Annotated in this window: 87 protein-coding genes, 1 pseudogene and 1 riboswitch (1 of these 89 cut by a window edge); of the genes and pseudogenes, 14 read left to right on the top strand and 74 right to left on the bottom strand. The window is 36.8% G+C overall.

Annotated elements, in window-relative coordinates; genetic code table 11:
• Nucleotides 1-89, top strand: an 89-nt coding sequence (locus tag AC1FXZ_RS04775) for an IS3 family transposase (RefSeq protein ID WP_480051529.1), incomplete at its 5' end; no start/stop codon positions are given.
• 321 nt (nt 90-410) lie between these two features.
• Here AC1FXZ_RS04775 and AC1FXZ_RS04770 read toward each other — a convergent pair.
• The 6 genes from AC1FXZ_RS04770 to AC1FXZ_RS04745 all read right to left on the bottom strand — a co-directional run bounded on the left by AC1FXZ_RS04770 (nt 411) and on the right by AC1FXZ_RS04745 (nt 5,970).
• The gene (locus tag AC1FXZ_RS04770) at nt 411-1,553 is read right to left on the bottom strand and encodes a mandelate racemase/muconate lactonizing enzyme family protein (protein WP_480051513.1); all 1,143 of its coding nucleotides are present in this window, start codon (nt 1,551-1,553) and stop codon (nt 411-413) included.
• A 26-nt stretch (nt 1,554-1,579) separates the two neighbouring features.
• Nucleotides 1,580-2,836 (bottom strand): dihydrolipoamide acetyltransferase family protein, encoded by a 1,257-nt coding sequence (locus tag AC1FXZ_RS04765; RefSeq protein ID WP_480051511.1) that lies wholly within the window; start codon nt 2,834-2,836, stop codon nt 1,580-1,582.
• Nucleotides 2,833-3,048 carry a tautomerase family protein gene (locus AC1FXZ_RS04760; protein WP_480051509.1) on the bottom strand — a complete coding sequence of 72 codons (216 nt, stop codon included), beginning with the start codon at nt 3,046-3,048 and terminating at the stop codon, nt 2,833-2,835. The genes AC1FXZ_RS04765 and AC1FXZ_RS04760 overlap by 4 nt, the downstream gene beginning before the upstream one ends.
• A gap of 25 nt (nt 3,049-3,073) precedes the next feature.
• Nucleotides 3,074-4,066: an alpha-ketoacid dehydrogenase subunit beta gene (locus AC1FXZ_RS04755; protein ID WP_480051507.1), complete on the bottom strand. Its 993-nt coding sequence runs from the start codon at nt 4,064-4,066 to the stop codon at nt 3,074-3,076.
• Between the two features lie 18 nt (nt 4,067-4,084).
• Entirely contained in the window at nt 4,085-5,032 is a 948-nt protein-coding gene (locus AC1FXZ_RS04750) for a thiamine pyrophosphate-dependent dehydrogenase E1 component subunit alpha (protein WP_480051505.1), read from the bottom strand.
• A 137-nt stretch (nt 5,033-5,169) separates the two neighbouring features.
• Nucleotides 5,170-5,970, bottom strand: a complete 801-nt coding sequence (locus AC1FXZ_RS04745; protein WP_480051503.1) for a cyclase family protein — start codon at nt 5,968-5,970, stop codon at nt 5,170-5,172.
• Between the two features lie 900 nt (nt 5,971-6,870).
• Here AC1FXZ_RS04745 and AC1FXZ_RS04740 point away from each other — a divergent pair.
• Nucleotides 6,871-7,080, top strand: a complete 210-nt coding sequence (locus tag AC1FXZ_RS04740; RefSeq protein ID WP_480051501.1) for a CDGSH iron-sulfur domain-containing protein — start codon at nt 6,871-6,873, stop codon at nt 7,078-7,080.
• Nucleotides 7,081-7,227: 147 nt separating this feature from the next.
• On the opposite strand, the gene AC1FXZ_RS04735 is transcribed toward AC1FXZ_RS04740, so the two are convergent.
• The gene (locus tag AC1FXZ_RS04735; RefSeq protein WP_480051499.1) at nt 7,228-9,156 is read right to left on the bottom strand and encodes an IucA/IucC family protein; all 1,929 of its coding nucleotides are present in this window, start codon (nt 9,154-9,156) and stop codon (nt 7,228-7,230) included.
• 212 nt (nt 9,157-9,368) lie between these two features.
• Here AC1FXZ_RS04735 and AC1FXZ_RS04730 point away from each other — a divergent pair, with 212 nt between their 5' ends.
• Nucleotides 9,369-9,533: a hypothetical protein gene (locus AC1FXZ_RS04730; protein WP_480051497.1), complete on the top strand. Its 165-nt coding sequence runs from the start codon at nt 9,369-9,371 to the stop codon at nt 9,531-9,533.
• A gap of 171 nt (nt 9,534-9,704) precedes the next feature.
• Here the strand turns inward: AC1FXZ_RS04730 and AC1FXZ_RS04725 are convergent, their stop codons facing one another.
• From AC1FXZ_RS04725 to AC1FXZ_RS04710, 4 genes are all read right to left on the bottom strand, one after another.
• Nucleotides 9,705-10,883: a sulfite reductase subunit alpha gene (locus tag AC1FXZ_RS04725; protein ID WP_480051495.1), complete on the bottom strand. Its 1,179-nt coding sequence runs from the start codon at nt 10,881-10,883 to the stop codon at nt 9,705-9,707.
• A gap of 175 nt (nt 10,884-11,058) precedes the next feature.
• Entirely contained in the window at nt 11,059-11,784 is a 726-nt protein-coding gene (locus AC1FXZ_RS04720; RefSeq protein ID WP_480051493.1) for a hypothetical protein, read from the bottom strand.
• A 151-nt stretch (nt 11,785-11,935) separates the two neighbouring features.
• Nucleotides 11,936-12,499 carry an HPP family protein gene (locus AC1FXZ_RS04715; protein WP_480051491.1) on the bottom strand — a complete coding sequence of 188 codons (564 nt, stop codon included), beginning with the start codon at nt 12,497-12,499 and terminating at the stop codon, nt 11,936-11,938.
• A gap of 214 nt (nt 12,500-12,713) precedes the next feature.
• Nucleotides 12,714-13,241: a hemerythrin domain-containing protein gene (locus AC1FXZ_RS04710; protein ID WP_480051489.1), complete on the bottom strand. Its 528-nt coding sequence runs from the start codon at nt 13,239-13,241 to the stop codon at nt 12,714-12,716.
• A 238-nt stretch (nt 13,242-13,479) separates the two neighbouring features.
• Between AC1FXZ_RS04710 and guaC the strand changes: the two genes are divergently transcribed.
• The gene (gene guaC / locus AC1FXZ_RS04705) at nt 13,480-14,463 is read left to right on the top strand and encodes a GMP reductase (RefSeq protein ID WP_480051488.1); all 984 of its coding nucleotides are present in this window, start codon (nt 13,480-13,482) and stop codon (nt 14,461-14,463) included.
• A gap of 409 nt (nt 14,464-14,872) precedes the next feature.
• Here the strand turns inward: guaC and AC1FXZ_RS04700 are convergent, their stop codons facing one another.
• The 6 genes from AC1FXZ_RS04700 to AC1FXZ_RS04675 form a co-directional block, all read right to left on the bottom strand.
• A complete protein-coding gene (locus tag AC1FXZ_RS04700; RefSeq protein WP_480051486.1) occupies nt 14,873-16,924 on the bottom strand; it encodes a penicillin-binding transpeptidase domain-containing protein in 2,052 nt (683 codons plus the stop codon).
• A gap of 162 nt (nt 16,925-17,086) precedes the next feature.
• Entirely contained in the window at nt 17,087-17,596 is a 510-nt protein-coding gene (locus AC1FXZ_RS04695; RefSeq protein ID WP_480051484.1) for a hypothetical protein, read from the bottom strand.
• Nucleotides 17,586-17,972, bottom strand: coding sequence for a hypothetical protein (locus tag AC1FXZ_RS04690; RefSeq protein WP_480051482.1), 387 nt, complete (start codon nt 17,970-17,972; stop codon nt 17,586-17,588). The genes AC1FXZ_RS04695 and AC1FXZ_RS04690 overlap by 11 nt, the downstream gene beginning before the upstream one ends.
• A 235-nt stretch (nt 17,973-18,207) precedes the next feature.
• A complete protein-coding gene (locus AC1FXZ_RS04685) occupies nt 18,208-19,383 on the bottom strand; it encodes a TraB/GumN family protein (protein ID WP_480051480.1) in 1,176 nt (391 codons plus the stop codon).
• Nucleotides 19,384-19,690: 307 nt separating this feature from the next.
• Nucleotides 19,691-22,804, bottom strand: a complete 3,114-nt coding sequence (locus AC1FXZ_RS04680; protein ID WP_480051478.1) for an efflux RND transporter permease subunit — start codon at nt 22,802-22,804, stop codon at nt 19,691-19,693.
• A gap of 14 nt (nt 22,805-22,818) precedes the next feature.
• On the bottom strand, nt 22,819-24,219 hold the full coding sequence (locus AC1FXZ_RS04675) for an efflux RND transporter periplasmic adaptor subunit (protein WP_480051476.1): 1,401 nt from the start codon (nt 24,217-24,219) through the stop codon (nt 22,819-22,821).
• Between the two features lie 613 nt (nt 24,220-24,832).
• On the opposite strand from AC1FXZ_RS04675, the gene AC1FXZ_RS04670 reads away from it, so the two are divergent.
• A complete protein-coding gene (locus AC1FXZ_RS04670; protein ID WP_480051474.1) occupies nt 24,833-25,282 on the top strand; it encodes a hypothetical protein in 450 nt (149 codons plus the stop codon).
• Between the two features lie 53 nt (nt 25,283-25,335).
• Here the strand turns inward: AC1FXZ_RS04670 and megL are convergent, their stop codons facing one another.
• A complete protein-coding gene (megL, locus tag AC1FXZ_RS04665) occupies nt 25,336-26,523 on the bottom strand; it encodes a methionine gamma-lyase (protein WP_480051472.1) in 1,188 nt (395 codons plus the stop codon).
• A 163-nt stretch (nt 26,524-26,686) separates the two neighbouring features.
• Here megL and AC1FXZ_RS04660 point away from each other — a divergent pair, with 163 nt between their 5' ends.
• Nucleotides 26,687-27,043 (top strand): hypothetical protein, encoded by a 357-nt coding sequence (locus AC1FXZ_RS04660; protein ID WP_480051470.1) that lies wholly within the window; start codon nt 26,687-26,689, stop codon nt 27,041-27,043.
• Nucleotides 27,044-27,207: 164 nt separating this feature from the next.
• On the opposite strand, the gene AC1FXZ_RS04655 is transcribed toward AC1FXZ_RS04660, so the two are convergent.
• From AC1FXZ_RS04655 to AC1FXZ_RS04610, 10 genes are all read right to left on the bottom strand, one after another.
• The gene (locus AC1FXZ_RS04655) at nt 27,208-27,339 is read right to left on the bottom strand and encodes a hypothetical protein (RefSeq protein ID WP_480051468.1); all 132 of its coding nucleotides are present in this window, start codon (nt 27,337-27,339) and stop codon (nt 27,208-27,210) included.
• A 633-nt stretch (nt 27,340-27,972) separates the two neighbouring features.
• A complete protein-coding gene (locus AC1FXZ_RS04650; protein ID WP_480051466.1) occupies nt 27,973-28,710 on the bottom strand; it encodes a FixH family protein in 738 nt (245 codons plus the stop codon).
• Between the two features lie 222 nt (nt 28,711-28,932).
• Complete coding sequence (locus tag AC1FXZ_RS04645; RefSeq protein ID WP_480051464.1) at nt 28,933-29,145, bottom strand: hypothetical protein; 213 nt, start codon at nt 29,143-29,145, stop codon at nt 28,933-28,935.
• Between the two features lie 119 nt (nt 29,146-29,264).
• A complete protein-coding gene (locus AC1FXZ_RS04640; RefSeq protein ID WP_480051462.1) occupies nt 29,265-30,167 on the bottom strand; it encodes a phosphatase PAP2 family protein in 903 nt (300 codons plus the stop codon).
• 162 nt (nt 30,168-30,329) lie between these two features.
• The gene (wrbA, locus tag AC1FXZ_RS04635; RefSeq protein ID WP_480051460.1) at nt 30,330-30,935 is read right to left on the bottom strand and encodes an NAD(P)H:quinone oxidoreductase; all 606 of its coding nucleotides are present in this window, start codon (nt 30,933-30,935) and stop codon (nt 30,330-30,332) included.
• Nucleotides 30,936-31,034: 99 nt separating this feature from the next.
• Complete coding sequence (locus AC1FXZ_RS04630; protein WP_480051458.1) at nt 31,035-31,421, bottom strand: DoxX family protein; 387 nt, start codon at nt 31,419-31,421, stop codon at nt 31,035-31,037.
• Nucleotides 31,422-31,551: 130 nt separating this feature from the next.
• On the bottom strand, nt 31,552-31,746 hold the full coding sequence (locus tag AC1FXZ_RS04625) for a hypothetical protein (protein WP_480051456.1): 195 nt from the start codon (nt 31,744-31,746) through the stop codon (nt 31,552-31,554).
• Between the two features lie 120 nt (nt 31,747-31,866).
• Nucleotides 31,867-33,261: a PAS domain S-box protein gene (locus tag AC1FXZ_RS04620; protein ID WP_480051454.1), complete on the bottom strand. Its 1,395-nt coding sequence runs from the start codon at nt 33,259-33,261 to the stop codon at nt 31,867-31,869.
• A gap of 238 nt (nt 33,262-33,499) precedes the next feature.
• Nucleotides 33,500-34,621: an alanine dehydrogenase gene (ald, locus tag AC1FXZ_RS04615; protein WP_480051452.1), complete on the bottom strand. Its 1,122-nt coding sequence runs from the start codon at nt 34,619-34,621 to the stop codon at nt 33,500-33,502.
• A 113-nt stretch (nt 34,622-34,734) separates the two neighbouring features.
• On the bottom strand, nt 34,735-35,154 hold the full coding sequence (locus AC1FXZ_RS04610; protein WP_480051450.1) for a hypothetical protein: 420 nt from the start codon (nt 35,152-35,154) through the stop codon (nt 34,735-34,737).
• Nucleotides 35,155-35,271: 117 nt separating this feature from the next.
• Here AC1FXZ_RS04610 and AC1FXZ_RS04605 point away from each other — a divergent pair, with 117 nt between their 5' ends.
• Nucleotides 35,272-35,703, top strand: a complete 432-nt coding sequence (locus AC1FXZ_RS04605) for a DUF2621 domain-containing protein (RefSeq protein WP_480051448.1) — start codon at nt 35,272-35,274, stop codon at nt 35,701-35,703.
• A 242-nt stretch (nt 35,704-35,945) separates the two neighbouring features.
• Entirely contained in the window at nt 35,946-36,062 is a 117-nt protein-coding gene (locus AC1FXZ_RS04600; RefSeq protein WP_480051446.1) for a DUF6254 family protein, read from the top strand.
• A gap of 97 nt (nt 36,063-36,159) precedes the next feature.
• Here AC1FXZ_RS04600 and AC1FXZ_RS04595 read toward each other — a convergent pair whose 3' ends face one another.
• Nucleotides 36,160-36,666, bottom strand: coding sequence for a CcdC family protein (locus AC1FXZ_RS04595; protein ID WP_480051444.1), 507 nt, complete (start codon nt 36,664-36,666; stop codon nt 36,160-36,162).
• A gap of 215 nt (nt 36,667-36,881) precedes the next feature.
• On the opposite strand from AC1FXZ_RS04595, the gene AC1FXZ_RS04590 reads away from it, so the two are divergent.
• Complete coding sequence (locus AC1FXZ_RS04590) at nt 36,882-37,046, top strand: aspartyl-phosphate phosphatase Spo0E family protein (protein ID WP_480051442.1); 165 nt, start codon at nt 36,882-36,884, stop codon at nt 37,044-37,046.
• Nucleotides 37,047-37,101: 55 nt separating this feature from the next.
• On the opposite strand, the gene AC1FXZ_RS04585 is transcribed toward AC1FXZ_RS04590, so the two are convergent.
• The 7 genes and pseudogenes from AC1FXZ_RS04585 to AC1FXZ_RS04555 form a co-directional block, all read right to left on the bottom strand.
• Nucleotides 37,102-38,322 (bottom strand): MFS transporter, encoded by a 1,221-nt coding sequence (locus AC1FXZ_RS04585; RefSeq protein ID WP_480051440.1) that lies wholly within the window; start codon nt 38,320-38,322, stop codon nt 37,102-37,104.
• Between the two features lie 271 nt (nt 38,323-38,593).
• Complete coding sequence (locus AC1FXZ_RS04580; RefSeq protein ID WP_480051438.1) at nt 38,594-38,809, bottom strand: YneF family protein; 216 nt, start codon at nt 38,807-38,809, stop codon at nt 38,594-38,596.
• 123 nt (nt 38,810-38,932) lie between these two features.
• Nucleotides 38,933-39,388 carry a sporulation inhibitor of replication protein SirA gene (sirA, locus tag AC1FXZ_RS04575; RefSeq protein ID WP_480051436.1) on the bottom strand — a complete coding sequence of 152 codons (456 nt, stop codon included), beginning with the start codon at nt 39,386-39,388 and terminating at the stop codon, nt 38,933-38,935.
• A gap of 156 nt (nt 39,389-39,544) precedes the next feature.
• Nucleotides 39,545-41,542 carry a transketolase gene (gene tkt, locus AC1FXZ_RS04570; RefSeq protein WP_480051434.1) on the bottom strand — a complete coding sequence of 666 codons (1,998 nt, stop codon included), beginning with the start codon at nt 41,540-41,542 and terminating at the stop codon, nt 39,545-39,547.
• A gap of 139 nt (nt 41,543-41,681) precedes the next feature.
• Nucleotides 41,682-41,921, bottom strand: coding sequence for a DUF896 domain-containing protein (locus tag AC1FXZ_RS04565; RefSeq protein ID WP_480051432.1), 240 nt, complete (start codon nt 41,919-41,921; stop codon nt 41,682-41,684).
• A gap of 80 nt (nt 41,922-42,001) precedes the next feature.
• Nucleotides 42,002-42,657 (bottom strand): annotated as a pseudogene (locus AC1FXZ_RS04560) (YneB family resolvase-like protein).
• On the bottom strand, nt 42,650-42,931 hold the full coding sequence (locus AC1FXZ_RS04555) for a hypothetical protein (RefSeq protein ID WP_480051430.1): 282 nt from the start codon (nt 42,929-42,931) through the stop codon (nt 42,650-42,652). The pseudogene AC1FXZ_RS04560 and the gene AC1FXZ_RS04555 overlap by 8 nt, the downstream one beginning before the upstream one ends.
• A gap of 90 nt (nt 42,932-43,021) precedes the next feature.
• Between AC1FXZ_RS04555 and lexA the strand changes: the two genes are divergently transcribed.
• The gene (lexA, locus tag AC1FXZ_RS04550; protein ID WP_480051428.1) at nt 43,022-43,651 is read left to right on the top strand and encodes a transcriptional repressor LexA; all 630 of its coding nucleotides are present in this window, start codon (nt 43,022-43,024) and stop codon (nt 43,649-43,651) included.
• An 84-nt stretch (nt 43,652-43,735) separates the two neighbouring features.
• Here lexA and AC1FXZ_RS04545 read toward each other — a convergent pair whose 3' ends face one another.
• The 4 genes from AC1FXZ_RS04545 to AC1FXZ_RS04530 form a co-directional block, all read right to left on the bottom strand.
• A complete protein-coding gene (locus AC1FXZ_RS04545) occupies nt 43,736-43,945 on the bottom strand; it encodes a hypothetical protein (protein WP_480051426.1) in 210 nt (69 codons plus the stop codon).
• A 174-nt stretch (nt 43,946-44,119) separates the two neighbouring features.
• Nucleotides 44,120-44,341 carry a phage holin gene (locus tag AC1FXZ_RS04540; protein WP_480051424.1) on the bottom strand — a complete coding sequence of 74 codons (222 nt, stop codon included), beginning with the start codon at nt 44,339-44,341 and terminating at the stop codon, nt 44,120-44,122.
• A gap of 191 nt (nt 44,342-44,532) precedes the next feature.
• A complete protein-coding gene (locus AC1FXZ_RS04535; protein WP_480051422.1) occupies nt 44,533-44,793 on the bottom strand; it encodes a hypothetical protein in 261 nt (86 codons plus the stop codon).
• 43 nt (nt 44,794-44,836) lie between these two features.
• Nucleotides 44,837-45,493, bottom strand: a complete 657-nt coding sequence (locus AC1FXZ_RS04530) for a hypothetical protein (RefSeq protein ID WP_480051420.1) — start codon at nt 45,491-45,493, stop codon at nt 44,837-44,839.
• A 296-nt stretch (nt 45,494-45,789) separates the two neighbouring features.
• On the opposite strand from AC1FXZ_RS04530, the gene sda reads away from it, so the two are divergent.
• Nucleotides 45,790-45,942, top strand: coding sequence for a sporulation histidine kinase inhibitor Sda (gene sda / locus AC1FXZ_RS04525; protein WP_480051418.1), 153 nt, complete (start codon nt 45,790-45,792; stop codon nt 45,940-45,942).
• A 189-nt stretch (nt 45,943-46,131) separates the two neighbouring features.
• Here the strand turns inward: sda and glnA are convergent, their stop codons facing one another.
• From glnA to AC1FXZ_RS04495, 6 genes are all read right to left on the bottom strand, one after another.
• Nucleotides 46,132-47,481: a type I glutamate--ammonia ligase gene (glnA, locus tag AC1FXZ_RS04520; RefSeq protein ID WP_480051416.1), complete on the bottom strand. Its 1,350-nt coding sequence runs from the start codon at nt 47,479-47,481 to the stop codon at nt 46,132-46,134.
• 262 nt (nt 47,482-47,743) lie between these two features.
• Nucleotides 47,744-49,003 carry a methionine gamma-lyase family protein gene (locus AC1FXZ_RS04515; protein WP_480051413.1) on the bottom strand — a complete coding sequence of 420 codons (1,260 nt, stop codon included), beginning with the start codon at nt 49,001-49,003 and terminating at the stop codon, nt 47,744-47,746.
• Nucleotides 49,004-49,009: 6 nt separating this feature from the next.
• The gene (gene hflX, locus AC1FXZ_RS04510) at nt 49,010-50,305 is read right to left on the bottom strand and encodes a GTPase HflX (protein ID WP_480051411.1); all 1,296 of its coding nucleotides are present in this window, start codon (nt 50,303-50,305) and stop codon (nt 49,010-49,012) included.
• A 331-nt stretch (nt 50,306-50,636) separates the two neighbouring features.
• A complete protein-coding gene (locus AC1FXZ_RS04505; protein WP_480051409.1) occupies nt 50,637-51,083 on the bottom strand; it encodes a GreA/GreB family elongation factor in 447 nt (148 codons plus the stop codon).
• Nucleotides 51,084-51,199: 116 nt separating this feature from the next.
• A complete protein-coding gene (locus AC1FXZ_RS04500; protein ID WP_480051407.1) occupies nt 51,200-51,613 on the bottom strand; it encodes a GreA/GreB family elongation factor in 414 nt (137 codons plus the stop codon).
• Between the two features lie 62 nt (nt 51,614-51,675).
• Nucleotides 51,676-51,852: a hypothetical protein gene (locus AC1FXZ_RS04495; protein ID WP_480051405.1), complete on the bottom strand. Its 177-nt coding sequence runs from the start codon at nt 51,850-51,852 to the stop codon at nt 51,676-51,678.
• Nucleotides 51,853-52,265: 413 nt separating this feature from the next.
• On the opposite strand from AC1FXZ_RS04495, the gene AC1FXZ_RS04490 reads away from it, so the two are divergent.
• A complete protein-coding gene (locus tag AC1FXZ_RS04490) occupies nt 52,266-53,024 on the top strand; it encodes a helix-turn-helix transcriptional regulator (protein ID WP_480051403.1) in 759 nt (252 codons plus the stop codon).
• Nucleotides 53,025-53,213: 189 nt separating this feature from the next.
• Here the strand turns inward: AC1FXZ_RS04490 and spoVK are convergent, their stop codons facing one another.
• The 18 genes from spoVK to AC1FXZ_RS04400 form a co-directional block, all read right to left on the bottom strand.
• Entirely contained in the window at nt 53,214-54,167 is a 954-nt protein-coding gene (gene spoVK, locus AC1FXZ_RS04485) for a stage V sporulation protein K (RefSeq protein ID WP_480051401.1), read from the bottom strand.
• A 280-nt stretch (nt 54,168-54,447) separates the two neighbouring features.
• Nucleotides 54,448-55,833 (bottom strand): sensor histidine kinase, encoded by a 1,386-nt coding sequence (locus tag AC1FXZ_RS04480; protein WP_480051399.1) that lies wholly within the window; start codon nt 55,831-55,833, stop codon nt 54,448-54,450.
• A complete protein-coding gene (locus AC1FXZ_RS04475) occupies nt 55,830-56,516 on the bottom strand; it encodes a response regulator transcription factor (RefSeq protein WP_480051397.1) in 687 nt (228 codons plus the stop codon). The genes AC1FXZ_RS04480 and AC1FXZ_RS04475 overlap by 4 nt, the downstream gene beginning before the upstream one ends.
• A 2-nt stretch (nt 56,517-56,518) precedes the next feature.
• Nucleotides 56,519-57,484 carry a YncE family protein gene (locus AC1FXZ_RS04470; protein ID WP_480051395.1) on the bottom strand — a complete coding sequence of 322 codons (966 nt, stop codon included), beginning with the start codon at nt 57,482-57,484 and terminating at the stop codon, nt 56,519-56,521.
• A 313-nt stretch (nt 57,485-57,797) separates the two neighbouring features.
• Nucleotides 57,798-58,964: an FAD/NAD(P)-binding protein gene (locus AC1FXZ_RS04465; protein WP_480051393.1), complete on the bottom strand. Its 1,167-nt coding sequence runs from the start codon at nt 58,962-58,964 to the stop codon at nt 57,798-57,800.
• 225 nt (nt 58,965-59,189) lie between these two features.
• The gene (locus AC1FXZ_RS04460) at nt 59,190-59,618 is read right to left on the bottom strand and encodes a bifunctional adenosylcobinamide kinase/adenosylcobinamide-phosphate guanylyltransferase (protein WP_480051391.1); all 429 of its coding nucleotides are present in this window, start codon (nt 59,616-59,618) and stop codon (nt 59,190-59,192) included.
• Entirely contained in the window at nt 59,570-60,208 is a 639-nt protein-coding gene (locus AC1FXZ_RS04455) for a histidine phosphatase family protein (RefSeq protein WP_480051389.1), read from the bottom strand. The genes AC1FXZ_RS04460 and AC1FXZ_RS04455 overlap by 49 nt, the downstream gene beginning before the upstream one ends.
• Nucleotides 60,160-60,918, bottom strand: a complete 759-nt coding sequence (gene cobS / locus AC1FXZ_RS04450; protein WP_480051387.1) for an adenosylcobinamide-GDP ribazoletransferase — start codon at nt 60,916-60,918, stop codon at nt 60,160-60,162. The genes AC1FXZ_RS04455 and cobS overlap by 49 nt, the downstream gene beginning before the upstream one ends.
• Nucleotides 60,915-61,466 carry a bifunctional adenosylcobinamide kinase/adenosylcobinamide-phosphate guanylyltransferase gene (locus AC1FXZ_RS04445; RefSeq protein ID WP_480051385.1) on the bottom strand — a complete coding sequence of 184 codons (552 nt, stop codon included), beginning with the start codon at nt 61,464-61,466 and terminating at the stop codon, nt 60,915-60,917. The genes cobS and AC1FXZ_RS04445 overlap by 4 nt, the downstream gene beginning before the upstream one ends.
• A complete protein-coding gene (cobD, locus tag AC1FXZ_RS04440) occupies nt 61,460-62,548 on the bottom strand; it encodes a threonine-phosphate decarboxylase CobD (protein WP_480051383.1) in 1,089 nt (362 codons plus the stop codon). The genes AC1FXZ_RS04445 and cobD overlap by 7 nt, the downstream gene beginning before the upstream one ends.
• A 19-nt stretch (nt 62,549-62,567) precedes the next feature.
• Nucleotides 62,568-63,548, bottom strand: coding sequence for an adenosylcobinamide-phosphate synthase CbiB (gene cbiB, locus AC1FXZ_RS04435; RefSeq protein ID WP_480051381.1), 981 nt, complete (start codon nt 63,546-63,548; stop codon nt 62,568-62,570).
• A gap of 32 nt (nt 63,549-63,580) precedes the next feature.
• Entirely contained in the window at nt 63,581-65,092 is a 1,512-nt protein-coding gene (locus tag AC1FXZ_RS04430; protein ID WP_480051379.1) for a cobyric acid synthase, read from the bottom strand.
• A gap of 367 nt (nt 65,093-65,459) precedes the next feature.
• Nucleotides 65,460-66,011 (bottom strand): cob(I)yrinic acid a,c-diamide adenosyltransferase, encoded by a 552-nt coding sequence (locus tag AC1FXZ_RS04425; protein WP_480051377.1) that lies wholly within the window; start codon nt 66,009-66,011, stop codon nt 65,460-65,462.
• Nucleotides 66,012-66,034: 23 nt separating this feature from the next.
• A complete protein-coding gene (gene cobT / locus AC1FXZ_RS04420; RefSeq protein WP_480051375.1) occupies nt 66,035-67,078 on the bottom strand; it encodes a nicotinate-nucleotide--dimethylbenzimidazole phosphoribosyltransferase in 1,044 nt (347 codons plus the stop codon).
• Nucleotides 67,075-68,460, bottom strand: a complete 1,386-nt coding sequence (locus tag AC1FXZ_RS04415; protein WP_480051373.1) for a cobyrinic acid a,c-diamide synthase CobB — start codon at nt 68,458-68,460, stop codon at nt 67,075-67,077. Before AC1FXZ_RS04415 ends, cobT begins: the two co-directional genes overlap by 4 nt.
• Nucleotides 68,461-68,501: 41 nt before the next feature.
• Entirely contained in the window at nt 68,502-69,962 is a 1,461-nt protein-coding gene (locus AC1FXZ_RS04410; RefSeq protein ID WP_480051527.1) for an adenosylcobinamide amidohydrolase, read from the bottom strand.
• 5 nt (nt 69,963-69,967) lie between these two features.
• The gene (locus AC1FXZ_RS04405) at nt 69,968-71,038 is read right to left on the bottom strand and encodes a FecCD family ABC transporter permease (protein ID WP_480051371.1); all 1,071 of its coding nucleotides are present in this window, start codon (nt 71,036-71,038) and stop codon (nt 69,968-69,970) included.
• The gene (locus tag AC1FXZ_RS04400; protein WP_480051369.1) at nt 71,001-71,996 is read right to left on the bottom strand and encodes an ABC transporter substrate-binding protein; all 996 of its coding nucleotides are present in this window, start codon (nt 71,994-71,996) and stop codon (nt 71,001-71,003) included. Before AC1FXZ_RS04400 ends, AC1FXZ_RS04405 begins: the two co-directional genes overlap by 38 nt.
• A 169-nt stretch (nt 71,997-72,165) precedes the next feature.
• Nucleotides 72,166-72,364, bottom strand: a riboswitch (cobalamin riboswitch).
• 255 nt (nt 72,365-72,619) lie between these two features.
• On the opposite strand from AC1FXZ_RS04400, the gene AC1FXZ_RS04395 reads away from it, so the two are divergent.
• Complete coding sequence (locus AC1FXZ_RS04395; protein WP_480051367.1) at nt 72,620-73,801, top strand: GTP-binding protein; 1,182 nt, start codon at nt 72,620-72,622, stop codon at nt 73,799-73,801.
• Between the two features lie 194 nt (nt 73,802-73,995).
• Here the strand turns inward: AC1FXZ_RS04395 and AC1FXZ_RS04390 are convergent, their stop codons facing one another.
• Complete coding sequence (locus AC1FXZ_RS04390; RefSeq protein ID WP_480051365.1) at nt 73,996-74,937, bottom strand: metal ABC transporter substrate-binding protein; 942 nt, start codon at nt 74,935-74,937, stop codon at nt 73,996-73,998.
• 338 nt (nt 74,938-75,275) lie between these two features.
• Here AC1FXZ_RS04390 and AC1FXZ_RS04385 point away from each other — a divergent pair, with 338 nt between their 5' ends.
• Complete coding sequence (locus tag AC1FXZ_RS04385) at nt 75,276-76,268, top strand: tyrosine-type recombinase/integrase (RefSeq protein ID WP_480051363.1); 993 nt, start codon at nt 75,276-75,278, stop codon at nt 76,266-76,268.
• Between the two features lie 76 nt (nt 76,269-76,344).
• Here the strand turns inward: AC1FXZ_RS04385 and hfq are convergent, their stop codons facing one another.
• The 9 genes from hfq to AC1FXZ_RS04340 form a co-directional block, all read right to left on the bottom strand.
• A complete protein-coding gene (gene hfq, locus AC1FXZ_RS04380; protein ID WP_480051361.1) occupies nt 76,345-76,575 on the bottom strand; it encodes an RNA chaperone Hfq in 231 nt (76 codons plus the stop codon).
• 30 nt (nt 76,576-76,605) lie between these two features.
• Nucleotides 76,606-77,553, bottom strand: a complete 948-nt coding sequence (miaA, locus tag AC1FXZ_RS04375; RefSeq protein ID WP_480051359.1) for a tRNA (adenosine(37)-N6)-dimethylallyltransferase MiaA — start codon at nt 77,551-77,553, stop codon at nt 76,606-76,608.
• A 38-nt stretch (nt 77,554-77,591) separates the two neighbouring features.
• Nucleotides 77,592-78,368, bottom strand: coding sequence for a class I SAM-dependent methyltransferase (locus AC1FXZ_RS04370; RefSeq protein WP_480051357.1), 777 nt, complete (start codon nt 78,366-78,368; stop codon nt 77,592-77,594).
• Between the two features lie 433 nt (nt 78,369-78,801).
• Nucleotides 78,802-80,706 carry a DNA mismatch repair endonuclease MutL gene (gene mutL / locus AC1FXZ_RS04365; RefSeq protein WP_480051355.1) on the bottom strand — a complete coding sequence of 635 codons (1,905 nt, stop codon included), beginning with the start codon at nt 80,704-80,706 and terminating at the stop codon, nt 78,802-78,804.
• A gap of 18 nt (nt 80,707-80,724) precedes the next feature.
• Entirely contained in the window at nt 80,725-83,322 is a 2,598-nt protein-coding gene (gene mutS / locus AC1FXZ_RS04360) for a DNA mismatch repair protein MutS (protein WP_480051353.1), read from the bottom strand.
• Between the two features lie 154 nt (nt 83,323-83,476).
• The gene (locus AC1FXZ_RS04355) at nt 83,477-84,040 is read right to left on the bottom strand and encodes an outer spore coat protein CotE (RefSeq protein ID WP_480051351.1); all 564 of its coding nucleotides are present in this window, start codon (nt 84,038-84,040) and stop codon (nt 83,477-83,479) included.
• Between the two features lie 293 nt (nt 84,041-84,333).
• Entirely contained in the window at nt 84,334-84,762 is a 429-nt protein-coding gene (locus AC1FXZ_RS04350; RefSeq protein WP_480051349.1) for a YlbF/YmcA family competence regulator, read from the bottom strand.
• A complete protein-coding gene (gene miaB, locus AC1FXZ_RS04345; RefSeq protein WP_480051347.1) occupies nt 84,762-86,372 on the bottom strand; it encodes a tRNA (N6-isopentenyl adenosine(37)-C2)-methylthiotransferase MiaB in 1,611 nt (536 codons plus the stop codon). Before miaB ends, AC1FXZ_RS04350 begins: the two co-directional genes overlap by 1 nt.
• Nucleotides 86,373-86,622: 250 nt before the next feature.
• A protein-coding gene (locus AC1FXZ_RS04340; RefSeq protein ID WP_480051345.1) for a 2-oxoacid:ferredoxin oxidoreductase subunit beta crosses the window boundary here: on the bottom strand, nt 86,623-87,395 show its 3' portion. 94 nt of this gene lie beyond the right edge of the window; only the last 773 of its 867 coding nucleotides appear in the window; its start codon lies beyond the right edge, outside the window — the gene reads right to left on this strand; it ends in the stop codon at nt 86,623-86,625.

Genomic DNA, 87,395 nt, shown 5'->3' with positions numbered 1-87,395 from the left:
ATGATTATGTTCATTGGTTCAATAACATTCGAATTCACGGAACACTAGGCTATTTAACACCAGTCGAATTCAAGCAACAGACCTTATAATTTTTGTCCAGTTTAGTGTTGACATTCCAATAATTAAAATATTCATTTTAAGCACCTCATTATAAAAGTAGGTATTTTTGAATAGTAACAGGGGAAAAGGAAACCTCTTCACTAAGTAGTCCTAATGAAGAGGGCGCTTATATTAAATTATTACTCAGTTTCAATAGTCGACTAGTGCCCTAATGGATCGATTACATCCAACTTGGAAAGAGAAAAGAGATTCTGACAGTGATTGTCATCATCATAACAATTGAAAAGCGCACCTCTAAATATCTCTCACTGTTCTCCTTATCACCAAGGGATGATTTAATCATACGATCATTAATTTAGCATTGTTTTATCATAAGAATAGTTTTGGAGCGTATGGGCATCCATAAACTCTTTATCTATTGTTAATCCCAAACCTGGGAGATCTTTTGGATAAGCTATTCCATCTCTTATAACAAAATTCTCACCAGCCAAAAGAGAAAAACTACTATTTTTCCCTTCCTTTGATACAACCTCGATCATGTCAGACCCGGGAAAGGCAAGGGCGACTTGAAGGTGGATTGAAGCAAAATAATGAGGAACTAGTGTGAGATTCCGAGTAGAGGCAACTGAAGCGATTCTTCGCCATTCTGTTATTCCTCCACATAATGTCGAATCGGCCCGTACAATGTCCACACAATTACGATTTATGAATTCGTTAAATACCCATCTTCCCGCTAAAAATTCACCTGAAGCGATTGGAACACATGTCTTATTCCGAAGCCATGAAAAACCATCAATATTCTCTGGAGGAAGAGGTTCTTCTAGAAACGCGATCTTGCCCCCTTCACTATGAGCTTTATCTACCCACCGAAAAATATCTTTCGGATTTTCCCACGAACCATTTGCATCTACAGATAGTGAAATCTCATTAGGAAGAAACTTTCTTAATGTTACAAATCTAGCAAGGTCTTCTTCCATGGAAGCCCCTCCAACCATAAGTTTCATATGTTTGTAGCCTAATTTAGTGTATTCTTCGTATTCCTCACATAATTTTGTTAAATCCTTATCTGGAGCGTAATAGCCACCTGCTATTAGAATAGGAACAGAATCACAATAACCTCCCAGTAATTTATATAAAGGCATGTTAGCTTTTTTTCCTTTAATATCCCATAAAGCCAAATCCACAATACTTAACGCTCGCATAAATAAACCTTGTTGACCATTTAAGCGATTTTTTTGATAAACCACTTCCCAAATTTTCTCGATTTTATCCGACTCCATACCTATAATCAGAGGAGCAACATTGTTTATTACAGTTGAAGCTAAGTCACCACCTCTTGCAAATGTAAGTGCATGACCCACCCTACCTTCTGTTGTCGTTACTTCGGTAAAACAATAATCTCTTTTATTCACAACTCCTCCACCCAACCAAACCGGAGTGTCTAGTGGGACTTCAATTGATCGGGCCGTAATGCTTTGTATTCTTTCGTTCAAGATTTAACCTCCTTTTCCATTGATTGCTAAAATAATAACCAATCTTTTGATTCTAATTTAAGAACTAATTCCTTCATGTATTTTGAAGCCTCTAGTCCATCAATAACTCGATGATCAAAAGAACCTACAATTGTCACAATTGGGCGAATTCCAATTGCCCCATCCTCTACTCTCGGTTCATTTATGATTGAGCCGATAGCCAAAATGGCCACTTCCGGAGGATTGATTATCGCTGTAAACTCTTCTACATCCATTACTCCAAGATTCGATATTGTTAATGTACCTCCACTTGTCTCATTACCTTTTAATGTCCCAGTTTGCGCTGAAATTACCCTTTTCTTTCGAATTGCTGCGATATCGACGACTGTAAGCTGATCCGCTTGATGTATAACAGGAACAGTAATTCCGTCTTCTAATGCAACAGCAAACCCGATATTAATTTCCTTATGCTGCTTAATATAGCTTTTTTCTTCATTTGGATCACCGATAAACGAGGAATTAAGTTTAGGAAACTTTCTTAAGGTTTCAGCAACCGCACGTACAATAAAATCATTTAAAGAAAGCTTAATATCCTTAGAGCGAATCACACTATCTTCTATAGACTCTTTCAGTTTTAAGATATTAGAAACATCTACTTTTCGTTTAATATGAAATTGAGGGATTGTTGTGACACTCTCAACCATTCTCTTTGCAATAATCTTCCTCATTTGAGTTAGTTTCATAGACTTATCTTCAAAAAGGTTTAGCTTAGATTCATTTTCCCTGTTTTTTTCTCGTTTTATTTTTGTTGCATAAGCTCCTTCTATATCTTTATGAGTAATTCTGCCATTAGGTCCGCTACCTGTTAATATTGAGTAATCTATCTCTAACTCTCTAGCTCTTCTTCGTGCTGATGGGGAAATCGGGATAAAGTGCTTACGTTTATGTGAGTTTGCCAAATGAGTAGTGTTTTCTTCTTTTTTCTCTTCTTTATTTTCTTCATCTATCTGCTTTGCTTCACAAATCTGGGACATACCAGAAGTCTTTTCATTAATCTCATTGTTATGTTCAACCTCAAGCCGCACTAGAGGTGTACCCACTTCAACTGTATCTCCTTCATTAACAAGGTACTCAGAAATAACGCCATCCTGATTCATTTCAATTTCTAAAGTAGATTTATCTGTTTCTACCTCAACTAGCAAATCACCTTTTTGATACACTTTACCAAGTTCCGCTATCCATCGATTAATTTTAGCCTCCTCCATTGACAACCCCATTTTGGGTAACTGTATAACATGTGTCATTTACTATAACCCCCATCAGCGCTGTTATTTCTGTCGATTACTAAATTACCACCAATACTAAATTGATCTACTTTTAACTCATTAAACTCAATCCGTACTAAATCTGGTGTAATAGATAACGCTTCACAACACGCTTTTGTCAAACTTGAAACCAAACGTCTCTTTGTCTCGATATCTCTACCTTCAACTAATTTTATGTTGATATACGGCATTTTCTCTTCTCCTTCTTTAATTGTATTAGACCTCACTCTGGTATTGTTCTTTTACCGCTTTGATAATATCTTTAACCTGAGGAAGTGTTTCCTTTTCTAAAGAGAGATTATAAGGGATCGGAACGTCTTCAGCTGCAACACGGTCAATTGGTGCATCTAAATAATCAAAAGCGTCTTTTTGTATTCGTGAAACAATTTCTGCTCCCCAGCCATATGATTTACTGGCCTCATGAACTACAACTGCGTGCATCGTCTTCTTAATAGATTGTATAATCGAATCCATATCTAATGGATTAAGAGTTCTCAAATCAATTACTTCAACAGATATACCATCCTCTTCTAAATGTTCAGCAGCTCTTAGACAAAAATCAACCATTCTAGAGAGACTGATTATAGTAACATCACTACCACTTTTCTTCACATCAGCTTTGCCAATAGGAAGAGTATATTCTTCTTCTGGTACGCGCCCTTTTTGTGTATATAGCATTTTATTCTCTATAAAAATAACCGGGCAATTTTCACGAATTGCCGATTTTAATAACCCTTTTGCATCATAAGGTGTTGAAGGTAATACAACCTTCATACCAGGAATATGAGCAAATATAGTCTCTAAACTTTGCGAATGCTGTGCTCCATTTCCCCGTCCTCCACCACCCTGTGTACGGATCACTAAAGGTGCATTCGTCTGCCCACCTGACATATATTTCATTTTAGCAATTTGGTTAATAATTTGATCCATTGCAACAGCTGTAAAATCAATCCACATGATTTCAATAACAGGCTTCAATCCAGTCATCGCAGACCCTAAACCTGCGCCAATAAAGCCCGTTTCAGAAATCGGCGTATCGCGTACACGATCTCGACCAAATTGCTTAATTAGGTTAGCTGTTACGTTAAAAACCCCACCATAATCTCCTATGTCTTCTCCCATTATAAATACGCGCTCATCTCTCTCCATTTCTTCACGTAAAGCTTCATTTAAAGCTTGCACATACGTTATTTCCCTAACCAAAATCATCATCCCTTCTCTTCTTATTTATAAAACATCCGTAAATATTTCTTCTATTGCTGGTTCTGGGCTATTCCTAGCAAATCTAACAGCTTCAGAAATTTCATTATTAATATTATTGTCAATAACATCTAACTCTTTATTTGTAGCTAAGTTTAGTTCAATTAGTTTTTCAGCCAATAATTTTATAGGTTCTTTTTCCCATCTTCTACCTACTTCCTCCTTCGTTCGGTAGGTCTCCTTATCTCCATACATATGTCCTTGTAGTCTATAAGTTTTAGCTTCAATTAAAGTGGGTCCACCACCACTACGAGCACGATTAACGGCTTCCATTGCAACGTTTTGTACCGCTTCAACATCATTCCCATCTACAACTATTCCCGGGATACAAAAAGTATCAGCACGTTCAGCAAGGTCGTTATTTTTTACTGCTTCCTTGATTGGCGTCATTTCGGAGTATTGATTATTCTCACAAATAAAAACGACTGGGAGTTCCCATATTGCAGCTATATTTGCAGCTTCATAAAATGCACCTTGATTTATTGCTCCGTCCCCAAAAAATGTGACACTTACACGATCTGAATTTGTCATTTTTGCAGTTAGTGCGGCACCCACAGAAATGGGGATTCCTGCCCCGACAATCCCATTTGCACCTAAAATTCCATGTTCCACATCTGTGATATGCATTGGGCCACCTTTTCCTTTACAATAACCAGTAGTTCTACCAAGGATTTCTGCAAACAAGCGCTTTGGATCTGCTCCTTTTGCTAAATGTTGACCACGGCCACGATAAGTATTTGTCATATAGTCTTCTTTCCGTAAAGTACTACAAACACCGACAGCAATCGCTTCTTGCCCAATATAAGAGTGATAGGATCCTCCGATTAAGCCTTCCTTATATAATTCAATTGCTTTCTCCTCGAATCGCCGGATGAAAAGCATTTTACGATAATACTCAATTAATTGATTATTCAAGAAAAACCACCTCTTTATACACCTTAATAGGATAAATTTTTATGATTCTTCGTTCTAGAAAATCCCATTACCTCTAGTTGATTAGTAACTATCAAAGGTAATGGGATCAATTCGCAACGAATATTTGATTCCTTTTTTTACTGAGTTCCGTACTTATAAACTCTAGGTGGTACATTGTTTATCTCATCTTCGTCAATCATGGCTACAAGTCTAACAATGGATCCGTCCCCCATGTGCCACCTGATTGGAAACCCAGCAATTGTAACCCGTTTGCCAAGAACCATTTCAATATCGCCTCCAACATTTTCCCATCCCATTACACCGTTTCCTAACAGAACACGATGTGCTGGTTCCCAATCCGGAAAATCTTCCAGAACATCTCTTCCTGTTTCTTTTTTGTATTCTTCTACTATCTCTGGAATTAACGGGCCAGTACCATGTGGAGCAATCGGAGTACCCATCGGATGATCAAGGGCCTGCTGATCAACACCTACTGCCTTTACGCCCTTCGCTACCAACCATTCAGCAGCCTCTCTTGTTAACCCTGGAGAATGAGCAAAGTATTTACGATTATCTCCCCAATAACGATGCCAACCCGTATGGATTATCACAATGTCATCTTTCTGAATTTTTGGTGTTGCATTTTCCAAATCCTCAGCTGTGATAATTTCCCACTTCCCCTTTGGGATGTCTACAACAACACCGGTTCCAAAATACTTATCAAGTGGAACTTCATCTGTATATTCTGTTCCCTCAATAACATGTGCTGGTGCATCCGCATGTGTCGTACAATGCATCACTGTCGTTATCTTCTGGGAAAGTACCCCCGCTTTAGCATGATAGTGTTTTCTCTCAATAACAACATCATCAAAATATGGCCATAATGGTGCCTTATCCCCAAATGGATGACTTAAATCTACCAATTTTAATTTTCCCATTTCGTATTCCTCCTACTTTATCTAAGTCATAATAAACTTCACTTATTTCCAATGCAATTATTATGCCAATTGTTAAACCCATTTAACAAAACCGTCTACAATACTACCTTCAATAGCTATAGTTTTAAAATGTATCTCTGAGTACGTTCTTTAACTGTACAGTTCATTTAGTGTTGTATAATTTTTTAGCAATGATATGAACATGCACTCTACTGTTTGCACTAATAGTTTTTGGTGATTAGCTAGTGCTTTAAAGATACATGTCCAACATGTAAACAAATATTAAAACATTGAAACACTGCTTTCCCACCCCCAATGATGTTCAAGTTTTTAGATGTAGGATTTTTATCTCCAGGCTTGTTTAGCTGGTGGCTCGCTAAAGTGTGTTTTGTTGTTCCATGTTTTTGCTTCTTGCCCTCATAATTGTTATACTTGTAATGAATACGTAGTCATGAGGTTTATAGATTAATATTCAAGTAGCACTATTGTTTAGTGTGGGAATAATGGATTGATTATGTTGCCAGAAGGATTTTTGACCAGTGCAATGTCACCTTGTCACAAATAGCAGGTGCCATTGATACTGTATTATTTATTTCTATCATGGAAATTGACCAACAAATGTATAGATAGTTTAAGGACATAGTAAACTCAAATGGAGAAGAACTGATCGCCGCACACACTTACGGACCTCAGCAGATTTAAACAAACAGAGGAAATAATAATAAATGGTCTGAGTGGTTTCAGTTCTAGCTTACATTGGATTGAGGCTGTTAGTCTTTGTTAAATGTTTGTTACAGAAACTTTACCAGAGATTAGAAAATATAAAGCAATGTGATTTTATTACTGTATAAATTAAAATAATATGGAAAAAAAGTATAAAGAATAAGGAGGTTGTTACTTTTGGAAAAAAATAAACCAACCATTAAAGTAAATGATAACGGTTCATTTCGTGTTACTGGAGATGTCGACCTAATCGATGGAGAGGGGAATAAGTTTGATGTTAAATCTACTTTTAGTCTTTGCCACTGTGGTCAGTCTAAAAACAAGCCCTTTTGCGACGGCACCCATAAGAGCATAGATTTTAAAAGTGCTCCTCGAGCAAACTCATAAAAACAGATAGTTAAGCAATCGTTTCATGTAAGTGACACAAAAATGTAAGGTCACAAATCAATTGATAGATGTGACCTTCAAACAAAAAAGAAGAGCAAATGCTCTTCTCTATATACTTACCCACCTTTTTCTAACCCTTAACTTTCATCACTGTCTCCACAAAGGATTCGGTAAATCTATAAAAGCATAATCCGTAACATCATTTTTTAAACGCATGAGCGTTAATGCCTTTGTTTGAACGGTCTTCCCCAGTAAAGCTGCCATATCACTTTCGATATTCATTTTTATTGAGTTATCTTTTTTAAGGTTGAAAAAGATGGACATACACGTATCTCTGACTATTTGCCAAAGTTCTTGTTCGTTTATTCTATATTTACCAGCTAAGTGATAAGTTAGCTCACCAATGTGGCTTTGAAAGACAGTATGAATCACTTTATTTTGCATTCCAATTTCGTCATCACTAATTGTGACCGACCCAGGGAAATATGTTCCGTTATACCCCGCTTGTTCAAGGCGCCTTTTATCGACCCGTACACCTCCCAAATCACGAATAAGGACTTTTACAGGCTCCCATTCTTTCAACACGATTAATGTATTTTGTAAATGTGCTTCTAAACCAATTCCATATCGTGTCATTAAAGGAATCACTCCTGTAAGGACAACCGTGATATAATTTTTGAAAAAAAGCAAGATGTTGTCTTTTAACGAATTAGTTTGATTCCTCTCATGGAACAGCTCGATTATTTCATATATTAATAATTGATTGGTTATCGGTGAAATATTAAACAAAGCGCAAGCAACGATTGCGTGTTCATCTTTTTCTGTCAGTAATGAAGGACTGTTTCTAATCAAATAAGAAAGATTTTTGTTCCGATCTCGAAAGCTAAGTTCTGTTTGATCAGTTGATTGAAAACGCAAGCCTATATCCTCGCCAATGATATTTAAGGTATTATGAAAGTACTCCTCTTTTTTCAGAACGTTACCTAATATTAACGTTAATTCCGGTCCATTGTGGACTGAATTCGGTGATATAGTCCTCACTGCGCTTGTCATTTGAATATTAAGCGGCAATTTTAAATGATGACTTTTTCCTTGTGGCATTACGGTGCGTACTGACAATGTCGGTTTCGTTTCGATAGAAAAATCAATAAGAAATAGTTGACCTCTAGCTATTTCATTTGAATAAAGTGTTGGTAGAGTATGTTCCTTCTGCCATGGATGGACTGGCACAATGAAAAAGTCATCTGGATTAACGTGTTTTTTACTACAATCTATCTTTAATTCATCAATAAGCTCAGGATATTCATTCAACCAAAACTGATTAATTTGCTCCCCTTTTAGTTTTGGATTATGGTAAGAAATATCTTTATGGATAGCAGCAAAATACACAGGCATTGTTAAATTAAACTCAGCCGAATATTCCATCACTTCTTCGATACTTAATCCGATTTTAGACTTTGTGCAAGGGTGTAATTGGTGCCCATTCACACATAATTGTTCAAAAAAAACCGACTCATCAAAAAATCTATCTTCATTTGCTAAGCCTTCTACTAGCTCCATAATGGATTTCCATTGATTTTCTAACGCCAGATTCTGTAACTCTTTCATTCTAACTTTCTGAAAAAGCAGTGCTAAACCCATATTGGCAACACTATTAGAAAGCTCGGCTCGAAATCCTTGCAGATTTGTATACATCAGACCCTGTTCTTGTTGCAATTCCTTCATGACTCCGAGTAAAAATTCTGGATGAGCGATCTCACTAGTAGTCTTTGATTTAAAAATAGGAAGGCTTCCTAACTTAAACCTGTTATAACTATAAATTGATGAGATTGGTAATATAAGCTTGCCATTATGAAGTGTAATCTGTACCTGGTTGGACCTGGAAATCTGTGTTTCAATTTGTTGGTTCTGCAGAAATCCTTCTCTTAAAAGCGCATTGACCATTCTTTCCATAATCATAAACCGGGCTTTTGGGATGACATCTATATATGTATCTACTAATTGAGGGTATCTTGATTTAATAAAATGATAGATTTTTCCTTCAGCTTTCTCTAATTTATCCTTAGTTAATAGCATTTTCCCCTCCGATAAAAAGATAATATATCCTATCTTACGTATTATTTTATGGAAAAATACCTGACAACATAAGAATTCCATGTTGATGTTGCCTTATTTAATTTATTAGCACCATAAATAATGAATTGAATATCCATAATTGGTAATAATGTGTAATAAGATAACATTTTTTATAAAGTTCAGACCGTTGTATCAAAAAAGGAGTTAGGTGTATGTTTTTTAGTGTGGATGGATTTTTTTCTTATAGCTATTTAAAAAGGAATGGTTTTGAGGAAAATATATTAAAATCAATGAATGAAGAAGAAATTATCAAGTTGAATCAATTATTTAGCCAAGATAAAGATGCAGCTAGAGAATATTTTGAACAATATTATTAATTAACAATTAAAAATGGTTTTTCATGGTCAAAAATTTTTCTTTTTTAAGAACCCTTTAATCATGAAAGCTTAGGTGAGCGAACAGATTTGGACAGCCAATAAAAACAGACAGAGAAAAGACTCTGTCTGTTTTTATTAACTAATCGAAACGTTGCTTCACATTATTGTTTCTTAATAGACGTCACGTTGATATCTTTTTTCTTTTTGCATCTCAGCTAAATACGCTTCTGCTGCTTCTCTGTCCATTGACCCTTCTTTTTCAATAACATCGATAAGCGTGTTGTGTACGTCTTTAGCCATATATTGCTTATCTCCACACACATAGAAGTATGCACCTGCTTCTAACCAAGAAAACAATTCCTTACTGTTTTCAAGCATTTTGTGTTGTACATATACTTTCTCTGCTGTATCACGTGAGAATGCAGTGTCTAGTTTTGTTAAGACCCCATCTTCTTGATATTTTTCTAACTCATCTTGGTATAGAAAATCAGTTGATGAATACTGATCACCAAAAAACAGCCAAGATTTACCTGATCCTCCGTTCACTGCACGCTCTTGAATAAAAGATCTAAATGGCGCAATACCGGTTCCTGGCCCTACCATAATAATATCTGTTTCCGAAGATTCTGGTAGAAAGAAATGCTTATTTTGTTGGATGAAAACTGGTAGCGTATCTCCATTATCGACGCGTTCTGCACATTGTACAGAGCACACTCCTTTTCTTTCACGACCATGAGCTTCATATCTAACAGCACCAATTGTCAGATGCACTTCGTCTGGAATAGCTGTTAAGCTACTAGCAATCGAATATAGACGTGGTGGCATTTTTCTTAATAATGAAACGAAATCTTGTACTGACCCATTCCACGGACCAAAGTCACGTAAAAGATCGAGCAAATCACGTCCGTCCATATATTCTTTTAATTGATCCTTATTTTCCGGTAAGATTAGATTCTGAATTTCTTCATTTTCTGTCAATTGAGCTGCTTGCTGCACAATTTTCTTCGTCAATAAAGTAATTTCAAAGTATGTTGTCAAAGCCTCCTGTAACGGGAGCTTATCACCTTTTTTATTTATTGTTACGCTTTCAGATGAGGTCCAACCCATTTCCTTAATAAGAGTTTCAACAAGTTCCGATTCATTTTCTGGGAAGATACCAAGACAATCTCCAGGAACATAGGCTAAATTCGAGTCTTTTAATGATAATTCAATGTGTCTCGTTTCTTTATTTGAGCCAGATCCATTTAAATTTACATTTTTAAGTACTTTTGCTGGAAAAGGATTCGTCCTTGAATATGTAACAGAAGCCTCTTTTTCTTCTTTAGAATTTTTCACATCATTAGTTTGCACAATATTCACCTCTCGAAGTAAGTCGGTTTAGTCCTATATATACTTCTACATACATCGAATATTTCCTCTTAATTTTAATGTAATTTATTTATTTTTATGAATTAAATTTATTTTTTAAAAACAATCCCCCATTATATTTGCCTTTAAACCATTTCGGAACTTGATACAAAGTCTCTCACCATTGAAAAAAAAACTTTAAAGACATCGTAATAGCTGTGTAACATACAACCCCTATGGCAAACGTTGGGAAATGCGCTTCCTCATCTGGTGGCAATTCATATTTTAATACATTTAAAATCATAGCTCCAGAAATAAAAGCAAAAATAATCGATTCAGTTAAAGGAGATAATTGTACGCTCATACCCATTATCCAACCACCAATAATCCCAAGAGCTAGTACATATCTACCAACTTTATTATATATATCCGTATATTCCCTCCATAAGTCATGTGCTACTGCGACAAAATGAAGACCGACTGCAAGTCCATAGAAGACAGCTTGAATGCCTAATACATTATGCGAAAGAACGGTATAAGCAACCAACATGTTGTAAACACCAAAAAAAAGAATTTGTAGCCAAAACAACGTTCTAGCCTTTTCAGTTTTATCGTTTAGCTGCGCTTTTCGAACTACTTTTTGAATCCCATAAAATAGCAATACGCCTAATAACCCAATAAAGTACAATTCCGACTCCATCGTAAAATAATCACTATACTTTTTTGATAAATTTTGTTCTTTATGTAAAGTCGGGAGTATATATACGAAAACATAGGATACAGCAAGCCCTCCCGAAAATGAAAACCACTTTAATCGCTGAATTCGCTCCGAAGGTATTAATGTGTTTGCAAATAGGTGAATGAGGATAAATGCAAATCCCATAATTAAGGCATCAGTAGACATGTGATACTCCTTTATTAGTTCTCTTTTTAGAATATCCAAGAAAAAGAGAAACATTTATCACACGAATATATACTAAAAAATGAAAAGGCTATGGATTTGTTTCATCCATAGCCACCTACATAATGTTAAAAAATATAGTAAAGATTTAAAGTTACATCCACCTTTGTGGATAAGTTCTAGATTTGAACAAGTTATTATATAGTACAGAAATAATAACGACTAGTATTGCACTAACAAAAATTGCCCCTAAAAACCCCCACCCTACTTGTGTATTTATAGCAACGATTGCGCTTGCTGCTGCGGGTGGATGCATCATCTTTGTAAAAACCATTAGCAATACAACAACGGCTAATGTAATTCCAATTGTCACATGTGATCGTCCAAATACATCCCAAATAGCTAAAGCTGCTAACGTTGACAAAAAATGTCCACCTAATATATGACGAGGCTGAGAGAAAGGCCCTTTATAAGCCACAAACACGAGTAAACAACTTGCTCCTATTGGACCTAAGGCCATTGGATATCCAAGAGTAACTACAATAAGACTAACAGTCGTAATAGCGATCAAACCACCAACTGCAGATATAAATGAATCTGTTAATTGTCGCTTATTTTCTTGGGCATGAAGCCCTTTCATTTTACTTATATACTTTGGAAAGCTGAAACCCGTTTGCATTTCAACGGTCGTTTTGAGTTTCTCTTTTTGCATAGTCATTCCAAAAAAGCCCTCCCTAATCCACAATAAAAATCAAGTACTTTGTAAGATTTATTCACACAAAATTCATTATATAGGGAATTTTAGGAAAGGTAAATATAAAAACGTATTTTATATATTGGTTTTCATATCAAAAATACAAACAACTTTTATTTTTTTATTCACGATAAAAAGAGAGGGAACACGATTTATTAATCGTGCTCCCTCTTTACTATTAAACAACCTGTATACGCTTCTCTAACATTTGTTTTTCTTCATCTGTAAGAAGTTTTTCTGCCATTGGAAACAATACTTCTTCCTCTTTCAAGAAATGTTCTTTTAAGGTCAAATAAGCTTCATTGTACAAATTCGTAATCGCTTTTGAGTCTTCTTGCGAGAGAAAATCTGTAATCTTATTTGTTACTTTTAAAAATTCTCTTAAATTGCCCTTCGCTTGGTCATGCTCATATTCCATCACAAATATAGGACCTGAATCTCTTCCGATATAGTTTGCCACCATTGGAAACAAGATTCCTTCTTCCCTTTCCGAATGTGGGTCTAATTCGTTAACAAACTCGACTACACCTTCACGCAATTGCACTATTTTCTGTCTTCTATCTTCACCTGATAAAACACTCTCTATAGATAGAGAAAATTTATAAAGACTTTCCATTTTTGTTCGTAAAGGACGATGTTCATCTTTTAATTGTTGAAGTGGCCTGCATAGCTCTGACACACTTCCTGCCATATGACAAAATTCCATTTCACTTACCCCCTTTTTCATAGGTTAACAAAGAACAAGCTTAAAAATTGTGATACAACTCACAAATTTGGTTACAAACCATTGACAAAAGAATTTTAATAAATACTCAACATAATCCTTTCTCTTTTACAAATAATAAAAAAAACTTTGACATACGGCTGAAAATGATGTAAATTACCAAATGGGCGAACGTTTTATATTATTTGATCTTAAATATTCGTTTTTAGGGGTGTATATGATGGAAAATGTGTTTGACTACGAAGATATTCAACTTATTCCAGCAAAATGTGTTGTAACTAGCCGTTCTGAATGTGAGACAACCGTAACATTAGGTAAGCATTCATTTAAACTGCCTGTCGTACCTGCAAATATGCAGACGATTATAGATGAAAGAATCGCCATTTATTTAGCTGAAAATAATTACTTTTATATTATGCATCGTTTTGAACCAGAGAAGCGTCAATCTTTTATTAAAGACATGCATTCACGTGGGTTAATTGCATCTATTAGTGTAGGGGTTAAAGAAGAAGAATACAAATTTATCCAACAATTATCAGAGGAACAACTCACACCTGAATACATTACGATTGATATCGCACATGGACATTCTAATCAAGTAATTAACATGATTCAATTTATTAAGAAACACTTACCGGAATCCTTTGTAATCGCAGGTAATGTCGGAACTCCAGAAGCAGTAAGGGAATTAGAACATGCTGGAGCAGATGCGACAAAAGTAGGAATCGGACCAGGAAAGGTATGCATTACGAAAATCAAAACTGGATTTGGTACTGGTGGTTGGCAATTAGCTGCACTACGTTGGTGTGCAAAAGCAGCAAGTAAACCCGTTATTGCTGACGGTGGTATTCGTACTCATGGAGATATAGCAAAATCAATTCGCTTCGGGGCAACGATGGTTATGATTGGTTCATTATTTGCCGGTCATGAAGAATCACCAGGTGAAACGATTGAAAAAGATGGAAAGCTATATAAAGAATATTTTGGTTCAGCTTCAGAGTTCCAAAAAGGTGAAAAGAAAAATGTAGAAGGTAAAAAGATGTATGTCGAGCATAAAGGATCCCTTGACGATACATTAAAAGAAATGGAAGAAGATCTTCAATCCTCTATTTCTTATGCAGGTGGAAAAAAATTAGACTCTATTCGAAATGTAGATTATGTCGTCGTTAAAAACTCCATTTTTAATGGTGACAAGGTGTACTAAATTTTAACTAGCTTTAGGGGATGTGCGAAAAGGAGAAGTATTCCATTTCAGACATCCCCATATTTTGTCTGTTATCGTTGTATAAAAAGAGAACCAACCTCATCCATTGTTGGTCCCCTTCATATCATTTAATTGTGTGCTAGTTTACGAAAATCAATACAACATGAAGCGCAGCCATTCCAAGCATATATTTTCACTTGTTTTTCCATACACATTCCACACAAAGTTCGTTCACAATAAGGACACTCTCTCCGGTCACTGTGTTCAATACAACCACAATCAGCACACCTAGTGATAGCCATAGCAACAACCTCCTTAATAGAAAATATATGGATCATCTTTTCTACGTAGACCTTAAAGGTGTAACTATTACCTAAGCTAGGTTGCGCCTTTTTCCTCATAAGAGCTTCTAATCTTTTAAAAGACCGGTCCAAAATCTGTTTGACATATCAACGACATCACCACTCGTTTTACCTTCAATCATTATGGTAACAATATAGTCTTGGTCTTCAACATCGATACTCGTATACCAGCCGAGACGATCTCCATCAATATCTGCTTGGGAATCCTTAATCTCTGCAGTCCCTGTTTTACCAGCAAGTTTCAAGCTATGGCCAGCATCTGTTCGATATGCCGTACCGTTTTGATCATTTACGACAGATACAAGGGTTTGAAAAACTGTTTCTGCTACATCTTCTGTAATAACATTCTCTTTCCACATCTGTTTCTCACTATCTACATTTAGGATTGGTTGAACGACGCTCCCATCATTTACGAACATTGAATATAAAGCCGTCAAATGAACAGGACTAATCTGTAATTCACCTTGTCCATAACCTGTATCTGCTAAAAGTATTTCATTATCAAGTCCTTCATTTGCAATCTGAGAAGCATTTAATGGGTATTCAAATGGAAATTCATCCCCAAAACCAAGCTCATTAGCCCAAGCTGTCATTGAATCTTCGCCGATATCCAGAGCTTTTTGAGCAAAATATATGTTGTCAGAATACTTCATCGCTGTCTCTAGATCGACATCTGACACTTCTGGATTTACCCTAGTTACCTGGTAACCTCCCCAACTATCACTAGCTTGCCACTGCTCTCCTTCTATATGAAGGGATTCGTCTGGATCGATCTCCCCTTCTTCCAACCCAATCGCTGCGGTAAATGGCTTAAACACAGAGCCAGGAGAATAAGTGCGATTAAACCGAATTGGATTAACATCTCTTTCATCTTCCATCCACTCAGTTCGTTCTTCCGATCTCGTATTTAAGTAAATTTGATTTGGATCAAATATAGGTCTACTTACTAGAGCAACGACTTCACCAGAACCCGGCTCCATTACAGCACCTGCACCTGCCTCGTCCCCTATCGCATCATACAGTTTTTTCTGTAAGTTCACATCAATTGTTAGAAAGAGATCTTCTCCGTCTTTTGGATCCTGACTCATAACTACATCTCGTGTTGCACCCGTATTATCTTCAACACGAACTTCAAAACCGATCTCGCCTCTAAGTTCCTTTTCATACACCAACTCAAGTCCACGTCGACCTATATACTGTCCAGCCGCGTAACCAGACCAGTCTTCTCGCTCAAGGTCTTCAGCATTGACTTCTTGAATATATCCTGTCAAATGCCCTGTTAGACCTGCATACGGATATTCACGCCCCGGCCTTGTATCAATCATAACACCAGGAATATTCGCTGTAAGAAGCTGTTCTATACGTTCGTCCTCCATTGGAACGTCCATCACTGGAGCTAACCAATCTGGATTTTCTTCGTATACAATCACCCGTTCATGGACAATCTCTTCCTCAAGCCCAAGAATTTCAGACAACTCTTGAACTGCTTCGTCAATATTTCCTCTTTTTTCATATACAAATCCAATTCGACGAAACTGCCCATTTATAGCTAAAGGTTCACCATTCTTGTCAAAAATCTGTCCTCGATTTTCAGGTCTCTTTATTTCATAAACCACTTCATCATTTATTGATTGAACGCCTATAAATAAATGATCAGGCTGCCACAGAACGCTCCATTTTTCAACTTCATCATCATCTGCTACGACAGTTTCTTTGACTAAATCAATTTTCGAATCATATTCGATTGGGCCAACTACTGTCTCCATCTTAATATTGACTGGATAAGTAAGTTCACTCACTGTTTCTAAGTCTATTTCTTCCTCTTCAAAATCTCGTTCTTCATAGCTCACCTCAATTGCAGAAACACTCATCTCTTCATGGAGGTCTGAAAATTTCTCAGTAAAAGAAACACTCCCACTTGCTATCTCATCCTGTGAAATTTGATCAATTACAGCATACATTTGTTCATACTCATGTTCTTCCCAAGCTTGAATATAGGTTACTAGAGTTTCTTCAGGGCTCTCATCATCGTTCTGAAAACAACCAGTTAACATAACACTAGCAATTATTAAAAATATGTACGTTTGGATCTTTTTCATTTTACCCCCCACTTTGCTTTACATGTTCTAGTTCCTATTTTAATACCTTTTTTATCCACTTGCTACCATTGATGTTTAACTTTACAAATTTTGTCGACTTCAATACAAAAAAAGCTACAGAAAAAAGATCCCTTCTCAATCTTTCTCCTATAGCTTCAAAATTTATTTAAATATCGTTGAGATGACTTCTTCAAGCGACATCTCACTAGTAATTTCAAATGTACCAGGACGGAGCCCGTTTGCAAGACCTCGTTTTTCAACTTCATTGAAGAAATTCATCGAGCTATCAATAATGTCTGCACGAACAAGTGCCTCACCTACGTCTATGCTTGTCATACCAGATGACACATTTAAGATTAGTTTCGTGTGATATTCTACTTCTCTTTCTTCTTTTTCTTCTTCCTTATTCTCTTGACTAGCAATTTCTTCCATTAAAGCTTCAACTTCTTCGGATGCTTCAGCTCGAACATTAGAAAGCTCTTCTTGCCACTCTTCGTCTGAATAAATTACATATCCTTCTAACGCCAATAAACCTTGCATTTCTTCTATAGAGAGTTTTTCTTGAGCTTGTGTTTTTGTTTCTTCACTTGTACCAAGAAAGTATACTCCACCAGTGACACCTGCTGCGACAATAAGTCCAAAGGCAAAACTGCGCATTGTATTAGCTGTCATTTGCTACTTTTCTCCTTTCACCCTTTGTTTCGATATAAGGGGAAAGCAATAATCTTACCTCATTTTCCGTTAACTGCGATTCTTCTGCAATGCCTTCGATTGAATATCCACGCTTATGAAGGTCTAGTACTTCGCGTAATAAGATTCGTTGCTTAGGAGACATTCTTTGCTTGTCTGATTCCTGCGTCGAAATCTCAGCATCTAATTCAAAGTTTCTTATTTTCTTTTGAAGCTCATGGACTTCTTCCATAATCGAAATAGAAAACTGTTCCATTTCCCGTTTGCTTTCATTAGATGCTTGTCTAGATTTTAAAAACGACAAAATGAGCAACACTACTGCTGCCCCAAACAAAATGGCTAACGCCCATTCCATCATGTTAGGATCCTCCTCAATATGATTCTATTATCTTTCAACTTTCTTATTATACAATGACAGAGAAGAAAATTCGATTCAAAATATGAAAATACGACAATAGTAAGAGGTTTGTAACACAAATGTAACACGCCCACACTTATCTCCAAGACTATATGTTATTTTTCGTAAATCACTCCAAAGGAAATGGAAAAACCTCAACATAATGCTGAGGCTTTCATTCTACTTCCTACACTTTTTAAGATCCTAAAATATTTTGAATAAACATTCTTACAACATCAGCACCACCGATAAATGACCCTAATGAACTACCTAAATTAGCTAATACGACAACGAGTAGAATCCGCGTGACGGAGTTGTTCCAAAATCCTTTCACTGTATATACATCGTCTGAAAGGTTCTCAAAATCTCCTACCTTTGGTTTGCGAATATATGCTTCTACAAAGCCGGCAAACCAACCAGCCGCGAGTAGTGGATACAAAGAAGTCAACGGCGCAACAATGAAAGCGGTAAGAATCGTCAGAGGATGACCCAGTGCGATAATCGCCCCAATCGCTGCAAAGAAACCATTCCATAGTATCCAGCTCATTGTTAGATTCACACCAACAGCCGGATTCGCATAAAACGTATAACCAATAATACCTAGTATCAATATTGGGATAATCCAAGCAATTAAAGTAGGCGCCATTGATTTTTTTGGTCGTGTAGATAATGCTTTTAAATCATGATCTTTTTTCATTTCTTCTTTAATCCCTGGAACGTGTGCAGCTCCTAAAACAGCAACTACTTTTTTACCTGGAGCATCTTTAATTTTCTGAGCCAAGTATTGATCGCGCTCATCAATTAAAGGCTTCTTTAACTTCGGAAATGTGACCGTGAATTCATGAAGCATCGAATTCAACATATCTTTGGACTTCATTTTCTCCAATTCTTCTTCAGAAATTTCATCTTTGCTAAATACGCTAGAAATAATCTCTAATAGAAGTTTCGCTCTTCCCCAAAGCCCTACATTGTGCCAGATTCTAGCAAATGTTATTTGAATATTCCGGTCAGCTAAGACAAGATCAGCTCCTATTTCTTTCGCGGATTCAATCCCTTGAATCATTTCTTGTCCTGGCTTAATCCCAAATTGCTTTGCCATTCTTTTTTGAAAGGAAGAGATGACAAGATTCATTAATAGAAGTGTTGCTCTCTTTTCTTTAATGACCTTGAATATATTCATTTCTTTCCATTTGTTACCTTCCTTAATGGATTGATACCGTTGTTCATCCAATTCAACACATACAGAGTCTGGTCTTTCTGATGCAATAACTTCTTTAACTTGTTCTGCACTTTGCTTTGATACATGTGCAGTTCCAATAAGAATAAGCTCTTTATCCTCTAATGTAATCCTCGTAATGTTTTGTTCTGACATATAGTACCTTCCTTTTACGTTTTCTCCCTTTAGCAATTATCTAGTATATGTATAAAATAAAACTTTGAATCCTATTATATATTAGTCGAAACAATTAAATAACCGGAAGAATATTTATACCAACATTCTAACATTAATTAGTCGCAAACAATAAATTTAGATGACTCTTTCAATAATTAATTTTTATGTTCAACTATAGACTACTCATTACACAGAGGAAACAACATTTGAAGGAAAGAAAAGAGGTACCCAAAGATTACATGAATCCTTGGGACACCTCGATTGTCGTACTACTTTTTATTAGTAACTACTCGTCATCCAATTCAACTCTTCGATTCTTCTTACGACTAAATAACCCTTTCCACCAATTCGTAAAGTTATCAGTGTATATATACATAACAGGTACAAGAAGTAGCGTAATGAATGTCGAGAAAGATAATCCGAATACGATAACCGTTGCCATTGGCGCTTGGAGTTCTGACCCTTCACCAATTCCAATAGCAAGTGGTATCATCGCTAATACGGTCGTCATCATGGTCATAAGAATCGGACGCAATCTTGCTGGCCCTGCTTCCAAAATAGCTTCTATTCTATTCAATCCACGATCTCGTAGCTTATTGATGTAATCAACTAACACAATCGCATTGTTTACAACAATACCAGCAAGCATTATGACCCCAATGAAGGCAGGTGCACTCAACGGTCTTCCTGTCAAGACGAACCCTAATATGATCCCTATAAAGGTAGCCGGAAGACTGAACATAACAATAAATGGATACATGACCTTTTCAAACTGGAATGCCATAACGGCATAGACAAGGAAAATAGCAAGCACTAGTGCAAGAGTCAAATCAATAAATGCATCCATCATCATTTCAAAATCTCCACCTATTTGATAATCATATCCTTCAGGGAAAATATATTGATCTAACTCCACTTGAATATCAGACATAACACTCCCTAAGTCTCTGTCCATGATATCTCCTGTAATAGCTACCCCTCGCGTTTGATCTTGACGATTAATTGCAGTTGGTCCATCAGCCGGAACAAAGTCAGCAACATCTGATAGCGCTATGATATCTCCTGTTGGTGTAGATAAAGGAAGAGATTGAATTTGATTGTAATTCTCTCTATATTCCGTAGGGAGAATTACCGTTATATCGATCTCTTGTCCCTCTACCCTCATCTGTGTAGCAACTATACCTGTCACACTATTTCTTACCGTTTGCATCACTTCGGCGTATGATAATCCGTACTGTGCAGCAACATCTCGATTTACATGGATTTGCACCTCAGGTCTTGTTTCTCCCATTGAATGCGTGACATTTGTCGCACCAGGTACTTCACTGATGATATCCTGGATATCATCAGCGATTAATTTTAGCGTATCAAAATCTTCTCCACGCACCTCAATTTCAATTGGGTTTCCTCCCATACCATCACTCTCAAACGCCATAACGCTTAGATCAATGTCTGGGATTGTTTTAGCAAATTCACTAAAGTCGTTTATGATCTCATTTGTTGTAACAGTTCTTTCACTCGTGGGGGCTAGGCGGATGTATAGGTCTCCACTATTAGAATCTCCACCACCCATTCCCATCATCCCCCCACCACCAACTGAGGTATAAATAACTTCTGTAACTCCTGTGTCTAATAGATACTCTTCAAGCTCGATGACCGTTTCTCTTGTCTCTTCTATACTAGTACCCTCAGGCATTTCAAAACTAGCTGCAATTTCTCCTTGATCAAAAGCTGGAACTAATTCCACTCCAACTAATCTTACCCCACCTAGACTTGCTATAAGCAAAATAAGCGTACCGAATACGATTGTTTTCTTATGATGGATTGACCAATTTAAAACATTACGGTAAAGATTATCGACACGTTCAAAGAACCGGCCAATCTTTGCACTTAGCTTCGCTACCCCTTTAGGATCTTCTTGCATCTTCATTTCTGGCAATAACAGACCGGATAACATTGGTACAATCGTTAAAGCAACGATCAAAGACGCCAATAATGTAAAACCGACTGTAAGAGCGAGTGGCATAAAGAGCTCCGCAGCAATACCACCTGTAAAAACAATTGGAACAAACACAACTAAACTCGTTAAGGTTGACGCAATAACAGCAGAAGAAACTTCTGATGCTCCCTTTTTCGCTGCTTCGACACGACTATAACCTTTTTCGCGGTACTTGTAGATATTCTCTAAAATAACGATTGAACTATCTACTAATAACCCAATCCCTAAGGCTAAACCACCTAAAGTAATGATATTGATGGTTTGTCCTGAAAAATAAAGCAATGTAAATGCTGATATCAACGCAATTGGGATTGATATCCCAATAATGAGAGTACTCCTAAAACTTCTTAGAAAAACTAACAGGACTATGATGGCCATTGTTCCACCAAGAATCATATTCATAACTACACTTTGAATCGATTCCTTTATGAAATCAGCTGAATCCATAATTTTTGTTAACGATACTCCTGCTGGCAAATCACTTTCTATGTTTTCTAATTGACCTGAAACAGCATTTGATACATCTACTGTATTGGCATCACCTTGTTTTACAATATCCAGGCTTAAAGTAGGTTCTCCATTAACATAAGCTAAGGACGACATCTCTCGGTATGTATCACTAATTTCAGCAATATCAGCCAACTTTATCGTACCACCTGTTTGGGATGGAATATTAACATTTTCAATATCCTGTAGTGAACGGAAATCACCTACGATTCGCAGTGGTACTTCTTGGCCTCCTCGCTCAATTTCACCGGCTGGAGCACTCATACTTTCTCCACCAATAATCTGTGATAACTGAGATAACGTAATTCCATAATTTTGAAGAAGCGTTACATCTGGCGTAACAACAATTTCCCTTTCTTGTGCCCCTGTTAACGTAACTTGTCCGACACCCGGGAGTCTTTCAAGACTTGGAATAATATTGTCTTCAGCGATATTAGTAAGCCTTGTTAAATCCATGTCTGCAGAGATCCCCACTTGCATAATCGCCATTTGATTCGGATCAAAACGCATGACACTTGGGGTACCCGATCCATCTGGGAGCACCTGCCGGACCATATCAATCCTTTCTCTCAAATCTAACATAACAGTGTCTAAATCAGTATTAAAATCATACATCAGCATGATAATAGATTGATTTTGAGCAGAAATCGACTGCATCGTTTCTAAACCTTCTGTGGCACTTAATGCTCCTTCTAGAGGACGTGTAACTAGGTTTTCCACTTCCTGAGGAGCAGCACCATTGTACGGTGTCGCCACAACCGCAATCGGCAAGTCCATGTCAGGCATTAAATCAACTTTTAATCCCGTTAAGGAAACTGCGCCTAATATCATCATCACTAAAGCAATGATAATGACACCTACCGGTCGTTTGACAGATTCTTTAATCAGTTTCAACTATTGTACCTCCGTTATTCATTTCCTTTTACTTGCGATTTTTCATCACTGTCACTTAGTTCTTCAAGTTCCTCTTGTTCCTGTTCTTCACTATCTTCTGCATTTACCTGCTCTTCTTCGATAACTTGTTCAATGTTTAACTCAATTTCGTTACGAATATTAATGAACGCTCCGTCATATAACTGGTGATTTCCTCTAACAACAATGTATTCACCAACATTTAACCCATTTTCAATGGCAAATTCATTAGCCGTTTCACCACTAATTTCGACCACTCGTTTCTCAACAGTTTCCCCATCCGGTGTGACATAAACAAAAGTTTCCTCATCTTCTTCGGTAACAGCTAAAGCTGGTATTAGTATTTCTTCACTATCACTATCAGACGTATTAATCAATACTTCAGCCAATACCCCAACTCGAAGATTATCATCTGGGTTAGACAATTCAATTTCTACTGGATATGACCTTGATTGCTCAGCAGGCACAAGACTAACATAATTAATAGTTCCTTCGTAAGTCTGATTAAAAGATTTAATATGAACCGTCACTTCTTGCCCCGCATCAAGGTTTGGTAACATTGTTTCATTTACATTCACTTCAACAATTGGCTCGTCCATTTGCACTAACTGCATAAGAGGAGCTTGTGGAGAAGCCATCTGACCTACATTTGTATTTAGACCCGTGACTTGACCTGACATCGGTGCTTTCACTACAGCATGTGTTTTTTGTTGTTCTGCCATTTCTACAGAAATTCCCGCTTGTTTCACTGAAGCTTCTGCTGCTTTCACTTGGTCATTAGACTTGGCTTGCTCTAAGCCCATTTCAGCTTGCTTTACAGCTGTTTCAGCTTGCTTTTTATCGTGTTCTGTCGGCATATTACCAATTAACAAACTAGTAAAAACTCCTTGCAATTCTTCTGGTACGTCTTCTAAAACGGCATCAGTAGGATCTTCAATCCCATCAATCATTTCATATGCATCTCTTGCTTGCTGCAATTGAAGTTCAGCCTGTCTAATGCCTTGATCACGCATATTTTTAGCACTAGTTAAACTTGCTTCAGCTGCCTCGAGCCCGGCACGAGCTTGAGATATATTTAAATCAATATCAGTAGCATCTAATTCAAACAAAACATCCCCGCGACTTACTGTATCCCCATTTTCAACATGAACCACTTTTACTTCACCCGTTAACATCGGAAGCACAGCCATGTGAGAGCCTGCCATAACATGGCCTGTTAATTTCAACTCATTTGTTAGGGCTCCTTTTGCCACCTCACTCACTTCAACAGGGTGAATTGGCGCTTGTTCTTCTTCATCTGCTAATACTTTATTTTCAGTTGTATTTGAGCTACAACCTACTAGTAATAGAAAGACCATAAGGATAAATCCAATCGTAATCTTCTTGTTACTTTTCATTCTCACTACTTACCTCCTAATAGACTAATGATTTAAATTGAGTAATATTATTACTTCTGCAACTCTACTCTATTAAAGAAACTGTTTCCATCGTATATTGTATCATTCAGCAAATGAGCTAAATAGGAACAAACTTTATATAAGCTTGAAAAAAAATACATTATTTCCTTCATAAATCAAAATTGTTCTTTTAATTGACGGTTCTACCGTAGCTCGAGATGATTCAATCATACATTCGTTCTTATTTATATTGTTGATAATAGAGCAGGAAACTTCAATAAGACATTCTTTATAACGGTTTATCATACTCCTTTTCTCGTGAAATTGTTATTCTCTATTATTTATTAACTCAATATATAGGATAAATGTGAACTGAGTATGAACTAGTTAAACCTTCCCTTTGCTTTTGGCAAAGTGGTCTGATTTCGTCTATTAAGTTACTCGATTAATCACATTCGCTCGACAAAAAACAGACATCCTGTGCAAGGGTAAAAACAATAGAATCTAAAAAAAGGTTAAAAGTTTATCTAATCAAATAACTGTCAAAGCTGATCATAAGACTCTTTTTCAGTAACAAACATACCTAATTAACTTATTAACAGTGGAGGGGTTTATGCTTTCTTTCAGAGGAGACGCACACAAATTTTATTTAAAACTTAGGAGAAAGACAGGAAAAGGATTAGAGCCAGAAGATGTGAAAGAGTTACAAGAATTAAAAGATATTAAAAAGTTTTATGATTCCATGGATGTGTCGACACTTGGAAATATACATTATTGGATCATTAAAGAGAAAAACGGCTCCGGTTTAATTCCCATTCTTGTAACGGCTATTCCTTGGGTTCTGTTTATTTTTGGGAATCAAGTACAGAAGTTTTTTGAAAATGATGATGGCTATCTCTGGTTAATTTTTGTTTTTATCTACATTACAGCCGTTATTATAAGTGTAAGCATTCACTTTAGAGAGAGATCTTGGGCAACCGTTCATTCCCGAATTATTGAAGATATTATAAAGGAAAAAGAAGAAGATCAAAACGCAAGGAGTAATAACGACCCCGTTTATTGACGGTCTCACCTTTTCAAAAATACCATGCATCGCCGGGGTCGAGCCATTCCTACCTACAATTTATCCAATGCCTGTTTTAAATCCGACCAAATATCGCCCCAACCTTCAAGTCCAACAGATAAACGAAGCAACCCTGCTGTGATACCCATTTCGTTTCTGACTTTCTCAGGAACAACAGCATGCGTCATTGATGCAGGATGTTGAATAAGCGTTTCAGCATCACCTAAGCTAACAGCTATCTTAATTAGTTCTAAACGATTTACTACTTTCATGACTTGGTCAAAATTACCATCAACTTCAAATGAAAGAATACCTCCCCCTTTTTTCATTTGTTGCTTCATGATTTTATAATCAGGGTTATCTTGATTTCCAGGATAGTATACAGCTTTGACTTTTGGGTGCCTTTTTATATGTTCAGCTAGTACTAGCGCATTTTCACAATGTCGATCCATCCTCAGAGCCAACGTTTTCAATCCTCGAATTAAGAGCCACGCATCAAATGGAGACATTATACCTCCAATATCTTTCTGTGTCGTCATTTTCAAATCAGAAATTGTACCTGCATCTCCAACGACGATTCCCCCTACAACATCCCCATGCCCCCCGATGTATTTAGTTGCACTATGAACGACCATGTCACAACCTAACTCTAATGGCTTTTGTAAATAGGGAGTTGAAAAAGTATTATCTACAACCACTTTGATTCCTTTCTTTTTTGCAATCTTAGATACTAATTCTAAATCCACTAATTTCATAGTCGGATTAATCGGCGTCTCAATATAAATGCAAGTTGTATTTTCACGTATATTCGATAATATCTCTGCTTCGGTTGCTAAATTTGAGAAGGTATAATCAATGTTATACTTTTCTTGGAGCATCTTCAATAAACCAAAGGTACAACCGTAAACACCTTTTGAACATAATATATGGTCAGAGGCTTTTGTCAATTTAACTAATACAGCAGATACAGCAGCCATACCTGAGGCAAACGCAAGGCCAGCTTCCCCTTCCTCTAGTTGTGCCATTCTTTCTTCTAGAATGGAAACAGTAGGATTAGACAATCTTGAATAAATATAACCCTCGTCCTCACCAGCAAATCGCTTAGCCCCCTGATCCAATGTTGAAAAAGTAAATGTTGAAGTTTGGTAAATAGGGGGTGTTAAGCTGTCTATGTGTAATCTTGAGTTATATCCTGCATGAATTGCGTTTGTCTCAAAATCATATTTCCTGTTTTTTTTCATTGTTCTCCCTCTCTTCTACGTAGTAACCCACCTAATACACAGTGTATTTTCCTTTGTCTTTCATCGTTACAGAAAACCTTTCCAGAATGCAGCATAACGAAATGTTTGCCTCCATTGATTTAGGTCTGCTAAAATAGCAGCAGAGATCTAGGAGGTTTTTTACATGTACAGAGGAAAAGCTGTGTGTGAAGCGAGTATCTATTTATTTATGAAAGAAGAAATAAATAAAGAAGAATTTGAACATCGCATAAACTCAATAAGACAATATAAAAGCAGTACGGTAAAAGTCACCGACGTAATTGTTTTAGATTCTGGATATGACGAAAAACATCAGGAATTTTACACATCCCTTTCTGTGATGGCTGACGTTCTCGTAAAATACGATCCAAAAATCACTCACTTAAATGATTATCGTGTTAATGCATGTAGAGAATTTAGAAAGCAGTTCCCCGCATCAGGTGCGGTAATGTCACACTCTATTGATACGTATAGTCCTTTCAGATTAGATGGATTTTTATAAGGATAAGTATACAATTGGAAGAACCTGTAATCGAGAGGTTTTCGTTAGAGGAGATTACGTACTTACTACTTTGAAGTTAACTTCTAAAAGTTAGTGTAAATGCTGTTCATTTGTCCCCTTTAGATTGAAGGGAAAACAATAAGAGTAACCTTGGTATATAGGGGTTACGCCGAGTACTCATTCGTTTCATTTTGTTTTACATTTATGATCCACTTAATAAATTCAATTTCTTCCTTAGTTAGTTCTCTATTTAATTTTTCCTTAAATTCATAAATTAATTTATCTGTGGTTACCATTTAAAATGCACCCTTTCTTTTTTCACTTTTTACTTATTAATAGGTGAAATATAGCATTTATAGAACATTATACCTCTTACCCTACACCCCTGCAAGCGTTTTCATTTTATATACTAGTATTCTAACAATATTAATAGTGTTTAAATTTTAACTATGAGCCTCGAGAATATTCACTTATGTATACTAAAATACCTTCATAAGCAATACACTTAATAATGAATGAAAATAATAAAAAGACACGTTTGACAAAACATGTCTTTTTTTATGTTTACTTTTTGTTTTTTTCTAAATAAGAAGGATTGTAAGGCGATGTGTAGAATTAAATTCTTTAAGGAGCTGATTTGTATGAAAAAATTTCAAGTCTCCGTTGAATTTTCCAGCGGGCAGAAAGTTAATTTCACTACTAAATCAGATATTCGAAAAGATATGTACCGGCTCAAGATTAACGGAGAAGACTGTATTGTTACGGATGACAATTACGTTTTGAACATTTCAAAAATAAAAAAAATCAACATCCGTAAAGTAAGAAGAAATTCTGCGTAAATATTTACCTTCTTATTTTGTCGATCGGCTTAATCACTTTGGCTGTCACCTTGCAATACCGTTTCACTGTTGTGACAGCCATATTTTTAATTAAAATTCAATTAGGATGTCTTTATGTTCATGTATTTCATCATCTTGAATATGAACGATAGCCAAATACTCACCTGAAAACTCTTCTATTTCCTCGAGTGTGTACACTCCCTCACCTATTTCTTTCAAGTCCACCCACTTATGCTCTTTATCGCCTTCTTGCCAAAGTTCAAGTGTAACATGCCCTTCTTCAAATAAGGAATTTTCAACAATAATTTCAACAAGAAGTTGGTCCGTTGTCAACTCCGTTTCTAGCTCAACAGCAGCATGATTGGCGTGGTGACCTAGTTCTGAATCATGCTCATCATGCTGATGTTCACTTGTTTTCTCTCCTATACTAGCTTTACCTATTTGAATTTGAGTTGTTGGCATCCGATGCAGCCCACGCGCAGTAACATGGGTTTGTACGTGGTAGTAACCTTGCTCTTCAAATTGATAGTCAAGATAATACACATGCCCCTCTTGATATGTATGTTCAATAAGCTCGCTATTCTCCTTCCCTCCTTCTCGCCAAACTTCATAAACCACTTCATTTGCATCTTCTACTGCATTCTCCCCTTGAGTAACGGTACTACTAAAGGTTACAATCTCTTTTGGCTCAGCTTTTTCTGGAACAACTAACTCCACTTCAATTGGTGTCAACTCATCATCAAATGCTCCAGTACCTTGTTTGTCCCCTTCTCCACATGCTGCTAACATTGTAGCTGCAACTACTAAAGCCCCGAATACTTTCTTCATCATTTCGTCACCTCGACTGATAATAACTAATTAACTATTTCTAAATCGTTCTTAGTAAGCTTACTAGGTATTTGTGAAATTCAAGTGAAATCATTCCAACAGTAATATAAAGTTGACATTTCATGTATTAGTTATATTTATAGTAACACAATTTAAACTGCTTTCATCATTAAGCCAATCTAAAAAGAGGCGCAACATGACAATCGCCTCTTAAGATTCAAACTATTTATAGGCTTTCCCTTTCGTCAAGTGACAAGGTACTCCTTTTCCAATGACACCAGGCTTACTCATTTTTTCTAAATAAGCAAGCCCCCTCCTACATTGCTGTTTACAAGAAAAACATGTACTTGAGCTAACTAATTTCACTGTGTATTGGTATTTTTCAGCTGCTGTCATTTTCGGAGCTGCTTTTTTCTTATTTTTATTAGTCGCCATTTTCATCGCTTCACTTTCATTCTAGATGCAATATCATATGCAATTATAAATAATAAGGAGCCAAAAAAATTCCAAAAAAGTAGTGGTGAGCCAACCTGGTCACACCACTACTTTTTAAATTAGACAGATACTTGTCCTTTGGGAAAATCTACGTTATCAGATCGATAAATTTTCAACTTCACAAATAGATAAGGTGCTCCAATTAAACCCCATATTCCAATACAAGTATAGCGAATAAAATCAAATACCATTGTTTCTGGAAAAATTACTTTCAAACCCACCTGAAGTACAAACAAACCAATAACACCAATCACATAGGCAGCTATTTTTCTTGATAACTCTTTAGATATCATCATCTTAACAGTCTTTGCTTCCAATAAATAGCCAACACCGGCCCCTAACAAGAACCCTGCATATTTAACACCTTCCTCTTCAGGAAAAAACGATACGATTAGAATTGGAACTGCTGCCGCTAACACCCACTTATGCTTTTGAGGAAGTTCTGTCAACGTTTCTTGTATCCGAATGGCAATAAATAACACAAGCATAGCTACGCCAACACCTATTACTACATCTGTTGGCCAATGTAATCCTGTATAAAGACGCGACAATGAAATAAAAATTATGAGCAAGATCGAAAAAATCCAAAAAAGAGGTTTATTTACTAAATATGCGAGGTACCCCCAAAGCGTTGTTGACCCCTGAGCATGCCCACTCGGAAATGAATCATAAGGATAATGACTGCCTACTTCTGCTGATTCAACAAAAATTGAATTTACTCCTTCTGTTCCAATCGGTCGCTGGACTGCATATGTAATCTTTAAAAATGCATTAATAGTCACTGAACATAGGAAAATATAGAACAAGCGAAAACCTGTTTGCTTTCTGATACACCAGTAAACAATTGGGACAATTAAAAAATAAAATTCCTCATTTCCTAAAAATGTAAACACAGCAGCAAGCGCATTGAAAAAGGGCTGCTGCAAATCTGTAATTTGTACTAAAAAGTCCTCCTGATTCATATGATCCTCCATTCCATATTTTTTCACAATTTATACATTTTCTACTTTTTTATACAAAATCCTTGCAAGCTTGATAAATTCCCTCACAAAAAAACAAGTGTAAAATCATTACGATTTTACACTTGTTTTTATATTATTCTATTCAACATTTAATTCAAAATTCTAATTACCTTTTTTTACTAATTTAGCAATCTCTACTGTTCTCTTTGCCTGATGTTTTACCGCAGGTTCTACTTTTTCTTGCATATTTCCTTCTTGATCAATCGTAACGCTTGTACCATAAGGGTTTCCACCAGTCTCAAATGCACTCGGATCTGTATAGCCCGGTGCGACAACAATTGCACCCCAATGATACATAGTAGTATAAAGCGAAAGGATTGGCGCCTCTTGACCTCCATGAGGGTTTTGGGCTGATGCCATAGCACTTACTACCTTGTTTGCCAGTTTTCCATGGTACCACAATCCTCCTGTTTGATCCAAAAATTGTTTCATTTGAGCTGGCATGTTACCAAAACGAGTTGGGACACTAAAAATAATTGCATCTGCCCACTCTAATTCATCTAATGTTGCTTCTGGAACATCTTTTGTTGCTTCAACATGCGCTTTCCAAGCAGGATTCTGGTCAATTGCAGATTGGGGAGCTAGTTCAGGCACTTTTAGGACTTTTACTTCTGCCCCTGCGTTCGTACCACCTTCCTCTGCCCATTGTGCTAATTGATAGTTCGTACCCGTTGAACTATAATAAATTATCGCTAGGTTCACCGTCATCTTCTTGTCTCCTTTTATGCTTGTAAAATAATAATTGATTTAGTTCCTTTTTATTATTTACAACTATTTCTTTATTATGCTGCAAGCAGTAGGAGATTTTTAATACGTTCTGAATAGAACCGAATCGATTGAATATAAGCGACTGCCATTTAAGATTAAATGAATAGAGACAACAAGTAACAGTAAGTCAAATTCATAACCACTAATAAATCCAGAGGCAGCTTTTACAAAAAAAATAGCAACGAGCATAATGAACGCCATCAAAATAGAAACAAAGCGCGTAGCTAATCCCACTATTAGAGCTAAACCACCGACTACTTCAATCACTGCAACAACGTACGCTGTAAAACCTGGAAAACCTAAACTTTCAAAATGAAAAAAGGTATTTTCTATGCCTCCTCGAAACTTTGCTAGTCCATGTAAAAAAAATGTGAGACCAAGCACCAACCTTAAAATGAATGCTCCTATCTCATATTTATAAAACATTCTCCCTCCTCCTTTCGTTTTTCACAGAGAAAATAAAGAAAGTACCCGTTAAAAGTAACAGGTACTAACTTTGAAAGATTCATATAGTTTTACTGTATGAACAAGCTCTGTAATTTATCACATCAAATCCTTATTTTGTCCATCCAGGTTCATACGTATAAATAGTCTCACCACCATGCTGAGCGTTACCACGGAAATTAATTGCATCTTCTTGCTTTAATAATGTTGTCCGAAAAACTTGAAAATCTTCCTTCGTTACCCGATAAGAGTCAATTTCTCCATTTCGAAGCTGCTGTAAAACCGACAAAGCATTCTCTTGATCCATTAATATAACCCCTTTTTTCATATCCATTTTACAAACAACAGAGGTACATTTTCATACAAACGGCCTCTTGTTTACTTTATAATATTTGTTACATCTTCCTATAGCTCACTTATATTAACTTTATTCCTCAATCTCCACTTTCGCTTCTATAGGTAAATAGATATCAATCATCGTTCCCTTTTTTGGTATACTCGAAATATCCATGACCCCACTATGTGAATCAATAATTTTTAATGCAGTCATTAAACCAAGACCCGTCCCTTTTTCTTTCGTAGTATAAAAAGGTGTGCCAATTTTAGCAAGAAACTCATCCGGAATTCCACTTCCCTGATCTATAACTTGTATTATAATTTGATCTTTATTATATTGGTTTGCAGTAATGTTTACTTCTCCACCATTAGGCATTGCCTCAATAGAATTTTTGATTAAGTTTATAAATACTTGTTTCAACTGACTCCCAATACACTTTATTTCTGGTAATTCCTCAATATTGGTTACGACTTCAACATTATTAATTAATGCTTGCGAGCTAAGAAGCATGACTACATCTTCTATAACTTTGTCTAAACGTTCATATTGAAAGTCAAGAGCTTGGGGCTTGGCAAGTACTAGAAGTTCACTTGTAATCATTTCGATTCTAGTAATTTCATCGGACATTATGTCTAAATAATCACTACGCACTTCTTTAACAGTCGACTTAATTAGTTGCAGAAAACCTTTAATTGAAGTGAGTGGATTTCTAATTTCATGTGCAATTGAAGCTGCTAACTGTCCCACTGCAGTTAACTTTTCAGATTCCACCAGCAGTTCTTCTGTTCTTTTTTGATTCGTTACATCTTTAGCAACACCATAGACTCCAACTATTTCATTATCAATAATAATCGGGATATTTGTGACCTTCACATCAATAACATGCCCTTTTTTGTGTCGCATTTTCGTTTCATAATTTTGAGTAATTCCATGAGTTGCTCGAACAAACAAGCGATTTGTATGTTCTATTTCGTCCTCAACAATTAATGGCATGTAAGAAATTTTGCATAACTCTTCTTCACTATACCCAACTAGTTGCTCCATTGCAGGGTTCACCCTCAAATAATTCCCTTCTAAGTCACAAGAGTAAACAGCGTCAGGGTTATTCCCAAATAAGGATTGATAATGCTGTTCGCGCGTAAAAGTGGTTTGCTTTTGCCTAGTTATATCCCGGAAATACACAGATAAGCCCGTCACAGATGGATACGCTTTAATACTAAACCACAACTTTAACGGAGGATAATACATTTCAAATGAAGTCGGCTTCTGATCAGATATAGCTTTATGATATTGCTCATACAAAGAACGATTAGTTGTTTTAGGAAAAATCGTCCATAAACTTTTTCCGATAAGTTTTGTGCGATTTTGTTTTAGTACTTTAGCTGCTTCCTTGTTAAAATAAGTGAAGTTCCAATCTCGATCAACTGCGTAGAACGGGTCTGTGATTCTATCTAGAATTTCAAACTCAATTTCTGTAATATTCATCCTTTACCTCACCCAAATATATTATTTGCTATAATCAAAACTATTTTGCATTTCGTAGTTAAAAATTTACAGTAAGATCTCGATAGATTTTATTTTTATAGTTTTAGCATACCATCGCTAAGTAAAAGGAAACAATGTGTAATTTATCATAAATTGTTTAAATAGTAAGTCAATTATTATTGCATGTCCGTATAAACAACAAGAAGCAAACCCAATTTCGGTCTGCTTCGTTTCATTATTATAATTTCTCTAATGCAGCTGTAGAATCTAAATATTCTAATCCCAAATCTTTGGCAACTGCATGGTAGGTAACCGCTCCAGCAGCTGTATTTAATCCTAGCTCTAGTGCATGGTTCTCCCTCAGTGCACGTTTCACACCTTTATTTGCAATTTGAAGAGCATACGGAATAGTAACATTTGTCAAGGCAATTGTCGACGTTCTCGGTACCGCACCAGGCATATTAGCAACCGCATAATGGACCACTTCATGCTTTATATATATGGGTTCATCATGTGTAGTGATGCGGTCAACCGTTTCAATAATTCCACCTTGATCAATTGCCACATCGACAACAACAGAGCCTTGTCTCATTGATTGAATCATTTCTTCTGTTACAAGCTTAGGAGCCTTTGCTCCTGGAATAAGTACAGCACCAATAACTAAATCAGACTCAGCCACTTCTTCTGCGATATTTAATGGGTTTGACATAATCGTTTGGATATCTGTACCAAATAGATCATCCAGTTGTCGTAACCGGTCTGGACTTAAATCAATAATCGTCACGTCAGCACCCAATCCCATTGCAATTTTGGCTGCATTCGTCCCTACTACTCCTCCACCAATAATTGTTACTTTCCCTCGCTTCACACCAGGAACTCCTGATAAAAGAATTCCCCTACCACCCTTTGGTTTTTCTAATAATTGCGCACCTATTTGTGCAGCCATCCGACCAGCCACTTCACTCATGGGCGTAAGGAGGGGCAATGTACGACCTACTTGAACCGTCTCATAAGCAATAGCGGTTACTCCTTTTGCAACTAATGCTTTAGCAAGCTCAGGCTCAGCGGCCAAATGCAAATAAGTAAATAAAATCAACCCTTTGCGAAAATGCGCATACTCAGACGGCAGTGGCTCTTTCACTTTCATAACCATATCAACCTTTTCCCAAATGGCTACTGGATCTGCTTCAATTTCAGCCCCAGCTTGTATATAGGCATCATTATTAAAACCACTACCAAGCCCTGCACCCTTCTCAATAATTACTTGATGGCCTGCTTGTACAAGCGTCTTAACACTTGCTGGCGTCATTGCAACTCGAGTTTCATTATTTTTTATTTCTTTAGGTACACCAATTAACATGACTCGACCTCCTTAAACAAAATCACTATTGTTACTAATAGTATAGACATCTTTAAAGGTCTTGCTATTGTTTAATTAGAATGTTTTTCTTAAAACTACTTTACTACTTTCCATTATATGTATAAAATTATTTTCATCATAAACATCGATAGTATTGCAATCATAAGTAAGAAACTGTACAGTCTTAATTTTGTGATTTCGTCTTTTGCTTCAGTTCCTGTCTCTATTTTTTCTAAAATAATTCGAACCATCTTTGCAGTCATTCCCAACATTGCACTAAGCGCTATCCAAATTAGGATTACGATTATTAACCATGGGCTTAACCAATGACTCGTCATCATAAAACCAGAAATAAGCGCAATAATGACACCACCATGAGCAAGCCAAATAATGCGTTTATATATTTTCAGTAGCTTGGCAAATTGCCCGGCCTTGTCTAATAAACTCCCCTTTATTAAGTAAGGAAATGGAATAAGTACAAAAAACAAAACAGAGACTAGCATGTGGAATGCATAACCAATTAAATATGACATTGTTATCACCTCTATCTAATATTACCAAACGTTCATCTTTTATGGAAATACAACCTATTCACAGTTTCTCCTTTTTTATGGTAGGATAAGAATGATGAAAAAGAAGAGGTGAAAAAGATGCCTACTTGGTTTATGTGGTTCATTGTATTATGGACGATTTTTTTAATAACGGTTATGTTTATTGGTGGGTATTTTATGTTTCGGAAGTTTCTTAAAAAACTTCCCAAAGAAGATGGTAAATCGATACTCGACTGGCAAGACTATTATATTGAGAAAACGCTCCACCTGTGGAATGCAGAACAACGCCAGTTATTGAATGAATTGGTTGAACCTGTCCCTGAACTATTCCGTGATGTGGCTAAAGGAAAAATTGCTGGAAAAATTGGTGAACTTGCTTTGGAAGATAATATCGACCATCTATCGCAAGACTATATTATTAAAGGATATATATTAGCTACGCCAAAACGAGATCATAAATTTCTGAAAAAAAAGCTCCGTGAAAAGAATATCGATATGACACCATACCGAGATTTATTAGAATCATCATAAAGAATCAACAGCAATACAAAAAGAAGCAGCGGTATACGCCTGAAATAGTGTTACAAGCGACTTCCTTCACAAAAAAGAGAGATTCCCTCAATAGGTTCTGACCATACATGGACGAACCTTATGTGAGAATTCTCTCTTTTTGTGGTTTTATTTTCCTTACAAACTCTTTCTGGATAGTCGAAGCGTGATTAGCCAAACTAAACAATGAGCTCGAAAAATTCATAACAAAGGAGCAAACAGATATGACACAATCAAAGAGTCAAAAAGAACGTCAATTTAGAGCACGGAAAGAAGCTCAAAATCCTCACGGAAAAATAAAGTCTTTAAAACGACTTTCGAAAGAAGATCGTAACGAATAGCTACTTAATAGGTCTGACTCGAATATGTTGTACTTTGTTTACACTTGAGCTCAGACCTTTCTAAAGACCCCTCTGTAAAGTCACTCTAATCATCATCCTATGTTTCTACAGGAACGTTTTTCTCTTTTAGAGAATGATTAAGTTCCTTTTCTATTTTTCGGAATTTAATATACATCGAAATTCGCCAAGGTATTATCATGCCATATGCAAGTAGGAAAAACATCCCTGCCAATTCCTCGATATGTATTGAATCTCCTATTAACATTTTAAATAAGATTCGTGCTAATAATAACCCTATTAATATAAATGCAAAAGCTTTTGATCTTTTTATATAAATCTGTTCGTTTCGGATTTCATACTTTGATGTTCTTATTAGCAGTATTGAAAAAACCATTCCCACTGCAACTGCTTCTATGACTTGTAAAAAAGTAGGTCGTGCCGGCTCATATAAAAACATAAAAAAGCCAGTGGACATAAAAATAGGTGGTAGGATAATTTTCTTCACTGATACTGGCCTTTTAGTAGCTTTTAATCGAACGATAATTGCTAATGTTGCCATCACAACAGCTCCAACAGTTGTCACCCATACATAGATGTCATTCAAAGCTGCTCACCCCTTTCTTAACTACCGTGAAGAAGTTGTCCCTTTTAAAGATACAGGAAAGCATGTCTGGTTTCAATTGATTTTAATTAATAATAATTTGCGATCATACATATTGATAAAATACCCATTTTGCATTCTTTCTAATAGAAGTGGTTGTAAATCAAATGACTAATTTGTATAATTATTACAAGATTTAAAGAAGAAGGGAATCCCCTATGAGTAAAGGATTAATTACTGATATTGAAAGAAAAAGAAATGAATTAATTGAACTCGCTCTTATAAAAGGACTTTCGTCACAAGCTGTGCTAACCCTTAGCCAAGAGTTGGATCATTTACTAAACCACTATGAAAATGCTAAAGAGAATCAATTTTCAAAGTGAAATAGATTCTCTTTTTTCACTATTTTCATATAAGACTTTCCCGGCCCTCCTATAACTAGTGCTTCTCTTTAATTAAAAGTACTCCAACCAAGCCAATTATCGAGAAGATAACAGGAGTAATGAAAGCAAAGTAAAAACCATCAAATATACTCCCCGAAACAGATTGAAAATGATCCAATACTTTCCCAAAAATACTTGGCAACAACACAGCACTTAAAAAACCACCCGTGTTCGCAAAACCAGAAACAATACCAGATTCTTTTATAGGGAAAGACTGACGAACGACAGCGAATGTTAATGCATTCGCCCCATATGCAAGCCCAATAATAAAGAAAAGAGTCGTTAACAAATAAAACGGTGGTGCGCCATTAAAAAGAAGAAAGATTGACCAACTAAATAATAGTATCAAATGTACAACCACATATGGCCGTTTAATCATTTCTAATTGACTGGAAATCCAACTAGCTAGAGGAGCACCAATAAGTGCACCAATCAGACCTATCATAATAAGCTGACTGGCATCGACCCTTGACAGGTCATATACATTCATCCCATAGGGTACGCCCCACGAACTAATAAACCCTACATATGTCCCTACGATCCCAAAATGACAAAGGAACAAAGCCCATGCTTGCCGATTCGAAAAGATTCTTCTCAGTAGAACTAATGGTTTTTCTCTTTGTTGCTCTTTTTTTATAAATAAAGGTTGTTCTTTTAAAAGTACAATAATAAGAAGAACTGCACATAAACAAAGAAGTAGTCCTGCTGAAAAAAAAGCGACTCTCCAACCAAAGAGGTCAATCAATAAGGAGAAAGGGACGGTTGCCAATAGAAAACCGAGACTTCCTGTCATTGCGGCAACACCAATTAACCGTGTAAATTCCTTAGCATTAAACCACTGGCTTAATATTAATACCATGTTAACCCAGATAGTTGCATCACCCGTACCTATTAATATTCTAGCAAAGATTAAGGTCCATTCATGTACGCTTATACTATAAATGATGGTACCAAGACCTGTCAGGATAGCCCCCATAATTAGAAAGAAGTTGGGACCATAACGATCTGCCAAAAAACCCATAGGAATTTGCAATCCCGTGTACACAATAAACTGGATACTTACAAGTAACCCAACGGTCGTCGCAGTTATATTAAACTCCAACAGTATTTGGTCAGTAATCAATCCCGAAGCAGTTCTTTGGCTCGATATTACTAAATAAGTAAATAATACAGAAGCAAATATAACCCACCTAAAACGGCTATTTTGTTTTTCCATTTATCTATTCTACCCCTATTGTCTTTTACTCTTTATATATGTTTTTTTGTAACTATAGGAACTTGTTCTTTCATTTTAAGTTTTAACACTTGTCTTGATTGTCACTACAACAACAAAAAAACCACGTCCTCTGTTCTCGTTTAACAGAAGAGTGGCTTATTTTGACACAAGAGAAGATTAAGCATCTTTTATGTAGAAAGATTAAGTACACTTAAACAGAGCACTTAACTTGAAGGTATCATAAAATGCTTTTATCCCAATAGATACGGGCTTATTTCCCTTGTTGTTTTTGCATTGCTTTCATCATTTGGTTAATTTTCTTTTGTGACGGGTTTTGTCCCATTTGCATCATCATGACGCGAAGCATTTGTTCATTAAACGGTGGGTTCTTTTTCAAATAAGACATCATTGTCTTACGTGCGATAAAGAAGCCAATTGCTATACCTGCAACAACAGCTAGTGTATACCCTAAAATATGAATCCACATAAGTCCAACGTCCTCCTTCGTGCTATCTAACCTATCAGGATTATCCCGATTCAACCTTATCTATTATAGCTTAATGACAAAGGTTTTAAAAGCACTTCAGAAAAATAACATAGACACGTGGTCTTAAACTTGATTTGTTCTTAGAAAATCTTCTTGTTTTAATGGTTTTAACCAACCATAACGATGGTCTTCAATGCTAAAAGCAAAAAATGCCGGCTCGCATTTTCTCAATATTTCAAAGAAAATCGTCTCAACTTCAAAGGAACCATCAGCAGTTAAGTAGAGGGCATCCGACCCTATTACAAGCTCTGCTTTTGAATCTCGATCAGTTAACTCAATTATATGCGTATTTTTCTTTTTCTTATACACTTCTATTTTTGTGAGGTTTTGTTTTAATTTTTGTTGCAATAACAAAGATGGGATTGGCTTTGTAATGTATTCAATCTGCTTCCTAAGTATTTCCTTTTGTGAGCTTCTTGCTTTTTCATGTTCTAGAAAGAGATAAAATAATTTTGCTTCTTGTCCGTAATATTGACGAGCAACATCTTCTTCAAAAATGTACAATTCATAATGTCTCATCAAGGACACCCTCTCGCATTTTATTTTCTTTAGTATACGAGAAAACTAGTAAAATGATTGTCTTAAAGCGGAGAAGATAACCACTATTTTTGTCGAAAATAAAGAAACTGACCCAATAAGTCTACAATTAACTTAATGAGTCAGTTTATTAAAGCATTACTTCTGTAGTAATACTTTTACTTTTGCAACTACGTTTTCTACAGTGAAGCCATATTCTTCTAAAATTTTTGCAGCAGGTGCAGATGCTCCGAATTGATCGATAGCTAGAACATCCCCGTGGTCACCTACATATTTCGACCATCCTAATGGAGAAGCCATTTCAATACCTAGACGAACTTTAACATTCGGTGAAATAACCTCATCCTTGTATGATTGTGATTGCTGTTCAAAGCGATCCCAACTCGGCATGCTAACAACATCAGCATGAATACCATCTTTTTCAAGAACCGCCTGCGCTTCCACTGCTAGCGTTACTTCAGACCCAGTTGCAAGTAACAGAACATCTGTCTCACCACTTGACTTTGAAACAACATAGGCACCCTTTTTAACACCTTCATATGCAAGCTCAGCAGTATGATCTAACGTTTTTAAGTTTTGTCTCGTTAAAACAAGTGCAGTTGGTGTGTCCTTACTTTCAAGAGCCACCTTCCAAGCAGCAACCGTTTCATTGCCATCACCAGGACGAATAACAGACAAACCTGGCATTGCACGTAATGAAGGCAGTTGTTCGACCGGTTCATGTGTAGGACCGTCTTCACCTACAGCAATACTATCATGAGTGAAAACATAAATAACTGGCAACTTCATAAGAGCTGCTAGACGAATTGCTGGACGTAAATAATCAGAGAACACAAAGAATGTTGCACCAAATACTTTTAGACCACCATGAAGGGCCATACCATTTACAGCTGCTCCCATCGCAAATTCACGAACACCAAACCATATGTTGCGACCCTCGTAACTGTTACGTGAATAGTCACCTAAATCTTTCATATAAGTCTTATTAGATCCAGCAAGGTCAGCCGATCCACCAAACAATTCTGGAACTTCTTTTGCAAATGCATTCAATGCTTCTCCTGATGAAGAACGAGTCGCGATGCTTGAACCAGCCTCATATACAGGCGCCTCGTTATCCCATCCTTCTGGTAGCTCTCCACTTGTAGCACGCTCAAATTGAGCTGCAAGCTCTGGATACGCCTCTTTATATTTCGCAAAAAGTTGGTTCCATTCGTCTTCTTGTTTCGCACCTTCTGATTTCACATTTGCAAACAATTCACTCACATCAGACGGGATGTGAAATTCTTCATCATGTGACCATTCGTAACTTGACTTAGTTAGTGCAACCTCGTCCTTACCAAGTGGTGCTCCATGAGAAGCTGCTTTACCTGATTTATTTGGAGATCCATATCCAATAACTGTCTTAACTTCAACCAACGTTGGACGCTCGTCTTGTTTCGCAGCTTCAATGGCCCGATTAATTTCATCTAAATCATTACCATCTTCTACGCGAATGACTTGCCAACCATATGCTTTATAGCGATCCTCTACACTTTCTGAGAATGAAATATCAAGATCGCCATCTAATGAAATGTCATTTGAATCGTATAGAACTACAAGGCGACCTAACTTAAGGTGTCCAGCTAAAGACGCTGCTTCTGCAGAAACACCTTCCATTAAATCTCCATCTCCACAAATAGAATATGTATAATGATCAACTACATTAAAATCACCTTTGTTATAAGTGCTTGCTAAATGACGCTCTGCCATAGCCATCCCAACAGCCATAGCAATCCCTTGTCCTAATGGACCTGTTGTTGCTTCAACACCGGGAGTATGTCCGTATTCTGGATGACCTGGTGTCTTGCTTCCCCATTGACGAAATTCCTGTAAATCTTGTAATGATAAATCATACCCAGTTAGATGTAACAGACTATAAAGGAGCATTGATCCATGTCCAGCTGATAATACAAATCGATCTCGATTTGCCCACTCTGGGTTTGCTGGATTATGATTCATAAATTTCGTCCAAAGACTATATGCCATAGGGGCAGCTCCCATTGGCATACCCGGATGTCCTGAATTTGCTTTTTCGATACTATCAATTGATAGTGTACGAATCGTGTTAACCGCAAGCTGATCTACTAGTTTCGTCATCGTAAAAATCCCTACCTTCCAAAATTAACTGAAATCTTCTCTATCTTTTTCATCTTATACTTTATCCTTAATTTTCACAAGCATACAAATGAAGGATCATTAATACGAAAAAAGTCTCCAAAAATAGAACTTGGAGACCCTAATGCATTCGTCTATTTTTCTTTTTCTTGCTTTCTTTTAACGCGTCTGGTGTAACATCATTTCCATTTTCATCAACAACTGTAACGTTATGTAGATGATTTTTAAATGATTTACGAAATGTTTGGATATATTCTTTACGAAGCGATTGTTGCTCCTTTTCTTCTTGTTTTGTTAACCCAATTGTCTTAGCACGCTTTGCTAAATCGTTTATTCTAGCCAATTTTTCTTTTGATAGCATCTAATGGCACCTCTTTCAACTACATTCATTTCCTTACTTTACATGAACAATTTGTTGTTTTCAACTAGAAAGGGTTATTGTCATTGTTTACTTTTTTGTTGATGATACTCTTGGTATCGTCTATGAACAGTTGCTTTTGATATATCATACCCAAAGCCCCGTAACATAGCTGCGATATCGTGAAAAGTTAATTCCATTTGACGTAGTCGAATAATTTCTTCTATAGGTACTTCTTTTTTCGTACGGCCTGCCCCTTGGCCTTGCCCTTTTTTTAAGTTATTTTCTGGTCGATAACCATTCTTGATTGCTTCCTTCATTCCTCGTTTAATTTTACTATTATGTAACTTACGTTGAAACTCTTCCACAACACCAACAATCTCTAAAACCATTTCATCTGCTTCGGAGAGTACTAGTTCTCCCTGGTCTTGTATTGTTAGTACACGAATATTTAACTTTCGTAGTTGGTGAAGGAGCGCAATTTTTGCATGTCCTCTTCCTAAGCGAGTATCATCTTGAATCAAAAGAGTTTCAATTTGTTCATTTTGTATGTAGTCCAACATTTGCAAGATTCCATCACGGTCGACATCATATCCACTAGCTTTTTCTTCTATAATATCTACTATTTCAAACTCGTGTTCATTCGCTATTTTTTTAATTCTATTCTTTGTCGCTCGAGAGAAGAGGTTTGTTCCTCTTTATCAGTACTGACTCGACAATAGATAACCGTTCTATTCATTGTTCTTACCTTCCATTTGTTCAATTATATCCTGTTGTTGGTGTATGGAATGATGCAGATGGGAGCTATAAGCTAATACATTTTCTTTCTCCTCTTCATTATGTAGTGAATCATTTATAGAAGGAGCAGAAAAAATAATGGTACTATACATAAACAGCAGCGCAGCAACAGCTGTAACTACAATAAAAATTTCTTGACTTGACAATCGTTTGGTCATTGTATCCACCTCTAATAGGAATGTTTGTTCGTATATAATCGTAATGCGAACAAACATTTGTGTCAACCCCTTTTTAGAACTAATGTTTGCATCACATATGTTCGCATGGTACAATTTAGCTAATTAGGAACGTAATGAGGTGTATTTATGTCAAAACTATCAAAGCGCCAACTTGAAATACTAGATTTTATTAAAGTTGAAGTTAAAAAGAAGGGATATCCGCCTTCGGTTAGAGAAATCGGAGAAGCTGTCGGACTTGCTTCAAGCTCCACTGTTCACGGTCATCTTTCAAGACTTGAAAAGAAAGGCTATATTAGAAGAGACCCGACAAAACCAAGAGCAATTGAAGTGTTAAACCTTGAACAAGAGAATGATACTGTGGCTTTGCATGATAAGAAAACTACTTATGTACCTGTTCTAGGGAAAGTAACTGCTGGACTACCAATTACAGCTATTGAAAACATTGATGATTACCTACCTCTTCCAGAACACCTTGTATCTGAAGACAATACATACGTCCTTGTCATTCAAGGTGACAGTATGATTGAAGCAGGAATCTTCGATAGGGATATGGTAATCGTCCGTCAACAACAAACTGCTAATAACGGTGATATTATTGTGGCTATGACTGAAGATGATGAGGCAACAGTTAAACGGTTCTTTCGCGAAAAAGATTACATACGCTTGCAGCCTGAAAATTCAACAATGGCCCCTATTCTCCTAAAGGAATGTACCGTATTAGGGAAAGTTATTGGTGTTTTTCGAACTATACAGTAAAGTAAAACAAGCTTGCTTGACAGCAAGCTTGTTTTACTATTAGAGATAACTTAAGAGAGATTTTGGGGAACAAAAACACCACCTTTATTTCGATGCTGTTTCAACCTTTTCATTTTCCTTCTCTCGTCTTCTTTCCAATAAATATGTACGTAATACAAACGTCATAACTAAAGCACTAAGTATGACCATTCCGTAACCACCAGTACCTTCATGAGCTAAGATCCGAAAAACACTCCGTAAGAAGAACATTAATGACAATACATACAGTATAAGTAACATTGTCTTTTTGCTCATTTTATCACCTCAATTCTCATTATTAGCGAGTAACAGGCAAAAAACAATCATGAATTTTCGACTCATAATCCATAAAAATTCGGTCATTATATTAGTAACATGGTTGGTTATCACTCCACGAATTACCTCTATACCATGTTAACCTCTGCAGCAAGCAGAGGTTTTCTCATGTTGTTAACTTAATTTATGTTTTTCTAATATATCCTTTTGCTTTCGTCCCTTTTCACTAATATAGTTATTTTTCCAACCCATCCAGATAAAATAAGCACCTGAAATAACAGCTACGATATCATTTATGAATTCCTCTGAGAACGTTTGATAACCGAGTAAGTTTAATACAGTATTAATTACAGCAAAAATCAATAGTATAAATCTCCTTATTGATGCTCGATCCACCATTTCCCCTCCTATAATAACCCATTCTAAAGCTAGTCTATGTATTGACAGGCATAGAAATAACCAAGAGAATATCAAATAACTTTTTCTGCTTTATTGTCATAACTGATTTTTTTGCATAGGCTAACGTATATTTTATTTAGCTCATGCGAGTATTGAAAGGTGGCTAACACAATGTACTATGGATATGGTTATGGTAGTCCTACAAAAGGTTTTGAGAATACCGGATTTAAGATTAACGTTGTTACAATTCTCATTCTTTTTATCTTGTTAGTGATTGTCGGTTCGATACTATTTATCTGAATTAGATTAGAGGCAACGAGGTTAAGGCCTGTCTCAAAAGCCGAAAATAGATGATAAAATGGCTCCGGCTGTTCATTGTTTCGGGGATCCCAAAAAGAGCGTGACTTTTTTTGGTCCCCTTCCCATTTTTGCAAGATAAAAGATCGCACTAAAAAAGCACTCCTTTAAGGAATGCTCAATGCACCAAAGTTTTTAATTATTGAGATCATCAGGATAAACAATAGTATCAAATACTTCCCCAGTCTCAGCGTCCTCAAGTATAATTGTAACCTCATAATTTTCTGGTTCGACTCCAGCAAATAATTGATAGTATAAACCAGAAATACCTAGACCAAAGGCTGCAAACCCATCAAAGCTGTTTTCAAATGCCACTTGATCCACAATCATTGTATACTCAGAGAAAGTATTGTTTGCAGTCACGTCTACAATTGAAACATAATCCTCGCTATTTTTTATTTCTTCTATATTTTCATTAAGTCCTTGCTCCAACTCACTCAATAACTCTCTATGTGTTGATCTTGACATTTTATAAGTTAAAGAACCATCTTCATTTTCTGTTACTTCACTTATCCCCGCTTCTTTTGCTTCAGCTATCGTTTGATCAATATCTTGGTCCTCAAAAAAAGTAGAAGGAATTGTAATTTCAACATTCAAAAGACTTTTATCCACTTCAATAGGTTGTTCCTCTTCATCCACTTCTTCATCAGTCGTTTCTTCTCCGTTTTCAGTTTCTTCCACTGCATCAGTCTCGATAGGGTCTGGTTCACCCTCTTGGGCCGTTCCGTCTCCACATGCCCCCATTAAACTAACAAACAAAGTAATAAGCAATAGCGTTACAAATTTCTTCATAATCGTTAATCCTCCCGTCTATGTATGTTTAGAACTTTAAATCTACAATTAGTATAAAACGAACATAATTAATCCATACATTCTTGTCTATTTGTACCTGAACAGAGAAAATTCTTCAAAATCCTATGGATGAATTCAAAATTAATTATTCCTTTTAACCAAAGCCAAGTTAATAAACAATAGTTAATAGCGTTCACATTTTTTGAATTTTCTCTTTAATAATTTTCGGAAATAAGTTACAATTAACTCCGTGTTTACAAGCGAATATTATTATAACTATAGAAAGAGGATTAATTATGCTGAAAATATTAGATGATCATACTCTTCTAGAGGCTTATTACAAAGCTAGAACATTAAATTTAGATATAGATTTCATTTTAATCTTGAAAGCAGAATTGGATTCTAGATGTCTTAAAACAGAGCTTCTCCGAAAAGTCACATACACTTAATCGTCCTTGTATCTGCGTATCTGCTCTTTTCTTGTAGTACTGACACTTTATGAAATACTGAAGAAATGAACAAGTTATATCATTAAGTTTTTTTTGCTAACCCCCCTCATTGTTTCTCAACCCAATCATATATAATAGAGCCTATAATGAAAAAACCCTCAACAGAGTCATGTCGAGGGTTTAATTCTCTTAATAATTTTGCATATACTGGTCACGTTCCCACGGATGTACTTGCGTGCGGAACATGTCCCATTCGATTTCTTTTGCTTCTATAAAGTTTTGAACTGCATGTTCTCCAAGTGCCTTTATTAACACATCATCTTTTACGAGAGCATCAATTGCTTCTTTTAATGTAGCTGGTAGGTCCTCGACTCCCTCTTCAATACGCTCTTCTTTACTCATAATATAAATATTACGATCAGTAGCTGGAGGTGGAGTTAATTTTTTCTTAATGCCATCTAAACCAGAAGCTAGCATAACTGCCATTGCTAAATAAGGGTTTGCTGCTGGGTCTGGACTACGAACTTCAACACGAGTACTTACTCCTCTTGAAGATGGGATACGTACTAGCGGGCTACGGTTACGCATTGACCAAGCAACATATACTGGCGCCTCATAACCAGGAACTAAGCGCTTGTAAGAGTTCACAATTGGGTTCGTAATAGCTGTGAATGCCTCTGCATGCTTAAGGATACCTGCTAAAAATTGCATAGCCGTCTCACTTAATTGTGATTCTGTCCCCTCATCATAGAAAACGTTCCCTTCTTTGTTGAATAGAGACATATTTAAGTGCATACCAGATCCATTCACACCAAATAGTGGTTTAGGCATAAATGTTGCGTGAAGACCGTGCTTACGCGCAATTGTTTTTACAACAAGTTTAAATGTTTGGATATTATCACAAGCTGTAACTGCATCTGCATATTTAAAGTCAATCTCATGTTGACCAGGTGCTACTTCGTGGTGAGAAGCTTCAATATCGAAGCCCATATCTTCAAGCTCTAGTACGATATCACGTCGGCAGTTTTCACCTAAATCAGTTGGAGCTAAATCAAAATAGCCACCTTTATCGTTTAACTCTAATGTAGGTTCACCATTCTCGTCATTCTTAAATAAAAAGAATTCAGGCTCCGGACCAATATTAAATGCAGTAAATCCAAGTTTTTCAGCATCTTTTAATACTCTTTTTAAAATCCCACGTGGGTCCCCTGCAAATGGAGTTGGCTCTTCACCTGGTTTTCCAGGTAAATAAACGTCACAAATTAAACGTGCAACTTTACCTTTTTCAGGTGTCCATGGGAAAACAACCCATGTATCCAAGTCAGGATATAAATACATATCGGATTCCTCGATACGTACGAATCCTTCAATGGAAGAACCATCAAACATCATTTTGTTATCTAGAGCTTTCGGTAATTGATCAACAGGAATTTCAACATTTTTAATCGTACCAAGTAAATCCGAAAATTGAAGACGAATAAAACGTACATTCGATTCCTGAGCAATGCTCATAATATCTTCTTTTGTATACTTTGCCATTTATGTAGCTCCCCTTTCAAAGTCAATTTATTAGAAAAACAAGACTGAATGACCTTGTTAATTCTTACAATAGTAAAACTACTCAACTAGTACTCTTATTAAGTGAGAGCATTTTCTAAAACGTCTATGTAAAGAAATTCTATTGAATCCAATACTGCAATTTAATGTTACTAGATGCATTAGACGCTGTCAACTAGTGTAGGATTGCCTCACCTATTGATGTTTGACAACATTATCAGCTTATCTCACATAAATTATTTTTTTACTCCTCATCTAGACTCAATACGGAGTCAACAGCAGAAAGCACAGCAATTTTTACATGCTCATATGTTAATCCACCTTGTACGTACGCGACATAAGGAGGACGAATCGGTCCATCTGCTGTTAACTCAATACTTGCCCCCTGAATAAACGTACCAGCTGCCATTATAACTGGATCCTCGTAGCCTGGCATCGGACTAGGTTGTGGGGAAACATGAGCATTCACAGGTGAACATTTTTGGATTGATTGACAAAATGCAATCATCTTCTCAGCTGTTGGAAAATGTACAGATTGAATTAAATCTGTTCTTTTTTCGTACCACTTAGGTGAAGTGCTCATCCCTACCTTTTCAAGTGTTGCAGCTGTAAAGATAGCTCCCTTTAATGCTTGTGAGACAGTATGAGGAGCTAAAAAGAAGCCTTGGTACATTTCTAACAAGCTGTAGAGACTTGCACCACCTTCTGCACCGATACCCGGAGCGGCTAACCGATAAGAAGCAAGTTCAATTAAATCACTTCTTCCGACTAGATAGCCTCCCGTTTTTACTATTCCTCCACCAGGATTTTTAATGAGTGAACCCGCAATTATATCTGCCCCAACTTCACAAGGTTCTCTTTTTTCTACAAATTCACCATAACAATTATCAACAAAAATAATAACATCTTCTTTGAGGGAGCGAATATAGCGAACCATTTCCTTTATTTGATCAATTGTATAAGAAGGTCTATCTCCGTATCCTTTTGAACGCTGAATTCCGACTACCTTTGTTTTATTGGTAAGCTTAGTTCTAATTGTAGCTTCGTCGATCCAACCATTTTCTAATAGAGGAATCGCATCATAACCAATATGGAACTCTTTTAACGACCCGTTCCCATTGCCACGTATTCCTACAACCTCTTCTAAAGTGTCATATGGTTTACCCGTTATGTATAGCAACTCATCTTGAGGTCTTAGTATGCCAAAAAGAGCTGTAGAAATGGCGTGCGTTCCGGAAATGATTTGAGGGCGGACTAAAGCCGCCTCACCTCCAAAAACTTCTGCATAAATAGATTCAAGTGTATCTCGTCCGATATCATCATATCCGTATCCTGTTGAAGGCGTAAAATGAAAATCGGATACTTGATGATTCCGAAAAGCCTCCATAACCTTTGCTTGATTATGAAGTGCGATCTCTTCAATCTCTTGAAAGTGCTCTTTGATTTGAACTTCAACTTCTCTAGCTATTTTTATAAGATTAGTTTGGTGCTTTAATGTAAACATCTTTCCTTATTCCTCTACTTTCGTTTTCATGGGTTCAATAATGGAACGAACACTAAGCTGACGACCTAGGGCACTATTGGGTAATACATACCCTTGAACTTCGTAGTGCTCTGTATCCTCATTCCATTGCTGCTTCTTAACAAGCGTCTTTTCACGGCATTTAGATAGTAAGTTTCCTTCCTCGGCTTTTAATACAACATGATATTGGATCATCTGCTCAATTACTTTTTCTTCAATTGCTTGTTTTAAGCTTTCAAGGTCATTTTCATCGAACGCACTAACTTCAATCGAATCTTCTTCATGTGTTGGAAAAAAATCAGAACCTTTTAACTCACTTTTGTTGTATACAATTAACTGGGGAATCGTTTCTGAATCCAACTCTTGAATTAACTCCTTAACCGTTCGTTCATGCTGCTCATAATCAGGATTAGAACTATCTACAACATGCAAAAGTAAATTTGCCTCTTGTAATTCTTCTAGTGTCGAACGAAAAGCGGCAACAAGTGTGGTCGGAAGATCCTGGATAAACCCTACCGTATCTGATAAAAGAATCTCCATTCCACTTGGTAAAGTAAACTGCCTTGTTGTTGGATCAAGTGTAGCAAATAATTGGTTCTCCTCTAGTGTATCCACATTCGCTAACCGGTTCAAAATGGTTGATTTTCCAGCATTCGTATAACCTACAATCGCAACTTGAAATGCTTCATTTTGCTTCCTGCGATCCCTATAACGCTCGCGGTGGCCAACTACAGCTTCTAGCTGATGTTTAATCTCATCCATTCTCCGACGAATATGACGACGGTCGCTTTCGAGTTGAGTTTCACCTGGACCTTTAGAACCGATCCCACCTCCTTGTCTTGATAAGGCAAGACCTTGCCCCGCAAGTCTAGGGAGTAAGTAGGAAAGTTGAGCAAGTTCGACTTGTAATTTTCCCTCTCTGGATCGAGCACGAGCTGCAAAAATATCTAAAATTAATTGCGTTCTGTCGATAACCGTTTTCTTTGTTCTCGTATGCACATTTCGAATTTGACTCGGAGACAGTTCAGCATTGAACACAATAGTATCTACTTCGTTTTCATCAATAAGACGTTGAAGTTCATCGACCTTCCCTTTTCCAATATACGTAGAAGGTTCAGGTTTTTGGCGTTTCTGAGTAATTGTCCCGACCACTGCGCCTTTGGCCGTCTCGACTAGACTTTTTAATTCATCCATGGAACGTTCAAATGCAACATCATTGACCGCATCTAATTGACATCCTACTAGAACAACATTTTCCGTCTCTCTATGGTTAATCTCTTGCAATGATTTCCACATCCTTTATTCAATCTTACCAATCTTACCTTTATCATTTCTCCTGGTCACACACACATACGCATCATACCACGAACTAGAAAAAAAAAGAAAATTAGCATTAAAATACCTCATACATATTACTCATTATTTATTTTATAGAATTATCAATAGCTTAAAAAATTAAAGCAACATAAAGGAATGGATCTACTTAATATAATAAAAGGGGCGACCGAAGAAAAACTTACTTACGACCTCAATAACCAGAAAAGTACAGTAATCTTATACTTTTATAAAAATTCAAAGAGTCAATTTCCTTATCGAGAAATTGACTCTTTCATAGCTACCCTATTATACAACTGTTATTAAATTCAATCTTTCTTACGAAAACCGACACTTCACCAACCGGAAGCTTCAGTTGATATGTTTGATTAACCTGTGCAAGTAGTAATTGGAATCCGACTGGAGATAAAAAAGAGACTCTGTTCTCTTCAATATTAGCGTGTTGAGGGAAGACAATCATAAACGTTTCAATATTATTTTCGTCTAGGTATAGTAATTCTACTTTACTGCCAATCAGGGCAATTGAATTTAGCCTTTCTTCTTTAAAATCGGATAATAAGACCTCAATTGCAGCGATATAATCAAACAATGCTCGTTCAACATCTGTTTTCTTAGTGTTCTTTTCTGGAAAGTATTCAGCCATAAAAAATTTCAAATCTTCATCAAAGTATACAAGTTGGTTAATTAACTGAGTTCTTGCATCTTTTAAAGCAAAACTTTCCTTCATAGCCGAACCTCATTTCTTACTTCCTTTTAATTTTCAAACTCGTTCTCCGAATGAATAACAACATGGAATATTCATCCGGAGAGATGTAACCTCAAAAGTCAAAATTATTAGGAACCTTAACTATATTCGATTTTCTGTATAGAGAAACAATTATCGTTAAAGATAAAGCTATCTCCAACTTGCCGTAACAAAAATTGTTGACCTAAAGGAGAAAGAAAAGAAACTAAGCCTATTTCTTCATTTGCTTGTTCTGGGTAACAAACTGTAATACCTTTCGTCCATTTATGATTAGAGTCGTAGAAAATAACTCTACTATTAATCATCACGAAAGGAATAGTTGGAAATAACCCTCCTTCAAATTCTTTCACACTATAATTCGTTAATCTATTGATATAACTATCCATTAATTGTTCATTATTACTTAATGCTAGCTCTTGCGTAATCTTACGTTTGTTTTTATTAAAATATTTAATTTGTGACGTGATGTGCCTTTTTAACCATGTTTGCATAACTGCCCGTTTAAGAAGCATGCAAAATCACCTGCTATTCATAATTCTTAATAAGACTATGGGAAGCGCTTTAAATCGTTCACTTATTTTTTAGTTAATTTCTTTTTAGGACGACAATTCTTACAAACTTTTAATTTTTTGTCGCTTTCATTTACATACTCATATAACAACTTGATACGCTTTCTTTCACACAAAGGACAAGTACCTCTTCCTCTGCTTTCTAATTCGCGTAATACTTTTCCACGTGTAGTTGTAGCCATTTTGACAATCCCCTTTATCATTTTCTAAATCCACAATGTATTGTTCAGTCTTTTTTAGGTAAATTTAAAAAGCCTAAATTAGATTCAGGCCAGCTAACCTACTCATATTTAATTACTAACTTCTTATCTGATAGATACTTAAACATTTCCACTTATCCTAGTTGACTACTGACTTCAACTCCTACCAGAAACAATAATCTCAATTTTCATCTTGAGATTAATTGTAAATCGGCAAGAGAATCACCCCCTTAACAGTTCGATTACTAAATCAATCTATATATCAGACACAAAAGTTATTCTCACAATAATATTTTCAAAGGTTTATGTACATATATAGATAATAACACAATACTTGCTTGAAGTACATTAAATCTGTGTTAAAATGTTAGTATCTAAGAAAGGATGGTGAATCAATGATAAATTATTCAGTTTCAGTGAATAAATTAGGCTTTACGCAGAAGGAAGTATTACACCTTATTATCTTAAACTTACTTAAACAGTCACCCATTCATACTGCAGAAATTTATCGACTAGTTTCCAAGAGCTCTAGGGAAGACCAATTAAGCCCTAATCGCTCAAGAACATTTGTATATAAAACGATTGAGGAATTACAGAATAAAAAGTTGATTGACTTTAAGCAACAGGGGAGAAAAAAAGTTTTTTTCTTAAGTAGTGAAGGGGTTAAGCACCTGGATATTTACTCACAAAAACTTTATCCAACATTACAAAAACTTATACTCATTATTGAACGAATGAATACCACCTTATCCAATCCTAATCAACCAAAACAAACTACTATAGAAATAACAGATAATGAGTCCCGTTACATTAGTAAAATTGTTAATGTAAGAGCATTGATACAGTGGTATACGTTGTATCGACTAATCCATGAAGGTGCGCTCCATGGTGGCTTTTTATATAGGGAAATGAATCAGTGGTTTGGTTGGATGAACAACCATGGTTATTTTTACCAGATCCTTCGAGAAATGGATCATGAAGGCCTAATTAAAGGTTCTTGGATAGATGCCGATACCCGTTCACAACGTCGATACCAAGTTTCTCAGTATGGCAGGAGTCAGTTTGAGCATTTAACAGGGCAAGTTGAGAAGCATTTAAGCGAAGTTCAGCAGTTTTTAAGGTCTATGATAGAGAGAATTCATTATACTTCTTAAAAACTGGGGAACATTTTACACTATGAGATCATTACTTTTTAGCACTTTCTTATAAGAGGGGCTCCGATAAGGTCATGTTACGACTTTATCGGAGCCCCTCTCATTGACTGAGCTAGAGATTAAACTTATTAGATGAATGACAATGACCCCGACTTAACACCGAGGTCATTTAATGCTGCTTTGTTTTTATTAATTAAGTTTAACGTGCGATGAATGAAATTTAAAATCCTCTCGTTTCATTGTTAGTAGCGATTCCCGATCAAAGTTATTTTCCCTAAGTAACCTAACTGCTTGTAACCTGATCGCTTCTTCGATAATGTTTCGTATATAGCGCCCATTACTGAATGTTCTTTCTTTTTCGATACGTATTTGCCTTATGTGTTCACGAATATGGGCCTCGCCTTCCGTTGTTAATTCATATTGACGCTCTGCTAACATTCTGCCTACCATCTCCATCAATTGATCGGTTGTATAATTGGGAAAATCAATTGATATGGGGAAACGAGATGGCAAACCCGGATTTAACGATAAAAAATATTCCATTTCCTTTGAATAACCAGCCAAAATTAAAACAAAATCATGTTGGCGATCCTCCATTGCTTTCACTAACGTATCAATTGCCTCTTTTCCGAAGTCCTTTTCTCCTCCCCGTGCTAAGGAATAGGCTTCATCAACAAACAGTACACCTCCACTCGCCTTTTTTAGCACTTCCCTTGTTTTTTGTGCCGTATGCCCAATGTATTCCCCTACCAAATCAGCACGCTCTACTTCCATAAGATGGCCTTTAGTTAGAACCCCCATTTCATGCAGGAAGTCTGCGATAATTCTAGCAACAGTCGTTTTGCCCGTTCCAGGATTTCCTTTGAAGATCATATGCAGTACTTGCTTACTCGCTCTTAAACCTTGTTCTTCTCTTTGTCGATTTATATAAATCCATGCATAAATTTCATGAACAAGACGCTTTACTTCTTCAAGTCCAACATAGTCTTCAAGTTTTTTTTCAAACCGCGTAAGAGTATAATGTTCTTCTTTTTCTTGATCAGTTTGGAAAAGGGAGTCATGTTTCCCCATCTTTTCAATTGGTTTATGATTTAAGACAACATTAATTCGACCTCTTTTTTGGGAGTTAACCGGGTTACTCATGATGTACACCCCTTTGCTGTTCCGTTTGAGCACCTTTCCTTCCTCTACTCTTAATACTATACGATTAAATAGGCAAACTTGTGACAAAAGCCTATTTTTTTCTAGTGGTAAAATAAAGAGGGAAGCACTCATTCTCCTTTTTATCCATCTTACGCAAGATGAAAAGGAACGATTCCATTTAATCTTTTCATAAATAAAAATTAAATTAGCACTATGCCCATAATGTTCTAAAGGCTACTAAAAAAGAAATAAAACCTTTTTTAGTAGCCTACACTTTTTATCACATTAATTTTAGAAAGATATGTGCCTTTGTACCTTGCCCCTCTTTTGAAGTAAGTTCAAACTTACCACCGTGTTTTTTGATAATCTGCGAGACAATAGACAATCCAAGTCCTATTCCTCCACTTGACCGTGTCCTTGATTTATTCACTCGATAAAAGCGTTCTGTCACAGCTTTTAATTCTCCCTTTGGAATCCCTTTCCCCTGGTCAGCTATTACTAACTCGGCCCATTCTTGGTTTTCTTTTAATGTAATAGTAACCCCCTTAGAAGCTGGTGTGTACCTAATAGCATTATCTAAAATGTTGCGAATCACTTGTTCTAATCGGTCACAGTCTCCATTTACAATAATACTTTCATCTAAATTTTGAGTCAGATGAATGTTTTTTTTATTAGCTATCAAATCAAATGATTCAATAACATCACTGACTAATTGAGCAAATGCGATTGGCTCACACTGTAATGGATAAGTTTCTCCTTCAAGTTGAGCTAGATCAAGCAAATCGTTCACAAGACGCTCTAGCCGGTTTGCTTCATTCTGAATAATCTTTAATCCCTTTTCCTGTTTGATGATTCCTTCTTCCATCGCTTCTGCATAGCCCTTCATATAACTTAATGGAGTCCTTAACTCATGGGAGACATTCGCAAGAAATTCTCTCCTTTTATCCTCCACTTTTTCTAGTGAAGACGAAAGAACGTTGAATGCGTGAGCTAACTGGCCAAGTTCATCCTCTCGATTGACATGATTGATTCTTTTGGAATAGTCTCCACTTGCCATTATGTTTGAAATTTGTTTCATTTCACTTAATGGCTGGGTAATATTGTTAATTACTTTATTCGCAATAAAGATAATAACCGAAACAATAATGACTAATGCAACTATTAAGATTGTACGAATTTGCATGAACGGTTCATATACTTCAGACAATGACATTGATAATATAAGCGATCCTAGAAGCTGTCCTTCTTGAAATAACGGAATAGCAACACCAAGAATATCTTGCCCAAAATGAGGATGAGCTCGAACCATTATAACGGTTTCCCCATCTAGTAGCCGTTGTCTTTCTTCAAACGTAATTAAGTTTTCATTAGAAAAAGATTCAAAGGGCATCCCACTTCCTAATTGCATGGGATCATCTGAGTAGGTCACGTCGGCTGCAATTCTCTGTTCTGACCAAGCTAACCGTTCAAAGAAATACTCATTGGCACCACGTTCCATGTACACTTCAGCAAGGGCTTCCCCTTCTAACATTAATAAATCGACTTGTTTTTCTACATATAGTTTTTCATACAAAAAAAATGTTAACGAAACAGCACCAACAATAACAATTAATAAAATGGAAACAATTGTTAACCAAACTTTTCTTCTTATTGACCATTTCTTCATGATGATTCCTCGAACTTATACCCTACTCCCCAAACGGTCTTTATAAACCGTTCAGCAGACTTCAACTTTAATCGCAATGTTTTTATATGTGTATCAACCGTACGTAAACTGCCCATTTGCGTATCCATACCCCATATTCTATCGTGAAGATGTTCTCTCGTAAAAACGTGGCCATGATGTTCCATTAAAAAAAGTAATAAATCATACTCTTTTCTTGTTACATTGATAAGTTTTCCATCTACATAGATCATTCTTCCACTTTTATCTAGTTCAAGCTCTTGAATCTTTACGATCTGTTTATTTATTTTCAATTGGTTGGATCTTCTAAGTACGGCTTCTATTCGTGCTGTCAATTCTCTTGGACTAAATGGTTTTACGATATAATCGTCTGCACCAATTTTTAATCCTTTGACTTTATCTTCTTCACCACTTCTTGCAGTTAACATAAGGATTGGCACCTGTGAAAACTCCCTTATCTTTTCACAAGCAGTAAAGCCATCCATATCGTCCATCATGACATCTAAAACAACTAAATCAACTGAATTGGTTTTCATTAGAGAAATGGCTTCTTGACCACTTCTTGCTGTAGTTATCTTATAAGATTCCTTTTCAAGAAAGGAAGTTACGAGTTCAAGTAATTCCACTTCATCATCTACAAGTAAAATATGATGAGGATCTTTCATCTTTATTCCTCCATTATAATGGCATATGGTCCAGCAGGAACTAATAGTTCGTCCAACACTTTAAAGGACGTTCGATCAATGATGGTGACTGTATCACTATCAAGGTTCGTCACTATTAATGTATCATCATTCCCTGTTACATAGTTTGGGTTTTGTCCAACCTTAATAGAAGCAATAACTTCATTCATATCCTTGTCTACCTTATATAAAGCATGATCACCGTGACTCAAAACATAAAAATAAGGCGAAGATGGCCCTCCAAAAAATGCAATGGGCATTAACCCTACTTCAATCTCATTCTCTAAGTTTCCGGTCTTAGGATTGTATGAAAAAATATTCCTATTTAAATCTCCATACGCGCCATGGCCTCCAACCCAAAGAAGCTCACCGTCAAAAAACATTCCAGAAGGACGATCAAGAACAGAAAATGTTATGACCTTCTCTTGCTGCTTAAAATCAATTACAGTAACTTCGTTAGCACCACTACTTAAAGCAAACAATTGATTAGTTCCCAAAAGCAAATCATTAGGATACGATCCGACTTCAAATCTTTTCAACACTTCTTTAGTATTGACGTCTATTTGGTGGATTTGGTCATTCATGGTATCTGTGACAAATAGATTTCGAGACAACTTATCAAAGCTCAAAGCTGTTAGTCCCTGATTCATTTGTAAAAACGGTGAAACAGTCCCTTCCTTTAGATCAAAAAGCGTGAGTGAGGCTTCGCTTTGGCTTGTAGCAAAAATCTTTTGATCTCCGATATTCACCATCTCTGTAATAGGAACATGACTATCTTCTGACATCAATACTTGCTCTCGTTTTAAATCAATAAATGTTAAGGTCGGTTCTTTTACATGGGAGACGACAAGCAATGGGTCCGTTGTTTGAGGGACTTCAATTACTTGTTTATTGCAACCACTTCCAAACATTATGACGCTCAGTAAGAATACGAAGGAAAATAATTTCATCAGACTCTCCTTTTATGTACTGCTCAACAGATTTACTTTTTCATTTACGTAAAACCATTTTATCATGCAAATGTGAAATTCTTTTGAAATTGATGTACGTTGTGTATCGTTCACGAAACGTACAAAAACAGATGCAGCCTTCATCGGTTACATCTGTTTGTTAAAGTTTCCTAATTTAGTTACTTTTTTGTATCAAGCCAGAAAGAGACTGCTGGTATACAACCATTTTTCAGCAGCCTCCCATATAATTCTCAAAATGTTTGGTACAGTATATCTGCAGACTCCAACCTTAACAACTTTCATGCACATAGAATTAAAGTTGGACAATCCTTTCAGCCCCTCTACGCGCTCCAGAAATATTGCGTGAAACAGGCCCAATTACTAATTCTGCAAGTGCTCCTATAACATATAGGTTATTCTTCCATTCTAACGACTTCTCAGAAACAATCGGGTAGCCACACCCCGCACAACGTAACCCCTCCTTCTCAATAGTTGACGTTAACCAGTCAAACCCAGGTGGAGCAGTCTGGAATCCAGTTGCTAGTAATACTTTGTTCGTTTCAATTGATGTAGAGTTTAGATCAAATCGAATTACATCACTTTCATAAGTGACTTCAACTATCTCATCAACGACAATTTCTAATCTTCCTTTTTTTTCTTCACTTAGAACCTTCACTTTTAATTCATTTGGGATTGACCCTCGGTGCCTCGCATTTTTAATCATATGTCTTCTTTTATTCAAGCATGTAACCTTTTCAAATAGCTTCATGTTTTTCGGCCCGAGCCACCCTGGGTCAGAATCAAATTGTTTTATACGGAATGGATGTCTTGTAAGCAGTTTAACCTTGCCAGGAATTTCTTTACTCAATTTTAATGCCGTATGTACCGCGCTGATTCCCCCACCGACAATTAACGTATCATCTGTCGTTGTTCTATCTGTACTTCTCATATCATCATAAATATGATTGATTTTCGCTCCTTGATTCTGCAATTTATTAACCCAATCAGGCAAATAAGGCTGTTCACTTATCCCCATTGCTAAGACCACATTTTTACTTTCAATTTGTCTACCATCAGCTAGAGTAATAAACCAATGTTGCTTTAGCCTCTCTAACTTTTCAACTCGTCCTTGAACCCAACTTTTCACTAATTCAATTTCACTAAAAAGCGAATCGCAATGCTTATTAAACAGCAAAAGTGATGGCCGGTCGTATGGTCCATAAAACTGAGCATATGATTTACCACTTTCTGTTTTTGCAAACTTTTCAAGTGAGAATGGATTAATATCTAAATGATGAATAGATGGCGATCGCAGAAATGGCATATCTATTGTTTTCGTACATCTTTTCCAAGTGTATAGTGGCTCTGGGTGCGGATCTATAATGGCAAGGTTAGATCGTGTTGTTCGCTTAGACTTCAGTAAATAATTTGCTAGCGTGCACCCCTGGATGCCCCCTCCTATTATTGTCCACTCAAGCACTTCCTTCTCCCCCTTATTTATCTTCTGATTTTTTATCAAAAGTAGCAATCTTTGTACAACACTCATTAATCGTAATTATTACGATTTATAGAATATTGTAATGGATATCTTTAAGATAATCAACATAAATACAAAGATGGGTGACTCAGTGTAATCTGAATCACCCATTTTCACAATACTCTGTATAGTTTAAGATAGAGGAAATATTTAAATTGCTTATACCATTTATTTTAATTTTTTTGCCAAACCATTCCATACATAATGAACCTCTCGTGCAACGCACGCAGCATCTTGTGTAATCCAACCAGCAAGATCCCTTAACGTTCTCTCTTCCCTCTGCACCGGGACAATTCCTCTACCAACCTCTAACATAATAAGGACAATCTCACTATCTCTATTTTGTTCTTCCTCTATCAAAGATTGAAAAAAAGCTTGAAAATCCCTTCGAATCGTATTTCCATCTACTTTTTGATTCAACTCATTTGCTATCCATTTTTCCCAACCTTCCATCACTAGGGTTGAGTTTTTTTTCCATTTGCCTTGCCAATCAGAAATCCTATCACCTTCGTATGCAGATAGCCAACTGAATTTTGTCTTCATATCTCTTACGACTTTTCTTTTTCCTGAAAAGGCACCTCCGATAACGAGCTGCATACCCATTCTCCTTTCATCCAGACTAACGACAACTTTATCCCTTTCCCATGTCTCACTACAAGATCCCAAAAGTTATGTGTAGGTACCAATTTTGAGACTAGATAACGTATAACCCCTCCATGAGTCATAATGAGAATTTGCTGATTAGAACATATCGTATTGTCTCCTATTTGTTGCAATAACTCAGTAAAAAAAGAGTCGATCCTAGCCTGAAAATCCTGGCCTGATTCTCCATTTGGTATATTGGACTGTTCCCAATTATCGAGCCATTTTTGATAAGCAGTATGATGCTTTAACTGTTCGTAGGTTTTCCCTTCCCATTCCCCAAAGTTCATCTCTCTTAATCTCATATCAAAAGAGGTTTGCACTCCAATATTTAAATAGGACAACGTTTCTTGACAACGGCGTAGATCACTTGAAAAAACATCAACAAAATGTATTTTTTGCAATTCCTCTTTTAGCTTTGTTAACTGATACAACTCACTCTTTATAACTTTGCGATCCGTATGCCCCAAATACCTTTTCTCTTTATTCCAATCCGTTATCCCATGACGAACGAAAAATAAATCCACGTGACGAGAAGTCCCCATAGTTCGCCTCCTTCAATAGCAGTACCTAGTAAATCCCCATTTGTTCCTTTCCATTGTTGTTTGATCCAAAGACCAAATAAAACGAAAAATAATAAATAAGCCGGAATTAAAAAGAGAAAGTCCTTAAAGAACAACAAACACACAGTGATCGGAATAGCAGCATACAAACTATCAAGCCAATTAATATTCTTTTTCCATTCCCATGCTAACCCCTGTTGTTTTGCAGTTGGCAAGAAGATCATTAATACAACCGCCCCTAATCGAGAAAAAGCTAAAATAAAAACAAGAGCATGAAGTACAAAATGAAAGTCTAGCAAATTGTATACAAACATGCCTTTCCATGCCATTAAAAAAAGAAACGCAATGATCCCAAAGCTTCCCACATGAGAATCTTTCATAATTTCCCATTTTCTCTCAAGAGGCGCATTTGACCCTACTGCATCGGCAACATCCATCCATCCGTCTAAGTGTAATCCTCCTGTAAGCCATACCCAAAAGCTAATGATAAGTAACACCAACATACTTATCGGAAGAATGGCTTCTAGTGACCATGCTATAACTGTTATTACTAAACCTAATACAATCCCGACAAGGGGATAACTTCGAATCGCCCACTTACTCGTATCTTTGTTCCAAGGACACTGAACAGGAGCTGGCAACCTTGTTAGGAATTGAACGGCCAATAAAAAACCAAACATCATTTGTTTCATCCTTCTTCCCCCTTCCAATAAACAGGGAGTCCTGCAGTAACTTGTATAGCGTAGTTTGCATGTTCAACAATCAATTGATGTATCTGTTGCAACGAAAACATATATGTTAAAACTCCGTCTGAAGAATGGGGGAACCCTTCATTTACATCATTGGAAACAAAGATAAGTTGAAGTTGTCTTTCTTTTGCAATTGTTAACCACCTAGTAACAGTATCATCTATTCTTTTTGTGCTATATTGTAAATCGAACATAACATTACTCAGCCAAACCGTTAAACAATCAACTAAAATAACATCGCTTTTATGGCAAGTTAGCAGAAATGATGTGAAGTCATAGGGCTCCTCAATGGTCACCCATTCTTTCAACCTATCTTCTTGATGAATTCGAATTCGTTCTTCCATTTCAGCATCGCTTTTCTTCGATGTTGCTAAGTAGAATAAACGTCCTCTTTTATTTGCGATTTGTGTTTTTTTAAAAGTATAGACAGCTATACCCTCTGCAAATTGACTTTTACCCGAACGAGCACCACCAGAAATAAACACTAGCACGATTCTTTTCTCCACTTCTTCAGGACGTATAAAAGTTGATCATTTTCTTCTTTCGATCTAATCGCAATTCGGATAAATTCACCATTTAGTCCTTTGAAATTATGAGTGTGCCTCGTTACAATTCCATGAATCAATAAAAATTGAAAGAGCTCGTTTGTTTGTTTTGGTTGCAACAGGTCCTTCAAGAGATAAAAGTTTACACTAGTAGGAGACATATAGAAATCTAAGGCAGGTAAGGTATTCGATAAATAATGAGATTGATCTTCGAGCCATGCATTTGTCTTCTCAAAAAATACCGTATCTTCTAATAACTTAGGCACCATCGCATCTGCCAATGAGTTAATGCTCCAAGGAATTTGCTCTTCCTTTAAGGCATGAATGATTCTTTGATTTGCCATCATATAACCAATTCTCAGTCCAGGAATCGTATACATTTTCGTTAAAGAACGTAAAAGTATCAAATTAGAATATTTCGCTAACCATTTTGTAAGACTTGGAATTGATGAAGGCAGAAAATCGACAAATGCCTCATCTACTACTATGTATGTATCCGTTTTTTTGCTTTCCTCTAATAAAATTAATAGATCTTCTTCCTTTACAACGGTTCCAGTTGGATTGTTGGGTCGACAAAGAAACATAACATCTTTATTCTTAAGTTTATTCAGGATAAGCGTTAACGGTAATTGAAATTCATTTTTGTTGTCATAGTACACATCTTCCACATCAATATTGTAGTGGTGACACGCTCGTTCATACTCCATAAATGTCGGATGAACAATTAGAGCTTTTCCATTTTCAAAGTACTTAGCAACTAAAAATATCGCTTCTGCTCCACCATTCGTTAGCAGTAGTTGATCTTCTTTTACGCCTTCATGATTAGCTAAATAGGAACTACTCTTAGAATACGTCGGTTCCGGATAACATGTAATCGAATCATATGCGTTAGTTAAGGCTTCCTTTAACCAAGTTGGAGGTCCTAATGGGTTTAAATTCGCACTAAAATCGAGTGTTTTCATATCATTCTCTATGTTAAAAAGTTGTTTTATCGCATCGGGTTGTCCACCATGATTGGGCCACTTCATTCATTTCACCTCGTATAAACTATCTAATCAATAAAAGAGCGCACAGTCCTATCAACAAAAAGAACATCCAGCCTCCATGCATATATAAAATTGTTTTTTTTATATCAGACCGTACTAATTCTCGTAACGGCTCTCCCATTGTTGCTCTGATTGATTTGACACCATGATAATAATTAACCCCACCTAATTGTATTCCTAGTAATCCAGCTACCATCGCCTCTGACCAACCACTATTGGGACTAGGGTGTTTTCTAGCATCTCTCCATGTAATGTTCCATCCATGAATCATTTTAGATCCTTTCACAAAAAATGAAGAAAGCCACATTGAAACTGCCGTTAGTCTTGCAGGAATCCAATTTGCTGCATCGTCGAGCTTAGCTGAAGTTCGGCCAAAATGTACAAACCTCTCATTTTTATATCCAACCATTGAATCTAGTGTATTTATCGCACGATAGACCATTGCTAGTGGTGCGCCACCAATCATCGCCCAAAATAATGGAGCTGTTATTCCATCGACTGTATTTTCTGCAACGGTCTCTACCGTTCCTCTGACAATTTCACTTTCGGGTAAATGTGTTGTATCTCGCCCTACAACCATGCTTAACTTTCTTCTTGCTTCTTCTAGATTCCCGTTTACTAAAGGTGTTAATACATCAATGGCAGCTGAACGAAGCCCTTGAATTGCTATCGTAGTCGAAATAAGGTATATTTCAATCGCAACTCCAGCAAGGGGATGTAATTGATAGGCAAGGAAGACAATGGAAAAGGAAATAACAAACACAGTTACAATAACAATTGCTGTAAAAACAAATCCTTTTCTTACTCGATTGTCCCCTTTATTTAACCTAGTTTCTAAGAAAGTAATTAACTTTCCAATTTGCACGACAGGATGTGGCATCCACCGAGGATCGCCAATGAATACATCGACTAATACAGCAGCTACTATGATGAAACATAGTATTAGAATGGGATCGTTAAATGTACTTAGAATACTTACCATTTTCGTTTAGTTCCTTTTTTATCATTTCGTTATTAGCCTTTATTTACCTGAAATTCAGTGATCAGTTTATCTATTCGCTCTATCTGAATATTCTCTCTTACGACATTCGCTAATACATCAAAGCCTTCTTGCTTTTTCCTCTCAAAGGAAGCTCGATTATAAATCGGCGACAAGCCCTTCCTAATCCGTACCTCATTAAGCACAGTTTCTCGCAGTAAATCATTATGAAAAATACCATGAAAATAAGTTCCGATTATCTTTTTGTCTTGAGTGATGGATCCTTCTACTCTATCTACCAACTGAATAAAATGGTCACAATCTTTTTCATACTGAGATTGCCCCATATGTATTTCATAGCCGGTAACTTCAATTTCCACCCCACCAAAGCGAGCAATCCCTTTAGACTGAACCGTTGTTTTTTCTTGTGTCATCGTAGTATTCATCGGAATCAGACCTAATCCTTCAACCTTATTATGCGATGATTCGACACCATGGTCATCAAAGATTTCGTTTCCGAGCATTTGATACCCCCCACAAATACCGACGATCATCGTGTCCTTCTGTCCCAAATCTAAAATCCGATTCGCTAATCCTGAATCCTGTAAAAACATCATGTCTTCTATTGTATTTTTACTGCCAGGCAAAATAAGTAAATCAGGTTCTCCAAGTTGATCGACTTGATTTACAAAGCGAATATGGCAATCTGGCTCCTCAAAAAAGGGATCAACATCGGTAAAGTTAGAAATCATTGGATAGCGTAGGACAGCAATATCTAACTCTTTAGAATTATCTACTTTTGTGGAATAATTACTTAAAACAACTGAATCTTCAGCCTCAATTAATAAATTATTTATGTATGGAACTACACCTAAAATCGGAATTTTCGTATAATCCTCAAACCATGTAAGGCCTGGCTGTAACAATGAGACGTCCCCTCGGAATTTATTGATGATTACCCCAATGACTCTTTTTCGATCTTCTGGTTCAAGAAGCTGTAATGTTCCGACCAAACTAGCGAAAACCCCTCCTTTTTCAATATCCCCTACTAAAATGACTGGTGCATCAGCAATTTGAGCAACCCTCATATTGACAAGTTCACGGTCATTTAAGTTTACTTCAGCTGGACTTCCTGCACCCTCGATCACAATTCGTTCATACTGATTTGACAACTTACTGTAAGATTCTTTGATTAACTTTAGACCTTGGTGATAAAAATCTTGTCGATAATCCCCAGCTTCCATATTTTTATAGGGTTTACCGTGAACAACAATTTGAGATTGCGATTCTCCACTTGGTTTAATCAAAATAGGATTCATGTCTGTTGTTGCATCAATGCCTGCTGCTTCAGCTTGAACCCCCTGTGCTCGGCCGATTTCTTTTCCATCTACCGTAATATAAGAATTTAACGCCATGTTCTGCGATTTATAAGGGGCTGTTTTCCAACCATCTTGAACAAATATTCGGCATAAAGCGGTCACTAGAGCGCTTTTACCTGCATCTGAATGGGTCGCTTGTATCATTAACGGAATGGCTTTTTTATTCATCTCTGCCCTCCTAGCTTTTTTGAACATGCTCTAATCGCTACACTCATTTTTAAAAGTTGGCTGACTCGCATACTTTGTTGTTTTTGGACTTGCGTGTATTCACATGTTCGTTCCATTTCGCTCCAGTCACTCGCTTTCCGTGGGGAGGTGCCGAGCCTCCTCGCCTGTGGGGTCTCGCCCCTACCTCTAAATCCCACAGGAGTCGAGTGACTTCCACTTCATTTCACTACGAGTAAAAACTTTCTAATAGCAACCATCTTTACGAAAACAGCCTTAAAGTTTAATTTAAAAGGCTTAAACACGACGGTGGCTTCTCTAATTGCTAAGAGTAACTGAAAAGGTAAAAATCGACCTTTTTCTACTTACTCTAAAATTCTATTCCTTTTACTGCTGGTACTCCTTCGTTGTAATAATGCTTTTTAACTTCAATTACCGATACAAGATCTGCCCCCTTTATTATTTCTTCTTTTGCATCTCTTCCCGTAATAACAAGATGTACATGTGATGGTTTATTTTTAATTAATTCGACTACTTCTTTTAAAGGTAAAACATCTTCAATTGGAAATTTATTAATGGCTAAAGCATTGTTTAATTCATCAAGAATGACTAGATCATATTCTCCACTCATAACAGCTTCCTTAGCCTTGGGCCAACCTTGTCTAAGTGCTTCCCTGTGTTCTTCAGGAGTTTTCGTCCAAGTGAATCCAACTCCCAGTTGATCCATTTCAACCCCTAACTTTTTAAGGGCAATTTGTTCACCATAGGTTCGTTCCGGCGATTTAATAAATTGATAGATTTTCACCTTAAACCCTCTGCCTACTCCTCTAAGAGCCAAGCCTAAAGCTGAAGTTGTTTTTCCTTTTCCATCGCCTGTAAATACGAGCGTCAACCCTTGTTGTGTTTGTTTTTCTTTACTCATATAAGCCTCCTATTATAGAATGATTAATTCTTACTTGTAATACCTGCTGAACTAAACGTAGCCATTTCTTTTAACATCAACGTCGCCGATTGAATAATTGGGAAGGCAACTGCTGCACCTGTACCTTCTCCTAACCTCATTCCTAAATCGATAATTGGTTTTCTTCCTAATAAATCAAGCGCTATTTCATGGCCCGGCTCAACCGATTTGTGAGTTACAATCATATAATCAACAATATTTTCTGAAATTGCTTTTGCCAAAAGTGCTGAAGCTGTACAAATAAAGCCATCAACTAATATAGGGACTCTATTTTCGGCTGCTGCAAGCATCGCACCGGTCATTCCAGCAATCTCAAGTCCCCCTACTTTGGCCAATATATCAATAGGATCATGTGGGTTAGGCTCCCTATTCTGGAGAGCCTGTTCAATGATTTGTGCCTTATGTAATAATTGTTCTCTTGAAAGACCTGTTCCAGTTCCAACTACAGACTCCACTTCTTTGTTGCTAAATACGGTTACGATCGCACTGCTAGCAGCTGTATTTCCAATCCCCATTTCACCAAGAATGAGACATTGTATACCTCTTTTTATAACCTCTATCCCTTGAGAGTAACCAGCTTCAATGGCTTCTTCTGCTTCTTGACGAGTCATCGCATCTTCACGTAAAAAGTTAGCCGTTCCGTATCGAATTTTTTTCTTTACAAGGTCTTTATGCTGAACGTCTGTAGCAACACCTATATCAACAATTTTGAGATCTGCACCTATTTGTCTACTAAACACATTTATAGCTGCACCACCACTTAAAAAATTAAGTACCATCTGCTCTGTCACTGCTTGTGGGTATGCAGAGACTCCTTCTGCCACGATCCCATGATCTCCTGCAAAAACAAGAATTCCCGGCCTTGTAACAGTTGGAAAAGCCTCATTTTTCATTTCAGCGAGTTTAATAGCCAACTCTTCTAATCTGCCAAGGCTCCCAATTGGCTTAGTTAATGTATTTATGTATTCAGTCACTTGTTTGCCCATATCTCTATTTAACTGTGGGATAGAATATTTTTTTTGATTCATCTTATTTGCTCCCTACTTGATTTATGCTCTAGACATTTCTTAATCCAATTTCTGGCTATACTCGGATTTGCCCCAAAATGAAAATGTGTGTATCCTGCTACTAAATTGAATGCTAGATAGCCTTCCTTTTTTTGGCCACGCATACCTGTTGTTTCGTAAGCATATGTGAGATCACCTTCTGCGCTTTGGAAGGATGAATAATGAAATTCATGTCCTTTGGCAACATGGTCTCTAAGTAAGAAATTGTTATTCTGGCCGGTTATTTCTCGATAACCTAATGCCTGCAGACGGGAGTGCATTTGTACATTCCCAGGAATGACTCCGACCATTTGATAGCTTTTCTTTTCGGTCGTTTGAATTGAATCAGTTAAATACATAAATCCTCCACATTCAGCTAGAGTAGGGAAGCCATTTTCAATCGCATTTTTTAATGATTGTTTTGAGTTCAGATTGGTAGCTAGTTCAGATGCAAACTCTTCTGGAAACCCTCCACCAAGATAGATCCCATCTACATTTTCTGGTAACCTTTCATTCGCTAATGGAGAAAAATAAACAATCTCAGCACCATAAGATTCCAAGATTTCTAAGTTCTCATGATAATAGAAATTAAATGCTGCATCTTTCGCAACAGCAATTCTTACTAACTTCTCATGTTTATCTGAAAATAAAGAGTTATCTTCTACCGTTAATGGTTCTGCTACAGATAACTCAAGAAGCTGGTCTATATCCACCGTTTCAAGGATCAATTCTCCTAATTTATCAAAGAAAGGATCCAGTTCTCCTCGTTCAATAGAAGGAATAAGTCCTAGATGCCGCTCAGGGATTTCAATATCTAGTTCTCTCTTCAAATAGCCAATAACAGGAACATTACACTCTTGTTCAATCGCTTTCTTGACTAAATGAAAGTGACCTTCGCTTCCCACTTTGTTTGCAATAACACCGACAATATTTGGACCCTCGTCAAACATCTGAAACCCTTTTACGATTGCTGCAGCACTTCTAGCCATACTCGAACAATTGACAACTAGGAGGACAGGACTTTTCGTTATTATACTTATCTCAGCCGTACTTCCTTCATTTGTTTCTGGATTTTTTCCATCATAAAAACCCATAACACCTTCCATAATTGAAATATCTGACTCTTTACTTCCATGAGTGAAAATATCCAACACTCTTTCTTTTGGGAGCATCCAACTATCTAAATTACGTGAAGCTCGCTTCGTTACAGCTGTATGATAGGATGGGTCAATATAATCTGGTCCACACTTAAACCCTTGAACAGTTAACCCACGCTTCTTTAATGCTGACATTAACCCAATTGTCAGCGTTGTTTTTCCAACACCACTGCCAGTACCCGCAATTACTATTCTTTGATTGGTCAACGCTAACTCTCCCTTCTAAACTTCATTTTTAAAATCACTTATTACCTCTGTACTCTTTTTAAATACTTCCTGACAGCTTCCATTGTTGCCTGGTAAACGAACTCACCAATTCCTTTTCCTACAATCGTTCCAGATCCTGCATAAGGTGTCTGTTTTCCTTGTTGCGTTAATGCTATTAAAAGAGCGTCTGTTGACGTACCCGTTGCAGTCGTATTAGATTCAGGATCTTTAATATGAAGGTCTTGCAATGCTTTTACTTTCGCTTCTGTCGCAGACATATATGCATTTACAAGGGCACCGTCTGTAAAATGCGAATCAATAAAAACCATCGTGTTTATCGTACCGATTTTACTAGGAGACCTTGTTAATGTACCAGTCGTGATATCAACGGCATTCCCCACACCGGCTGTCACAATGACCAACATTTGAATACCTTCTATCTCCTTCGTTAACATAACCACATCTTCTAGTTTCACAGCCGTCATCAATCCAACTGCTTGCTCATGGGGAATTCGATACTTTACCATTCGCATCTGTACATCTTTTTTAGGGTCGGAACAATCATAATTTTTATCGACATTGAAATTACAAAAATGTTTTAACCATTGGATTCCATCCCCTATGACTCCGTTAGAAATTGTCCTAAGAGGCCTGTCAAATTGAACATGAATATACTCATTCGTTTGTGTGATTTGATAAGAATCACTAAAGTCTAACTGTTCATTTGACGTTGAGTACATTGGTGTCATAAGCAGCTGGGGTTTAGGTACCGTTGGATGTGATTGGGTTTTTACATTCACTTCATAAACTTTCTTTAATTGGCCTACTTTTCGTAACGTATTTACATCCCCTACGTCTAAAAATGCGCCATTATGAAGTAAAGCGATCCGATCTGCATAGAGCGATGCCACATTTAAATCATGCAAGATCGCAAAAATCGTTAAATCCATCGTTTGTTGATGTTCTTTTAATAAATCTAGCATTTGAAACGTATGTTTAATATCTAAATGATTGGTCGGTTCATCTAAAAGTAAAATTTCAGGTTGTTGTGCCAAGGCTTTCGCTAATAGAACTCGTTGTTTTTCACCTCCACTAATCATCCGGAATTGTTTCTGACGATATTGACTCACTTGTGTTAGTTCCATTACATCTTCAATGACTTCCCTATCACGTTTTGATAATTGCTTTAGCACTCCTTTTTGATGAGGGTACCTACCTAAACTGACAATCTCTTCAACTGTATAGTCAAATGAAACATGAACTTCTTGTGTTAGTACCGCCACTTTTTTTGCTTTTTCTAGTTTCGATAACCTTGATTTCGGGATCCCGGATAGAAGAATGTCCCCTTTTTGAATCGGCAGCTGCCCCGTAATGAGCTTAAATAATGTTGTTTTTCCACTTCCGTTCGGCCCAAGTAAAGCAAAAAACTCTCCTTTTTTTATTTCTAAATTTAATTCTTTTATAATGGTTTTATTTGTATAGCCACCTGTTAAATTTTTCACTTTAATCAACTTCTATCCCTCCTCCCAATTCTTTCTCTAATCAAAAGCAACGCAAATACTGGCGCTCCAATTAAAGCTGTAATTACGCCAATAGGCAGTTCTTTAGGAGCAATAATGGTTCTAGCCATTAAATCTGCTAATACAAGAAAAGCCCCACCAATTAACATTGAAAGTGGCAGAACATGCCTGTGGTTTGGGCCTGTTATAAGACGTACTAAATGAGGTATAACGAGGCCGACAAATCCAATTGAACCTGATACAGCTACCGCTGCTCCTGTTAATAAGGAAGCTCCGATCAGAATATTGATTTTCCCCTTCTTCACATCGACACCGATATGATCTGCAGCTTCCTCCCCTAGAGCAAGAGCATTTAATTCCCGGTAGTGAATAATGAGAATGAATGACCCGATCATCATAAATGGTAAAATGAGTTGAACATGGCTCCAGCCTCTCATTCCAACACTGCCGTATAACCAATAAATAATCTGTGTCATAGAATCCCGATCACTTAATGAAATGATTAATGACGTAATCGCCCCAATAAAAGCACTAATGATAATACCAGCTAGAATAATGGTTTCAATAGCCATACTTCTGCTGCTTAACCTAACTAGTCCAAATACAATGAGCAACGTAATAAACCCACTTATAATCGCGACAACCGGAAGAGTGAAACTCCCTAAACCTACAATCGTAACTTGAAAAAACAGTACGAATACAGCACCTAAGGCCGCGCCTGATGACACCCCAATTGTAAAGGGATCCGCTAATGGATTACGTAAAATACCTTGGAAAGCTGCACCAGCGAGAGCTAGTGATGCCCCTACACAAAAAGCAAGTAAAACCCGTGGGAAACGAATATTCCAAATGATCATTTCTTCATTGAGAGGAATATCATTAAGCCACCCAAAGTTAAAAACATTTTCGGAGATAATATGTAAAATAGTAGGAATTGGTATGACAACACTGCTTATCAATAAGCCAAGGAGGGCTGTACCTAGTACAAACCCTCCACTTAAAACATACCACCAAACAATTCTATTCTGCAAAAACTTCCGGATAGATGAGTTTGGCAAGTGTTTCCACCCCTTCAATTAAACGAGGGCCAGGTCTCGTAACCGTGTCGTTATCGACATCAAATACTTGCTCCTCTTTAACAGCAGGCACTACGGCCCATCCATCACGTGATAATACTTCGTCTCTTGGATTTTCTACATAATAACCATAAGTAGTAATAATCACTTCAGGGTCTAGTTGGACAATTTCTTCTTCCGTTAACTTCACCCAACCGTCGTGATTTTCTGCAACGTTAATAGCTTGGATAGATTCGAGCATTTCATTCATAAATGTATTTTGACCTGTAGTGAAAATATCTGGAGCCGGCGATACTTCAACCCAAACTTTTTTCTTATCCGTAACAGTTGCTTCTGCCTTTTCAATGATCACTTTATGTCGTTCTTGCATATCAGTAATAAGCGCATCTGCTTCAGCCTTGCTTCCAGTAGCAGCAGCAATCATTTCAATCTTGCTATACACATCGTCAAAAGATGTAGCACTTCCAGTCACAATAACATTAATACCAGCTTCTTCATATTGCTGTAAAATATCTGGATGCGTATTATAGTGATAATCTGTAACCAGTGCGATATCTGGTAAAAGAGTTAAAACAAGTTCAGCATTCATATCTTGCGCACCAACTTTTTCAATCTCTTGCGCTTCAACAGGATAATTACAGTAATCGGAAACACCGATTACTTTATCGCCTAATCCAAGTGCAAACGTAATTTCTGTATTACTAGCTTGGATAGAAACAATCGTTTCTGGTTCTGATTCAATTGTAACTTCACGATCTGCATCATCAATGATCGTTACAGGAAACAGATCTTCACTTTCCACTTCATTACTGCTTTCAGGAGGTACATCCTCTTCATCTTGATTGTTTTGCGCTTCTGTTCCACAACCTGTAATAATCGCCATGCTTAACAAAAGAACAAGAACAGCTAACCCCCACTTTTTCAAAAACTCCAAATTCATTTTCTTACCCCTTTCTACTTTTGAGCAACAAAAAAACGCTATTCCAAAGGAAAAGCGTGAATGTAAAGGCACATATGTATCCAGTCTATTAAAAAATAAATAAACATGTATGCAATCTAGCAAACGATTACTAGAAAGCCTGCGCTTAAACATTCCTTTCCTCGAGGAAGCTTAAAAAACAATATAGGCAGGTCTCCTGACTTGCGAATCAACGTAGGGTTACCCTTCCCATGCAACTTGCACAGTGGATTTTAGCTAACCTTCCTTATCGCTTACAGTGGCGGGACCGTGTTGGAATTGCACCAACTTCCCTCTTAGTCTCAAATGAAATAAAACCGAACATTTAAGAAACCTATTTGCTTAATATTCATTTTTGCTCTAGAAGCAATTATAAAAGAGTTCCTTTCACTTGTAAATAACTTTATTTCTGAAATTTCGACTTCTATCAACATTTTTCTTACTTATATAGTTAAATTTACAGATTTAAGTATAACGAGAAAATTTAAGCATCGGCAAATATGATTCTTCTATTTACAAAGAGGAAAAAGAAAGATAAAATACAAACCGTAATAATTACTATTTATAACTGTTTTTAATTCCAATTAAAAAAGGAGAATATATAAATGAAAAAAGTTCCTGTTACAGTACTAAGTGGTTATCTAGGTTCAGGTAAAACAACATTATTAAACCACATCCTAACAAATCGTGAAGGCTTAAAAGTCGCTGTAATCGTAAATGATATGAGTGAGATAAACATTGATGCGAAGCTTGTGAAAGGTAATGGATTTTCAAGAACAGAGGAAAAACTTGTAGAACTTCAAAACGGCTGTATTTGTTGTACCCTTCGTGACGATCTAATGCAAGAAGTTGAACGAATCGTTGATGCGGGAGACATCGATTACATTGTCATTGAATCGTCTGGAATTAGTGAACCCGTACCTGTTGCCCAAACATTTACGTATATTGATGAAGAACTCGGAATTGATTTAACGAAAAAATGTACACTTGATACTCTCGTAACAGTTGTTGATGCGAATCGTTTTTGGGATGACTATGCTTCAGGTGAGTCGCTACTTGATCGTAAACAAGGTACAGATGAATCTGATACACGTGAAATATCTGATCTTCTAGTCGATCAAATTGAGTTTGCCGATGTTATTATAGTTAATAAGGTTGAGATGTTACAAGAAGTAGATAAAGATGAAATACTAGGTTTCATGAGAAAGTTAAATGCAGATGCAGATATCATTCCTACATCCTACTCTAAAGTAGAGTTAAGTTCTATTTTACATACAGGAAAATTCGATTTTGATAAAGTGAGTCAGTCTGCAGGGTGGATTAAGGAATTAAATGAAGAACATACTCCCGAAACAGAGGAATATGGAGTCTCATCATTCGTATATCGCAGAAGAAAACCATTTCATCCAGAGCGCCTAATGGACTGGCTTGAAAATTGGCCTGTGGATGTAGTACGAGCAAAAGGATTTATTTGGGTAGCTTCACGAAATTCAATGGCTGGATTGATTTCGCAATCAGGCTCTCTAGTTACGATTCAAGGTGCCGGTGAGTGGGTTGCAGCTTATCCTGAAGAAGAAAGAAAGCAGGCCCTTCTTGAAGACCCTGAGTTACAGGAAAAGTGGGACCCAAATTTCGGCGATCGAATGTCTGAATTAGTCCTCATTGGAATTGATATGAATCATGAACAAGTTATAGACTCCCTGGATCGCTGTTTATTAACAGATAGTGAAATGGCTTCAGATTGGACGAAATTAGTTGATCCTCTTCCACAGTATGTTGAAGCGTAATTTAATATAAAAGCTGTATGATAGTAAATAGAAAAAAGCTGTTGAATATAATTGATCTCAACAGCTTTTTATAATTTCCTTTTTCTAAAAATTTCTATATCCGATGAACATACACGACTCGATGAAATTAAGAAAATAAACTGAAACAAAAAGGATAACTCAAAAATAATTTCTGAGCTACCCTCTTTTACTTTCTATTTTAACCCATTGACAATCGTTTCAACATTATGTTTCATCATAGTTAAATACGTTTCTGCTCCACTGCCTTCCTGACCTACAGCATCTGTATAAACTTTTCCTGCAATTTCAACGCCCGTTTCTCTTGAGATTTGTTCAATATAGCGTTTATCTACTGTCGTTTCAACAAATAATGCTGGAATATCTTGATCGTAAACAAGATCAATCACACGTGCAATCTGTCCTGGCGTCCCTTCTTCCTGGGAATTTAATTCCCATACTCCTTCTGTATCAAACCCGTAGGCATCCCCAAAATATTTAAATGCATTTTCAGTTACTACAATGATGCGATTTTCTTCAGGTACTGTTTCTACTTCTTCTTTAATCCACGCTTCTAATTCATCTAGTTCAGAAAGATATGCTTCTGCATTCGTACGGTATGTTTCTTCACCATCTGGATCACGTTCAACTATGTCCTCAACAATGTTTTCCACATATATTTTAACATTTTCTACACTTAACCAAGCATGTGGGTCTTCCTCTTCATCACTGCCTTCAAGCATAATCGGTGTCACACCGTCACTTACCGTTACAACAGGAACATCACCAGTATTATCGACTAACCTCGCCAGCCATTCCTCTAAATTCATTCCATTTGTATAAAAAACATCCGAATCACTTACTTTTTGGAAATCACTTGGAACTGGCTCATATTCATGAGGCTCTTCTCCAATGGGAACTAAATAATTCACTGTACCTCTATCTCCAATGATTTCACCAACAAGATCCCCTAAAATAGAAAAGCTCGTTGTTATGGCTAGACCACCTTCATCTACTCCTGTAGCTTCTTCACCAGTATCAGTTGTCTCTTTCTGCTGAGTCTCCTCTGAGCTGCACCCCACCACAAATAGAAACATGATGCTTAGAATTGATAGAAAAAACCCCATTCTTTTTAACATACTTTTCCTCCCTTTCTAAAACCATTTGTCCACCACTAAATATTTTGGACAAAGGAAACTTTTTGAATAAAAAAATAAATGTTTACCTCATGCAACAATTATTATTTTTTCATATTTGCTCCTTTTTGTCTAGACTTTTTTACTGGGTCTGCACTGTTTCTTTTCACTAGTGTATTTCATTCTCAATAAATATATGACTGTCTTACCCGTTTGGTGATTGCGGATTAGCAAAATTTCTTTGCTATTACAACCGTTTTCATTCAAACGAAAGGATACAAATTTAAAGCAGGAGTTTTTTCAAAAAAGTCTAATAGTATCATAAAGGAAGGGTGATGTAAATGGAATATTTGTTTCCCTCGTTTCTTCATAATTATATTAATGAGTTAACAAGAAAAGGTCGAAAAGATTCAACAATCAAACGGTATTTATATGATTTGAATGATTTTTCTTATTGGTTGCATAAAAAGCGATCTACGACAGAGGAAATAAACTGGAAGTCCATTACAAAAGAAGAACTCGAACTTTATTTTAAAGAACTATTAGAAATTCGACATTATCATGTTAGAACCATTCGCCGTATTCATAGTGTGCTAAAGCAAGTTCATCAATACCAAAAATCTTTAGGGAGAACAGAGTTGAGCCCAATCTTGGACATTTCTCCACCTGAACTAACGACTGGTCCACTAAATGAAACTGAATGGCTTTCTAGTGACGAACAAGTTCAATTACTAAAAACTCTCTCATCTACAACCGGATTATCTGAACAACAATTAGAAGTATTCTCTTTTTATAGAGAAAGAAATGAATTTATTATCCGTTTGTTTTTAAATTATGGACTTACATTACATGAAGTCCAGCAACTTTCAATGAATGACATTAAATTCGAACGAAATGAGCTTCACATTCAAGAAGATAACCGAATCATCCAACTTTTAGAAGAACATAAACAACTAGCATATACGTACTTCAAAAAAATACCCGAGCCTGTTCGGCCCCGTTACTATAGCCGAGATCCTTTAATCGTCTCATTTGATTTTAAAAGAAAGACCTTCCACTGGTCCTATAATGACGACGAACCAAAAAGGATGTCTATGATTGCTATTCAAAAAATGGTTCGGATGGAGGTCAAACGAGCGCAATTACGTAAGGGGATTAGTGCTCAAACATTACGTAATACGTTTATCCTTTCGACTCTATTAAACGGCAAAACACAAGAAGAGTTAATTGAATGGATCGGCTATACCACTCCTTTATCAATGAACCGTTACCTTTCAACAATTCAATCGATCACTGATAAGCAAAAAGCCCATATCCTTCAAAGTGGTGCATAATGCGAGACAGAACTAAAACAATGTAGACAAAAAAGGGGTGACTCAAAATCAAACGATTGAGTCACCCCTTTCTTTTTTAGTCTTCTTCAGATTTTAATTGTACATTGCGTTGTGGTGCAAACGTAGAAATTGCATGCTTGTAAACAAGCTGCTGCTTTCCTTCCGTTTCTAAAATAACCGTGAAGTTGTCAAATCCTTTAATAAGTCCACGAATTTGAAACCCATTTGTTAAGAAGACTGTGACTGAAATATTATCTTTCCTTAACTGATTTAAAAACTGATCTTGAATATTAATCGGTTGCTTCATCGGGTTGTCCTCCTCTAATTGACTCTCTCTTTATTTCGATATTAATGTTAGTTTTCCTTCAATAAAAGAACAAATATCAGTGAAAATTTCCTCGTTCATTCCGCTAGACATGTCAAACCATGTCGCGTCTGTTTTATTGCGGAACCATGTTAACTGTCTTTTGGCATAACGTCTTGAATTTTGCTTCAACGCTTCAACTGCTTCTTCTAAGGTACAAAGCCCATTAAAATACTCATAAAGTTCCTTGTATCCAATGGCTTGTACTGATTGACAATCTTTGATTCCTTTCTCGTACAATGACCTCGCTTCTTCTAACAAGCCTTGATCCATCATTAAATCAACGCGACGATTAATACGCTCATATAGTTGTTCTCTATCCATCGTAAGTCCTACCATTGCAGTTTTATATGGTGAATCCTCTTCTTTTTCTTCTGTTTGCTGCGTTGAAAAAGGGATCCCTGTAACATGTATAACTTCTAATGCACGAATGACTCGACGAACATTATTCGGATGGATCAAATCAGCCGCTCTAGAATCTACTTTACTTAGCTTTTTATGTAATTCATCGGGTCCATATTGTAACGAGAATTGTTCAAGATCTGCTCTATACTGTAGATCTGTTGGCATTGTATCAAATTGATACTTCTTTAGAATAGCATTCACATAAAGTCCTGTGCCTCCTACTAACAAAGGTATACTGCCTCTTTTTGTTATGTCAGAAATCAGTGGGATGCTGCGTTCTTGGAATTCTGCTACTGAAAATGATTCGCTAGGTTGCTTGATATCAATTAAATGATGAGTAATGCCATCTTGTTCATCTGGAGTTACTTTTGCTGTTCCAATATCCATTCCTTTATAAACTTGCATCGAATCTCCACTTATCACTTCGCCACGATATTTTTTTGCAAGTTCTACACCTAAAGCTGTTTTGCCAACAGCCGTTGGCCCGACAATTACAATTAATTGTTCCTTCATCATCTTCTCCCTATTTTTAAAAATCAAACATTAAAATACTATTATGTTACTTTTATATACCCATAATGAAAGGCTGAGTTTGGTCTTTTTACTGCTTGGAATCCAAAATGATTAAATCGTTCACTTAAATAATGATCCTTTAACACTACACGAGACTTCGCCACTCGTTTGGCATCATCAATTATTTGTTTCGTAAGATCGTCATGGCAAGCAAATTGTTTTAAGGCTCTAATTCCCGTAGATTGAGATAAATGTTGTTCAAACATCGGATCAAAATAAACAACATCAATTGAATTAGAGGCAAGAGTAGAAAGGAATTTACTATGATGAGCGTGAATAACTTCGATTCTTCGCATTGCATCAAGCATCTCTTTCCCTCCATCTTGCCATGTTTGAAGCCCGTGTGAAACTATACTAGCTAATACTTTATTAGCCTCTACTCCTATTACATGACCATTTGGTCCAACTGCTATTTGTGCAACAAGGCTATCAGAAGCTAATCCTAATGTACAATCAAGAAACGTCATTCCTTCACCTAGTTCTGCTGCTTTAACTAACGGATCGTATTTAGTCTTCTTAAATTGCTTAACCCTGAACATCGCTGAATTAGGATGATAGAAAAATGGCTCTCCTCCATCTTTCGAATATAAGGTTACTTTGCCTTTCCCTACAATTAACACGTCACTTTCATATAAAGTAATGAGATCCTTAACTGACTCTTCTTTTCGCTGAACGAAACGACCGTTTACTTTATTGCTGAATGTTTGTGCTTTTTCCGATAAGACATCGGCTCCTTTTCTTGCTGTTGTTACGATCATATTTTATCTCCTATTATGTATTCCCTTACATGGTAGCTCATAAACAAACACACTACTTATTTAGAAGTGGACAACAGGTAAAGATCGGCCTTTTTGTGTAATGGCTTCGCTTTTGCTTTGAGTTTCTAAAGCGTTAACCGGTTTTCTACTCTTTTATTGTGCGAACATGTGGCAATGGCTTCACTCACCGTGCGCCTTTTGAGAAGATCGCTCAAAAGGCTTAAAAGCTTGACGGTGGCTTCGCTTTTGCTTTGAGTTTTCTAAAGCGTTAACCGGTTTTCTACTCTTTTATTGTGCGAACATGTGGCAATGGCTTCACTCACCGTGCGCCTTTTGAGAAGATCGCTCAAAAGGCTTAAAAGCTTGACGGTGGCTTCGCACATTGCTTCGAGTTGGTGCCAAAAGGTAAAAGGCGACCTTTTGGCACCAACTCTTACATAATTCGTTTGAACATTTTTTCGATGGCATAAGTAGAGAAGTGGACGATGATCGGTCTTCCGTGTGGGCAGGTGAAGGGATCACTGCTTTTTCTGAGTGATTCCAATAGAGCAAACATTTCATCTTGGCGAAGGTGGCGATTTGCTTTAATCGCCGCCTTACAAGACATCAAGATCGCTGCTTCCTCACGTAATTTACCTATATCGACTTTGCGATGTTCTAGTAAATATTCTATAATTTCTCGAATCGTCTCTTCCTCATGGCCTTTTGGGAGCCACACTGGGTGTGAACGAACGATATAGGCTTGCTGGCCGAATACTTCAAGAAAGACGCCAACAGCACTTAGTTCATCTATATGCTCATTAATTATAGTGAATTCAGCAGTGGTACACTCAAATGTGATCGGTACGATTAGCTCTTGAACATGTGGGCTTATCTCGACAACTTTATCACGGAAAAATTCATACTTCACACGCTCTTGTGCAGCATGCTGATCAATCAAATACATTCCTGTCTCATTTTGAGCTATTATATACGTACCATGCATTTGTCCAATCGGATATAATGCTGGTACCCTTTCAGTAGCTTTTTCTTGGACTTGTTCTAGCTCTGTTCTCACAACCTCTTTAATTGGTAATTCATCTTTATCTACAGTAAACCCTTCCTGTTGTATAGGTTCTTCAAAGCTCTCAGCCTCAGATTCATTGGCTGAAATTTCATCTTTCCCGACTCGCAAAGAGGTGTTCATTTGAAACGTTTTTATTGAAGATGGTCCTGTATCAACTTTCTCTTCTTTTATATGAAGTGGCTTTTTCGGTTCACTTTCACTTTCCTTTTCGAAATCAAGTGAAACTTGTTCACTACGGTAACCCACAAAATCTGTTCTTTTTTTCGTATCAGCCTCTGGAATCAAAGATTGAGTTGAAAAAACCTGTTTAATAGAATTTGTTATTAATTGAGCTAGTTCTTCCTCTTTGCTTAATCGTACTTCAAGCTTCGATGGATGCACATTAACATCAATTAACTTTGGATCCATGTGAATTGAAAGTACAACTAATGGAAATCGTCCGATCGGTAATAATGTATGGTAACCTTCCTGGATTGCTCGGGCCAATGCATAGTTACGAATATAACGTCCATTCACAAAAATAGACATGTACTGCCTTGAAGCTCTTGTCAATTCTGGTATAGCAACGAAACCATCTATCTGATAATCTAATGATTTACCAGTGATAGAAACTACTTTCTTCGCAACATTCCTACCATAGATAGACGCAATTACTTGACGGATATCGCCATTTCCTGCCGTCTTCAGGACTTCTTTGCCTGAATGATAATAGCTAAAAGCAACGTGTGGATGAGCAAGAGCAAGTCGATTAATAATATCACTAACATTTCCCGCTTCCGTGTGAACTGTCTTTAAATATTTTAATCTAGCAGGGGTGTTATAAAATAGATTCGTAACAACAATTTCAGTCCCTTTTCTAGCCTTGGCTGCTTTCTTCTCTTTTATAATTCCACCTTCTAGGACAACCTCTGTTCCAGGTCCTTCTCCTGTACTTGTTATTAAGCTCATATAGGAAACCGAAGCAATACTTGGTAAGGCCTCTCCACGGAAACCTAACGTTGCAATTTGAAACAAATCACGATCCGTGCGAATTTTACTTGTAGCATGACGATAAAAAGCCGTCTCTACTTCATCGTGTTCAATTCCATCACCGTTATCAACAATCCGAATTGATGACAATCCACCTTCTTCAATTTCAACTAAAATGTGGGTACTATTCGCATCTAGTGCATTTTCAACTAATTCTTTTACAATCGAAGCAGGGCGTTCGACAACTTCACCTGCTGCTATTTTGTTCGAAAGTGCATCGTCAAGCTTAATGATTTTCGTCATCGAACCCCTCCATCTCCATTATTTTAATAAACGTTGCAACTCATTTATAAATTGAATGGCTTCAAATGGCGTAATATGAAGCACATCTTTTTTCATTAATTTCTTTAGCACTTTCTCTTCTTGTCCTGAAACTGTCACTTGAGCTTTCTTCTCTTCTTGTAATGCCACTTCCTCTTTGAATAAAGATAATTGCTCTTCAGGTTTCGGCTCATCGATAGGCATTGGTTGAATGGAAGATTTCGCACCCTTTTCAAACTGCTTTAATAACGTCTCTGCTCTTTCCGTTACTTGAACAGGGAGCTCAGCTAGTTCTGCTACATAAATGCCATAGCTCCGATCAGCTTGTCCATCGACAACTTTATGTAAGAACACAACATTTCCATCCTCTTCAATTGCAGACACATGCACATTTTGCAAATCTGCTAACATTTTATCTAACTGTGTTAACTCATGATAATGAGTAGAAAAAAGTGTTTTTGCACGAACGGTATCATGAATGTATTCAATAATTGCTTGTGCTAAAGCCATCCCATCATACGTAGAAGTACCCCGTCCAATTTCATCAAGTAAGATTAAGCTATTTTGTGTTGCCTTTGTTAACGCATAGCGAGTTTCAAGCATTTCTACCATAAAAGTACTCTGTCCACTTGCTAGATCATCAGCTGCACCGATTCTCGTAAAAACTTGATCAAAGATTGGTAGTTCACAAGACGTTGCTGGAACGTAACAACCAATTTGAGCCATGACTGCAAGCAGTGCAAGTTGACGCATATACGTGCTTTTTCCGGCCATATTCGGACCAGTGATCAATAGCATTTCACGACCCTTCTTCATATGAACATCATTGGCAACATATTGCCCTTTTTCAATCACGGTCTCAACAACTGGATGACGTCCATCTACAATTGAAATTTCTCGTTTCTTTGAGAAAGTTGGTTTCACATAGTGTCGCTTTTCACTTACAGTCGCAAATCCTGCTAAAACGTCAATTTCACTAATTGAATGAGCTAGGGCTTGAATCGACTCTAAATATTCTTTGGCTTCTTCTCTTACACCAGCAAATAAATCATACTCCAACTGTTCCATTTTCTCTTCTGCTTCTAGGATCAAGGATTCTTTTTCCTTTAGTTCAGGTGTAATATACCGTTCAGCATTTGTTAACGTCTGTTTACGTTCATATCGCCCTTCAGGTAACAAATGAAGGTTAGCCCTAGTCACCTCAATGTAATAGCCAAAAACTTTATTAAAGCCAATTTTGAGTGATTTGATCCCTGTTTCTTGCCTTTCTTTTTGCTCAAGCTCTGCAATCCATTGCTTCCCATTTTTACTAGCATCACGGTACGTATCTAGTTCCCCGTGAAAACCTGATCGAATCATCCCACCATCTGTAACTGAAATAGGTGGATCATCGACTAAGCTTTTATCAAGTAACTCAATGAGTTCTTGTGCTTGTGTTCCTTTCCTAAACCAACGTTCAACTGAACCTGGAGCCATTTTCTCTATAAGCTCCTTAATAAATGGCATCTTTTCAAGGGAACGTTTTAACTGGACAAGCTCACGTGCATTGACGCTTCCGTAAGCAATTCTACCTGCAAGTCTTTCAAGATCATATACATGACGTAATTCATCTCGTAGCTCTTCACGCTCAAAATACGACTCAAGAAAAGCAGTTACTAAATTTAAACGTTCTTCAATCATGTTTTGATGAATTAAAGGTCTTTCAAGCCAATTTTTTAATAGCCTTCCACCCATTGCAGTTACAGTTTGATCGACGATCGAGAGCAAAGATCCTGCCTTTTTCTTCTCTCTTAACGATTCTGTTAATTCAAGATTGCGTTTCGTATGGGTATCCATTTTCATAAAGGAGTCCGATTCGTAAACAGTGACCTTTTGTAAGTGATTTAATGAACGCTTTTGGGTTCTCACTAAATATTGTAGCAGCCTAGCAAAACTAACGATTAATTTATCAGATTTTAGTTCTCTACAGAGATGTTGGTAGTCTTGAACCAATACAACCTCATCTTCATAAGATACTGTTACAGGTTGCTTCTCTTTGATTCGTTGGATAATCGCCCCATCGAGATCTGATGCGACAACAAGTTCTTTCGCTCCAGAGCTAGCGATATCATGAATTACATCTTCAATCTCATCACCAATTACTGTCGCGGCACATTCTCCAGTTGTTAAATCAGCTCTGGCTACGCCGAACGTTTTATCATCAAAATGAGTTAATGCCACTAAATAATTATTTTCTTTTTCTTTTATAACATTCCCGTTCATCATCGTGCCTGGCGTGAGCAGTTTCACAACTTCTCGTTTGACAACACCTTTTGCCTCTTTCGGGTCCTCTACTTGCTCACACAAGGCAATCTTATATCCTTTTTCAACTAATCGAGACATGTATTGGTCAGCAGAATGATAAGGAACTCCACACATCGGGATCCGTTCTTCTCCTTGACCACGTCCTGTTAACGTTATTTCTAACTCTTGAGCTGCAAGCTTTGCATCTTCATAAAACAATTCATAAAAATCGCCAAGACGAAAAAATAAAAAGGCATCTTTATGTTGTGCCTTTATGTCTAAGTATTGTTTCATCATAGGGGTTATTTGTGCCATGATCGTCCTCCACCGTACATTATTAATACGGTTTATTATATCATATGGTCTCGCATTCTCGCATTAGGGAGACATTTACTGTTTACAACAGGTTAGGGTTATCACTTTCCAACATAAAAATGGAGCAAGCCCCCGTTTAGCTTGCTCCTCCGTCTTATTTATCAAATTCACTATGAAGGAAATTTGGATCAAGACGTTCATATTCCTCATCACTAACATCATCTGTAGCGTCTGCAGCCGGGAAATCTTCTATAATGCCATCAGGATTTACCGCTACAGCCACTTTCGTCTCGCCAATACACTCGACTATAAACTCGCGCTCTACTTGAACATCAACATTAGCTCCATTTTCAGATACCGTTGCTTCAAGTGTGTTGGGTTGTTGAATGGCACGAGCAATTACATCCATTTCTTCGGATAAAACATTCTCATCCTGCATTGATAGTGGGATGGAATCAGTGTAAGTAACTGTTTGCGTTGCAACATCTGTTTTCGTATTTTTATTATACGAAAACCAACAGTTAATATCATAACTGCCTTGAACCACTACAGAGTCGCCTTTTTTTTCAGCTGAGTACTTATGATTAATAATCCAGCAGCCTAAAATGCTTGACGGTCTGTGTGAAGGGCTAATCGTATGTGTTGCTTCTGAAAACTTACGACCTTTTCCACATACCGCTTTCGTAATAATTTCACGATAGTTAAAGTTTTGAGACATGAAACAAAACCCTCCTCTTTCTCATATCAAATCGAGTTGTCGGTCGCTCGTGTCGGCTCATCTTGCCTAATTCGCTCCGCCAAATGCTTCACTTTCATCCTATGCAGGGCGAATAACCAATGTGCGAAAAAAATAGATGATGATAGCAAAGTGTTATCTGTACAACAATATGATGAGGTTACTAAGTTTAGTACATGAATGTTAAAAGTATTTTAGATTCTTAGTAAAAATAAAAAGACAGAAAGCAACTCAAAAGAGCCTCCTTCTGCCTTATTTTGTAATGAATGATCGTATTACTGACAACCACCATCAAAATATGGATTTTTTGTCGTTGTACCTTTTAATACATCTCCACCCATTGATGTGATAATCTCTTCTGTAACCGATTTTGAGATCGTATTAGAGACCATTTGCAATAGTTCATTGACCTCAATTTGACTTGATTTAAATTCTTGAACAAGAGGGATCGAGTCGATTTCTTCATGCAATGCATCGATTTTTGCTTCCACTTCTTTTAGCGCTTCTCTTTTCCCGTAATGTTGAAGGTTCACTGCTTCTTTCTGAAACTTTTTAATTTGAGAAATAATCTCTTGCACTCTAAGATGTTCATTTATTTGTTTTTCGGCACGCTTAAAGAACTCAACTTCCTCAGTATCAGCCATCATTTTTGCTAATTCTTTCGCTTTTAAACGGATATCTTCTCTTGTATATGTTGTTGTCATTAGTTATTTACCTCCGCCATCTCAACCATTTCTCCATTTAAAGACCATGTTTTTGCTTCTGTAACCTTTACATGAACAATTTCACCAATAACCGATTTAGGAGCTTTAAAGTTTACTAATCGGTTCGTTCTTGTACGACCTGCAAGTACTTCTGGATCTTTCTTACTTTCACCTTCAACCAGAACTTCAACTATTCGATCTTGATAGTCTAGGTTTTTCTTTGCTGAAATTTCATTTACTACTGCATTCAAACGACCTAAACGTTCTCGTTTTACTTCCATTGGGACATTGTCTTTCATTTTTGCTGCTGGCGTACCTTCACGAGGAGAATAAATATAAGTGAAGGCACTATCAAACTCAATCTCTCGCACAAGTGAAAGTGTCTCTTCAAATTGCTCTTCCGTTTCATTTGGAAAACCAACAATTAAGTCCGTTGTAAAAGATGCATTTGGAATCGCCATTTTAATCTTATGCGCCAGCTCTATATACTGCTCACGAGTATATTTTCGAGCCATTAGTTTTAGAATATCAGAATTACCATGTTGCACTGGCAAATGAATATGTTCTACTAAGTTTCCACCTTTAGAAAGAACAGAGATTAAATGATCATCAAAGTCTCTCGGATGACTCGTTGTAAAGCGAACACGTGGAATATCAATTTTATGGATTTCATCCATTAAGTCACCAAGACCATATTTCATTCCTTCAAGGTCTTTACCATATGCATTGACATTTTGACCAAGCAACGTAATTTCTTTATAGCCTTGTCTTGCTAAATCACGTACTTCAGCAATAATATCCTCAGGAAGACGACTTCGCTCTTTCCCACGCGTATAAGGGACGATACAATACGTACAGAACTTATCACACCCATACATAATATTCACCCATGCCTGTGTTTTCCCTTGACGAGCACGTGGCATGTTTTCTACTATATCGCCTTCTTTTGACCAAACTTCTACAACCATTTCTTTACCGTAAATCGCATTTCTTAATAACTCAGGTAGGCGATGAATATTATGAGTTCCGAAAATAAGATCAATATGATTATGCTTTTGCATAATACGATTTACCACTGTTTCCTCTTGAGACATACAACCACATACACCCACGATCAGTTCTGGGCGCTCTAATTTCAACGGTTTTAAGTTTCCAATCTCACCGAACACTTTGTTTTCAGCATTTTCGCGAATCGCACAAGTGTTTAATAAAATGACATCCGCCTCGTTTGTTTCTTCCGTTGCCTCAAAACCCATTTCAAGTAATAATCCAGCCATATTTTCTGAATCGTGTGTATTCATTTGACAGCCATACGTGCGAATCAAGTATTTTTTCCCATTACCTATTCCTTTCAACTCTTCTGGAATTAAGCTTTCTGGACGTATTACTTGTACATCTTCTTTTCCACGACGTTTACCTTGTTTATAGTCAGGTTGGTCGTAAATAGAAATATCACGGCCCTCGATACGAATGACCTTTTTGTTTTCTTCTTCTGAAACGACCTTCGCATTAGAAAAGTCAAAGTATTTACTATAATCTTTATTGTTTTTTTCGTTCTTTAGTGGTTCGTTTGTATTCCCTAAACGTCCTAGACGTTGATCTTCGTTCATTTCAAATTCTCCTTCCATCAAACTTACATGTAAACAAATAGAAAGCTCACAAATTGTGAGCGATTTTTTTGTGTAGATTCCTTTATACATTATACGTGGAACTTTAAAGAAACTCAATCAATCTTGTTTGTCTATCTTTTTACATCTTCAGTCTAACAGAAAAAAGCAAAAAATCGATGCTCTTTTTATGAGCATCGATTTTTTTAGCAAATGAGCAAAAGGCCAAGATCAACCTTTTGTCATTTTGCTCTTACATATATTCTGCCATTAATTCATTGAATTTTGTTTCATCTAGCTTTAAATCATGACTTGAGAGTGGTTTCTCATCATAAGATGGAATTAACTCTTGGTATGATTTTTGTTTCGCGTTTTGATAAATCAGTCCAGTTACAAGACCATTATGTTCCATTAATGTTTGCATTGCAGTCATACGATTGGCCGGATCATATTCTTCAACATCTGAAAGTTTTGTAATGTTTTCTTTAAACCAGTCATATGTGTTGACTTTATTGAACGTAACACATGGACTAAAGACGTTAATTAAAGAAAACCCTTTATGATTAATGCCTTGTTCAATTAAGGATGTTAACTCTTTTAAATCACTAGAGAAACTTTGAGCAACGAAAGTCGCACCAGCTGTTAACGCCATTTCCATTACATTCATTGCTGGTTCAATCGAACCTTCTGGAGTACTCTTTGTGACAAATCCCGCATCACTTCGAGGAGAAGTTTGTCCTTTAGTCAGTCCGTAAATTTGGTTATCCATAACAATGTATGTTACATCAATGTTACGGCGAATCGCGTGAATGGTATGTCCCATCCCAATAGCAAAACCATCACCGTCACCACCAGACGCGATAACTGTTAAATCACGGTTTGCCATTTTGACACCTTGAGCAATTGGTAGAGAGCGTCCATGAACACCGTGGAAACCATACGAATTAATATAGCCTGAAATACGACCTGAACATCCAATGCCTGAAATAACAGCAAGGTCATCTGGCTCTAAACCAACATTTCCTG

The sequence above is a fragment of the Halalkalibacter sp. HAAS-P014 genome, from assembly GCF_056619965.1.
Note: the sequence above shows the minus strand (reverse complement) of the source record. Positions and strands in the feature narration are given on the sequence as shown.

What these genes read in the sequence shown, in the direction of transcription:
- AC1FXZ_RS04765 (WP_480051511.1), bottom strand. Translation starts at nt 2,836, where the DNA reads ATGACACATGTTATACAGTTACCCAAAATGGGGTTGTCAATGGAGGAG.
- AC1FXZ_RS04760 (WP_480051509.1), bottom strand. Translation starts at nt 3,048, where the DNA reads ATGCCGTATATCAACATAAAATTAGTTGAAGGTAGAGATATCGAGACA.
- AC1FXZ_RS04755 (WP_480051507.1), bottom strand. Translation starts at nt 4,066, where the DNA reads ATGATTTTGGTTAGGGAAATAACGTATGTGCAAGCTTTAAATGAAGCT.
- AC1FXZ_RS04745 (WP_480051503.1), bottom strand. Translation starts at nt 5,970, where the DNA reads ATGGGAAAATTAAAATTGGTAGATTTAAGTCATCCATTTGGGGATAAG.
- AC1FXZ_RS04735 (WP_480051499.1), bottom strand. Translation starts at nt 9,156, where the DNA reads ATGCTATTAACTAAGGATAAATTAGAGAAAGCTGAAGGAAAAATCTAT.
- AC1FXZ_RS04730 (WP_480051497.1), top strand. Translation starts at nt 9,369, where the DNA reads ATGTTTTTTAGTGTGGATGGATTTTTTTCTTATAGCTATTTAAAAAGG.
- AC1FXZ_RS04720 (WP_480051493.1), bottom strand. Translation starts at nt 11,784, where the DNA reads ATGTCTACTGATGCCTTAATTATGGGATTTGCATTTATCCTCATTCAC.
- AC1FXZ_RS04715 (WP_480051491.1), bottom strand. Translation starts at nt 12,499, where the DNA reads ATGACTATGCAAAAAGAGAAACTCAAAACGACCGTTGAAATGCAAACG.
- AC1FXZ_RS04710 (WP_480051489.1), bottom strand. Translation starts at nt 13,241, where the DNA reads ATGGAATTTTGTCATATGGCAGGAAGTGTGTCAGAGCTATGCAGGCCA.
- guaC (WP_480051488.1), top strand. Translation starts at nt 13,480, where the DNA reads ATGGAAAATGTGTTTGACTACGAAGATATTCAACTTATTCCAGCAAAA.
- AC1FXZ_RS04700 (WP_480051486.1), bottom strand. Translation starts at nt 16,924, where the DNA reads ATGAAAAAGATCCAAACGTACATATTTTTAATAATTGCTAGTGTTATG.
- AC1FXZ_RS04695 (WP_480051484.1), bottom strand. Translation starts at nt 17,596, where the DNA reads ATGACAGCTAATACAATGCGCAGTTTTGCCTTTGGACTTATTGTCGCA.
- AC1FXZ_RS04690 (WP_480051482.1), bottom strand. Translation starts at nt 17,972, where the DNA reads ATGATGGAATGGGCGTTAGCCATTTTGTTTGGGGCAGCAGTAGTGTTG.
- AC1FXZ_RS04685 (WP_480051480.1), bottom strand. Translation starts at nt 19,383, where the DNA reads ATGTCAGAACAAAACATTACGAGGATTACATTAGAGGATAAAGAGCTT.
- AC1FXZ_RS04675 (WP_480051476.1), bottom strand. Translation starts at nt 24,219, where the DNA reads ATGAAAAGTAACAAGAAGATTACGATTGGATTTATCCTTATGGTCTTT.
- AC1FXZ_RS04670 (WP_480051474.1), top strand. Translation starts at nt 24,833, where the DNA reads ATGCTTTCTTTCAGAGGAGACGCACACAAATTTTATTTAAAACTTAGG.
- megL (WP_480051472.1), bottom strand. Translation starts at nt 26,523, where the DNA reads ATGAAAAAAAACAGGAAATATGATTTTGAGACAAACGCAATTCATGCA.
- AC1FXZ_RS04660 (WP_480051470.1), top strand. Translation starts at nt 26,687, where the DNA reads ATGTACAGAGGAAAAGCTGTGTGTGAAGCGAGTATCTATTTATTTATG.
- AC1FXZ_RS04655 (WP_480051468.1), bottom strand. Translation starts at nt 27,339, where the DNA reads ATGGTAACCACAGATAAATTAATTTATGAATTTAAGGAAAAATTAAAT.
- AC1FXZ_RS04650 (WP_480051466.1), bottom strand. Translation starts at nt 28,710, where the DNA reads ATGAAGAAAGTATTCGGGGCTTTAGTAGTTGCAGCTACAATGTTAGCA.
- AC1FXZ_RS04645 (WP_480051464.1), bottom strand. Translation starts at nt 29,145, where the DNA reads ATGGCGACTAATAAAAATAAGAAAAAAGCAGCTCCGAAAATGACAGCA.
- AC1FXZ_RS04640 (WP_480051462.1), bottom strand. Translation starts at nt 30,167, where the DNA reads ATGAATCAGGAGGACTTTTTAGTACAAATTACAGATTTGCAGCAGCCC.
- wrbA (WP_480051460.1), bottom strand. Translation starts at nt 30,935, where the DNA reads ATGACGGTGAACCTAGCGATAATTTATTATAGTTCAACGGGTACGAAC.
- AC1FXZ_RS04630 (WP_480051458.1), bottom strand. Translation starts at nt 31,421, where the DNA reads ATGTTTTATAAATATGAGATAGGAGCATTCATTTTAAGGTTGGTGCTT.
- AC1FXZ_RS04625 (WP_480051456.1), bottom strand. Translation starts at nt 31,746, where the DNA reads ATGGATCAAGAGAATGCTTTGTCGGTTTTACAGCAGCTTCGAAATGGA.
- AC1FXZ_RS04620 (WP_480051454.1), bottom strand. Translation starts at nt 33,261, where the DNA reads ATGAATATTACAGAAATTGAGTTTGAAATTCTAGATAGAATCACAGAC.
- ald (WP_480051452.1), bottom strand. Translation starts at nt 34,621, where the DNA reads ATGTTAATTGGTGTACCTAAAGAAATAAAAAATAATGAAACTCGAGTT.
- AC1FXZ_RS04610 (WP_480051450.1), bottom strand. Translation starts at nt 35,154, where the DNA reads ATGTCATATTTAATTGGTTATGCATTCCACATGCTAGTCTCTGTTTTG.
- AC1FXZ_RS04605 (WP_480051448.1), top strand. Translation starts at nt 35,272, where the DNA reads ATGCCTACTTGGTTTATGTGGTTCATTGTATTATGGACGATTTTTTTA.
- AC1FXZ_RS04600 (WP_480051446.1), top strand. Translation starts at nt 35,946, where the DNA reads ATGACACAATCAAAGAGTCAAAAAGAACGTCAATTTAGAGCACGGAAA.
- AC1FXZ_RS04590 (WP_480051442.1), top strand. Translation starts at nt 36,882, where the DNA reads ATGAGTAAAGGATTAATTACTGATATTGAAAGAAAAAGAAATGAATTA.
- AC1FXZ_RS04585 (WP_480051440.1), bottom strand. Translation starts at nt 38,322, where the DNA reads ATGGAAAAACAAAATAGCCGTTTTAGGTGGGTTATATTTGCTTCTGTA.
- AC1FXZ_RS04580 (WP_480051438.1), bottom strand. Translation starts at nt 38,809, where the DNA reads ATGTGGATTCATATTTTAGGGTATACACTAGCTGTTGTTGCAGGTATA.
- sirA (WP_480051436.1), bottom strand. Translation starts at nt 39,388, where the DNA reads ATGAGACATTATGAATTGTACATTTTTGAAGAAGATGTTGCTCGTCAA.
- tkt (WP_480051434.1), bottom strand. Translation starts at nt 41,542, where the DNA reads ATGACGAAACTAGTAGATCAGCTTGCGGTTAACACGATTCGTACACTA.
- AC1FXZ_RS04565 (WP_480051432.1), bottom strand. Translation starts at nt 41,921, where the DNA reads ATGCTATCAAAAGAAAAATTGGCTAGAATAAACGATTTAGCAAAGCGT.
- AC1FXZ_RS04555 (WP_480051430.1), bottom strand. Translation starts at nt 42,931, where the DNA reads ATGTTTGTTCGCATTACGATTATATACGAACAAACATTCCTATTAGAG.
- lexA (WP_480051428.1), top strand. Translation starts at nt 43,022, where the DNA reads ATGTCAAAACTATCAAAGCGCCAACTTGAAATACTAGATTTTATTAAA.
- AC1FXZ_RS04545 (WP_480051426.1), bottom strand. Translation starts at nt 43,945, where the DNA reads ATGAGCAAAAAGACAATGTTACTTATACTGTATGTATTGTCATTAATG.
- AC1FXZ_RS04530 (WP_480051420.1), bottom strand. Translation starts at nt 45,493, where the DNA reads ATGAAGAAATTTGTAACGCTATTGCTTATTACTTTGTTTGTTAGTTTA.
- sda (WP_480051418.1), top strand. Translation starts at nt 45,790, where the DNA reads ATGCTGAAAATATTAGATGATCATACTCTTCTAGAGGCTTATTACAAA.
- glnA (WP_480051416.1), bottom strand. Translation starts at nt 47,481, where the DNA reads ATGGCAAAGTATACAAAAGAAGATATTATGAGCATTGCTCAGGAATCG.
- AC1FXZ_RS04515 (WP_480051413.1), bottom strand. Translation starts at nt 49,003, where the DNA reads ATGTTTACATTAAAGCACCAAACTAATCTTATAAAAATAGCTAGAGAA.
- AC1FXZ_RS04505 (WP_480051409.1), bottom strand. Translation starts at nt 51,083, where the DNA reads ATGAAGGAAAGTTTTGCTTTAAAAGATGCAAGAACTCAGTTAATTAAC.
- AC1FXZ_RS04500 (WP_480051407.1), bottom strand. Translation starts at nt 51,613, where the DNA reads ATGCTTCTTAAACGGGCAGTTATGCAAACATGGTTAAAAAGGCACATC.
- AC1FXZ_RS04495 (WP_480051405.1), bottom strand. Translation starts at nt 51,852, where the DNA reads ATGGCTACAACTACACGTGGAAAAGTATTACGCGAATTAGAAAGCAGA.
- AC1FXZ_RS04490 (WP_480051403.1), top strand. Translation starts at nt 52,266, where the DNA reads ATGATAAATTATTCAGTTTCAGTGAATAAATTAGGCTTTACGCAGAAG.
- spoVK (WP_480051401.1), bottom strand. Translation starts at nt 54,167, where the DNA reads ATGAGTAACCCGGTTAACTCCCAAAAAAGAGGTCGAATTAATGTTGTC.
- AC1FXZ_RS04480 (WP_480051399.1), bottom strand. Translation starts at nt 55,833, where the DNA reads ATGAAGAAATGGTCAATAAGAAGAAAAGTTTGGTTAACAATTGTTTCC.
- AC1FXZ_RS04475 (WP_480051397.1), bottom strand. Translation starts at nt 56,516, where the DNA reads ATGAAAGATCCTCATCATATTTTACTTGTAGATGATGAAGTGGAATTA.
- AC1FXZ_RS04470 (WP_480051395.1), bottom strand. Translation starts at nt 57,484, where the DNA reads ATGAAATTATTTTCCTTCGTATTCTTACTGAGCGTCATAATGTTTGGA.
- AC1FXZ_RS04460 (WP_480051391.1), bottom strand. Translation starts at nt 59,618, where the DNA reads ATGCAGCTCGTTATCGGAGGTGCCTTTTCAGGAAAAAGAAAAGTCGTA.
- AC1FXZ_RS04455 (WP_480051389.1), bottom strand. Translation starts at nt 60,208, where the DNA reads ATGGGGACTTCTCGTCACGTGGATTTATTTTTCGTTCGTCATGGGATA.
- cobS (WP_480051387.1), bottom strand. Translation starts at nt 60,918, where the DNA reads ATGAAACAAATGATGTTTGGTTTTTTATTGGCCGTTCAATTCCTAACA.
- cobD (WP_480051383.1), bottom strand. Translation starts at nt 62,548, where the DNA reads ATGAAGTGGCCCAATCATGGTGGACAACCCGATGCGATAAAACAACTT.
- cbiB (WP_480051381.1), bottom strand. Translation starts at nt 63,548, where the DNA reads ATGGTAAGTATTCTAAGTACATTTAACGATCCCATTCTAATACTATGT.
- AC1FXZ_RS04430 (WP_480051379.1), bottom strand. Translation starts at nt 65,092, where the DNA reads ATGAATAAAAAAGCCATTCCGTTAATGATACAAGCGACCCATTCAGAT.
- AC1FXZ_RS04425 (WP_480051377.1), bottom strand. Translation starts at nt 66,011, where the DNA reads ATGAGTAAAGAAAAACAAACACAACAAGGGTTGACGCTCGTATTTACA.
- cobT (WP_480051375.1), bottom strand. Translation starts at nt 67,078, where the DNA reads ATGAATCAAAAAAAATATTCTATCCCACAGTTAAATAGAGATATGGGC.
- AC1FXZ_RS04400 (WP_480051369.1), bottom strand. Translation starts at nt 71,996, where the DNA reads ATGAATTTGGAGTTTTTGAAAAAGTGGGGGTTAGCTGTTCTTGTTCTT.
- AC1FXZ_RS04395 (WP_480051367.1), top strand. Translation starts at nt 72,620, where the DNA reads ATGAAAAAAGTTCCTGTTACAGTACTAAGTGGTTATCTAGGTTCAGGT.
- AC1FXZ_RS04390 (WP_480051365.1), bottom strand. Translation starts at nt 74,937, where the DNA reads ATGTTAAAAAGAATGGGGTTTTTTCTATCAATTCTAAGCATCATGTTT.
- AC1FXZ_RS04385 (WP_480051363.1), top strand. Translation starts at nt 75,276, where the DNA reads ATGGAATATTTGTTTCCCTCGTTTCTTCATAATTATATTAATGAGTTA.
- hfq (WP_480051361.1), bottom strand. Translation starts at nt 76,575, where the DNA reads ATGAAGCAACCGATTAATATTCAAGATCAGTTTTTAAATCAGTTAAGG.
- miaA (WP_480051359.1), bottom strand. Translation starts at nt 77,553, where the DNA reads ATGATGAAGGAACAATTAATTGTAATTGTCGGGCCAACGGCTGTTGGC.
- AC1FXZ_RS04370 (WP_480051357.1), bottom strand. Translation starts at nt 78,368, where the DNA reads ATGATCGTAACAACAGCAAGAAAAGGAGCCGATGTCTTATCGGAAAAA.
- mutL (WP_480051355.1), bottom strand. Translation starts at nt 80,706, where the DNA reads ATGACGAAAATCATTAAGCTTGACGATGCACTTTCGAACAAAATAGCA.
- mutS (WP_480051353.1), bottom strand. Translation starts at nt 83,322, where the DNA reads ATGGCACAAATAACCCCTATGATGAAACAATACTTAGACATAAAGGCA.
- AC1FXZ_RS04355 (WP_480051351.1), bottom strand. Translation starts at nt 84,040, where the DNA reads ATGTCTCAAAACTTTAACTATCGTGAAATTATTACGAAAGCGGTATGT.
- AC1FXZ_RS04350 (WP_480051349.1), bottom strand. Translation starts at nt 84,762, where the DNA reads ATGACAACAACATATACAAGAGAAGATATCCGTTTAAAAGCGAAAGAA.
- miaB (WP_480051347.1), bottom strand. Translation starts at nt 86,372, where the DNA reads ATGAACGAAGATCAACGTCTAGGACGTTTAGGGAATACAAACGAACCA.